Source organism: Methylomonas sp. PHL2-19, from assembly GCF_059331595.1.
This window is the reverse complement of sequence record NZ_CP196839.1, coordinates 3,055,441-3,170,783: the sequence shown is the minus strand read 5'-3', so window position 1 is coordinate 3,170,783 and position 115,343 is coordinate 3,055,441. Positions and strand designations below refer to the sequence as shown.

At 52.8% G+C, this 115,343-nt stretch carries 107 protein-coding genes and 2 tRNA genes (1 of these 109 running past the window's edge); 69 read left to right on the top strand and 40 right to left on the bottom strand.

Annotation, left to right across the window (positions count from 1 at the left end):
• Positions 1-237: 237 nt before the first annotated feature.
• The 3 genes from ACR02O_RS14555 to ACR02O_RS14545 all read left to right on the top strand — a co-directional run bounded on the left by ACR02O_RS14555 (position 238) and on the right by ACR02O_RS14545 (position 3,674).
• On the top strand, positions 238-1,593 hold the full coding sequence (locus tag ACR02O_RS14555; RefSeq protein WP_494521912.1) for a (Fe-S)-binding protein: 1,356 nt from the start codon (positions 238-240) through the stop codon (positions 1,591-1,593).
• Between the two features lie 4 nt (positions 1,594-1,597).
• Complete coding sequence (locus ACR02O_RS14550; RefSeq protein WP_458137556.1) at positions 1,598-3,304, top strand: AAA family ATPase; 1,707 nt, start codon at positions 1,598-1,600, stop codon at positions 3,302-3,304.
• 178 nt (positions 3,305-3,482) lie between these two features.
• The gene (locus tag ACR02O_RS14545; protein WP_033158664.1) at positions 3,483-3,674 is read left to right on the top strand and encodes a hypothetical protein; all 192 of its coding nucleotides are present in this window, start codon (positions 3,483-3,485) and stop codon (positions 3,672-3,674) included.
• Between the two features lie 164 nt (positions 3,675-3,838).
• Here the strand turns inward: ACR02O_RS14545 and ACR02O_RS14540 are convergent, their stop codons facing one another.
• The 4 genes from ACR02O_RS14540 to ACR02O_RS14525 form a co-directional block, all read right to left on the bottom strand.
• Positions 3,839-4,306 (bottom strand): hypothetical protein, encoded by a 468-nt coding sequence (locus tag ACR02O_RS14540; RefSeq protein WP_458137555.1) that lies wholly within the window; start codon positions 4,304-4,306, stop codon positions 3,839-3,841.
• Positions 4,307-4,558: 252 nt separating this feature from the next.
• Positions 4,559-4,840 (bottom strand): RnfH family protein, encoded by a 282-nt coding sequence (locus tag ACR02O_RS14535; protein WP_458137554.1) that lies wholly within the window; start codon positions 4,838-4,840, stop codon positions 4,559-4,561.
• Entirely contained in the window at positions 4,830-5,267 is a 438-nt protein-coding gene (locus ACR02O_RS14530) for a type II toxin-antitoxin system RatA family toxin (RefSeq protein WP_201798987.1), read from the bottom strand. The genes ACR02O_RS14535 and ACR02O_RS14530 overlap by 11 nt, the downstream gene beginning before the upstream one ends.
• Positions 5,268-6,626 (bottom strand): sodium-dependent transporter, encoded by a 1,359-nt coding sequence (locus tag ACR02O_RS14525; protein ID WP_458137553.1) that lies wholly within the window; start codon positions 6,624-6,626, stop codon positions 5,268-5,270. It abuts the gene before it with no gap.
• Between the two features lie 100 nt (positions 6,627-6,726).
• Here ACR02O_RS14525 and smpB point away from each other — a divergent pair, with 100 nt between their 5' ends.
• The 14 genes from smpB (at position 6,727) to ACR02O_RS14455 (ending at position 19,421) form a co-directional block, all read left to right on the top strand.
• Positions 6,727-7,212, top strand: a complete 486-nt coding sequence (gene smpB, locus ACR02O_RS14520; protein ID WP_020481594.1) for an SsrA-binding protein SmpB — start codon at positions 6,727-6,729, stop codon at positions 7,210-7,212.
• 5 nt (positions 7,213-7,217) lie between these two features.
• Positions 7,218-7,784, top strand: a complete 567-nt coding sequence (locus tag ACR02O_RS14515) for an isochorismatase family protein (protein WP_458137552.1) — start codon at positions 7,218-7,220, stop codon at positions 7,782-7,784.
• A 15-nt stretch (positions 7,785-7,799) separates the two neighbouring features.
• Positions 7,800-8,825: an FAD:protein FMN transferase gene (locus ACR02O_RS14510; RefSeq protein WP_458137551.1), complete on the top strand. Its 1,026-nt coding sequence runs from the start codon at positions 7,800-7,802 to the stop codon at positions 8,823-8,825.
• A 52-nt stretch (positions 8,826-8,877) separates the two neighbouring features.
• Positions 8,878-9,639, top strand: coding sequence for a DUF2231 domain-containing protein (locus ACR02O_RS14505; protein WP_458137550.1), 762 nt, complete (start codon positions 8,878-8,880; stop codon positions 9,637-9,639).
• Positions 9,640-9,758: 119 nt separating this feature from the next.
• On the top strand, positions 9,759-10,379 hold the full coding sequence (locus ACR02O_RS14500; RefSeq protein WP_101052401.1) for a phosphoribosylanthranilate isomerase: 621 nt from the start codon (positions 9,759-9,761) through the stop codon (positions 10,377-10,379).
• A 5-nt stretch (positions 10,380-10,384) separates the two neighbouring features.
• Positions 10,385-11,587 carry a tryptophan synthase subunit beta gene (gene trpB / locus ACR02O_RS14495; protein WP_101052402.1) on the top strand — a complete coding sequence of 401 codons (1,203 nt, stop codon included), beginning with the start codon at positions 10,385-10,387 and terminating at the stop codon, positions 11,585-11,587.
• Positions 11,584-12,387 (top strand): tryptophan synthase subunit alpha, encoded by an 804-nt coding sequence (gene trpA / locus ACR02O_RS14490; RefSeq protein ID WP_458137548.1) that lies wholly within the window; start codon positions 11,584-11,586, stop codon positions 12,385-12,387. The genes trpB and trpA overlap by 4 nt, the downstream gene beginning before the upstream one ends.
• Positions 12,388-12,411: 24 nt before the next feature.
• On the top strand, positions 12,412-13,350 hold the full coding sequence (gene accD / locus ACR02O_RS14485) for an acetyl-CoA carboxylase, carboxyltransferase subunit beta (protein WP_494521911.1): 939 nt from the start codon (positions 12,412-12,414) through the stop codon (positions 13,348-13,350).
• A gap of 11 nt (positions 13,351-13,361) precedes the next feature.
• A complete protein-coding gene (folC, locus tag ACR02O_RS14480; RefSeq protein ID WP_458137546.1) occupies positions 13,362-14,627 on the top strand; it encodes a bifunctional tetrahydrofolate synthase/dihydrofolate synthase in 1,266 nt (421 codons plus the stop codon).
• A gap of 11 nt (positions 14,628-14,638) precedes the next feature.
• The gene (locus ACR02O_RS14475; RefSeq protein ID WP_458137545.1) at positions 14,639-15,472 is read left to right on the top strand and encodes an SPOR domain-containing protein; all 834 of its coding nucleotides are present in this window, start codon (positions 14,639-14,641) and stop codon (positions 15,470-15,472) included.
• A gap of 42 nt (positions 15,473-15,514) precedes the next feature.
• Positions 15,515-16,033 carry a CvpA family protein gene (locus tag ACR02O_RS14470; RefSeq protein WP_171695309.1) on the top strand — a complete coding sequence of 173 codons (519 nt, stop codon included), beginning with the start codon at positions 15,515-15,517 and terminating at the stop codon, positions 16,031-16,033.
• 12 nt (positions 16,034-16,045) lie between these two features.
• Positions 16,046-17,554 carry an amidophosphoribosyltransferase gene (purF, locus tag ACR02O_RS14465; protein ID WP_033158650.1) on the top strand — a complete coding sequence of 503 codons (1,509 nt, stop codon included), beginning with the start codon at positions 16,046-16,048 and terminating at the stop codon, positions 17,552-17,554.
• Positions 17,555-17,565: 11 nt separating this feature from the next.
• Entirely contained in the window at positions 17,566-18,756 is a 1,191-nt protein-coding gene (locus ACR02O_RS14460) for an O-succinylhomoserine sulfhydrylase (RefSeq protein WP_033158649.1), read from the top strand.
• A gap of 86 nt (positions 18,757-18,842) precedes the next feature.
• Positions 18,843-19,421, top strand: coding sequence for a PilZ domain-containing protein (locus ACR02O_RS14455; RefSeq protein WP_033158648.1), 579 nt, complete (start codon positions 18,843-18,845; stop codon positions 19,419-19,421).
• Positions 19,422-19,571: 150 nt separating this feature from the next.
• Here the strand turns inward: ACR02O_RS14455 and grxC are convergent, their stop codons facing one another.
• Both grxC and ACR02O_RS14445 read right to left on the bottom strand, forming a co-directional pair.
• Positions 19,572-19,826 (bottom strand): glutaredoxin 3, encoded by a 255-nt coding sequence (gene grxC, locus ACR02O_RS14450; RefSeq protein WP_033158647.1) that lies wholly within the window; start codon positions 19,824-19,826, stop codon positions 19,572-19,574.
• 59 nt (positions 19,827-19,885) lie between these two features.
• Positions 19,886-20,527: a class II aldolase/adducin family protein gene (locus ACR02O_RS14445; protein ID WP_494521910.1), complete on the bottom strand. Its 642-nt coding sequence runs from the start codon at positions 20,525-20,527 to the stop codon at positions 19,886-19,888.
• Between the two features lie 42 nt (positions 20,528-20,569).
• Between ACR02O_RS14445 and ACR02O_RS14440 the strand changes: the two genes are divergently transcribed.
• The 26 genes from ACR02O_RS14440 to ACR02O_RS14315 all read left to right on the top strand — a co-directional run bounded on the left by ACR02O_RS14440 (position 20,570) and on the right by ACR02O_RS14315 (position 41,468).
• Positions 20,570-23,941, top strand: a complete 3,372-nt coding sequence (locus ACR02O_RS14440) for a mechanosensitive ion channel domain-containing protein (RefSeq protein ID WP_494521909.1) — start codon at positions 20,570-20,572, stop codon at positions 23,939-23,941.
• A gap of 84 nt (positions 23,942-24,025) precedes the next feature.
• Positions 24,026-24,484, top strand: a complete 459-nt coding sequence (gene nrdR, locus ACR02O_RS14435; protein ID WP_064037024.1) for a transcriptional regulator NrdR — start codon at positions 24,026-24,028, stop codon at positions 24,482-24,484.
• On the top strand, positions 24,474-25,565 hold the full coding sequence (gene ribD / locus ACR02O_RS14430) for a bifunctional diaminohydroxyphosphoribosylaminopyrimidine deaminase/5-amino-6-(5-phosphoribosylamino)uracil reductase RibD (RefSeq protein WP_415878173.1): 1,092 nt from the start codon (positions 24,474-24,476) through the stop codon (positions 25,563-25,565). The genes nrdR and ribD overlap by 11 nt, the downstream gene beginning before the upstream one ends.
• 22 nt (positions 25,566-25,587) lie before the next feature.
• Entirely contained in the window at positions 25,588-25,830 is a 243-nt protein-coding gene (locus ACR02O_RS14425) for a hypothetical protein (RefSeq protein WP_205454290.1), read from the top strand.
• A 36-nt stretch (positions 25,831-25,866) separates the two neighbouring features.
• Positions 25,867-26,523, top strand: a complete 657-nt coding sequence (locus tag ACR02O_RS14420; protein ID WP_415878172.1) for a riboflavin synthase — start codon at positions 25,867-25,869, stop codon at positions 26,521-26,523.
• Complete coding sequence (gene ribBA, locus ACR02O_RS14415) at positions 26,520-27,632, top strand: bifunctional 3,4-dihydroxy-2-butanone-4-phosphate synthase/GTP cyclohydrolase II (protein WP_415878171.1); 1,113 nt, start codon at positions 26,520-26,522, stop codon at positions 27,630-27,632. Before ACR02O_RS14420 ends, ribBA begins: the two co-directional genes overlap by 4 nt.
• Positions 27,633-27,694: 62 nt before the next feature.
• Positions 27,695-28,171, top strand: a complete 477-nt coding sequence (gene ribH / locus ACR02O_RS14410; protein ID WP_033158641.1) for a 6,7-dimethyl-8-ribityllumazine synthase — start codon at positions 27,695-27,697, stop codon at positions 28,169-28,171.
• Positions 28,171-28,614: a transcription antitermination factor NusB gene (gene nusB / locus ACR02O_RS14405; protein WP_415878170.1), complete on the top strand. Its 444-nt coding sequence runs from the start codon at positions 28,171-28,173 to the stop codon at positions 28,612-28,614. Before ribH ends, nusB begins: the two co-directional genes overlap by 1 nt.
• On the top strand, positions 28,614-29,546 hold the full coding sequence (gene thiL / locus ACR02O_RS14400) for a thiamine-phosphate kinase (RefSeq protein WP_494521908.1): 933 nt from the start codon (positions 28,614-28,616) through the stop codon (positions 29,544-29,546). The genes nusB and thiL overlap by 1 nt, the downstream gene beginning before the upstream one ends.
• Positions 29,530-30,042 carry a phosphatidylglycerophosphatase A family protein gene (locus ACR02O_RS14395; RefSeq protein ID WP_445369199.1) on the top strand — a complete coding sequence of 171 codons (513 nt, stop codon included), beginning with the start codon at positions 29,530-29,532 and terminating at the stop codon, positions 30,040-30,042. The genes thiL and ACR02O_RS14395 overlap by 17 nt, the downstream gene beginning before the upstream one ends.
• Positions 30,043-30,218: 176 nt before the next feature.
• The gene (locus ACR02O_RS14390; RefSeq protein ID WP_494521907.1) at positions 30,219-31,049 is read left to right on the top strand and encodes a hypothetical protein; all 831 of its coding nucleotides are present in this window, start codon (positions 30,219-30,221) and stop codon (positions 31,047-31,049) included.
• 119 nt (positions 31,050-31,168) lie between these two features.
• Positions 31,169-31,245: transfer RNA gene (locus ACR02O_RS14385), tRNA-Met, on the top strand.
• Between the two features lie 268 nt (positions 31,246-31,513).
• Complete coding sequence (locus ACR02O_RS14380; protein WP_494521906.1) at positions 31,514-31,864, top strand: flavodoxin domain-containing protein; 351 nt, start codon at positions 31,514-31,516, stop codon at positions 31,862-31,864.
• 40 nt (positions 31,865-31,904) lie between these two features.
• On the top strand, positions 31,905-32,945 hold the full coding sequence (locus ACR02O_RS14375; RefSeq protein ID WP_494521905.1) for an alpha/beta fold hydrolase: 1,041 nt from the start codon (positions 31,905-31,907) through the stop codon (positions 32,943-32,945).
• 66 nt (positions 32,946-33,011) lie between these two features.
• Positions 33,012-33,881 carry an AraC family transcriptional regulator gene (locus tag ACR02O_RS14370; protein WP_319960792.1) on the top strand — a complete coding sequence of 290 codons (870 nt, stop codon included), beginning with the start codon at positions 33,012-33,014 and terminating at the stop codon, positions 33,879-33,881.
• A 398-nt stretch (positions 33,882-34,279) separates the two neighbouring features.
• The gene (locus tag ACR02O_RS14365) at positions 34,280-34,558 is read left to right on the top strand and encodes a type II toxin-antitoxin system RelE/ParE family toxin (protein ID WP_494521904.1); all 279 of its coding nucleotides are present in this window, start codon (positions 34,280-34,282) and stop codon (positions 34,556-34,558) included.
• A complete protein-coding gene (locus tag ACR02O_RS14360) occupies positions 34,555-34,857 on the top strand; it encodes an XRE family transcriptional regulator (protein ID WP_494521903.1) in 303 nt (100 codons plus the stop codon). Before ACR02O_RS14365 ends, ACR02O_RS14360 begins: the two co-directional genes overlap by 4 nt.
• Positions 34,858-35,103: 246 nt before the next feature.
• Positions 35,104-35,328: a DUF6290 family protein gene (locus ACR02O_RS14355; RefSeq protein WP_494521902.1), complete on the top strand. Its 225-nt coding sequence runs from the start codon at positions 35,104-35,106 to the stop codon at positions 35,326-35,328.
• Entirely contained in the window at positions 35,312-35,584 is a 273-nt protein-coding gene (locus ACR02O_RS14350) for a type II toxin-antitoxin system RelE family toxin (protein ID WP_494521901.1), read from the top strand. Before ACR02O_RS14355 ends, ACR02O_RS14350 begins: the two co-directional genes overlap by 17 nt.
• A gap of 98 nt (positions 35,585-35,682) precedes the next feature.
• Positions 35,683-36,384, top strand: coding sequence for a helix-turn-helix domain-containing protein (locus ACR02O_RS14345; RefSeq protein WP_494521900.1), 702 nt, complete (start codon positions 35,683-35,685; stop codon positions 36,382-36,384).
• 4 nt (positions 36,385-36,388) lie between these two features.
• A complete protein-coding gene (gene tmk / locus ACR02O_RS14340; RefSeq protein ID WP_494521899.1) occupies positions 36,389-37,072 on the top strand; it encodes a dTMP kinase in 684 nt (227 codons plus the stop codon).
• Entirely contained in the window at positions 37,069-37,989 is a 921-nt protein-coding gene (locus ACR02O_RS14335; protein WP_494521898.1) for a hypothetical protein, read from the top strand. Before tmk ends, ACR02O_RS14335 begins: the two co-directional genes overlap by 4 nt.
• On the top strand, positions 37,982-38,635 hold the full coding sequence (locus tag ACR02O_RS14330) for a hypothetical protein (protein ID WP_494521897.1): 654 nt from the start codon (positions 37,982-37,984) through the stop codon (positions 38,633-38,635). The genes ACR02O_RS14335 and ACR02O_RS14330 overlap by 8 nt, the downstream gene beginning before the upstream one ends.
• A 341-nt stretch (positions 38,636-38,976) precedes the next feature.
• Positions 38,977-39,591 carry a hypothetical protein gene (locus ACR02O_RS14325; RefSeq protein ID WP_494521896.1) on the top strand — a complete coding sequence of 205 codons (615 nt, stop codon included), beginning with the start codon at positions 38,977-38,979 and terminating at the stop codon, positions 39,589-39,591.
• 112 nt (positions 39,592-39,703) lie between these two features.
• Positions 39,704-40,333 (top strand): TetR/AcrR family transcriptional regulator, encoded by a 630-nt coding sequence (locus ACR02O_RS14320; RefSeq protein WP_494521895.1) that lies wholly within the window; start codon positions 39,704-39,706, stop codon positions 40,331-40,333.
• Between the two features lies 1 nt (position 40,334).
• Positions 40,335-41,468: a methyltransferase gene (locus ACR02O_RS14315; RefSeq protein WP_415878158.1), complete on the top strand. Its 1,134-nt coding sequence runs from the start codon at positions 40,335-40,337 to the stop codon at positions 41,466-41,468.
• Between the two features lie 193 nt (positions 41,469-41,661).
• On the opposite strand, the gene ACR02O_RS14310 is transcribed toward ACR02O_RS14315, so the two are convergent.
• Entirely contained in the window at positions 41,662-41,982 is a 321-nt protein-coding gene (locus ACR02O_RS14310) for a hypothetical protein (protein ID WP_415878157.1), read from the bottom strand.
• Between the two features lie 230 nt (positions 41,983-42,212).
• Here ACR02O_RS14310 and ACR02O_RS14305 point away from each other — a divergent pair, with 230 nt between their 5' ends.
• Entirely contained in the window at positions 42,213-42,497 is a 285-nt protein-coding gene (locus tag ACR02O_RS14305; RefSeq protein WP_133120677.1) for a hypothetical protein, read from the top strand.
• Between the two features lie 94 nt (positions 42,498-42,591).
• On the opposite strand, the gene ACR02O_RS14300 is transcribed toward ACR02O_RS14305, so the two are convergent.
• Positions 42,592-42,831, bottom strand: a complete 240-nt coding sequence (locus ACR02O_RS14300) for a hypothetical protein (protein ID WP_033156179.1) — start codon at positions 42,829-42,831, stop codon at positions 42,592-42,594.
• A gap of 238 nt (positions 42,832-43,069) precedes the next feature.
• Here ACR02O_RS14300 and ACR02O_RS14295 point away from each other — a divergent pair, with 238 nt between their 5' ends.
• A complete protein-coding gene (locus ACR02O_RS14295) occupies positions 43,070-44,461 on the top strand; it encodes a glycoside hydrolase family 30 protein (RefSeq protein ID WP_494521894.1) in 1,392 nt (463 codons plus the stop codon).
• A 6-nt stretch (positions 44,462-44,467) separates the two neighbouring features.
• Here ACR02O_RS14295 and ACR02O_RS14290 read toward each other — a convergent pair whose 3' ends face one another.
• Both ACR02O_RS14290 and ACR02O_RS14285 read right to left on the bottom strand, forming a co-directional pair.
• Positions 44,468-47,635: a hypothetical protein gene (locus ACR02O_RS14290; RefSeq protein WP_494521893.1), complete on the bottom strand. Its 3,168-nt coding sequence runs from the start codon at positions 47,633-47,635 to the stop codon at positions 44,468-44,470.
• Positions 47,632-47,859: a hypothetical protein gene (locus ACR02O_RS14285; RefSeq protein ID WP_494521892.1), complete on the bottom strand. Its 228-nt coding sequence runs from the start codon at positions 47,857-47,859 to the stop codon at positions 47,632-47,634. The genes ACR02O_RS14290 and ACR02O_RS14285 overlap by 4 nt, the downstream gene beginning before the upstream one ends.
• A gap of 280 nt (positions 47,860-48,139) precedes the next feature.
• On the opposite strand from ACR02O_RS14285, the gene ACR02O_RS14280 reads away from it, so the two are divergent.
• Together ACR02O_RS14280 and ACR02O_RS14275 are read left to right on the top strand one after the other, a co-directional pair.
• A complete protein-coding gene (locus tag ACR02O_RS14280) occupies positions 48,140-48,643 on the top strand; it encodes a sigma-70 family RNA polymerase sigma factor (protein ID WP_494521891.1) in 504 nt (167 codons plus the stop codon).
• Positions 48,644-48,649: 6 nt separating this feature from the next.
• A complete protein-coding gene (locus ACR02O_RS14275) occupies positions 48,650-49,615 on the top strand; it encodes a FecR domain-containing protein (protein WP_319960804.1) in 966 nt (321 codons plus the stop codon).
• Positions 49,616-49,642: 27 nt separating this feature from the next.
• Here ACR02O_RS14275 and vapC read toward each other — a convergent pair whose 3' ends face one another.
• Together vapC and ACR02O_RS14265 are read right to left on the bottom strand one after the other, a co-directional pair.
• Entirely contained in the window at positions 49,643-50,032 is a 390-nt protein-coding gene (gene vapC, locus ACR02O_RS14270; RefSeq protein WP_319960805.1) for a type II toxin-antitoxin system VapC family toxin, read from the bottom strand.
• Positions 50,029-50,223, bottom strand: coding sequence for a type II toxin-antitoxin system VapB family antitoxin (locus tag ACR02O_RS14265; RefSeq protein WP_033156185.1), 195 nt, complete (start codon positions 50,221-50,223; stop codon positions 50,029-50,031). The genes vapC and ACR02O_RS14265 overlap by 4 nt, the downstream gene beginning before the upstream one ends.
• Before the next feature lie 265 nt (positions 50,224-50,488).
• On the opposite strand from ACR02O_RS14265, the gene ACR02O_RS14260 reads away from it, so the two are divergent.
• The gene (locus tag ACR02O_RS14260; RefSeq protein WP_494521890.1) at positions 50,489-52,912 is read left to right on the top strand and encodes a TonB-dependent siderophore receptor; all 2,424 of its coding nucleotides are present in this window, start codon (positions 50,489-50,491) and stop codon (positions 52,910-52,912) included.
• A gap of 159 nt (positions 52,913-53,071) precedes the next feature.
• Positions 53,072-54,313, top strand: a complete 1,242-nt coding sequence (locus ACR02O_RS14255) for a PepSY-associated TM helix domain-containing protein (protein WP_494521889.1) — start codon at positions 53,072-53,074, stop codon at positions 54,311-54,313.
• A gap of 476 nt (positions 54,314-54,789) precedes the next feature.
• Here the strand turns inward: ACR02O_RS14255 and ACR02O_RS14250 are convergent, their stop codons facing one another.
• From ACR02O_RS14250 to ACR02O_RS14240, 3 genes are read right to left on the bottom strand one after another with little or no spacing between them, the layout of a single operon-like run.
• Positions 54,790-56,259, bottom strand: a complete 1,470-nt coding sequence (locus ACR02O_RS14250) for an efflux transporter outer membrane subunit (protein ID WP_494521888.1) — start codon at positions 56,257-56,259, stop codon at positions 54,790-54,792.
• Positions 56,256-59,447 carry an efflux RND transporter permease subunit gene (locus ACR02O_RS14245; protein ID WP_494521887.1) on the bottom strand — a complete coding sequence of 1,064 codons (3,192 nt, stop codon included), beginning with the start codon at positions 59,445-59,447 and terminating at the stop codon, positions 56,256-56,258. The genes ACR02O_RS14250 and ACR02O_RS14245 overlap by 4 nt, the downstream gene beginning before the upstream one ends.
• 3 nt (positions 59,448-59,450) lie before the next feature.
• Entirely contained in the window at positions 59,451-60,698 is a 1,248-nt protein-coding gene (locus ACR02O_RS14240; RefSeq protein WP_494521886.1) for an efflux RND transporter periplasmic adaptor subunit, read from the bottom strand.
• Between the two features lie 109 nt (positions 60,699-60,807).
• Between ACR02O_RS14240 and ACR02O_RS14235 the strand changes: the two genes are divergently transcribed.
• The 5 genes from ACR02O_RS14235 (at position 60,808) to ACR02O_RS14215 (ending at position 75,652) form a co-directional block, all read left to right on the top strand.
• Complete coding sequence (locus tag ACR02O_RS14235) at positions 60,808-61,425, top strand: TetR/AcrR family transcriptional regulator (RefSeq protein ID WP_033156190.1); 618 nt, start codon at positions 60,808-60,810, stop codon at positions 61,423-61,425.
• A gap of 554 nt (positions 61,426-61,979) precedes the next feature.
• Positions 61,980-63,701, top strand: a complete 1,722-nt coding sequence (locus ACR02O_RS14230; RefSeq protein ID WP_033156191.1) for a ShlB/FhaC/HecB family hemolysin secretion/activation protein — start codon at positions 61,980-61,982, stop codon at positions 63,699-63,701.
• 47 nt (positions 63,702-63,748) lie between these two features.
• A complete protein-coding gene (locus ACR02O_RS14225) occupies positions 63,749-64,477 on the top strand; it encodes a SapC family protein (protein ID WP_494521885.1) in 729 nt (242 codons plus the stop codon).
• A 26-nt stretch (positions 64,478-64,503) separates the two neighbouring features.
• On the top strand, positions 64,504-74,913 hold the full coding sequence (locus tag ACR02O_RS14220) for a YDG domain-containing protein (RefSeq protein WP_494521884.1): 10,410 nt from the start codon (positions 64,504-64,506) through the stop codon (positions 74,911-74,913).
• Positions 74,914-75,124: 211 nt separating this feature from the next.
• The gene (locus ACR02O_RS14215; protein WP_171695348.1) at positions 75,125-75,652 is read left to right on the top strand and encodes an SRPBCC family protein; all 528 of its coding nucleotides are present in this window, start codon (positions 75,125-75,127) and stop codon (positions 75,650-75,652) included.
• 140 nt (positions 75,653-75,792) lie between these two features.
• Here ACR02O_RS14215 and ACR02O_RS14210 read toward each other — a convergent pair whose 3' ends face one another.
• Complete coding sequence (locus tag ACR02O_RS14210; RefSeq protein ID WP_458137519.1) at positions 75,793-77,994, bottom strand: Ig-like domain-containing protein; 2,202 nt, start codon at positions 77,992-77,994, stop codon at positions 75,793-75,795.
• Positions 77,995-78,433: 439 nt separating this feature from the next.
• Positions 78,434-79,105, bottom strand: coding sequence for a response regulator (locus ACR02O_RS14205; protein ID WP_033156196.1), 672 nt, complete (start codon positions 79,103-79,105; stop codon positions 78,434-78,436).
• A gap of 506 nt (positions 79,106-79,611) precedes the next feature.
• Between ACR02O_RS14205 and ACR02O_RS14200 the strand changes: the two genes are divergently transcribed.
• The 12 genes from ACR02O_RS14200 to ACR02O_RS14145 all read left to right on the top strand — a co-directional run bounded on the left by ACR02O_RS14200 (position 79,612) and on the right by ACR02O_RS14145 (position 90,919).
• The gene (locus ACR02O_RS14200; RefSeq protein ID WP_033156197.1) at positions 79,612-81,420 is read left to right on the top strand and encodes a methanol/ethanol family PQQ-dependent dehydrogenase; all 1,809 of its coding nucleotides are present in this window, start codon (positions 79,612-79,614) and stop codon (positions 81,418-81,420) included.
• A 146-nt stretch (positions 81,421-81,566) separates the two neighbouring features.
• Positions 81,567-82,409 (top strand): methanol oxidation system protein MoxJ, encoded by an 843-nt coding sequence (moxJ, locus tag ACR02O_RS14195; protein ID WP_033156198.1) that lies wholly within the window; start codon positions 81,567-81,569, stop codon positions 82,407-82,409.
• Between the two features lie 14 nt (positions 82,410-82,423).
• Entirely contained in the window at positions 82,424-82,900 is a 477-nt protein-coding gene (moxG, locus tag ACR02O_RS14190) for a cytochrome c(L), periplasmic (RefSeq protein ID WP_033156199.1), read from the top strand.
• A gap of 158 nt (positions 82,901-83,058) precedes the next feature.
• The gene (locus ACR02O_RS14185; RefSeq protein WP_033156200.1) at positions 83,059-83,340 is read left to right on the top strand and encodes a methanol dehydrogenase [cytochrome c] subunit; all 282 of its coding nucleotides are present in this window, start codon (positions 83,059-83,061) and stop codon (positions 83,338-83,340) included.
• Between the two features lie 371 nt (positions 83,341-83,711).
• Positions 83,712-84,731: an AAA family ATPase gene (locus ACR02O_RS14180; protein WP_033156431.1), complete on the top strand. Its 1,020-nt coding sequence runs from the start codon at positions 83,712-83,714 to the stop codon at positions 84,729-84,731.
• A 5-nt stretch (positions 84,732-84,736) separates the two neighbouring features.
• Positions 84,737-85,363 (top strand): hypothetical protein, encoded by a 627-nt coding sequence (locus tag ACR02O_RS14175; RefSeq protein ID WP_033156202.1) that lies wholly within the window; start codon positions 84,737-84,739, stop codon positions 85,361-85,363.
• 16 nt (positions 85,364-85,379) lie between these two features.
• Positions 85,380-86,234: a DUF58 domain-containing protein gene (locus ACR02O_RS14170; protein ID WP_033156203.1), complete on the top strand. Its 855-nt coding sequence runs from the start codon at positions 85,380-85,382 to the stop codon at positions 86,232-86,234.
• Entirely contained in the window at positions 86,231-87,148 is a 918-nt protein-coding gene (locus ACR02O_RS14165) for a hypothetical protein (RefSeq protein WP_051669851.1), read from the top strand. The genes ACR02O_RS14170 and ACR02O_RS14165 overlap by 4 nt, the downstream gene beginning before the upstream one ends.
• Positions 87,145-88,128, top strand: coding sequence for a vWA domain-containing protein (locus ACR02O_RS14160; protein WP_494521883.1), 984 nt, complete (start codon positions 87,145-87,147; stop codon positions 88,126-88,128). The genes ACR02O_RS14165 and ACR02O_RS14160 overlap by 4 nt, the downstream gene beginning before the upstream one ends.
• On the top strand, positions 88,125-88,688 hold the full coding sequence (locus tag ACR02O_RS14155) for an MxaK protein (RefSeq protein ID WP_494521882.1): 564 nt from the start codon (positions 88,125-88,127) through the stop codon (positions 88,686-88,688). The genes ACR02O_RS14160 and ACR02O_RS14155 overlap by 4 nt, the downstream gene beginning before the upstream one ends.
• Before the next feature lie 36 nt (positions 88,689-88,724).
• Positions 88,725-89,660, top strand: coding sequence for a vWA domain-containing protein (locus ACR02O_RS14150; RefSeq protein ID WP_494521881.1), 936 nt, complete (start codon positions 88,725-88,727; stop codon positions 89,658-89,660).
• A gap of 293 nt (positions 89,661-89,953) precedes the next feature.
• Positions 89,954-90,919 (top strand): IS110 family RNA-guided transposase, encoded by a 966-nt coding sequence (locus tag ACR02O_RS14145; RefSeq protein ID WP_494521880.1) that lies wholly within the window; start codon positions 89,954-89,956, stop codon positions 90,917-90,919.
• Positions 90,920-90,970: 51 nt separating this feature from the next.
• Here ACR02O_RS14145 and ACR02O_RS14140 read toward each other — a convergent pair whose 3' ends face one another.
• From ACR02O_RS14140 to ACR02O_RS14110, 7 genes are all read right to left on the bottom strand, one after another.
• Positions 90,971-91,429, bottom strand: coding sequence for a hypothetical protein (locus ACR02O_RS14140; RefSeq protein ID WP_458137514.1), 459 nt, complete (start codon positions 91,427-91,429; stop codon positions 90,971-90,973).
• Positions 91,430-91,518: 89 nt separating this feature from the next.
• Positions 91,519-92,124, bottom strand: a complete 606-nt coding sequence (locus ACR02O_RS14135; protein ID WP_458137513.1) for a hypothetical protein — start codon at positions 92,122-92,124, stop codon at positions 91,519-91,521.
• Between the two features lie 73 nt (positions 92,125-92,197).
• Positions 92,198-92,593 (bottom strand): hypothetical protein, encoded by a 396-nt coding sequence (locus ACR02O_RS14130; protein ID WP_458137512.1) that lies wholly within the window; start codon positions 92,591-92,593, stop codon positions 92,198-92,200.
• Between the two features lie 95 nt (positions 92,594-92,688).
• Positions 92,689-93,093, bottom strand: a complete 405-nt coding sequence (locus tag ACR02O_RS14125; protein ID WP_458137511.1) for a hypothetical protein — start codon at positions 93,091-93,093, stop codon at positions 92,689-92,691.
• A gap of 84 nt (positions 93,094-93,177) precedes the next feature.
• Positions 93,178-93,450, bottom strand: coding sequence for a hypothetical protein (locus tag ACR02O_RS14120; protein ID WP_458137510.1), 273 nt, complete (start codon positions 93,448-93,450; stop codon positions 93,178-93,180).
• Between the two features lie 95 nt (positions 93,451-93,545).
• On the bottom strand, positions 93,546-93,857 hold the full coding sequence (locus ACR02O_RS14115; protein WP_458137509.1) for a hypothetical protein: 312 nt from the start codon (positions 93,855-93,857) through the stop codon (positions 93,546-93,548).
• A gap of 84 nt (positions 93,858-93,941) precedes the next feature.
• Positions 93,942-94,166, bottom strand: coding sequence for a hypothetical protein (locus ACR02O_RS14110; RefSeq protein ID WP_458137508.1), 225 nt, complete (start codon positions 94,164-94,166; stop codon positions 93,942-93,944).
• Positions 94,167-94,239: 73 nt separating this feature from the next.
• Here ACR02O_RS14110 and ACR02O_RS14105 point away from each other — a divergent pair, with 73 nt between their 5' ends.
• The gene (locus ACR02O_RS14105) at positions 94,240-94,989 is read left to right on the top strand and encodes an IS5 family transposase (RefSeq protein ID WP_129871393.1); all 750 of its coding nucleotides are present in this window, start codon (positions 94,240-94,242) and stop codon (positions 94,987-94,989) included.
• Between the two features lie 148 nt (positions 94,990-95,137).
• Here the strand turns inward: ACR02O_RS14105 and ACR02O_RS14100 are convergent, their stop codons facing one another.
• From ACR02O_RS14100 to ACR02O_RS14075, 6 genes are all read right to left on the bottom strand, one after another.
• The gene (locus tag ACR02O_RS14100) at positions 95,138-95,431 is read right to left on the bottom strand and encodes a hypothetical protein (protein WP_415878130.1); all 294 of its coding nucleotides are present in this window, start codon (positions 95,429-95,431) and stop codon (positions 95,138-95,140) included.
• An 85-nt stretch (positions 95,432-95,516) separates the two neighbouring features.
• A complete protein-coding gene (locus ACR02O_RS14095; RefSeq protein ID WP_494521879.1) occupies positions 95,517-96,056 on the bottom strand; it encodes a hypothetical protein in 540 nt (179 codons plus the stop codon).
• 120 nt (positions 96,057-96,176) lie between these two features.
• Entirely contained in the window at positions 96,177-96,434 is a 258-nt protein-coding gene (locus ACR02O_RS14090; RefSeq protein ID WP_458137506.1) for a hypothetical protein, read from the bottom strand.
• Positions 96,435-96,469: 35 nt separating this feature from the next.
• Positions 96,470-96,952, bottom strand: coding sequence for a hypothetical protein (locus tag ACR02O_RS14085; protein WP_494521878.1), 483 nt, complete (start codon positions 96,950-96,952; stop codon positions 96,470-96,472).
• Positions 96,953-97,248: 296 nt separating this feature from the next.
• Entirely contained in the window at positions 97,249-98,088 is an 840-nt protein-coding gene (locus tag ACR02O_RS14080; RefSeq protein WP_458137503.1) for a hypothetical protein, read from the bottom strand.
• Between the two features lie 3 nt (positions 98,089-98,091).
• Positions 98,092-98,190, bottom strand: a tRNA-OTHER gene (locus ACR02O_RS14075).
• Between the two features lie 191 nt (positions 98,191-98,381).
• Here ACR02O_RS14075 and ACR02O_RS14070 point away from each other — a divergent pair.
• Entirely contained in the window at positions 98,382-99,368 is a 987-nt protein-coding gene (locus tag ACR02O_RS14070) for an integron integrase (RefSeq protein WP_458137502.1), read from the top strand.
• Between the two features lie 258 nt (positions 99,369-99,626).
• Here ACR02O_RS14070 and ACR02O_RS14065 read toward each other — a convergent pair whose 3' ends face one another.
• The 7 genes from ACR02O_RS14065 to ACR02O_RS14035 form a co-directional block, all read right to left on the bottom strand.
• Positions 99,627-100,799 carry an EAL domain-containing protein gene (locus tag ACR02O_RS14065; protein ID WP_458137501.1) on the bottom strand — a complete coding sequence of 391 codons (1,173 nt, stop codon included), beginning with the start codon at positions 100,797-100,799 and terminating at the stop codon, positions 99,627-99,629.
• A gap of 19 nt (positions 100,800-100,818) precedes the next feature.
• Positions 100,819-103,497: a molybdopterin-dependent oxidoreductase gene (locus tag ACR02O_RS14060; RefSeq protein WP_494521877.1), complete on the bottom strand. Its 2,679-nt coding sequence runs from the start codon at positions 103,495-103,497 to the stop codon at positions 100,819-100,821.
• Between the two features lie 12 nt (positions 103,498-103,509).
• A complete protein-coding gene (locus ACR02O_RS14055; protein WP_494521876.1) occupies positions 103,510-104,733 on the bottom strand; it encodes an NAD(P)/FAD-dependent oxidoreductase in 1,224 nt (407 codons plus the stop codon).
• A gap of 77 nt (positions 104,734-104,810) precedes the next feature.
• The gene (locus ACR02O_RS14050) at positions 104,811-106,103 is read right to left on the bottom strand and encodes an alginate export family protein (RefSeq protein WP_494521875.1); all 1,293 of its coding nucleotides are present in this window, start codon (positions 106,101-106,103) and stop codon (positions 104,811-104,813) included.
• A 31-nt stretch (positions 106,104-106,134) separates the two neighbouring features.
• Positions 106,135-107,895 (bottom strand): ABC transporter ATP-binding protein, encoded by a 1,761-nt coding sequence (locus ACR02O_RS14045; protein WP_494521874.1) that lies wholly within the window; start codon positions 107,893-107,895, stop codon positions 106,135-106,137.
• A 10-nt stretch (positions 107,896-107,905) separates the two neighbouring features.
• The gene (locus ACR02O_RS14040; RefSeq protein ID WP_033156210.1) at positions 107,906-108,919 is read right to left on the bottom strand and encodes an ABC transporter permease; all 1,014 of its coding nucleotides are present in this window, start codon (positions 108,917-108,919) and stop codon (positions 107,906-107,908) included.
• Between the two features lie 91 nt (positions 108,920-109,010).
• Positions 109,011-110,405, bottom strand: a complete 1,395-nt coding sequence (locus ACR02O_RS14035) for a CmpA/NrtA family ABC transporter substrate-binding protein (RefSeq protein ID WP_494521873.1) — start codon at positions 110,403-110,405, stop codon at positions 109,011-109,013.
• 621 nt (positions 110,406-111,026) lie between these two features.
• Between ACR02O_RS14035 and ACR02O_RS14030 the strand changes: the two genes are divergently transcribed.
• Positions 111,027-111,569 (top strand): hypothetical protein, encoded by a 543-nt coding sequence (locus ACR02O_RS14030; protein ID WP_319960829.1) that lies wholly within the window; start codon positions 111,027-111,029, stop codon positions 111,567-111,569.
• Positions 111,570-111,895: 326 nt separating this feature from the next.
• On the opposite strand, the gene ACR02O_RS14025 is transcribed toward ACR02O_RS14030, so the two are convergent.
• The 3 genes from ACR02O_RS14025 to ACR02O_RS14015 all read right to left on the bottom strand — a co-directional run.
• Positions 111,896-112,072 carry a hypothetical protein gene (locus ACR02O_RS14025; RefSeq protein ID WP_171695365.1) on the bottom strand — a complete coding sequence of 59 codons (177 nt, stop codon included), beginning with the start codon at positions 112,070-112,072 and terminating at the stop codon, positions 111,896-111,898.
• Between the two features lie 206 nt (positions 112,073-112,278).
• Entirely contained in the window at positions 112,279-113,259 is a 981-nt protein-coding gene (locus ACR02O_RS14020) for a response regulator (protein WP_319960830.1), read from the bottom strand.
• A 3-nt stretch (positions 113,260-113,262) separates the two neighbouring features.
• A protein-coding gene (locus ACR02O_RS14015; protein WP_494521872.1) for a PAS domain S-box protein crosses the window boundary here: on the bottom strand, positions 113,263-115,343 show its 3' portion. 1,609 nt of this gene lie beyond the right edge of the window; 2,081 of the gene's 3,690 nt are visible here — the last part of the coding sequence; its start codon lies beyond the right edge, outside the window; the stop codon is at positions 113,263-113,265.

Sequence of the window (115,343 nt, the reverse complement as noted above, 5' to 3'; positions counted from 1 at the left end):
GTGCCGGAATAAGCGAGCCGAATTGTCTGGGTTTCTTGCCGGTCTAAGCGGATAACGCTGTGGTAAATCGTCCGCTACGGGTCTTGATTGTCGGATTTGCTACATGGCGGGTTAAGTAACGGAGGCTTGGAAATGTCACAACTGCGCCAATGACAGGGCCGATACGCATAGCGCATCAGTCAAGCACAGTCTGGCTTCGTTTTTGCTTGACCCAGGTTTTTAATCAGCCTGGTGCCTATGAAACTGTTTCTGGATTGGTCGTCTTATGAAAATGCCGGGATGGGCGACGCCTATGCTGATATTCCCAAGCATGGCGCCGATTTCGCCAAGGCCGTGGCGGTGTGTATCGGCAGCAAGCAATGCGAACGGGATGCTAAAGGGGTGATGTGCCCTAGCTATAGGGTTACGCAAAATGCTGGTTTATCGCCGGGCGGACGAGTAAGGGCGTTGAAGGCAGCTTTGAACGCCGATAATGATGCGGCTTTTTTCAATCCGGAACTGGCCGAAACCATGGCCTTGTGTATCAGTTGCAAGGGTTGTAAGCGCGAGTGTGAGAACGAAGTGGATATGGCCTTGATCAAGGCCGAGTTTCTGGCCCAGCAGGTAAAGCGAAACGGCGTTTCACTACGCCGGCGGCTGTGGGCGGAGTTGCCGAAAATACTACGTTGGCGCGCGCTCCGGCCCTTAATCCAGTGGCGCAATCGCCTGCCGCTGCTGGCGCGTTTAGGCGAAGCCGGGCTGGGCATCAGCGCCAAAGTCCACTTGCCGGAACCTGCCGCGCAAGCATTTCAGGTGCCGGCCCAATCCGAATTAAGTTTGCATCCGGAGTTAGCTGACAAACAAGTCGTGTTACTGGTCGATACCTTTAACTATTACTTCAACCCGGCTGCTGCAGAAGCGGCTAAAAAGTTGCTGCATAGCGCCGGTTACCATGTGCATATCGCTACGCCCTTGGCTGGCGATGACGCGGATCGACCCTTATGCTGTGGCCGCACCTACTTTTCCAATGGTCTGATCGATAAAGCCCGCATCGAAGCGCAGCGCATGCTGGCGGCTCTCGCCGAGCATGTCGCTGCGGGGCGCACGATTATTGGTCTGGAGCCCTCTTGTATTCTCAGTTTACGCGACGAATATTTAAAACTCGGCTTGGGCGAACCGGCGCAAAAACTGGCGGAAAAGGTCTTGTTACTGGAAGAGTTTATCGTCCGCGAGCAAGCCGGCAAACGCTGGCCTATTACCTTTCAATCCATCCCCGGCGTTAACAGCTTGTTATTGCACGGCCACTGTCATCAAAAAGCCGTTGGTGCGATCAAGTCGGTGCGCAAACTTCTCAAGCAACTGCCGGATTTGAAATTCGAGCTGATCGAGTCGTCTTGCTGCGGCATGGCCGGCAATTTTGGTGTCGAAACCGAGCATTACGAGCAAGCCCAAGCTATGGCCGAGCTGGCCTTATTTCCAGCGCTGCGCGCCGAACCTGACGCACTGCTGGTCAGCAATGGTTTCTCTTGTCAGCAGCAGATCGGTAATGGCGGTTTCGCCAAGCCGCTGCATTTAGCCGAAGTACTTTGTTTAGCTTTACCGTCACAGGATTGATGCCATGAAATTAACCATCGACAAACGTCATCTCGAACAACTGCTTAACGATCACCCCCGCTTGCAAAGCATCAATGAGCAATTGCGTTTTGGCACCAAAGCGCAAGTGCCTTACGATTTACTCAGTGAGGCCGAATTAGCCAGTCTGGCCGACATCTACTTGCAACACGGTGAAGCCTTACAACAGCAAGCAGCGCTATTGATAGCTTTGCAAGCGGCGCTGGCCGACAACAGCCATCGCTACAACGTCGATCAACTGGAAATGTTGTTGCCGGCCATTGCCAATTATTTATTGGAGGGCGGGCTGCGTGGTTGGCTATTTCATGTGCAGCCTTCCGGCAGAACCTTGGCTTATCTGATCACTCGCCTGGATTACACCCCACCGGGAGAAGAAGAAGCCGGGCGGATCCTGATCGAATTAAAGGCCAACACCAAGGGTAAAATCATGGTTGAGAGCCTCATCATTCGGAGCAAAGATCTGGCGAACAAAACCATCCCGGAGATTTTTGCCACCAAAGGTTATTTAAAAGAAACCCCGGAATTAATCGCTAGTTACGATGAGGCTACCGCCCGGTATTTTGATTGGCGCGCTCGGTATGGTGAACAGTTTTCCGGGTGGGGCACCGGCGAATATGCCGAGGATCCAACCGCCAGCCATCGCAGCAGCGACTGGACGCGCAAGAATACGGTAGTCATGTCCTCGGGTGGCGGGATCTGCCGCTTGGTCAACGACGAAAATATCCTCAGCGAACGGGCTTTGAGTCTGGACGCATCCGGCGACATTCTGGGCACCTATCTGCGTAAAGCCGGCAAAAGCATGCGCTACGACAGCAAAACCGAAAGCGCCATGGAAGCCGCCAAAGCCGATGTACCCAAAGGCATGTTCACGGAAATGCCAGTGCATGGTTATATCCTGATGTTTCATCTGGAATTGCATCACCATGTCTGGGTGCACGTCGACGATACCCAGCCTTATGTGTATCAGCCGGAGTTGAAACAAAAGCTGATCCTGCCGCCCGAACAAACCGATTTGATCGACATTCTGACCGCGGAAATGGACATGCTGATGGACGACATCGTCGCCGGCAAATCCGGCGGTACCACGGTGCTGTGTGCAGGTCCGGCGGGGGTCGGCAAAACGCTGACCGCCGAGGTGTATTCGGAAATCATCAAGCGGCCCTTGTACCGAGTGCATTCCGGGCAGTTGGGTTTAAACGTCGCGGAGATGGAAAAAACCTTGAAGGACACTTTGATCCGTGCCCAGCGCTGGGGGGCTGTGATGCTGATTGACGAAGCCGACGTGTACATCAAAAGCCGGGCAGACAATTTGGCTTCCAATGCCGTAGTCGGTGTGTTCTTGCGGGTGCTGGAGTATTTCAACGGCTTGTTGTTTCTGACCACCAACCGGGTCGATGACATCGATGAAGCCATCATTTCCCGTTGTATCGCCATGCTGCGCTACCACGCCCCGGATCATGCGGACAGATGCAAAATCTGGCGGGTCATGACCGAGCAATTTAGCTTGCCGGTCAGGGAAGAATTGATCGACGAACTGGCGGCCATCTTTCCCGGGGCTACGGGGCGCGACATCAAGGGCTTGACCAAACTGGTCGCTAAATTCTGCCAGCAAAAACAACTGGCGCCGGAGTTGGAGGTGTTCAAGCGTTGTTCGGTGTTTAGAGGCCTGGAGTTGCTGGACGAAGCCGCCTAGTTTGAAAAGAGGGTGTCTGTTTTCCTCGAATAGGGGTGAATTACAAATACACTTAATATTGTTACTGTTTTATTAAGTAAAACAATATATTACCGCTTGCGTGTATTGTTGAATTTAAATAAGCCGATATAGTGAATGCGAGATTTCGTTTCGACCGATAAACGGTCCGGGAGGCCAAATGAAGATCGCTAAGATAGGAAATACCGGCATAGCTATGCTGATCGTTGTCATTGCCGGTTTGCTCGGCATACTACCGATGGGGTTGGTGTTTTCCATATTGCTCTTTGCCGCATTGATGCGTGGTAGCGTGATGTTGATTGATAAAGCCATTGATAGCGGGGCACAAGCGAAGGAAATTGATCGGCATTAATTCCGGTTGGCATATTTGCCAATTGCTTGAAGTTTAGGAAAACTAATGGGTAGCGATGCCCGGCTTTACGGCTTTTATGCTGGGATTCGGGTTGTTCATCCCAATCGACGGTCCTGCCTTGCCGTTGGGCCTCGCCTGGACCGAGGGGTTGGGCGCCGCTCGGCTCAAAGCCACACACCATTGGGTAGCTCGACGCGAAGGCTCTCGCACTTCTCGTCTATTGCGATTTCAAGTTTTGCGATGACCTTCAGAATTGTATGCAATGCGTCGCGTCTGAATGGCGACCGCGGATCACGGAATATGCCGACATCTCCATCTGGGATCAGCCTTATGTGCATGTCTAGAACTTCCGCGTCGGAGTGAGCCACTTGTTTGTTCCGAAGCTCGATCAGCGCTTCATGAAGTTCGCGCTGGCGACTGCTTAGCGTTCTCAGCAGGACTCCAGGAACTGTGGTATCTGCAACTGAGGAGTTCCGACGCGAGGCCACAAATGGGCGAGCGTAAGAGACGACCAGAGCGGTGGTTAACGACATGAGAAGTGGTACGGGTTGCTTACGTCTTGGGAGTGGGATTCGGCGTTCGAGGAGTTCCTCTGCTGCGGCTTTGGCTTCGTCTAGGTCGATGCGTGCCAAGTATAGGCGCCGATACAAGCGCATTTGCGGCTGAAGTTCTGGCGGCAACTCAGTGAGTTCAAGAGAGTCTGACTTGGAGTCTGATGGCATTTGTGGCGCCTAACTAAAATTAGGCATCCTAAATGACGCAAAACATTGCGTCAAAACGATGTCAAAACGTTTTAAAAAATAGAAATATCCTTTCATTTCAACTGTGTGTCTGCATTTAGCACTGCCTAAATCAAATGGGTTAACCATCAAATTTTACCCAAACTATTTCTGCAACCGCCCCCGCCTCGCATCCATCGGATTCTGCTTTAAAGACCGGTAAATCTCTATACGATCAGCGGTACTAATGACTTTATCCAAATTACAAACCTGTCCAAAAATCCCCACCTTCTGCTGACCTAAATCGATTTCCGGAAACTCCCGCAAAATACCGGAAGCTTCTATGGCGAGTTCGACGGTGGAATTCGCCGCCAGGCTGATGGGAATAAGCAGTTGTCGATCCGGCGTGGCGTAAGCCACTTCCACCGCTATCAAATCATCCGCCATACAAGGCTTTGGCACGTTGGGTGAAGGAGGTGACCATGGTGTTGCAGATTTGATTGAACACCGGACCAAAGGCCAAATTGGCCAGCATGCCGGAGATTTCAAACTCCAGGTCCAGCGAGATTTTGCTGGCGTCTTCGCGAAGCGGCATGAAACTCCAAAAGCCCTCTAGCGAGGAAAAAGGCCCGTCCAGCAAACTGATTTGGATTCTGCCGCCTTGATCGATTTTGTTACGTGTAGTGAAGGATTTATGAAAGCCGGCCTTGGCGATGTCGATTTGGCCTTCGACGATATTGCCTTCACGCTTCAAGATTTTGCTGCCGGAGCACCAGGGTAAGAATTTGGGATACGACTCAATGTCATCCACCAGATCAAACATCTGCTTTGCAGAAAACTTGACCAAGGCGCTTTTTTGTACAACCGTGATCATTTACAGCACCCCGAGTACATGTAAGAAGACGATGAATACGGCAGCCGGCGCCACGTATTTGATCAAAAATTGCCAGGCTTGAAAGCCTTGCGCAGGCAGTTCCAACTCTTGTTCGGCATGGGCTTGTTTCATCATCCAGCCGGCAAACACCGCGATGCACAAACCGCCCAAGGGCAGCATCAGGTTGGCGGTCAGGTAATCCAGAAGCTCGAACAGGTTTTTATCGAAGATTTTAAAGTCGGACCAAATATTAAACGAAAACACCACGGCCACGCCTAAGCCCCAGCAGGCAGTGCCGGACCAGACACAGGCTTTTTGCCGATCAATATTTTTGTTTTCCACCAGCCAGGCTACGGTCGGTTCGATCAAGGAAATGGACGAGGTGAGGGCGGCGAAAAACAGCAGTACAAAAAACAGCACGCCGAATAGCCAACCACCGCTCATATGCCCAAAGGCCAAGGGTAGGGTTTGAAAAATCAGACCAGGCCCGGTAGACACTTCTAACTGGTTGGCAAACACCAAGGGAAAAATGGCGATGCCGGCCAGCAAGGCTACGGCGGTATCCGCGCCGGCGATGAAAAACGTGGTTTTGGCAATCGAGACATGACCGGGCAGGTAAGAGCCATACACCATAATGGCACCCATGCCCAAGCTAAGCGTAAAGAAGGCGTGGCCCATGGCGGTAAGCACCGCGTCAGCGGTGATTTTGCTGAAATCGGGGCTGAATAGAAAGTGGATGCCTTGCGCGTAATAGCCTGATGCCATCGCATAAGCCACTAAAATGATCAGGATCACGAACAAGGCAGGCATCAAAAACCGTACGGCTTTTTCCAGGCCGCCTTTTACACCGCGCATTACGACTTGCATGGTGATGAACATAAACACGGTGTGCCAGAAAATTTGCTGGATAGGGCTGGCCATCAAATTGTCGAATATCTCCTTAACTTCGCCGCCGTCGGTTCCGAAAAAGCCACCGAAAAACGCTTTGAAGATGTAAGCCATAGCCCAGCCGGCAATCACGCTATAGTAGGCCAGGATTAAAAAACCGGCGATCATGCCCATCCAGCCCAAATAGCCCCAGCGCGGATCGACTTTGGCTTCGGTAGCCAGAGATTGCATCGTATTGATGGGGCTTTGCCGGCCGCGGCGGCCCAACATAATTTCCGCAATCATGATCGGTATGCCGATCGCTGCCACGCAGATTAAATACACCATCACAAAAGCGCCGCCACCGTTTTGGCCGGTGATGTAAGGAAATTTCCAGATATTACCCAAACCGACCGCCGAACCGGTGGCGGCCAGAATAAAGGCGAAACGGGAGGACCATTCGCCGTGGATGGATGGGGTTTTATCGGTCATGTTGGAGAGCCCTTGTGTTTTTATGTCGTTATTTAACGGGTGTGTGAGTAAAATATCAAAATTCACGTTTTCAGTCAGTTTAAAAAATCTTCGCTACGTAATGGCAGCCAAAAAATCCAAGAAGGACAACAAAGCCACCGATAACACCATCGCGGTTAATCGCCAGGCCTCCCACGAGTACACGATAGACGAGACTTTCGAGGCCGGTTTGGTATTGGAAGGCTGGGAAGTTAAAAGCTTGCGCGACGGTCGGATTCAGCTCAAGGAAAGTTATGTCGAGATCAGGCGTGGCGAGGCCTGGTTGAGCGGTGCGCATGTGTCGGCTTTATTGTCGGCATCTACCCACGTCAACCCCGATGCTGTGCGCAAGAAAAAATTGTTGTTGCACAGACGTGAATTGAACAAATTAATCGGCTCCGTGGAGCGCAAGGGTTATACCTTGATTCCGTTGTCGATGTACTGGATTAAGGGCCGTGCCAAGTTGAAAATCGGTTTGGCGAAAGGTAAAAAATTGCACGACAAACGCGCCGCATCCAAAGATAAGGATTGGCAGCGCGACCGAGCGCGCATCATGAAGCACGGCTAAGCTCGATGGCGACGCATCCCAATTTACTGGAGGCAGACAACAGCGTATTGCTGGTGGTGGACATTCAACAGCGTTTGTCGGCGGCGATGCCGGCTACCGACTTGAAACAAATGCTCTCGCACGGTCAGCGCTTACTGAAAGCCGCCGAGCTGTTGGATGTGTCGGTGTTAGTGACTGAACAGTATCCGCAAGGGCTAGGGCCTACTCAAGCAGAGATTAGTGAGTGTTTGCCCGGTAGTGCCCGGATTTTCAGTAAAACCGGTTTTTCTTGTTGCGCCGCGGACGGTTTCAAGCAAGCCCTGGCTGACACCGGTCGGCAGCAAGTGGTGATCATCGGTCAGGAAGCGCATGTGTGCGTGTTGCAAACCGCGCTTGAGTTGTTAAGTGCAAACTATCAAGTGCATGTGTTGGCGGATGTAGTTTGCTCGCGCCAAGTCCAGCACAAAGATTACGCCTTGCAGCGCATGCAGCAGCAAGGTGTTGCGTTGAGTTGTCACGAATCCGTGTTGTTCGAATGGTTGCGGGATGCTCGGCATAGTCATTTCAAAACTATTTCGGCGCTTTTGCGTTAGTGCTACGGGGGGTTAATGCTAAGGAAGGGATGGAACGCGGTCTTACTGGGACTGTTGCTGATACAAGGTTGTGCGGAGCCGCTGCCGCCGTTGCATACTTTTAGCGGTTTTGCGCAAGGGACCACTTACCATATTAGCTATTGGGCGCCGCAAGCCCTGGACGAGGCGCAAATCACCGCTGAAGTTGAAAAGGTTTTCCTGGATTTGGATAAAACCTTATCCAACTACCGACCTGACTCGCTAATCGAGCAGTTCAATGCCAACGCTTCGACCGATGCTCAGCCAGTCGGCGAGGAAATCGTGGCTTTGGTTAAAATCGCGCAGAACGTCAGCGCCCTGAGCCAGGGGTGTTACGATTTGACGATCAAACCTTTGTTCGAGCTGTGGGGCTTCATGGGTGATGATTTGACTATTCCCGACGATGCAACGCTACAGGCCGCTTTGGCGAATGTCGGCATGGACAAATTGCAGTTGGTGGACGATAGCCATATATCAAAAAAACTGCCGAGGTTGCGTGTCGATGTGTCGTCGATAGCCCAGGGTTACAGCGTAGAGAAAATCAGCAATGCGCTGCAAGCTATGGGTATCCAAAACTATTTGGTGGAAATAGGCGGCGAGTTGAAAGCGCTGGGTAGCAAACCGGACGGCAAGGCTTGGCGGATTGCAGTGGAAAAACCGCTACCTGGCGAACAAAAAATGCATAAGGTCGTGACCTTGCCCAAAGACAGCCCGATGTCGGTGATGACTTCCGGCACGTATCGGCATTATTTCGATGTCAAAGGTAAACGTTACAGCCACATCCTTGATGCCCGTAGCGGCGCGCCGGTTACTCACGACTTAGTGGCGGTCAGCGTGTTTAATGAAAGCCCCACTATCGCCGATGCCTGGTCTACCGCTTTGTTATGCCTGGGGCAAGAGGAGGGGATGAAACTTGCCGATGCCGAGAAATTGCAGGTGATGTTTATTCAGCAGCAAGGCACCGAGTTTTTGGAAAGTAAAACTAGAGCCTTGACCATGTCCACCCAAGTGACGATTAACTAGGCTTAGTTCTATCGTGGTAGTATCCGCACAAAACTAAATCGGGGGAGATTTTATGTGGGGTCTAAACGATCACTTGACGTTCGCCGTGCATGGTGGCGGCGACAACGGCGGCGGAGTGGCCGGCGGGGTGGAGAGCTTATTGTCCTTCCTGGAAGTCCTGGTGCGGCAATCTCCGGCGGAAAGCTTTAATAGTGTGTTGCCAGGCATTGCCGCGCTTCAGAATATTCATCCCTTGCTGGTGCATTTTCCGATTGCGTTGCTGACCTTGTTCTTTACCCTGGATGTAATCGGCAGCTTGGCGAAGCGCTCGGAGTGGCGGCAGATAGCCGGCGCATTTTTGTATCTGGGTACTGTGTTTGCCGCGCTTACCGTGGCGGCGGGTTTGGTGGCGGCAGGGAGTGTTGCGCATGGCGGTGATGTTCACGAGATCATGGAGCATCACGAACATCTGGGTATCTCGGTATTGAGTTTGGCTACTCTACTGTCGGCGTGGCGTTTGTTTAGCAAAGGGCTGATAGCCGGATCGGCAAACACGCTGTATTTATTACTGGCGGCGATTTTATCGGCTTTGCTGGCGTTTACCGCCGATCTGGGTGGGCTGATGGTTTATAAGCATGGTGTGTCCGTGCAAGCGGCAGATCAGGTCAATCGCGCGGCAGCACTGGCCCATGAACACGAGGGCGTTGCGCCGCAGAATTTGCCTGCAACGTCTGACGAAACCGAAGTTGAAGATTTGAATCCGGAAGATACCCATCAGGATGAAACGCCGCATGGCCCTGCCGGTCATCATCACGACCATGATCATGCGCATTGACGCCCACCTTAGGAGCCACCGGACGAAGGCTGACAAGGGTCAGCCTTTTTTTATTGGCGCGGACATGACATATCGGATACCTGTGTTATTCTACGCCGCCATTTTTTATGAGGCTTTCGATGCGTACCCGCGTTAAAATTTGCGGCTTTACCCAGGTGGAGGATGCGCTTTATGCGGCCAATTTGGGCGTCGACGCGATTGGTTTGGTGTTTTATCCGCCTAGTCCAAGAAACGTCAGTATTGAACAAGCCGCAAGCATCAGTAGGGCGTTGCCAGCTTTTGTTAACGTGGTAGCCTTGTTCGTCGATGCTGAGCCGGCTTTGATCCGCGAAGTATTGAATAAAGTAAGGGTGGATTGCCTGCAATTTCATGGCGACGAGCCTGCTGAGGATTGCCGGATTTACGATAAATCGTATATCAAAGCCATTCGCATGCAATCCGATACCGACGTCGTAGGATTGCAACAGCAGTACCACGATGCGGCCGGGTTACTGTTGGATGCTTATCATCCGGGCGTGCAGGGCGGCAGCGGTAGCAGTTTTGACTGGGATTTGATTCCTAAGGCCCGCAGTTTGCCGATCATTCTCGCGGGTGGATTGATGCCGGAAAATGCCGGGGAAGCGATTAAAGCGGTAAAACCGTATGCGCTGGATGTCAGCAGCGGTGTTGAGGCCGGGAAAGGCATCAAGGATGCGGCGAAAATGGCTGCTTTCATAAGAATAACTAATCAAGCGACTTGAGAACTATGACAGATAGATACGATATGCCGGATACCCGGGGCCATTTCGGGCCTTACGGCGGTATTTTTGTTGCGGAAACGCTGATGCCGGCCATAACCGAACTGAACGAAGCCTACCAGCGCTATATGCTGGATCCGGAGTTTATTGCCGAGCTGGATGCGGATCTGCGCGATTATGTTGGCCGGCCGTCGCCGCTGTATCACGCCGAACGCTGGAGCCAGCATCTGGGCGGTGCGCAGATTTATCTGAAGCGTGAAGATCTCAATCACACCGGCGCGCACAAGGTAAATAACACTGTTGGGCAAGCTTTGCTGGCGAAGCGCATGGGCAAGACTCGTATCATCGCCGAAACCGGCGCTGGCCAGCACGGCGTTGCTACTGCCACTGTAGCCGCGCGCCTGGGTTTGGAATGCGTGGTTTACATGGGCGCTGTCGATGTCGCGCGCCAAGCCTTGAATGTTTATAGGATGAAGTTGCTTGGCGCTACCGTGGTGCCGGTCGAGTCAGGTTCCAAAACCCTGAAAGACGCGCTGAACGAAGCCTTGCGCGATTGGGTCACCAATATCGACAATACTTTTTACATTATCGGCACCGTAGCTGGTCCGCATCCTTATCCTGCCATGGTCCGTGACTTCCAGGCCGTGATAGGCCGGGAAGCGCGCCAACAATGCCTGGATCAAGCCGGCAAATTGCCCGACGCCTTGGTCGCTTGCGTTGGTGGTGGTTCCAATGCCATTGGCTTGTTCTATCCGTTTATCGACGATGCCGGCGTGAAGATGTATGGTGTCGAGGCTGCCGGCGACGGTATCGAAACCGGTCGTCATTCCGCGCCGTTATCGGCCGGCAGACCCGGCGTATTGCACGGCAATCGCACCTATCTGATGGCCGACGACGACGGTGAGATTATTGAAACCCATTCGATTTCCGCCGGTCTGGATTATCCCGGTGTCGGCCCGGAGCACGCCTGGTTGAAAGATACCGGCCGCGCTCAATATCCGAATATTACCGACGATGAGGCGCTGCAAGGCTTCCATGCCTTGACCAAAATGGAAGGCATTATCCCGGCGTTGGAGTCCAGCCACGCGATGGCTTACACGATGAAACTGGCGCCCACCATGCGCAAGGATCAAATTATTATCGTCAATCTGTCCGGACGCGGCGACAAAGACATGCACACCATTATGCAACGCGAGGGCATCAGTCTATGAGCCGTTTAGCCAACAAATTTGCTGAATTAAAAGCCTCCGGGCGCAAAGCCTTGATCCCTTTTATTACAGCCGGCGATCCTTATCCGGAATTTACCGTACCACTGCTGCATGAAATGGTGGCAGCTGGCGCCGATGTGATCGAGCTAGGCGTACCTTTCTCCGATCCAATGGCTGATGGACCAGTGATACAACGCGCCAGCGAGCGGGCTTTATCTCATCATGTCGGCTTGCGGAAAGTATTGAGCATGGCGATGGAGTTTCGTAAAACCGATCAGGACACCCCATTGGTGTTGATGGGCTATTTAAATCCGATAGAAATCATGGGTTACGAAGACTTTGCGAATGCCGTACAGCGCGCTGAGGTTGATGGCGTATTGACGGTGGATTTGCCGCCGGAAGAGTCCGAGTCTTGTGTTCGCATGCTGCGCGACCGCGGCATTGATCAGATCTTTTTACTGGCGCCGAACACCAATGCCGAAAGGATCCAGAAAATGGATGCAGTGGGCAGCGGTTACTTGTATTACGTGTCTCTGAAAGGCGTCACGGGTGCCGGCCATCTGGATACCGCCGATGTCGAAGAAAAGTTGCAACTCATTCGCCAGAATACTGCACTGCCTGTAGGTGTTGGTTTTGGTGTTAAAGATGCCGATACGGCGAAAACCATTGCAGCGATTGCCGACGGCGTCGTGGTGGGTAGCGCGCTGATCAGTAAAATAGAAGCGAATCTCGATGATCCTCAGCAAGCCAAGCATGAGATCATCACTTTATTGAAATCCATGCGCGCAGCCATGGATGTTTAAGCTTTCAAGCGGAGACTACACCGAATGAGTTGGTTTGAAAAACTGGTTCCCTCTGCCATCAGAACCGAATCCTCGCAGAAGAAAACCACCGTGCCGGAAGGCTTGTGGAATAAATGTCCGCGTTGCGATGCGATTTTGTTTAACGCCGAGCTGGAGAAAAACTTAAGCGTTTGCCCAAAATGCGATCACCATTTACGCATTTCGGCGCGTAAACGCTTGAATATGTTTTTGGATGAAGACGGCCGTCAAGAAATCGGTGCTGGATTAAAACCGAGCGATCCTTTGAAATTTAAGGACAGCAAGCGCTATAAAGACCGGATTAGTCAGGCGCAAAAACAAAGCAACGAAAACGATGCGTTGGTAGTGATGAAGGGCACGCTAAAAGGTGTCGGTATCGTTGCGGCGGCGTTTGATTTTGGTTTCATGGGCGGCTCAATGGGTTCGGTGGTTGGCGAGCGTTTTGTGCGTGGCGTCAACGAAAGTTTGCGTTTGGGTGTGCCGTTCATCGTCTTTACTGCCAGTGGCGGTGCCAGAATGCAGGAGTCTTTGTTCTCGCTGTTTCAAATGACCAAAACCAGCGCGGCCCTAACCAAACTGGCCGAAGCCGGGATTCCGTATATTTCTTTCATGACCGACCCCACCATGGGCGGTGTGTCCGCCAGTTTGGCGATGTTGGGCGATATTAACGTCGCAGAGCCGGATGCCTTGATCGGCTTTGCCGGACCGCGAGTCATCGAGCAAACGGTGCGGGAAAAATTGCCGGAAGGCTTCCAACGTAGCGAATTCCTGCAGGAACATGGTGCCATAGACATGATCGTTGATCGCCGCGAGATGCGCGATAAAATAGCCAGCATCCTGGCTATTATGTGCGCCGGCAGCAGCGCCGACGTGGTCGGAGTGATTGCCACCAGCGAGCCATTAAGCAATCAGGGTGAGAGCGATAATCTGCAGTATCAGGAATAAATACGGTCGAAATGACACGTTTTGATTCGCTGCAAGCCTGGTTGAATTGGCAGGAAAAACTACATCCTCGGCCTATCGATTTAGGGTTGGGAAGAGTTGCAGGCGTATATCGGCAGCTTAATCCCGAACAAAAAAAACCGCTAACCATCACCGTTGCCGGTACCAACGGCAAGGGTTCCTGCGTGGCGTTTCTGGAAGCGATCTATCGGGCCGCGGGCTACCGGGTTGGCGCTTACACATCGCCGCATATTTTGCGCTATAACGAACGCATTCGTATTGATGGTGTGCCGGTCGAGGATGCCTTGATTTGCGATGCTTTTACCCGCATTGATGCGGCGCGCGGCGAGACCAGTTTGAGCTATTTCGAGTTTGGCACGTTGGCAGCCTTGGGTATTTTCGCCGAGGCAGATCTGGATATTCAGTTACTGGAAGTCGGTTTAGGCGGCAGACTTGATGCGGTGAATATTATTGACCCCGATGCAGCGATTGTGACGACGATAGCACTTGATCATGTGGATTGGCTGGGGCATACCGAAGAAGCCATCGGTCGGGAAAAAGCCGGCATTTTTAGAGCCGGTGTGGCGGCTATAATCGGCGATGCGCAAGCGCCACGCTCAGTAGTCGAAGTAGCCGAGCAAGTCGGAGCCATTGCGCTGCAAATGGACAGCGAATTCAGTTATCAAAAACAACGCGATAGCTGGGAATGGCGCTCTGCGGATAAGCAAATAGATCGCTTGCCGGCGCCGGCGTTTAAGGGCGAACACCAATATCGAAATGCTTCCGCGGCGATTATGGCTATAAACACCCTACAGCCTCAATTAGCGGTCAGTGACGATGCAATTCGGCAAGGATTGGAAAGTGCCCGGCTATCAGGACGTTTCCAGTTGATTGCCGGCGCGCCGCGCATTTTGCTTGACGTGGGGCACAACCCGCAGGCTGTGCAGACATTGATCAACTATTTGTCTGAATACTTCCCCGAGATCAGAATACATGCAGTTTTTGCGATGATGCGGGATAAAGATATTGCCGGCGTATTGAACATGATGCGCGACAAAGTGGCTACGTGGTATTTAGCGCCACTTGCTAATCCTCGCGCTGCAACTCCGGATATGTTAGAAACCATTTTTCAGCAACAAGGCCTGGATAATGTCCGTAGCGGTTTTACCGATTTTACCGAGGCATTTCAAGCCGCCCGGCAAAATACCGGACAGGACGACTTGCTTTTGATTTTTGGTTCTTTTTTTCTAGTATCCGAATATTTATCGAAATTTTCATAGAGGTGATCAGAATGGATCAAGAGTTAAAGCAGCGATTGATTGGTGCGGCGGTCATTACCGCGTTGGCGGCGATTTTCGTACCGATGTTATTTGACGACCCGATAGACGAAACAGGCAAAAGCATCAATGAATTGAAAATTCCCGAGCTGCCTGCCAAGGCTCAAGATGTGGAAATCATGCCTCTGCCGGAAAAAGTTGAAGAGGTAGCGGAAACTCTGCCGGCCGAGACTGTGCCCAAACAAACGATGAAAGTGCTGGAAGAAGGCGAATCGGAAGCCGAGTTGGAAGCGCCCAAGCCGCAAGTTAAATTGACTGCCAAAGAGACCGCGCCGGCGCCACGGAGTCTGCCGGCCGCCAAACCCGCTGCGCCATCGGCGGCGGTCGCGCAAGTCGATGAAGAACCTGCTGAAGCGGAAGATGTGCCGCCGGCAGTCCTCACTAAACCGAGCAAATCGCCTGTGCCTGCCGTCCAGCCTTTACAAGCGGTGAGCCCAACACCGAAAGTGCTTAAACCGGTTAACAAATTACCAGAACCAAAAGCAGAGGTAGCGGCAGTTCCGGCTCCTGCACAGGTGGCTACACCGGCCAGCAAAGCGGCAGCAGCCGAGGATAGCAATCGCTGGTATTTGCAAGTGGGTACCTTCAGTCAAAAACCAAACGCAATCAGTTTGCAGGATAATCTGAAGCAACAAGGTTTCGCCGCATCGGTCAGAGAGGTAGCCAGCGATAAAGGTACTGTGTTTAAAGTACGCATAGGGCCTATCGTCGATAAAGCCAAGGCTCAGGCGGTGAAGGCCAAATTGGCACAAATTAACGTCAACAGTTTTGTTTCGGCGGACGAATAGCCCTTTGCCAACGTCGTTTTGTTTGATTTAGCCGGCTAGACCATGTTGGATTTTGTACCCTGGGCCAAGTTGCTGTGGGTGGATTACGTCGTCATCTCCATTATCTTGATTTCGGCGATAATGGGCCTACTGCGAGGATTTGTTAAAGAAGCGTTTGCTTTGGTGCTTTGGATAGTGGCGGTATGGGTGGCAACGCAGTACTGCCGCGATGTTTCGGTATTGTTGCAATCGACCATCAGCTATCCTTCGGCCAGAATCGCCGCCGCGTTCGCGTTGCTTTTTTTCGCCACCTTAATTTTGGGTAGTTTAATCAGTTTTTTGCTGAGTCAGCTTATCGAGAAGACCGGCTTGACCGGTAGTGATCGTCTGCTGGGTATGTTATTCGGTATTGCCCGCGGGGCGGTACTGGTTTCCTTGTTGGTGATGCTGGCCGGGCTAACGCCGTTGCCGGAAGATCCCTGGTGGAAACAATCCCTTCTCATTCCTCCGTTCCAAGCCTTGGCGATGTGGTTGAAAACCCACATGCCGACCGGTTTGGCGGATTACATCCATTATCGATAACTTGGGTCTGCTATGTGTGGTATTGCCGCTATTGTTTCCAATCAAAGTGTTAATCAGGATTTATACGACGCCCTGACGGTACTTCAGCACCGGGGTCAGGATGCCGCCGGTATTGTCACGTGCGACGGTAGCCGTTTGCATTTGCGTAAGGATAACGGTTTGGCGCGGGATGTATTTTCCAGCAAGCAAATGATGAAGCTGAAAGGTAATATGGGCATAGCCCATGTGCGCTATCCGACCGCCGGTTGCACCAGTTCTGCGGAAGCCCAGCCTTTTTACGTGAACTCGCCGTTTGGTTTGACCTTGGCGCACAATGGCAACCTGACCAATACCGAAGAACTGAAATACCAGGTGTTCATGGATGACCAACGTCACATCAATACCGATTCAGATTCCGAAGTATTGTTGAACGTATTCGCGCATGAATTGGCGCAATTCGGCAAACTCAAACTAACCGTGGATGATGTGTTTCAAGCGGTTAGCGCGGTACATAAGCGGATTCGCGGCGCTTACGCGGTAGTGGTGATGATTGCCGGTTTCGGCGTATTGGGTTTCCGCGACCCGCACGGTATTCGCCCCATTGTGTTCGGCAAACGCAAAACCGAGGAGGGCACTGATTACATGATCGCTTCCGAAAGCGTGGCGCTGGACGTGTTGGATTTTCAATTGATACGCGACATTGAGCCGGGCGAGGCCGTGTTTATCGAAGCGGATGGTCAGTTACATACCCGGCAATGTACCGAATTAGTCGATCATTGCCCGTGTATTTTCGAATATGTGTATTTCGCCCGGCCGGATTCGATCATCGACAATATTTCGGTGTACAAAGCCAGAATGCGGATGGGCAGAAAACTGGCAGAAAAAATTCAACGGGAATGGCCGGACCACGACATCGACGTGGTGATTCCGATTCCGGATACCAGCCGTACCGCTGCGTCGCAGATTGCCCACGACCTGGGTGTGAAGTTTCGCGAAGGCTTTATGAAAAACCGCTATATCGGCCGGACCTTTATCATGCCCGGTCAAAAAATGCGAAAAAAATCGGTCAAGCAAAAGTTAAATGCCATTTCGCTGGAATTCGACGGTAAGAATGTATTGTTGGTAGACGATTCCATCGTGCGCGGCACGACTTCCGAGCAGATCATCCAGATGGCCCGCGATGCCGGTGCCAAGAAAGTATATTTTGCGTCTGCGGCGCCGCCGGTTCGTTATCCCAATGTCTATGGCATTGATATGCCTGCCGCGCATGAGTTAATAGCGCACGACCGTACCGAGGAGGAAATTTGCCAGGCCTTGGGCGCGGATAAGCTGATTTATCAAAGCTTGGACGATCTGATCGAAGCGGTCGGTAGAGGTAATCCGGACATCAAGCATTTCGATACCTCATGCTTCAGCCACGATTACATTACCGGCGATATCGACGATGCTTATCTGGCGCGCATCGAAGCCTTGCGCAATGACAATGCGCAAGAATTGCGCAACAGCAGCAGCTTTATCATAGAGATGCAGGTTGCAAAGTAACAGGACCCGAAATGAGTGAATTTGATTGGCAAGATTATGCCCCAGAAACTCAGGCCATCCGCACTGGGCACAAGCGTACTCACGAAGACGAACATAGCATTCCTATATTTGCAACCTCCAGCTATGTGTTCAAATCGGCTGAGGAAGCGGCGCTGCGCTTTACCGGAAAGCAACCCGGCAATATCTACTCGCGTTTCACCAATCCGACCGTCAGCGCGTTTCAAGAGCGTTTAGCGTATCTGGAAAAAGGCGAGCGCTGCCTGGCGTTTGCGTCGGGCATGGCCGCGATCATGGCGGTCGGCATGGCTCTGCTGAAGGCCGGCGACCATGTAGTCTGTTCGCGCAGTGTGTTTGGCAACACGGTACTGACTTTCCAAAATTATTTCGGCAAATTTGGCGTCGAGACCGATTTCGTCAGCTTGACCGATCCGGCGGCCTGGGAAGCGGCGATTAAGCCTAATACCCGGTTTTTGTTTCTGGAAACGCCTTCAAACCCGTTAATCGAAATCGCCGACATTCAGGCCATAGCCGATATAGCGCATCGGCATGGTGCGCTCCTGGTGGTTGATAACGTGTTCTGCACGCCGATCTTGCAACAGCCATTAACCTTCGGCGCCGATTTGGTGGTGCATTCCACGACCAAATACATTGACGGCCAAGGGCGTTGCGTCGGCGGTGCGGTGGTGGCTAATGAAGAATTGATCGAAAAATACGTGTATCCCTATCTGCGTACCGGCGGTGCGACGATGAGTCCGTTCAATGCCTGGGTGTTTCTGGGTGGACTGGAAACGCTGGCTTTGCGCATGAAAGCACACTGCGACAATGCTTTTGAACTGGCCAAATGGCTGGAGCAACAACCGGCCGTAGCCAAGGTGCATTACCCCGGATTGGAATCGCATGCCCAGCACGAGTTGGCTAAGCGCCAGCAGACGCATTTCGGCGCAGTGGTCAGTTTCGAATTGCAAGGTGGCAAAGATCATGCCTGGCAGCTGATTGATTCGACACGCATGTTGTCGATTACGGCGAATTTGGGCGATGTTAAAACCACCATCACTCACCCAGCGACCACTACACATGGCCGCTTGAGCCCGGAGGCCAGAGCCGAAGCGGGAATCAAAGACAGCTTGGTGAGAATTTCGGTGGGTTTGGAAAATGTCGATGACATCAAGGCCGATTTGCTTAACGGACTGACAAATTGTTGATGGTGCGGGTCGGTCAAGCCTGCTGTCGCGCCACGCAAATCCAAAATTAAGCTATCTTTGACCGACGTTATAGAGAGATTGCGATCATGTTTCAGGATAGAAAAGAGTACCGAAAAAACTTTAACGCGGAAGGCCAACTGTTTGTGGGTGGCGAAACCTTGCAACTGAATTGCTACGATGTGTCGCTGAAAGGCGCGATGGTCGAAGTCAGTCCTGGCGATTTGCTCACCACTATCCAGGATTTCGAAGCGTTGCTGAACGAAGACCGGCAAGCTGAAATATTTGTCGCCGAATTAATGTTGGCCGGCGAGGTGGATATTGTTTGGGTTAAAAGGGAACGCAACCGCATCATGATGGGCCTGGAGTTTCGGGATGTCGTGCATAACGCCCACAAACTTTGGCGCAAGCGGTGCGGTTACCGCAAACTCGAAGCGTTTAAAGCCGAATTGTTTATCGACAAGGAGCGCTTCAACGTGGAAGGTGTGAATCGTTCGGTACAGGGTATGTGCCTGAAATTAACCGGTCATCATTCCTGTATTAAGGTCAACGCTCCGGTTAAGTTGTTGGCTGCTGAACTGGGATTGAGCGCTTTGGGCAAAGTGGTTTGGGTCGAGAGCAACGAGCTGGTCACCCGCCTCGGTCTGCAACTGGTCATCGTTAAATAAAGTCAGGTTAACCCGCTTGCGCCGGTTCATTCGCTCTGGGGAGTTTTGGGTCAGACGTTAACGTGCACAATACGAATATGTATATCGCAGTTGGACTCATTTAGTTAGAAACGAGTCCAAAAATTCATGTCAAAACCCGTGCTGACCTGCTTAAGCGTTTAATAGCGGATCCAGTTCGTGGCTCATATCCAGCGCATGCAAATCATCAAACCCCCCAATATGCCGCTCACCGATATAGATTTGCGGTACCGTGCGACGTTTGGTTTTTTCCATCATTTGCTGGCGTAGTCCAGGTTCGGCATCCACATTGATTTCCGTATAGCCGACGCCTTTGCGATCAAAAAGTTTTTTTGCCATGGTGCAATACGGGCAGAGCTTCGCGGTGTAAATGATAATTTCCGGCATGAGAAAAAATTAATAAATGCTAATGAATGAAAGTATTCTAAAGCGACGGCTGCTTTTGCTCAATAGTCATGGCCTTTGGCGAGTTCCTCGATTAATAAGCAGGACGCTGCGGATAAGGTCGCGCCAAACGCCACAATCCCGTCAGCGTGACCAAGCATGCTGAATAATCCAGTTTGTTGCAGTCTACCTGAGGCAAATAACTCGGCAACGGCGTTGGCCATTTCCGGGGTGCCGTAGGGCACGTCTGCCGCAGTAAAAGCCAGATTCAGCCGGTCGGTCTGTAACCACAACTCCGGGCAGTGCACATGTATCACGGCACCAATCGCCGGGTGTTGACGATAAACGCTGGCGTGGGTGAGTGCTTCCGAGGACGGTTGAGATAAGCCGCGCGACTTGATGGTATTACGTTCCGGCGATGCGCTTTCGATCAGCGCATAGTGTTGCTTGTTAAGGACCGGCAAGTGTCCGGTTTGTGTGCCGGATATCAAAAACGCCTGACCACCGGGAGCCAAGCGTCGACTGATATTGCCAAATCCCAGCCCAGCGTATTTTTCGGCGATTTGCCCAATCAGCCGCAAGCGATAAAACAGGCTGCGCCAGGCGTTGAGTTCGCTGATATCAATGTCTGCCGCGAACTCGCCATGCTGATGATCAAGGCGATATTTAATAACACCTTCCAGTTCGCTCAATCCGTTTTCCATTCTTATAATGTGTTTTAAGATTTATTTTTATCCAGCCAACGCATGAAACCAAATTTTTTAAGACCCGGCTTTGCCTTTTGTTTGCTGTTTTTGTTGAACAGTTTAAACCTTGCCCACGCCGCAAATCAAAATACAGCGATTAAAGTGCTATCGCTTGCCGACATACAACAACGTATTCAGACCGTCAAAGACAAGCAAAATCTGCCTGAAGAACAAAAAAAACGGATTCTGGCCGCTTATCAGGAGAGCGAAGATAACCTCAATGAACTGGAGGCCCAGGATAAACAGGCTGAGTCGTTCAAGCAGGCATTAAACAGCTTGCCCCTAGAAGTGAAGCAATTGGCAAGACAAATAGCCGAGGCCGAAAGCAATTTGAAAACTCGTAAGCCGGAGAAGCTCACGATTTTTCCGACGGATGAGTTGGAGCAACGTCTGCTTATCGAAAAAACCCGGCTTAGCGATATGGATGCGGAGATCAGCCGTATCGAAGCCACGTTGGGCGAACTGAGCGGCCGCCCGCAATTGATCAGGGAAAAAGTATCCGAAATCAAAAGCAAGCAGGTTGCCAGTCAGCATGAACAACAAGTATTGGCGTCTGAGTCCGGCGATAATCTCTATCAAAAAGAAGCCAGACAGGTACAGTTGGATAGCCGGATTCGCTTGTTAAACAGCACGCTGAAAACGCTGGAGCTGGAAAATCTTAGCAATCCTCTGCAATTACAAACCAATAAAGATCGTGTCCATCTGTTGACCTTGCAGCGCGAGCAGCAGAGCTTGGTGATTGCCGACCTCGATAATTTCCTGCTTGAGCGGCGTCAGCAGGAAACCGACAAAGAACAGGCAGCATTATTGCAGGCCGAAAAGGACGCGGAGGGCAAACATCCGTTGATTCGGGCTGCCACGAAAGAGAACATGCAGTTCAACCGCAGTTTGCAGGAAATCAATAAAAACATGGAGCAATACTCGCTCCAAAAAAATGAAATAGACGTTCGATATAAGCAGCTGGAGAAAGATTTTCAGAGCGCCGAGCAAAAAATCAGCCTGGCGGGCTTAAGTCCTGCTTTGGGCAATTTACTGCGCGAACAGCGCCGTAACTTGCCGCAACGTAAACAATACGGCACCTTGAGTGAAGAGGTTCAAAACCAGATTGCCTTGACCAGTCTGGAAATGTTCAAGTTGGACGAGGCCAAAAAAAGTCTGGCCGATATTAACCAGGTGTTGCTGACGCGCATTGCCCAATTGCCGGCGGAGACGGACGAGTCGGAAAGGCTACGGGTGCGTACCGAGTTACGCATGTTGTTGAACGACCAGAAAGACCTGGTGGCAAGACTGGCGGGCGGGTATAACGACTACGGCCGGCTCTTGGGTGACGTTGATTTCAGTTTGCAGCAAATGTTGAGTATCGCCGATAAATTTAGCGGCTATCTGGATCAGCGTTTATTGTGGGTGCCTAGTGCGCCGGTTATCGACAAACATTATTTTCAGGAAATTTTTTCCTCATTGCTATGGTTCATGAGTCCGAGCAATTGGCTAGGTGTGGCGACGGCTTTTTGGGATGGCATCAACCATTTCCCGCTCCTGGTATTGGTGGGTTTGGGTATCGTAATACTACATTGGCGTTTCCGGGTTCGAATCAAGCAGCAACTCGCCGTGCTGTTAGCAAAAAAAGCCATCAATCATAATTTTGGCGATATTGTTTCCAGTCTGCTTTATCTGTTATTGATGTCTCTTTACGGGGCCTTGTTGATGGCCTGGATCGGTGGCGTGCTGATATTGAACGCGCGAGCCGATTTTTTCAGTCACTCGTTCGCCGCCGGTTTAATCGCTTCGGCCTTGTCATTGTGCCTGGTGCAGTTCTTCTATCGATTGTTTAGGCCGCGAGGTGTCGCGGATACCCTGTTCCATTGGTCTGATCACGCTATTTTGTTGTTGTACACGCAAATGAAGTGGGCCCGATTCATACTGGTGCCCTGCGTGTTTCTTATCTCAATGACCGGTAGTGATCTGTTCTCCGAACACAGTTATGCATTGGGCCGAACTGCTTTGATCGTGATGATGGCAACGATGGCCTATTTGTTTCACCGTCTGATGCACCCGCAGTCGGGATTGGCAAAGAACTGGTATTTGCAATCGGAAGGCTGGATTAGCCGCTTGCGCTATGTGTGGTACGCAATTGCGATTTTGGTACCCTTGGTAATCATCGGTTTTGGGGTGACGGGCTATTACCAAAGTGCGCTCGAACTGCAAGGTAAGTTGATAATGAGCTTGCGTTTGATCTTTCTCACCGTATTGTTCCAAGGCTTGTTATTGCGTTGGTTGCGCAATACCGAACGCAAGCTGGCGTTGAAGAATGCGGAAAAAAAACGCAAGCAGGTCGAGCAAGCCGCCGTTAGCAGCGCCAATCTGGAAGGGGGGTATCCTGTCGAGGAGCAGTTGCTGGATATTTCCAAAATTAATCAGCAAAGCCATAAGTTGTTGACCACGGTGGTCATGGTGATCATGTTGGTCGGTTTCTGGATGATCTGGAGCGATATTTTACCGGCTTTGACGGTATTCGATCAGGTGGTGCTGTGGCAGCATAGTGAAATGGTGGACGGCAAGGAAATATTAGCGCCCATTACCTTGATCAATCTATTGATTTGTTTAGTGTATAGCGGACTGGCTTTTATATTTGCCAGTAATTTTCCGGCTCTGGTCGATTTGATAACCGCCGGCAAGTTCGCGATGACCGCCGGTAGCCGTTACGCGCTGATTCAATTGGTGCGCTATTCACTGATTACCGTGGCCTTTCTGGCGATTGCCAACGAGCTTGGCGGTAGCTGGTCGCAAGTGCAGTGGCTGGTAGCTGCGCTGTCAGTAGGTTTAGGTTTTGGCTTGCAGGAGATTTTCGCGAACATGGTATCGGGTATTATTTTGCTGTTCGAACGGCCGATTCGGGTCGGAGACACCGTGACCGTCGGCGATGTCACGGGTCGGGTTAGCAAAATACAAATGAGGGCGACGCATATTGTCGATTGGGATAGAAAAGAGTTGGTAGTGCCGAATAAAACCTTTATTACCGACCGATTGATCAACTGGACGTTATCGGATACCGTCACCCGGGTGGTGGTGCCGGTCAGCGTGGCCTACGGCACCAGCGTGGAGATGGTCGAGGAAATTCTGGCTGATGCGGTAAAAAGCGTAGAGCAAGTGCTGAGCGATCCGGAACCGATGGTAATCTTTATTGGTTTTGGTGATAGCGCCCTACAGTTCAAAATTAACGTATTTGTCCGCGAACTCAGCGATAGGACGGTGGTTACCCATCGTCTGCACACGAAAATTTACGAAGCCTTGCTGGCCCATCATATTGAGATACCGTATCCCCAGCGCGACGTGCATATCCGTTCAGTAGCAAAAGGGATATTGAACGAATGAGGCGCGGTTTATTAGCCGATTTCAATATAAAGCCATTCTGTAATAAAATGGCCGCCCTTTGAACCTGGCTTTGGCTCTTTAACTATGCGTTGTCCGTTTTGCTCAGCACAAGATACTCGGGTAATCGATACCCGCTTGGCCGACGACGGCGATCAAGTCAAACGCCGTCGCGAATGCGTGGCCTGCAAAGAGCGGTTTACCACCTTTGAAGTGGTTGAATTGACCTTGCCGCGTATCATCAAACGCAACGGCGCCCGGCAAAGCTTCGACGAAGCCAAACTGCGAGCCGGCATGCAGCGAGCTCTGGAAAAGCGCCCGGTACAAGTAGACGCTGTCGAGGCAGCACTTAGCCGGATCAAGAAAGCCCTGACGGCAAAAGGCGAGCGCGAGATTCCGGCTCGCGAATTGGGTGAATTGGTGATGCAAGAATTGCAAACACTCGATCATGTCGCTTTCGTGCGTTTCGCCTCGGTGTATCGCAGCTTCCAGGATGTCTCCGAATTCACCGCGATGATCGAAAATCTGCAAAAGCATGACGCCTAGCCAAGACGCGGCCTATATGGCGCGAGCCGTCAAATTGGCGCAGAACGGTAAATACACGACCGACCCCAATCCGCATGTCGGCTGTGTGTTGGTCAAGGACGAAAAGGTGATTGCCGAGGGTTGGACACAACGCGCCGGCTTTGCCCATGCCGAAGTCGATGCGCTGGCCAAAACAGACAACGCCAAAGGCTCGACAGCTTATGTGACGCTGGAGCCTTGCAGCCATCATGGTAAAACCGGCCCGTGCTGCGAGGCATTAATCGCTGCCGGCATCCGTCGAGTCGTCGTGGCGATGCAGGACCCCAATCCTCTGGTGGCTGGCCGCGGTTTGCAAAAACTCCGCGAAGCCGGCATTGAGGTGCTAGTCGGCGTCTTGCAGCAAGAAGCCGAAAAGCTAAACCAAGGCTTTTTTAAACGTATGCGGCAGGGTTTGCCGTGGATACGCAGCAAGCTGGCCATGAGCTTAGACGGTCGCACCGCGCTGGCCTCCGGAGAGAGTCAATGGATTACGTCCGTCCACGCCAGGCAAGACGTGCAGATCTGGCGGGCGGCCAGCAGCGCGATTGTCACCGGCATTGATACGGTGCTGTACGACGATCCGCAATTGAATGCGCGTGTGGATTTCGATGCTGTGCAGCCGGTCAAAGTGGTGCTGGATTCGCAATTACGCATGCCTTTATCCGCCAGGCTGTTGGACAATGCGGTAGACGTCTGGATCATGACCTGTAGTGACGACGCGCTAAAACAGCAGAAATTACGCGATGTGGGCTGCAAAGTCTTTCAAGTCGATGCGCGGAATGGTCGCGTAGACTTAGCGCAGGTTTTTAAGTTGCTCGCCGAGTTACAAATCAACACGGTTTGGGTGGAGGCCGGGGCCACACTGAACGGTGCGCTGCTCGATAGTGGGCTGATCGATGAATGGTTGATTTACATGGCGCCCTGTGTATTGGGCGATCAAGCGCGCGGCCTGTTCACTCTGTCGGGCATATTGACCATGCAGGATAAAAAATGCCTGCGCCTGCTAGAAGCCCGGCAAATTGGACCGGATTTGAGATTGCGCTATCAAGCAAAAACTGATTGAAACGATGAAAAGTATTGTTGTAATGACATTGTTAATTAGCCTGCTGCCTGCTTGGGCGACGGCGGATGAGGACGATAAACCGGAAACCAGCACCTTGCAGATTCAAGGCGGCAAAGTGATCGGCGAAAAGCACGAAATCGAAGTCTACGATTATCATAGCGGCACCTATCAAACCTTTGATGTTTATCGTAAGCCGGCCAAGTCGCCAAACAAAGACACGGCCCCCCAAACCCCAAAGCCATCCACCGAGACCGCTCCGCGCTGATCGTAACGGACATTTTTACTTTTTTGAGTGATAACCATGTTTACCGGGATTATTTTAGCCATCGGCAAAATCAAGGCCATCCAGCCTAAAGGCGGCGATTGCCGGTTGATTATCGATACCGGCAAGCTGTCGCTGCGCGAATGCGCCTTGGGCGACAGCATCGCGGTAAATGGTGTTTGCCTGACCGCCGTGGAGTTGGGCGAACATTATTTTTGCGCCGACGTCTCCAATGAGACCTTGTCGCGTACCACTTTAAAGACCGCAAGTACCGGTACGCCGGTGAATCTGGAGTTGGCGATGACACCTTCCAGTCGGTTGGGCGGGCATATTGTCAGTGGTCATGTCGATGGTATTGGTAAAGTGGTCGAGAAACAGGCGGACGGCCGCTCGATCCGTTTTAAATTTAAGGCGCCGGACACGCTGGCCAAATACATCGCCGAAAAAGGCTCGATTTGCATTAACGGCATCAGCCTGACTGTCAACACAGTCGATGGCGCTTATTTTTCCGTGAATATCGTGCCGCATACCTTACAAGAAACCACCTTGGGTCAAACCGAAGCCGGCAGCGAGGTAAATCTGGAAGTCGATTTGCTGGCCCGCTACTTGGAACGTCTGATGCAAGGGGAGGCCGCTGCTTACAGTCAAGGCGGCGTCACCGAGGCCTTATTACAAAACGCAGGCTTTATTAAATGAATAGCATAGAAGAAATCATAGCCGACCTTCGTCAAGGCAAGATGGTCATCATCATGGACGACGAAGATCGGGAAAACGAAGGGGATTTGTTGATGGCGGCGGCCTTTGCCCGGCCCGAAGATATTAATTTTATGGCTAAATACGGCCGCGGCCTGATTTGTCTGACCTTGACCCGCGAACGCTGTCAACAGTTGCGTTTACCTTTGATGGTCAGCGACAACAATACGCCATATACCACCAATTTCACCGTGTCGATTGAAGCCGCTACAGGCGTGACCACCGGTATTTCCGCCGCCGACCGCGCGTTGACCGTGCAGGCGGCGGTAGCAAAAAACGCCCAGCCGAGTGATCTGGTGCAACCGGGGCATATTTTCCCGTTGATGGCACAAGCCGGCGGCGTACTGAATCGGGCCGGTCACACGGAAGCCGGGTGCGATCTGGCCAGATTGGCGGGCGTGGAACCGGCGGCAGTGATTGTGGAAATTCTGAACGACGACGGTTCGATGGCACGGCGGCCGGATTTGGAAGTCTTCGCCGAACAGCACAATCTGAAAATCGGCACGATTGCCGATTTGATTCACTACCGTATCAAACACGAAAACACCCTGGAGCGGATCAGCGAATGCGTTTATCCCACCGAATTCGGCGATTTCAGATTGTATGCCTACCAGGATTGTAACGACGACAATGTGCACCTAGCCTTAGTGATGGGCGATGTGGCTGGCGACGAACCGGTGCTGGTGCGGGTTCATGCTCGCAACCTGATCGACGATTTATTGTTTTCCAAACGCAGCGATTGCAGTTTGCCGGTGCGGGAAGCCTTGAAAAATATCGCCGAAGCCAGGCGCGGGGTTTTGGTGATCATTCGCCAAAAAGAAAACAACAAGGATTTGGTGGAACTGATACATGCCTATCAAATGCAGGATCATGGCGTCAAAAACAGTCAGGATTTAAGTGCCGATTCGGATTGGCGCACCACGGGAGCCGGCTCACGTATCTTGTCGGATTTGGGCGTGCGGCGCCTGAAGGTGATGGGGGCTCAGAAAAAATACATCGGTTTGTCCGGCTTCGATTTGGAAGTCGTCGAACATATCGATTCAACGCATTAAGGCAGGGTCGATTCATTCGACACGTTTTACAGCATTTTAATCATTCAACAACAGGTAAACACATGGCAGCAGTCACTACTCTGGAAGGCAACTTTTCCGCGCAAGGCGGCAAGTTTTGCCTCGTTTCTTCACGTTTCAACAGCTTTATCGTCGAACAATTGGAAGGTGGTGCGATCGATGCCTTGGTGCGCCATGGCGCGGATAAAAACGACATCACTCTGGTCAAGGCGCCGGGTGCTTTCGAATTGCCGATGGTGGTGCAACGTATTGCGGCTACCAAAAAATACGATGCGATTATCGCTTTGGGTGCAGTCATTCGCGGCGGTACACCGCATTTTGAATATGTAGCCGGCGAATGCGTGAAAGGTATCGCTCAAGTGGCCTTGCAATACGATGTGCCGGTGGCATTTGGGGTATTAACCGTGGACAGCATCGAACAGGCTATCGAACGTGCCGGCACTAAAGCGGGAAACAAGGGAGCGGAAGCTGCCTTGTCGGCGATCGAAATGGTCAGTCTGTTCAACAACCTGGGTCGTTAATGAGTCAAGCAAAAACCAATGCCAGAAAGTGCGCGGTACAGGCGCTGTATCAATGGCAAATGTCCGGCGAGAGCCTGATCCGTATCGAAACGTATTTTCTGGAAGAAGAGCATCTGAAAGGCGCGCAAAAAACCTATTTCAGCGAATTGTTTCATGGTGTACCGAAACAATTGGCTGTGATCGACGCGGCCCTGGCCGAATTTGTCGATAGGCCGGTGGAAAAAATCGATCCGGTGGAGCGGGCGATTCTGCGCATCGGCGCTTACGAACTGATGAACCGCTTGGAAACGCCGTATAAAGTCATCATCAACGAAGGCGTCAATCTGGCTAAGGATTTCGGCGCCGACGGCAGTCATAAATATGTCAACGGCATTCTAGATAAAGTCGCACAGAAACAGCGTGCCGTCGAGATTGCCGCCAAGCAGGCGAAAAACCATAACTAATGGCGGTCGCCGAATTCGATCTGATCCGCCGCTATTTTGCGGTGCATGCTCCTAGGCATCCGTTCAATCAATTGGGCATAGGCGATGACTGCGGGTTACTGAACCTGCCGGCCGGCCATCAATTGGCGGTCACCGCCGATACGATGGTCGAGAATGTGCATTTCTTTGCAGATGCCGATCCTGAATTGCTGGGGCATAAATTACTGGCGGTGAATCTTAGTGATTTGGCGGCCATGGGTGCCGAGCCTTTCGCGGTCACCTTGGCTTTGACTTTGCCTAAAGTCGATGAAAGCTGGCTGCAAGCGTTCTCGCGAGGTTTTATCAATCTGGCTCGTCAGCACAATGTCGATCTGATTGGCGGCGACACCACGTCCGGACCGTTGACTTTGACGGTGCAGGCGATGGGCGCGGTGCCGCAGGGTAGGGCGCTATTGCGTTCCGGTGCCCAGGTTGGCGATTTGGTATACGTTACCGGTCAGCTTGGTAATGCCGGCTTGGGGTTAAAAATTAAACAGGGTTATGTCTGCGCAGATCCGGAGTTGGCTTTGCGTTGCTTTAATCAACCAAAACCGCGAGTGTCGGAAGGTTTGGCGCTGCGCGGTATCGCTAATGCCTGTATCGATATTTCTGACGGATTAGCCGCCGATTTGGGACACATTTTGCAGCAAAGCGGCGTCGGCGCGTGTTTGCAATGGGACAACTTGCCGCTATCCGCCTCAGTGGCAGAGTTCATCAATCACAGCGGCGATTGGCGTATGCCCTTGATTGCCGGAGACGATTACGAATTGTGTTTTACGGTGCCGGCAGATTGTTCTCATGCATTACCGGCGGCTACTTGCGTGGGGATTATCGAAGCCGAGCCGGGTTTGCGGATGCGTAAGGCTGGGCGCGTGGAGGCATTCGAGGTGAAGGGTTTTGAGCATTTTTCTTAGAGAGCATTACGGCAACGCACGTTTGACTGCGTTACAAATCGTCAAAGATCCCACCTTGTTTCTGGCGTTTGGTTTCGGTTCTGGGTTGGCTAAGAAAATGCCCGGCACGATGGGCACGCTCGCCGCGATTCCGTTATACCTTGCATTGCTGCAAACCAATGAGTGGATTTATCTGTCGGTTACGCTGATCAGCGTTTGCATCGGCATTTGGATTTGCGGTCAAGCCGCTAAAAAATTGGAAGTCCATGACTTCGGCGGTATTGTTTGGGATGAAGTCGCCGGATTTTTGATTACGATGATCGGCGTGAGCTATTCCTGGCAGAGTCTATTGGCCGGTTTTGTCCTGTTCCGCTTGTTCGACATCGTCAAGCCTTGGCCGATCAAATGGCTTGATAAGCACGTGCATGGTGGTTTCGGCATTATGCTGGACGACGTGGTGGCAGGGGTTTTTGCCGGCTTGATTATGCACTTCTGGTTTGATTTTCCGGCGAACTGAGTGAGCGTTGTTTTCGTTCAACAAGCCAGTGGTTTTGGGGCATTGTTCTCATTTGACCCATGATAATTCATGCGACTAAAATCCATGCCGGTTTGGGGGATTAGTTGCGTGCAGCGAATGCCGCAAATATTAAGCTTCCAACCTAATAACTATACAAACAATTAGGAGGACTTTTTATGAATACAAGATTGTTATTCGCTGCTTCACTTCTGATGCTGACCAGCGCTGGCGCGGCAATCGCCGATAAAGATAACAATAAAGGGGTGGGGCAGGCCTGTAGGGGCTTGCCCAATCACGCCACATTGAAAGCAGCACTTGACGATGCAGTGAGTGCGGAGGAAAGCGGGCTTAATTTGCATATGTGGGCCACTTTAGTCAACCGTGACGGCGTGGTTTGTGCCGTAGCGTTTTCCGGCACCCATCGGGGGGCACAGTGGCCGGCCAGTCGAGTTATCTCGGCGCAAAAAGCCAATACCGCCAATTCGCTGAGTCTCGATTCTTCCTCAGATTCCGCGGGTTCCGGCAAATCTAATGGTTTGGCGTTATCGACAGCGAATTTATATTCAGCCGTGCAACCTGGTGGTAGTTTGTTCGGGCTTCAAGAGAGCAATCCCGTTGAAACGGGCGCTGCTTACGGCGGAAACCCAGGCTTAAACGGTACTCCTCAAGATCCTATGGTAGGTTCGAAAATTGGTGGCGTTAATGTATTCGGTGGTGGCCTGGGCTTGTACTCAGTCGGAAAAACGCTGGTCGGTGGCGTCGGTTTAAGCGGCGACACCTCTTGTGCCGATCATAATATAGCTTGGAGAGTCAGACATAATCTGGGGCTTGACCACATTGTCGGCGTCGGGGGAGTGAGTGGCGACGCACAGCGTCCTGATAATATCATTTACGACATTGCCGCCAATCCGAACGGAGGTACCGGAATTAGTGCAGGAGGTTTCGGCCATCCCACTTGTTTAAATACCGATCTGAATACAGCGGATTTGCCTGCCGGCCAACCTTAATCATCCGCTTTAAAAGCAACGGCAAGCAGATAAGGAACTTATCTGGTGACATTATTTAACAAATAGCATGTTTATTGCTTGCTAAATAATTTAAGGTCTGTATAATAAGCCAAATCAATCGCGGGGTGGAGCAGCTTGGTAGCTCGTCGGGCTCATAACCCGAAGGTCGTAGGTTCAAATCCTGCCCCCGCTACCAGACAAATCGAAGGCTTAGGTTTAACGACCTAGGCCTTTTTTGTTGCCTGTAAGTTTCTGGTAAGCGGATAGTAAGCGAATTTATGGAATACAAATCAGCGCCATTTGCTTTTCCCCACGCCTAACATCGAGAGATTGCATGAGCGAATTTAAAGGCGTCTGCATGTGCGGAGCGGTTCAATACGCAGTGAAATCCGAGCCGCGTCTGTCTTTTTTATGCCAATACAGGCAGTGTTAACGAATCACCGGCACAGGCCATTCGGCCGAATTTGTTGCATCGGCACAAGACACAATACGAATGGGTGAGGCGAAATTTAGCGATCCTGATCAACAAACCCAGCGCGTTTTTTTCGGTCAATCTGACGGCGCGAATGCCTGATAAAAATCGACCGGAAACCAATCCTTACATCAGGAAGTTTCTGAAAAAATCCGCTTGGCAGCCTTTTGAGTTGGCGGTCTTTGCCGGAAAAATTGACTATGCAAGTTGTCGTTTCTTAGATGGACATATCATCCGTTGCATCATGTGGATAACTAACGGACTCACTAATCCCAATATCGCAATTAAGTTTACCGACTGGGCGAGCGTGAATGCATTCGCAAAACGTATCTGTCATATGTAGGTGGTTCCATTGTTCGCAATCCATTATCTCGTTGGCTGACATGACATTCGTTTTATCGCGGCGTATGCGTTACTTGCTCTTCAGTTTGACCATCGGCAGTCTCGCCTCGCTCACGGGCACCGCTTATCAAGCCAAAAGAACCGCAGCCGACCTGGCCGCATTCCCGCCGCCAGGACGCATGATTTCAGCGAAAGGCGTGAATCTCCATCTCTATTGCCTGGGCTCCGGTTCGCCAACGCTGGTTCTCGAAGCGGGCCTCGGCGAAAACGTGTTGAGCTGGTACCCGGTTCACGCCAAGCTGGCCCAGACCATGCGCGTTTGCGCCTACGACCGCCCAGGCCTGGGTTGGAGCGATTCGATAGCCGCTGCCATCCAGCCGGAAGAAGTGGCTGAAAACCTGCACGGCTTATTGCACAACGCCGGCATTGCCCCTCCGTTTGTGCTGGTCGGCCATTCGCGGGGCGGAATTTACGTGCGTGCTTTCTATCAGCGGTTTCCCGAACAGACACAGGGTATTGTTCTAGTCGATTCGACGCACGAGCAAAGCCCCATGCACCAGTATCCCTACGCCGTCTGGGATTATCGGAAACAAGCCCTGCAAATCGCAATTGCGGAACCGTTGTCGCGGCTCGGTATCGTCAGGCTGCTGGGCATCGCCGATGCCGACCGCAGGCCATCTCCGCTACCGGCTGAAATCCTGGCTGCGAAAACCGCGATACAAAACCGCACCGATACCGCTCATGCGGTAGTCAATGAAATCGCCGTGATGCGCCAAGGACTTGATCCGACGACACCGCCGCCACGCAGCTTAGGTAATCTTCCGTTATTGGTGCTAACCGCCGGCAATCTGGTGGATTTGGCTATAGTCGCGCGCAAAGCGGAGGGAGCGGGTAAAGATGTCGAAGCGGAAAAGGCGCTTGCCGAAATTCAACAGGCCGAACAGGATGATCTGGCCCGTCTGTCCCGCCGTTCGCGGCATATCATCGTCAGCAACAGCGGCCATTTCATCATGCACGATCAGGCCGATGCATTCGTCACCGCAGTGCGCGAATTTGTTTTAGATATGCCTCTGGTCGATTGAGCACGTTGAGTCAGGCGAGATGATTCTGCGCTTGTTACAGTAGCGCTCGATTGAGGAGGTATGAAAGTGGATGATAAAACGGCCAGCGCGGCCTATGCCATGCGCTTCGATAGGATTTTCGATTACATTGACAAGCATCTGTTCGAGCCGGTGTCGGTCAATGAACTGAGCAAACAGGCCAATTTTTCCCGGTTTCACTTTCAACGGCAATTCTCCGCTTACACCGGGCTGAGCACGACGCGCTACATTCAGTTATTGCGTTTACGCAAAGCGTCTTACCAACTAGTGTTTCAGGAGCAGCGCAGCATTACCGATATTAGCTTGGACGCCGGTTTCTTAAATGCGGAATCGTTCTCCCGCGCATTCAAAAAGTGCTTCGGACAAACGCCTACTCAATTTCGAAAGCACCCAGCATGGCAGCCTTGGAATGAGCGCATGCTATTACCCAAACGCATAAGGAGTCCCCAAATGAACGTCAACATCGTCGAATTTTCAGAAACCACAATAGCCGTCTTGGAGCACCGTGGCCCGCCCAGCCTGATAATGGAGTCGGTCAGAGGCTTCATAGACTGGCGCAAACAGAGCGGCTTGTCGCCGATCGCCAGCAGTCGGACGTTTGGTATCGCGTATGACGACCCGGCTGTCACGCCCGCAGAGTCATTCCGATTCGATGTATGCGGTGAGGTCAAGCAACCCGTGCCGGAAAACTCGCAAGGGGTGATCAACAAATTGATTCCGGGAGGACGTTGCGCCGTGGTGCGCCATATCGGTTCAACCGACCGTATCAGCGACAGTGTTTATTACCTTTACCGGGAGTGGTTGCCGGATAGCGGAGAGGAATTGCGGGAATTTCCACTGTTTTTTCATTACATCAAACGGGTGCCTGAAACGCCCGAACACGAACAGATTACGGATGTATATCTGCCTTTGGTGTAAACGAAAGCGGTCGAATAGTTGATCCATGGTAAAACTCAGCCGCGCAGGGCGCATTAGCTTTAGAGTAGTGCGCCGAAACGTTAATGACCAACATACGGCGCAATACGGCTACACCCATTAACGCCCTACGATTGCGCCTTAAGGCCTTGGGCGAAGTGCGAACCGGTGACGGTATCAATCATCCGGCGGATCGGTAGGGTGATAAAGTCCTATCGTCATGGAGTTTTTAAATGCCGAACAGTCGCCGGCATACGGTCAACCGCGATAACGGCTATCGAATGTTTCGGAGAGTCAATCTTGTTGTTAAGTACCAATTTTGATACGCTACCTCGATGAATCCAATCCTTTCTGTTAGATTTTTTGCAACGGATGCCGGAAGTGAGCCCGTTAGAGAATGGTTGAAAGGATTATCCGCTCAAGACAGAAAAACGATAGGCGAAGATATTAAAACGGTGCTATTCGGCTGGCCTCTCGGTATGCCGTTAGTCGATCATCTTGACGGCGACATTTGGGAAGTCAGAATTAAGCTGGATAACCGGATAGCCCGCGTTCTGTTTGTCATCGATAAACAGACGATGATTTTGCTGCATGGTTTTATCAAGAAAAGTCAGAAAACACCGAAAGCGGAAATCGATTTCGCAAAACAAAGACTGAAAGCATTACGAGGTAAGCAATGAACACTAACCAAGAAGAAAACTCTCATATCGGTAGCAGCTTCGACGACTTCCTAAGCGAGGAAGCCATCCTTGATGAAGTGACAGCGGTAGCGGCCAAGCGGGTCATTGCTTGGCAAATATCGGAAGGCATGTCGGCGCTTAAACTCAGCAAAACGGCAATGGCCAAAAAAATGCACACCAGCAGGGCTTCGCTTAATCGCTTGCTGGACGAAGAAGATACCAGTTTAACCTTGACCACCTTGGTGAGCGCCGCCGCCGCGCTCGGTAAAAAGGTAAAAATAGAGTTGGAATCTGTGTGAACTTAGGCGGATTGAGTCGTTGCGGTAGGCTCAAAACCGGCTAAAATTCGTCAGACGAAACGAAAGTGCCTATGGCAAATGTCCAGCCAAAAGCAGGCGTAAGGTATGGTGAGTTTACGAACCGCACCAATCGCGAACGATACCCTAAAGGGCACAAGTGCGGTGTACGCTGTTCAGCGCATCCTATGGCCCTCGGCGTTATACAACGAGACTAAGCGTCTAAAATCACAATAGAGGTAGCAGCTGATGACATTAAATATCGACGACGACACCGCGATCCTGCTCCGCCAGTTGTCCGAGCAGGAACACATTAGCCCCGCGCAACTAATCAAAAATCTCCTTAGTGATTACCTCGAAGACTTGGCCGATGTAGCTGCCGCCGATGCAGCGTTAGCAGAATTGACCAGCGGCAAGGACGATACCATCAGCTTGGCGGAATGGGAGCAACAACTCAATGCGTTGGAGCGTTAAGCTTAAGACGAGCGCCGCCAAAGCCATCAATAAGCTGGACAAACCGGTCCGCGACAGGATCAAAACCTTTCTTGCTCAGTTAGCCGAGCAAGATAATCCGCGCATTAACGGCAAAGCCTTGCAAGGCAAATTGTCGGCCTACTGGCGCTATCGGGTCGGCGACTACCGTTTGATTTGCCAGATTCAAGACGACGAATTAATCGTTTTGGTCGTCGAATTGGGGCATCGAAAAGACATTTATCAGGACAAGCATTAATCGCTAAAATCTATCGCTAACGATGCGATGCAGGTTGTTTACCGCACCCTCCGGCCCTCACCCTATTAGGCTTGCACATGGTAATCCATTGGATTACCATGTGTGCCATTGATCAATATTTTAGAGATTTGTTTATGTCGAGTTTACGAGAAGAAATTTTCTTTGATCTATCCGCAGAGGATGTAAAGAGGATTAGAGGTAAAACAGGAATGACCCAAAAGGATTTCAGCAACACTTTTGGTATAAATATAAGTACTTTGCGTCATTGGGAGCGAGGGGATCGTGTGCCACAAGGAACTGCGGTCGTTCTTTTGAATATAATCGATAAATCTCCAGTAGAGGTATATTCCATACTAGGAGTCAATGAGGGAAGTAAAGTGAATAACTCATCCGAAAAGAAGGTATTAAAAAATGCAATTATAGACGGAAAGTATACAACCCTTGCTGACTTGGAGGAGTCAGGATTTGAATGTCTTGATCAAATAATTATAGCATTAATATCTGCTAATGGATTTCCATATAAAAAAGTTGAAATTATTGACGATGAGACAATTTTCTTTGCCGGTCATGATGCAGATCGACTCAATCAGATTTTAAGCTACAAGCCGGGAATTTCTAAAATACATGGCGATTTTAGAAATGTTTTAGAAAAAACGTATCTCGTTATTTTTGCTATAGAACATGAGCTAAGCGAGGCAATGTATCTTCCTCATGAAATGAGGCAAAATAGAATTTCAAGAGTTATAGAAAATATCGGTGTCGATAATACTTTTTATTCTAACATTTTAAAAAATTGGTAATGTTGTGAAAGGAGTCTTAATTACGGTAGAAGGAATAGATGGCAGCGGAAAAGGCACTCAGGCTGAGATGCTTCTTCAGAGGCTAACTGAAAGATCCATCCCAACTAAGTTATATAGTTTTCCTTGTTATGAAGAAACTTTTTTTGGTCGGGAGATTGGTAGATTTTTACGAGGAGATTTTGGTTCGCTGGAGCAAGTGCATCCTAAGTTAGCATCAATCCTCTTTGCTGGAGATCGATTTGAAAAAAAACAAGAGATTAGAAAAGATCTAGAAGAAGGGTTTGTTGTTATATCCGATAGATATGTTGACTCCAATATTGCTCATCAATGTGCAAAGCTTCCTAGTTGTGATCGCCAGGAATTATCTGATTGGCTTGAAAAGTTAGAATATGAGGTATTTGGAGCTTCAAAGCCGGATGTTACTTTTTTTCTTGATGTGCCTTTAAGTATATCCAAGACATTAGTCTTGAAGAAGAGTCAACGAAGCTATATAGAACAAAAAGAAGATATACACGAGGCTTCATATCATTATTTAGAAAATGTATATGAAACATATATTGATTTGTGTAAAAAAAGACAATGGATAAAGATATGCTGCACAAAAGAATCACATATTCGTGGTATAAATGACATAAATCAAGAAATTTTAAGTTATATATTGGGTAATATTGTAGCGGTACAGTCATGAAAGAAATATTAAGCAAAAAGTATTCTAGGAGGCTTTTTTTTGCCGCTGTAATATTTGTTATTGTCTTTTTATGTGTGCTGCGGTATATCGTTTTGCCTTGTTATGACAAGTCTATACAAACGGGGTTTACTTTCTTTCTGTCAAAACTATCTGAAGGGATAATAGTCTCAATTTTAGTAACCTCTTTTATAGGAACATTTCTATACTTCCTAACGCCTGAGACAGTTAAAAAATCTAGTATTGATATAATTGAACCTAGAGCTTTGCCAGAACTATTTGAAGGCGCTTTTCCTAATACCGAGATATGGTGGTACAAAGGAGGTTGTGGGCGATATTTTCGAACAAAAACCTTACCCGAGATGGCAAGATGGGCCAGAAAAACAAGTCTTACTCGAGAGGTCAAGGCAATAATCCTTGATCCCTTAAATGAAGCGCTTTGTGAAGCTCATGCAATTTATCGAAAAAGTACGGCTTCAGCAGAGCTTGAGAAACGAGTATGGGATTTAGATAAAGTTAGAATTGAGCTATATGCGACTATTATAACGGTTTTGGTTTTTCAGCGCGAGGAACCTATGTTACGTATTAGCTTGGCTTTAGCTTCCCATTATTCGGCATTTCGAATAGATCTTTCTGATGGTTGTGCTATTATTACAAAAGAAGATAGAAAAGCTCCGGCTATAATTTGTAATCGAGAAAGCTATTATTATAAGTCTTATAAGGATGAAATAATACTAAGTGAGAGCCAAAGCAAGAGAGTATCCTCTCTTGTTTCTGGCGACTATGATTTAAGCTCGCTAACCAAAGAAGATGTTAGACTCATATTGAAGCAAGTTAACTTGTTGTTTGATGGCATGACCGATGAAGTCTTGGAAGATATAGCGAAAACATGTAAGGAACAGAATAACCCATATGGATAATCTATTTTGTAAAGTATATTTTGACTTAATAAATTTTCGCAATATTTCAGGTGATATAGAGGATGTATTAATAGGGATAAGAGATAATATTGGATGCTTTTCGCCTATGTGGCATGCATTAGGCTTTGTTCACTGCAAGCTGTATGAAAACGAGAATGGTACACTACGCATTCATATCTGGCCACAAAATAAGAGGGATAATTCGGAGCAAAACTACAAGATACATGATCATATTTTTTCTTTAACTAGTTATGTCCTTTGTGGTGAGATAACAAACAGAAATTACGATATTTCTGAATGGAAATCTCAATATAAACCTTCTCTTCAACTCTACAAAGTAAAATATCACCCAGATGGATCCTCACTAAAACCAAGTGGAAGATGTTTTAGCGTCAAAACAAGTGAAGAGAGTGTAATTCGGAGCAATAATATATACCAGATTGAGCGCGGGGTATTTCATGAGCTTTTTGTTAATGAAGCCGAAGTAACGGCTACACTTGTGGCAACACACCATCATGTCAATGAAGACCCTCAATTGCTTGGTGATCCCGATGAAAAGCTCGATATATTCAGAAATCGAGTCGAATTTCCTCTAGATGAGTGGAGTATTTTGCTAGAGCAATTGCTTGCTAGGCGGGCTAAATAAATGCTAATTAGTAGTTGAATTTGGCCCAGGGCCGTAGGGCGTAATAGGCGATAGCCGTATTGCGCCGTATATTGGCCTTCGATCACCCGGCGCAATGTTCGTTGGTTATTCTTTTCTCGTTCCCAAGCTCCAGCTTGGGAATGTTATCTCGGAAGCTCTGGCTTCCTATCCACATCCAGGACCGTAGGCTGACGGGTTGAATGTAACGAAACCCTGCATTGACGGCATTTATGCTGGGTTTCGCTTTCGCTCTACCCAGCCTACGCTATGTCCGAATCTTCATTGGAGTGGTCTGACCGGAATCGTTGGCCGACAATCAATCGAAACAGGGAGGATTGAACATGCCCATTTTCGAAAAACTCGGCGGCATTGCCATCATCGTGGGATCTTTATTGCTAAGCGCCTATGCCGCCTTGTTCCCAATCTTGCTACCGTTAGGGACTGGGACTTTCGACTATGCCGAGGTGGTACTAAGCCCAGGCTGGGTGCCTTTGGCCCTGATCGCCTTCGCCGGCGTGTTAGCGTTGCTGGTCGGGTTTTATGCGGTTTATGCCAAGATGCGTGACACGGCCGGCGTGCAGGGCGCCGTGGGTTTTTTATTCGTCGAGGCGGCTTATTTGTTACAGGCTTGCAAGGTGACTTGGGAGCTGTTTCTTTACCCCGTCATCGCCCGCTATCCGGAAACCGCCTTTCTGTTGCGCGACGCCGTCATCAAAAACGATCCGGCGGTGTTGGCGTTTAGAATTTCGGCTTCCGCGGCGATTTTGATCGGTATCGTGCTGTTTTGCCTGGCTATCTACCGTTCGGCGCTTTATCCCAAGCCGGCGGCGGCATTGATCTTCGTCGGCGCCGTGGTGTATGCGCTGGGGCCGATGATTTCTGTGTATGTGTCTAATGTAGGGATTTTCATCTTTGCCGTGGGCTGCATGTTGCTTGGGGGGCGCTTGCTGCGCTGACAGTGATCGGCTTACCGTTCAATCAAACCCCGCATCTTGATTGACGGAAACGCTAGGGCGGTTGTGCCGCCGGTGCTAACCTGCCGCCGTCATGGCTTGCAGGAGATTTACGATGAACGATATTCGCGACCCGGTTTACGCGCGTCTGCTCAAGGCGGCGCTGGACTGTTTCCTCGCCGACGAATACCACAAGGTCACCACCCGCGCCATCGCCGACCAGGCGGGCGTTAATGTCTCGATGATCCGCTACTACTTCGGAAACAAGGAAGGCCTCTACGAAGAAATGATCCGCGAGACGCTAAAGCCTCTCTTGGACATGCTTGACAGCGATACGCTGTCCGAGGCCGGTGGTTTCGCCGACTATCTGCGCCTCTATTACGGCACCATGCGCAAGCATCCCGAATTCCCCAAGCTTATCCTCAAGGTGCTAGCCCTCAACCATGGGCCGGGCCGGCGTTTCATCCTGCAGTTGCTGGAACGCGGCCGTAGCGGCGGTGCGCGGCGGCTGGAACAGCTGAAGGCAAGCGGGCAGATCGATATAACGATCAACCCCGACGTGGCGCGGATGGCTTTCGTCAGTCTTGCGATGATGCCGATGCTGCTGAAGGATATTTTCGAGGAACAGATGGGTGAGCAGATGGACGAGGCCTTCCTCGACGAACTCGCTGCATTCAACGGTAAGCTGTTGGCGGCTGGCATGGCTGCGGCGCAAGCGCAAGCGCAAGCGCAAGCGGGAGCGTGACATGACATTCCAAAAGAATGCCGGTGTTGTGCGCCGTTTCGCCAGACTCGCCAAATTCGGCGTCTGGCTGCAAAATTTGCCCAACAAAATTGTGCCGCCGCCTTTCCGCCTGATGCAGATCGGTTCGGTCTTTTGGCAATCGTGGGCGCTGTATGTCGCCGCGCGGTTGGACATCGCTGGCACGCTGGCCGACGCTGAATTGAGTATCGAAACCCTGGCCGAACACGTCGCCGCCGACGCTGATGCGCTCTACCGCTTGCTGCGCATGCTGGCGGCGATAGGCGTGTTCGAGGAAGTCTCGCCGCGTCGCTTCCAAAATAACAAGCTTTCGTCTTGTTTGTGCCCGGATCATCCCCAAAGCGTGCGGGCGATGGTGCTGATGCACAACTCGCCGGAAATGAGCCGACCATGGTTCGAGCAATTGGAGCAGGGCATTCGTAGCGGCGGCGTGCCGTTCGAATCGGCTCACGGGCAGGCGTTTTACGATTATCTGGATGCTAACCCGGAATTCGACCAGCTGTTTGCGCAGGCCATGGATAGCGTAGAAGCCTTGGCCGGGGACAGCTTTGTTACCGATTTCGATTGGTCGCGCTTCGAGCGCATCATCGACGTCGGCGGTTCCAAGGGCACAAAATCGCTTGCCATCCTCAAACTTCATCCGCAGCTCACGGCGTTGGTGGCCGACCGCGAACAGGTTATCCAAGGCACGGCGCAGTTCTGGAAGGAAAAAGGCGAGGGCGCGCTGCTGCAACGCATGCGCTTCGAAGTCTGCGACCTACTGCAAGCCGTGCCCAAGGCGCATAGCGACAAGGATATTTACCTGCTGAGCGCGGTGCTGCATGGCTTCGATGACGACACCTGCGTCACCGTGCTGCGCAATGTCGCGCAAGCTAGTGCAGATAGCCGCGCTGCCATCGCCGTGATGGAGATGGTGATGCCGGATAGTCCGACCGACATCGCTGCAGCCTCATTCGACATGCAAATGTTCGTCAACACCCGCGGCCGGGAGCGAACGCTGGCCGAATGGCGGCGACTGTTCGATGCCAGTGGATTGGTACTTCAAGAGGTGGTGAGCTTGCGAACGTTCGGGAAAATATTGGTGCTGCGGGCGGTTCACAGCACCGGCAAGGCCTGATTCCGGAATTCGAATGGCGCGAGTTCGCCTACGGATGAATTTCGGCAGGCTTGGTCATTTCACGGCCGGACGGCCAACAGCATGTCCGGCGGATGGTTACCGTGGACCTTACCGGCAAGTCTGAAGGCAATCGACGCAGGGAAGGAAAACCTGAACCGCAGGTCAAGCGTTTCTGCTTGATAGGGCTTGTTGCCTAAAGGCCTTTTTCCTGATTTTCTTCTTGGGTTTCGATTGCCGTTGGCTCGGGAGCATAGTCTTTGGAATCGACTTCAGTTTGTTCGCATTTACCCTTCAATAATTCGATAGCGCCGGGCCAGCAGGATGCTTCGACGTAAAATTTGGCATACCAAAGAAAGGCGACGCCGGAGCAGTCCTCATGGACAATCTTTGGCTGTACGCTGACATCGTCTTCATAAACTCTTTGCACTTTGCAAAAGTGAACAGGTTCGGACCAGGCGGTATTCGTTGTTAGAGCTAAAAGAGCTAGGGCAGATATTTTTTTAAGAAACGTCATCTTTTTATCCAAAAATGCTAAAGAGTAGTTTCAATATTCGGCTTTACCATGTTCAAAGTCAAAATTTACATCTGATTTTTTCCGCAAAATACCGAAAACTCAGGGAAGGGAGCTTCTAAAAACCAAAGGAAACGCTATGCTCCGAGACAGGCAGAAGGTTAGAGACTTCCGGGAGACAAGGCGATAATTCAGCAGCGATGGCTTTTCGTCGCAACAAACAGGAAATACAAATGTATTCGTCAGATGATGAAATCGGCATTATCACTGCCTTTGTGGAGCAATTGGAAGAACAGTCCATTCCGCGCGCGTTGGCCGTTAAAAAAAGAGTGGAAGAGGGCGATACGCTAAACGAGATTGAAATCATGCATTTTGAACAAATGCTTTCAGAGGCCAGCACTATGATGCCGCTATTGAAGCACCACCCTGAATATCAAAAGTTGATCGCTGAATTAGCCAATTTGTACAACGATATTTCGGAACGCGCTTTGAGTAACCAGTTAAACGGAAAAACCTAAAAAGCCGACGCGCTGAATATAGATAAGCCGCGATTTAGGTGCACAAAAAAGCCGGGCGTACCCGGCTTTATGGAACTGCAACGCTAAACGGCTGCTATTCGAAAGAAACTTCTTCCAGGCTGGCTAAGCAGCCTAGTCCTCTGGCAAATTCTTGCAATTCGCTCGCCATATGAAAATTAATGATGGAGTTCGTCTTTAGATCCACAACGGCGTATTCGACAATCGTATCGTTGTTTTGCAACCTCGGCTTGTACTTCAATAACTTCTTCGACTCCTTGGCCAGCTTACGATTTAGCCGAGTGGTTAGCGCGCGAATTGAAACCAATTTTTTCATATCCGATCTCCATACGTTAAAACGGAAATCGCAGTATAAGTGATTTTGACGGTTTTATGACATTGCCCAACAAAAAGCCTGAGACCGTGAGCACAATGTGTGGATTGCGCAGTTTTCACGATTGCATTAAACAGGTGGGAAAATTAACTGGCTAGCCTGAGCAAAGTCGATAATATAGCGCCATGCTGTTTGTATTAAATCCGGCGGAACCGCTTCCGCACTAACCATGAGGGCTTTCATGTCTGAGCAAACCAACGCTTTTCAATCACTATCTTCCGAAAGCGAGGGGCGCGAGCCTATAGAGATTTGGCTGACGACTGCCGACCAGCAAGCCTTGTTACAACCACAGACCAGTGGTTTTGGTTTTAACAACCCTCTCGGCGATGTGCCGGTAATAGCGGTCGATACCGGCGATGTTTATCAAACCGTGGAAGCTTTTGGCTTCTCCTTGACCGGCGGCAGCGCCATGCTGATTGCGGCACTGCCCAAGGTCGAACGGCAAGCTTTGTTGCAGGAACTATTTTTGCCTGATGGTGACGGGATTGGTATCAGTTGTTTGCGGCTTAGTATCGGCGCTTCCGATTTAAGCGAGCGGTGCTTTAGCTATGACGACATGCTCGATGGTCAGACCGACATGGAACTGGCGCATTTTGATTTGAATGCCGGCGATATGTACGTTATTCCGCTACTCCAAGACATTCTGGCGCTCAATCCAACTATTCGAATTATCGCCACCGCTTGGTCGGCACCGCGCTGGATGAAGACTAACCAGGCGTTTATAGGCGGCAAGCTTGAGCCCGAATGCTATGCCGTCTACGCGGCGTACTTGGTGAAATACCTGCAAGCTATGCGCGAACGCGGCATCGTGATCCACGCCATCACCCCGCAGAATGAGCCGCTCAATCAAAAAAACGAGCCGAGCATGGTGATGGAAGCGCCGGAGCAGGCTGCATTTATCAAACATCATTTGGGACCGGCCTTGCGCGAGGCGGGATTAGCTGATGTGGAAGTGTTTTGCTGGGATCACAATTGCGATGTCAAAGAGTACCCGTTGACGGTCTTCGCCGACGCCGAAGCTCGGCAGTATCTCAGCGGCTCCGCTTGGCATCTGTATGGCGGTGATATTTCGGTATTATCTGAAATGCATCAGGCTTATCCCGAAATGAAATTGTATTTCACCGAACAATGGGTGGGTTCGGACGGCGAGTTTGGTGGCGATTTAATGTGGCACGCCCGCCACGTGTTGATCGGTTCGTTGCGGCACTGGAGCAGGGCGGTGTTGGAATGGAATTTGGCCTCCAACCCATTTTGCGGCCCGCACACGCCGGGCGGCGAGGCCCGCTGCGTGGGCGCGTTGACGATAGACGGCGATCAGGTCACACGCAATGTTGCTTATTACGTGATTGCCCACGCGGCCAAATTTGTCAGGCCCGGATCCGTGCGGATTGATTCCGGCGCGCAAAACGACTATTTGCCTAACGTAGCCTTCCGCACGCCGGCGGGTTTGATCGTATTGATCGTGTTAAACGACTCCGCCGAGCCGCAAGCCTTTGCTATCCACTATCAAGGCAAAAACGCGCTTGTTGAGATACCGGGCAAAGCAGTGGCTACCTATGTGTGGGCAGCCTAGCGGCATTTAGCCCAGTAGTACATCGACCCGGCGAAATTGCCCTAAACGCAAGGCTTCTGCTGCCGGGCCAGATACACAGGCCGCAATTACAGTTTGTGTCGTGCCGTCCCGGCCAAATAACTGGTATTGAATTGGTTTGACGGCCTCCTGACCAAAGGTATTCCGGCGTCGCGGATTGAGGTAAACCAACAAGGTCGAGCCGAACAGCGTGCAAGTTGCGCTAGCGGCAGGCAAGGTTTCAGGCTCAGCAAACGGCGTGGCAATTTGTGCTTCAGCGGTAAAAAACGCGGCTGCCAACTTTGGTGCCGGTTTAAACGCCAACAGGCCATCCTCAAGTACAAACGGTGTAGCTCCCACAAATAAATGCGTCCACAGGTGTAAAAACTCCACGGTAGCGCCGGATAATCGGGCCACGCAGCCGCGTCCGTGCTGCCGGGCATCGATCGTAAAACCGCTGCTGACCAGAAAGCTGGAGGCTTCGATGGGATTGCGTTTGTATGTTTCCGGATCGTGAAACGGTAGCAAGAGCGTTTCGACGTGGGCGTAAAACTCTTCGACTAAGCCGGCACGCACCATCTCCAGCACAAACTTGTAATGCATGTGTAAAAAGATCGAGCCATTCTCTAGCCAGCCGTAGTTAAAAACCCCGATGCGCCCTAAGTCCAGCGCTTTGTCACCCAAGGGTTCGTTGACCCGGTACATACCCAGTTTGGCATCGTATAAATCCGAATTGTGCACGGCTTGATAGAGGGTCTGCGCCTGCATCGGGTCGGCGATCCGTAAGGCATGCACAAAACCTTCCAGGAACAAAGGCAGCGGCTTTTGCTGAAAGCGCGTCACGGCAATGCCCCCGGTGTCCAGTTCGTGATAGCGCTCTGCCTCGTACGCAAAATAGGTGACTATGCCCTGAGGCGTGCGGGCTTTGTCGATTGCGGCGTCCAGATAATGGGTTACCAAGCTCAGGAAGGCTTGGATTTCACTCAATTCAAGTGCTTGTTCGGCACCGGCAAAACCCATGAATACCTGTTGCCGATACGCTTCTTTCAGCGCGCCGCTTGCCTGCCAGAACAGTTCCGGCGTCAAGTCAGTGCGAGTTAACACCTTATGCAACGCCGTTACAAAGTCGGCCAATTCAAAGGGTACGGCGCACGCGCCCTCCAATTGGTTCAGCGCGCTGAGGGTAAAATCCACCAGCCGCTTTAGCTCGATGGTTTCGTTGACCGACGAACCTAAAATGCCGGGCAAGCCGTTCAAGGCGTCGCACCAGCCGGGCCGGTCCGCTTCCATCTCGATACCTACGCCGGCCGGATCCAGTGTGGCTAATTTGTTGGTAATCAGTGTCAGAATCTTGCCCAACAGCGTGGTGTAAACGATGTCGCCGTGACCGGCTTGCGAACGCACTTGATAGCGGCGCTGCTGTCGCGCATCGATCAATGCCTTTTTCTCCGGGCAATAGCGCACGGCATTGTATTGGCGTACACCGTTTGCGGTGACCACATACTTTTGCGCGCGTGGCACCACTTGATGGGGCGGGTCGAAAAAGCTGTAGGTTTTGTCCTGAAATAAACCGGCCAAGCGATCCGGAAAAATCGCCGCGTAACTGATCAATAAATCCACCAAATAGGTCCAGTGATCCGACCAATAGCCGCGGTCGAATTCAGCATCTTCCACTTCTTGGGCGTGGGCCAAAATGGTCGTCAGGACGTTTTCCGCATCGTCTGCGGTGCCCAGAGTTTCCACCAGTTCCGCGTACTTAAATTCCCTGTGTAATAAGGGTTCCAATGCAGGGAAACGGGTGTAATACGGCGCAAAATTTGCCGGTGCATCCACGACAAACCGCGAGTTGCGCAAAGCACAAGGGTTATAGCCATCCGGCTGAATCAGATTGAAAAAATAGCGAATGTTCTTGGCATCCAAGGCCGGGTCGAAGAACAAATCCATGCGCCGATTTTGCAACACATCGCGAAAATCGCCATTGCCTTCGGAATAGGGCGTGTCCTGCAATAAAAAATCGTTGTAATCGCGTTCCAGATCGCCGTGCTTGCGACCAAACAAATACAAATGCGCGCCGCCCGGCACCGGCATGGAAAAGCCGCCGCGCAAGCCGTTGTCCAGATAACATTGCCGCGCGTGGGCATCGAATAGCGGCTGGGCGGTGGCGGTGAACGCGCGTTGGCTGATGTCGTTCACCAAGCGCCGGTTGGCTGCTCGTTTGCTCTCAAAATAGTTCGGTTGAGCGGCTTCAATCAGAAATTGATCGAAAATCTCGAGGGAACCGGCATGCCCGTAAACCCCGTAAAACACCCGGCTTTCACCGGGCTGCAAAGACAGCTTAAGATGTTGAAACGCCGCCGGCGTTTGATTGCCGCAGACTTGCTCGGCAAAGTCCAAGGGCTGGTCTGAAAAAAATCGCTCCGCTTGCGAAAAATCGCCGGCCAAACCGAAAATCCGCTCGGGATCGACAATGGCTTGATTGTGCTGCCCATCCAAAACGCCTACAAAGAAATTGCAGGCAACCACTTCTTCCACCTGCGGGCTGTCGGTGGGCCAGACTTTCAGCCGGTAAAACGGCCGATTTTCCGCCACGTCCTCCACCCGCATAAAGGCCTCGGAGGTACGGCTCATGAATTTGAGGATCCATTGGTTCATCGCATACGGCAGCACTTGCGGCAAGCCATCGACAATCTCCAGGTTTAGGGTTTTATCGCCGGTGTTGACAATCTCCACCCGCCGCAGTAACCCAGCCACCGGCGCTTCGGCCAAGGTGAACACATCCGCACGCAATCGAAAGCTGAGCTTAGGGTTAATTTCCTCCACGCCCACCTCGTGCGGTGTCACGTGAAGACGTTGCTTCACCTCCAGCTCAGCACCACGTTGAAACGGCTCGTATGCGCGAGTATGCTGGCCGTCGTCAATTTTCAAAAATGTGCGAAACCCGCGCGATGGCGTCAGTTGGTAGGCTTTGTCCGCCGGGAAAAACTCTAAAAAAGCCCCGTCCTTATTCCTCACCCCAAAACTGGCGACAGCTTGGCCGCGATTGACGTAAAACACCCAGGCCGGACGTCCATGCATGCCGGCAATCCCCGGCAGAAAGCTGGCGAAGGGGGCGCAGTCGTTATACCGTTCGATGACAAAGCATTGGTCACCGGCGAAGAAATAGCGGGGCTGATTCATGGGGATACCGTTGTTTTCGGGATTGAAAGTACTACAACTCTAGCAAGCGTTTTGCTAAGTGCCAGCATGGTTCCTACGCCGCGACAGTTCGCTTTGAAAAAGAAGGCCAATGTGTGCAGACTGCATGCTTTAACAACCGGCAGAGCGCTTAAACAATTAAACTGCGTCATATGCCATAAACCAATTCGGTCAAATCCCGCCAAAGCTGTCTTTTCTTCGCTCATGTATCAAGGAAAATCGTTGAGCCACAGTTAACACCGCGGAAAGTCCCCCTGTAAGCCGTTGAAATAAAATAATAAGCCAATAGACGACGCACAGGGGCGGTGCAAAATCCTAATATTCGGCCCTAAATTTGCTTTATTTATAGGTTTTTCTAAGAAATAGCGCGTCTGAATTGGCCCTTACCCCGATTGTGGCAACCTCCATGAGCACACAACACACTGTCCGCCCCTGTTTATTCTTCATTGGATTTACACTCATTTTGCACGCTGAAGGACATAAATCATGACAGCCACAATAATGCCCGACAAAGGGTTGGCTGAGTTCTACCAAGAGCATCATTCCTGGCTGCTCGGTTGGCTAAACCGCCGCGTTCAATGCCGCTTGCAGGCCGAAGACCACGCGCACGACACCTTCATGCGCGTCCTCACCGCACAAGACGTGCAAGCCATTCGCGAGCCGCGCGCCTATCTGACGACGATTGCCAGAGGCTTGTTGATCAATCAGTGGCGCCGTTCTGCTATCGAACAAGCCTACTGGGATTCCGTGGCGGCGTATCCGGAGCCCTTGGCGCCATCGCCCGAAGAGCATGCCATCATCCTCGCCACCCTACAGGAAATCGATGCCTTGCTGGACGAACTACCCGCCAAAGTCCGTAGCGCATTCTTGCTGTCGCAACTGGATGGCTTAACTTATGTACAGATAGGGCAACGCTTGGGGGTTTCCGATAGGATGGTGAAAAAATACATGGCCCGAGCGATGTTGCATTGCCTGACCGCCACACTATAAACAATCATGGCCAAACGACATCATCCAGACATTCACCCCCGCATCCTGGCAGAGGCAGCGGAATGGTTTGCGGTATTGGAATCAGGCGCTACCAGTCAAACTGAACAGCAACAATGGCAGGCTTGGCTGGCGTCGCATCCTGCGCATCGGGCGGCTTGGTCTCGGGTGGAATTTTTTACCCATAAATTCGATGGCCTGCCCACGCAAACCGCAGCGGCGGCCTTAGGCTCGCCGGATATGCAGCGCCGTCAGGCTCTTAAAAACTTGGTGATTTTGGCTGCGGTAGGCTTGTCCGGCTTTGAGTTGTGGCGGTCCGATTATCTGAGAGGGTGGCGAGCTGATTACCGAACCGGCATAGGCGCCACGCGCAGCCTTAGCTTGGCGGATGGCAGCCGCATCGAGATGGATGCGGCCAGTGCTATCGACGTTGACTTTTCAACTGACTTGCGCAGAATCCGCCTGCTAAGCGGCGAAATTTATATTGAAACCGCACCGGACAGCAACGGCCAGCATCGCCCGTTCGTCGTAGATAGTGCGGAAGGTCGGGTTAGGGCAATTGGTACCCGCTTCAGTGTTCACCAACAACATGAAGAAAGCCAAACCAGTGTCTACGCCGGTGCCGTGGAGATCACCCCAAGCGGCCCCGGCGCCAGTCGCCAGACCTTAAGCGCCGGACAGCAAGCCCAGTTTAACGCCCAAGCCATCGCCCCCATTCAACCCACCGAACTCGATCAACCGGCCTGGACCCAAGGCTTTTTGTTGGCGGACAATCAGCCACTCGGCGAATTTGTGGTGCAACTCAATCGCTATCGCCATGGCTACATCACCTGTGCGCCGGAGATTGCCGAACTGCGCATCGTTGGTGCCTACCCCATTCACGACACCGACCGGATTCTAGCCGAGCTGGAAAAAACCTTGCCGGTCAAAGTCTCGCAAGTGTCGCCGTTGTGGGTGAGGATTGAGCGGCGTTGAGTTTTGCGCTGGCGGCCCATGGCAGGCTCAAATAACCTGCAAGCCCAAAAGCTGTTGGAATGGCAGAAAATCCTTATCCGAATGCAACAATGGCATCTGCTTTTCAATACAGAAAGTAGCAATCAGGGTGTCGATGGTTTTGCGAATGGTGATACCTTGCTTGCGTAGACTTCTAAAATTTTCCGCACTCTTTAAACTAATCTCCCTACCGAGCATTGTGTGTATGGGCAAAGCACATAACATCGCTTTTGCGGTTTGGTAATCCTGATCGTTGCGAAAACCCTGCAACACTTCCATCAAAATCAAATCACCCGTGCAGACAGGCTTTGCACCTAGCAAACCGTCCAGTTTTTGGGTAGCGATGGTTTCCGTGCCGTTGAAATAATCGATCCAAACACTGGAATCGACCAAAATCACCGCTCAGCCCGCATTTGATCTAAATCGCCTTCCCACTTTAATTGACCTTTCATTTTTTTGATGGCTTCCTGCTGCTTTAGCATCAATAAAGTTTTTAAGCCCTGTTCGACCGCTTCGCGCTTGGTTTTAATGCCTGTCACGCTTAAAACATCGGCCATTAGCGCTTCATCAATCATGATATTGGTCCGCATCGGAATCTCCGTGTGTATGATTTTTGAAAATCATACATCACAACTAGCGATTTGTCTCCGCCCATAATATTTACCAGGCAAACCGCGCAGTTGAACAATGATGCACGGAGAAGCCTATAAAAAGCATAGGTTCCTAACAGTTTGATTATTAACAACATAAAAAAATAATTGCAAATAATCGAAAAAAATTCACTTTTGCGGTTCCCTTTTTTCCGTTTCGATTGGCAAGTGAATTGAAACCTAAACAAACCAAGGGAGTGACCCCATGTCCAAGCGAAAACCCAAGCACCACATCGACAAAACCAGCAGCAGCGTGCAACAGACCATAACCGGTTTGGTGCTGGCAACCTCGCTGGTGGCCATGCCCGCGCTTGCCGCCGAACCCGCCGGTGCCGAGCGCAGCTATCACATCAGCAGTGGTACCTTGAGCCATGCGCTAAGCCAGTTCGCCGGCAACGCCGGGATTATGCTTTCGGCGGATGCCCGATTGACCGACGGCAAAACCAGCCAGGGGCTGGAGGGCGAATTTACCGTAGAGCAAGGTTTACAGAAGTTGTTGGTGGGAACTGGTTTGACCTACACGTTTACGGCGGGTGATGCGGTGGCGATTAAAGTGGCGGAATCGTCTGCTGACGTATCGACATTGCCGGCGGTGAGGGTGGAGGGGAAGGCGGTTTATAATGAGGCTGATCCGTACAACCAAAGTTACAACCGCACATCAGCCAGCGCAGCAACCAAAACCGACACACCACTTATGCAGACGCCGATGTCGGTACAAGTTGTACCCAAGGCATTAATGAACGATCAACAAGACATTCGTATCGAGGACGCTTTAACTAAAAACGTCAGCGGCGTGCAAAGAACTATAAATGATTCTGATCTCTACGAGAACTTCGCAATCCGAGGATTTACCACGGAATCCAATATATATCGAAATGGCTTGAGGCGAGCACTAAGCTTTACCGACCCAGCGAATATTGAACAACTTGAGGTATTAAAAGGCCCGTCTGCTGTTCTATATGGCCGTATAGAGCCTGGCGGCATGGTTAACTATGTAACAAAAAAACCACTGGCTACTCCTTATTACTCATTGTCTCAACAATTCGGTTCTTATGATCAGTATCGGACAGTGGTCGATGCTACCGGGCCTATCGACCAAAAAGGCACGCTGGGATACCGTTTTAATGCGGCTTATCAGGAGATGGGTTCATTTAGAGATTTTATCCAAAATGACCGTGTTTTTATCGCACCGACATTGAGCTGGAAACCTAATGATCGATTTGAGGCTAATCTTGATTTGGAGTACAGGCATGAAAACCGTGTCAATAATTATGGAATACCAATAATTGGCGGTAAACCTGCCGATATACCGCTGTCTAGGTATCTGGGCGACGCCTCAAAAGGCCCGGAAATGGATTCAACACTTGTCGCTTACGATTGGACATTCAGTTTTAATGACGACTGGAAAATAAAAAATCGATTTTTGTGGGAAAACTTTGATAATAATTTATATGACACACCCCCATCAGGTTTAGATACAAACACAGGTGATTTGAGTCGCTTTTTAATTACTGGAAAAGCAAATCAAGAAACCTATGCAACTAATCTCGATTTATTAGGTAAATTTCAATTGTTGGGCACCAAGCATGATGTTTTGATTGGCACAGATTTTAATCATACCTCATTTGAAGAGTTAAACGGCCGCTTTACCTTTGGAGTACTTCCATCCATCAATATTTACAAACCTCAATACGGTCAGATTGATCAAAATATGATTAATAATTTACCGTTCGATGACAATTTTATAAGAAAAGAATCATGGTACGGTATTTACTTCCAGGATCAAATAACCCTTTGGGATAAATTACATATTATGGGTGGCGGTCGCTATGATTGGGCACAAAGGGGTTCTGGTGGGGGTGGCACGCCAGAAAAGGCAAGGGAACATTATAACGATTTGGAGAACCAAAAGTTTAGCCCACGAGTCGGCATTCTCTATCAAGCTTTCGACTGGCTTTCGGTGTATGGCAATTATACCGAATCTTTGGGCACACAAAATGGCGGTCGCTCACGCTCAGGTCAGCAGTTCGACGCACAATCGGGTGAACAGTTTGAAGCAGGATTCAAAACTGAATTATTCGATAAACGATTATCGAGCACTATTGCTTATTATCATTTGACAAAAAATAATCTATTAACAAGCGACCCTACTGATCCTTCTAATATTTATCAAATCGCCGTTGGTGAAGCGCGTAGCCAAGGCATTGAGGTGGATATAAAAGGGCAGATTACTGAGCAATTAAATATGGTGGCTACTTATGCTTATACCGATAATAAAATTACTAAAGATAACAGTGGTTTTGTAAATAATCGCCTTGTAAACATTCCTGAACATCAAGCCAGTCTTTGGGGAACGTATCAGTTAACGCCGCATTTTAAATTTGGTATGGGTGGCATAGCCGTTGGTAGCCGCGAAGGTGATTTTGCCAACACTTTCCAATTGCCTGGATATGTCAGAATGGATGCGATGGCAGCTTATTCCATGCCTGTCGGCAAAACTCGCTTAACCGCACAGATCAACATTCATAATTTATTGGATAAAGAATATTTTGCTGGAAGCAGTAACTCTTTAAGTGTTATTCCGGGAGAACCTTTATCAGCAATGGGCTTATTAAAGCTTGAGTATTAGTGTTGTAAGTTGGATTTTGCGTAAGCCGTAAATCTAAAGCTAAGCTTTATTTGATCGGGTTACGCTCTATCGAGCTAACCCGACCTACGCTTGATTGAATATTTACCTCCCCAAACCCACTAACACTGCATTTAATCTAACGAAATCCATTTGCAAACCATGAATAAATCGGACGCCGATGTTTTGGACATCTATCCAGATAGCGCTAGCGCTGCGCGTTTATCTCGGCTTAAGGCGCATCGTAAACTATGGCTGGCTGTACATCTTTACCTTGGTTTGTTTGCAGGTGCATTATTTGCGCTCGTCGGCTTAACCGGTAGTATCGCGGTTTTCTATGTGGAGCTACAGGAGGTTTTGGATGCCGAACTGAATGTGCTGTCTGTACCCATGCAATCTCAGCAAAAGCCACATTCGTTGGATGAGATCATCATCACGGCAGAATCTGCTAAACCACCAGGCAGCCAATTTCTTAAGGTGTATTACCCCCGCAAGGCTGATGTCGCTTATAAGCTGCTTTACTTTGTCCAAGACGCCCGCCAAGCGAATAACGGCGATGGCTATTACATTTATATCGATCCTTACATCAATCAGGTCAAGGGCATACAGCTTTGGCATCCCAAGGGCAAATATTGGGGGCGACCTTTTATGAGTTTCATCATGCAGTTGCATTGGAGTTTGCTGTTAGGTGAAACCGGCGGCACGATTGTGGGTATTTTGGCAGCGTTATCGATTATTTCTGTTTTGACTGGCTTGATCGTCTGGTGGCCGTTAACCGGCAAATTTAAACAGGCGTTAAGCTTTAAATTTCATGCCGGTGCGACGCGCTTTAACTTTGATTTGCATAAAACCGTCGGCTTTTATTGCAGCATAGTATTGTTGCCTGTGTTGTTTTCCGGGATTTATATGAACTTGCCCGAACAGGTTAATACGCTGGTTAAACTATTTTTGCCAATTACCAGAACGAATGCCTATGACGGTATCGACGCCGAAAACTATCACTCGAGCCGCCATGCCGGTGAAAAAGCCATCGGGTTTTCGGCAGCGGTTGCGGCAGTTGAAAATCACTCCTCTGTCGGTAAGGTAGTGATGGTCAATGCACCGATTGATCCTAACGGCGTTTATATCATTCAAAAAAGGGATGTTATAGAAAACAGCCGCTTCGTTGGTCATCAAACGCTGGTTATTGATCAATACAGTGGCGAGATTATTCACAGCTACAACGCGGGCATCGGCAATGCGGGCGATATATTTCTGGATTGGCAATGGCCCTTACACAGCGGCCAAGCGTTTGGTTGGCCGGGACGGATTTTGGTGTTTCTGGCGGGTTTGGCTTGCCCGGTTTTGTATGTAACAGGGGTAATTCGTTGGCTGCAAAAGCGGCGAGCGGCAAATACGAAGTAGGACCGTAGCCTCAAGTTGGAGTGAGGCACGAACCCCAACATGATGGCTTATCCCAACATCGATAGCCTAAAAATCATCAATCACTGTATTGTTGCGTTGCCGATGGTTTGCGGGTGGATTTATGGTGGTCTACGCCCTGAGCGTGGGCCAGGGCCGATAAGCGAAGTGTCATCTGCTTTAAAAGCCAGCTTTTCTCGCGTTTACCTGTTTCTAAAAGGAACGTAGGCTGGGTAGAGCAAAGCGAAACCCGGCAAATGCATTGAAATAGCCTTGTTTCCGTACCTTGGCAAAAGGCTGTTTTGAATTCGAAAACTTAGGCACTTCCAAGTTGGGTTTCATTGCCATTCAGCCCAGCCTAACACTACGGGCTTGGATTGATGGGTTTCGCTTTGCTCTGCCCATCCTACTTTCGTCAATTCACCCGTTTAGAGTCGATGACAAAACTCTGAGTATTCTCGTCTGAGGGATATGATCGACTATTGAACAAGACTGGTTTCCAGCTTGCCCGGTGTTTCGGACGGCTCTACCCAACCGCCGCCCAAAGCCTTGTAAACCGCAGTCAAGGCGGTGGCGGTGGCGGTTTCGCTTTGCGCTAGCTGGCTTTGATCCTGCAACAAGCGAAGTTCGCTATCCAACACGGTCAGAAAATCCGCTATACCTTCCTGATAGCGCAGATGCGCCAGTGCCGCGGCTTTTTCGCTGGCCTGCGCCGCTGCAAGTAAGGAGCTGCGGCGGGCGCGTTCTTGCCTGTAGTTGACCAGGGCGTTTTCGGTTTCTTCCAAGGCATTCAGTACGGTTTGTTCATACTGCGCCAGGCTGGCTTCGGCACGGGCGTCGGCGGCTTTGATGCGGGCGTAAACCCGGCCTAAGTCAAATGCTGCCCAGCTGATTTTAGGGCCGACCGAATAGGTTTCCGATCCTGGAGCGACCAAGCCGGACAGGGTGCTGGCTTCCAACGACAGACTCCCAACAAACGTCACGCGCGGGAATAAGTCGGCAGTAGCCACGCCGATGCGGGCGGTCGCAGCGGCCAAGCTGCGTTCGGCGATGCGTATATCCGGTCGGCGGCGCAGAAGTTGTTCCGGGTTGCCGATTTGGATACTGTCCGGGGCTTTGGGTAACGGTGCGGACTGCACCAAGCTTTTGGTCAGCGTGTCCGGCATTTGCCCGGTCAAGACGCTGAGTCTATGGATGGCTTGGGCGATGGCGCTTCCCAGGCGCGGAAGGGTGGCTTTCGTGCTTTCCAGTTGGGCCAGCGCTCTGGACGTGTCCAGCTCGGTGCCTCGGCCGTTTTCCAGTTTGACTTGGGTCAGTGCCAGGGTTTGGGCCTGGTTGTCGGCATTTTTGCGGGCGACCGCTAATTGGTTTTGCAGACCGCGCAATTCAAAATAATTCCGGGCGGCTTCGGCAATCAGACTGATGCCGATGTCGCGCAGGCTGGCTTCTTGCGCTTCGACTTCGTCGTTACTGGCCTCGACGTTGCGCCGCACCCGGCCGAAGAAATCAATTTCCCACGAGGCGTCAAAACCGGTGTTGTACAGCTTCAATTCGCGTGGAAAAACCCCGGTGCGGTTATTGAATGAGCCGGTACTGCGCTTTTGCTCGGTGTAATTGGCATGCGAGGTCACGGTCGGTAACAGGTTCAGTCCGGTTTCCAGATACAAGGCGCGGGCCTCGGCCAGATTGGCACGGGCGATTTTTAGCTCGTAGTTGTGGCTGATGGTGTCGTCGATCAACGCGCTTAATTGCGGGTCGTTGAACAGTTGCCACCATTGTTCTTCGATACCGCGATCAGAAAATTCTTGGGCGTTGGCAAAGCTGGCCGGTAAATCCGCAGTGGCCGGCAATTCATAATCCGGGCCGACCGCGCAACCGCCGAGCAGCAAGCCAATCAAGCCAATAGCACTCAGGGCGTGATGCCGAAATTTGGATGGGCGCAGACTCATTTGTGGGCCTCGATTGCAGGTTGATGACTGGTTAAATCGGTGGCTGTCGGGCGCAGGCGTTGGGCGATGGCTTGTACCACCACATAAAACACCGGGGTGAGTAACAAGCCGAACACTGTCACGCCGATCATGCCGCTAAACACTGCGGTGCCCAGCAGGCGCCGGGATTCGGCGCCGGCACCTTGGGCAATCACCAAAGGAAACACGCCCATGATGAAGGCGAACGAAGTCATCAAGATCGGCCGCAAGCGTATGCGTGAGGCTTCCACGGCGGCTTCGAAGCGGTTAAGGCCACTTTCTTGCCGTTGTTTGGCAAACTCGACGATCAAAATGGCGTTTTTACTTGCTAGCCCCACCAGTACGATGAAGCCGATTTGCGTGAAGATATTGTTGTCCATATGACTCAGCCACACCCCGGTCATCGACGACAAAATACACATCGGTACGATCAAAATCACCGCAAACGGCAAGGACCAGCTTTCGTATTGCGCAGCCAGGGCCAGAAACACAAAAATTACGCTGAGTGGAAACACCAACATGGCCACATTGCCGGCCAATACTTGTTGTAAGCTCAGTTCGGTCCATTCGAAATCAAACCCCGGTGGCAATTCGGCGGACAGCAATTTACTCATGGTGTTGATGGCCTGGCCGGAACTGATGCCGGGTAGGGTGCCGCCGTTGATTTCCGCGGCCGGGTACATGTTGTAGCGGGTGATTTTGTCCGGCCCGGCGATTTCTTTCACCTCGCTGACCGCGCCCAAGGGCACCATGCCGCCTTGGCGGTTTTTGGTTTTTAATTGATCAATATCGCCCGGTAGCATCCTGAATGGGGCATCGGATTGCGCGGTGACTTGGTAAGTGCGGCCGAAGGCGTTGAAGTCGTTGACGTATAAGGAGCCCAGATAAATTTGCAAGGTGTCGAACACGTCTTTCAAAGGTACGTCCATCGCCTTGACCCGCGTTCTATCCACGTCCACAAACAATTGCGGCACGCCGGACCTAAACGTGCTGAACAATCCCACTAAACCGGGCTGTTGATTGCCCTTGCCCAACATTTCATTGGTGACGCGCTGCAATTCGTCCACGCCGGCGTTGTTTCTGTCCTCAATTTGCAGCTTAAAACCGCCGACCGAACTCATGCCGCGAATCGGCGGCGGCGCGAACACGGCGATGCGGGCGTTAGGAATGACGCTCAGGCGCTGGGTAAGGCTTTTGACGATCTCGTCGGCATGCAATTCGGGGTGACCGGCCCGGTCGGTAAATTCGCCTAAGCGGGCGAACATGGTGGCCACATTGGACTGGTTAGCCCCGCTTAGCACCGACCAACCGGCGTAGGCGTTGACGTGTTGTACGCCTTGCGTATCCAGAATGATCTTGCTGGCTTGCTGCACCACGTCCTGGGTGCGGGCCAGGGACGCAGCGTCCGGCAATTGCGCGTACAACACCAGATAGCCTTGGTCTTGCTGCGGAATAAAACCGGTCGGTACTTTCTCAAATGCCAGGAAGTTCAAGCCGTTCAGGCCGACATAAAGCACCAGGACCACAGCGGTCACGCGGATCAACCGGCCAACCAGGCGCGAATAGCCCACGCTGAAACGCTCGAAAAACCGGTTAAATGCGCCAAAAAACCAGCCGAACAGCTTGTCGAATACTTTGGTGAAAGCGTCTTTATTGTCGTGAGCGCGGTCCAGCAGCAAGGCGCATAATGCCGGGCTTAGGGTCAAGGAGTTAAACGCCGAAATCACGGTGGACACCGCAATGGTCAAGGCAAACTGCTTGTAAAACGCACCCGATACGCCGGTGATAAAGGCGGTGGGCACGAATACCGCCACCAATACCAAGGCCGTGGCAACCACCGGGCCTACCACTTCGGACATCGCCAGGCGCGTGGCTTCCCGAGCATGCAGGCCTTCGGCGATATGCCGCTCGACGTTTTCCACCACCACGATGGCATCGTCCACCACGATGCCGATAGCCAGCACCAAGCCAAATAGCGACAGGGTGTTTAAGGAAATCCCCAAAGCCGACATCACCGCAAAGGTGCCGATCAAGGACACCGGCACCGCCAGCAATGGAATCACCGCTGCTCGCCAGTTTTGCAGGAACACGATCACCACCAAGACGACCAATAATAAGGCTTCGAACAGGGTTGTGACCACCGCGTCTATCGATTGCTCGACGAAGACCACGGTGTCGTAAACTAGCTTGTAATCCAGGCCTTCCGGGAAACGGGTCTTCAGCTTCTCCATCGCCGCCATCACCGCCTTTTTGGTATCGATGGCGTTGGAGCCGGGCAGTTGGAAAATCGCCAGACCGACCGTTTCGTCGCCGTCCAGATACAAGCCGGAATTGTAATCCTTGGCGCCCAGTTCGATGCGCGCCACGTCTTTCAAACGAGTGACTTGGCCGTTGTCGCCTTGCTTGATGACAATCTCGCCAAATTGCTCGGGGGTGCTGAGGCGGCCCAGGGTGCTGACGGTGTATTGGTATTCGGCGCTGTTCGGGGAGGGTTGCTGACCCACCACCCCGGCCGCCACTTGCACGTTTTGCTCGCGTACCGCATTCACCACCTCGGCGGCGGTCAGGTTGCGGGCGGCGATGGTTTGCGGATTCAGCCACAGGCGCATGCTGTAGTCGCGGGCGCCGAACAGCAGAATATCGCCCACGCCGGGCAAGCGCGCCAAGGTGTCGCGGATTTGCAGCAGCGCGTAGTTACTCATATAAACACTGTCGTAGCGTTTATCCGGCGAGACCAGGTTAACCACTAGGCTCAAATCCGGGCTGCGCTTTTTCACGCTCAAACCCTGCCGACGCACTTCTTCCGGCAATTTCGGCTCGGCCAGCGCCACCCGGTTTTGCACCAAAACCTGGGCTTTATCCAGATTGGCACCGGGTTTGAAAGTGACGGTCAAAGACATCGCGCCGCTATTGGTGGACTGCGAAGACATATACAACATGTCTTCCACGCCGTTCACTTCCTGCTCGATTGGCGTTGCCACCGTTTCCGCGACGACTTTGGCATTGGCGCCGGGATAGTTGGTGCTAACCACGACCGTGGGCGGAGCAATTTCCGGGTATTGGGCAATCGGCAGGCCGATCAGCGCCAAACCGCCGACCAACAGGATGACAATCGACAACACCGCCGCAAAGATCGGCCGGTCGATAAAAAAATGACTGAATTTATCCATAGCTTATTGTGCTCCCGGCGCGGTCAAATCGATGCGTTCCGGATTGACTTTGGCGCCGGGTTTGAGCTTTTGCACGCCTTCTACTACCACCCAGTCACCGGCTTGCAGGCCGCTGCGGATCACCCGCATCTCGCCGATGCGCGAGCCTGGGGTAACTTGACGGTACTCGGCTTGGTTGTCCTGGTTGATGACCCAGACAAACCGCTGCGCCTGATCGGTGGCGACGGCGCGGTCGGGCACTAACAGGGCAGGGTACGATGCCGAGGCTTGCACTCGCAACCGCGCAAAAAAACCGGGGCTGAGCAATTCGTCCGGATTGGCGAACACGCCGCGCAAACTCAGAGTGCCGGTGGCGGCATCCTCGCGCGGGGCGATGTAGTCCAGTTTGCCTTGATGTGGAAAATCGGTTTCATCGGCCACCGCCAGTTGTACCGGCGTACCTTTTAGATCGGCGGTGCTTTGGCCGTGTTGCTGGGCATGCCGGCGGTAACGCAACACCGATTGTTCGTCGGCATCGACGTACACGTAAACCGGATCAGTGGACACAATATTGGTCAGCACGGTGTCGTCGGCTTTGACCAGATTGCCGGCGGTGATCATCTCGCGGCCAACCCGCCCGCTGATGGGCGCGCGGATTTCGGTGTATTCCAGGTTTAATTTTGCGGTGTAGACGTTGGCTTCCGCCGATTCGACCGCCGCCGCCGCTTCGCGCAAGCCTTTGGTGCGCATGTCGTATTCTTCGGCGGAAATGGCTTTGGCTTTGAACAGGTTTTCGGCGCGGGTCAAATCGTTTTTCGCCAGCTCGCGTTTGGTTTTGGCGCGCTCCAGTTCGGCTTGCGCATAATTAAGCTGGGCTTTTAGCGGTTTAGGGTCGATTTGAAACAGCAAGTCGCCTTTTTTGACCTTGGCGCCGGCAGTGAAATTAACGGTATCCAAATAACCGCCGACCCGGGCGCGGATGTCCACCGAGTTGATCGCTTCGATCCGGCCGGTGTATTCGTCCCATTCCGTCGTTTCGCGGTTTAAGGGCTGCGCGATTTTTACATTGGGCGGCGGTGGCGCGGCTGTTGCGCCGGCAGGGGCTCCGGCATCGCCACAGCCAGCCAAAGTCAGTTGCAGGGCGATGCCGACCACGCCGAGCTTTACCACATGTCGCTGTGCTTGGCGATGGGTTTGCCTTGCAAAATCAGCCGCTACCGGCAATGAATGGGTCTGTTGGTCTGCAAGCGTCATGCGCGGGTTTTTTGCCATTGCCGTGTACTGCCTTAGTCGTCGTTTAACTAAAAATGGTAATATCTATTACCGTTTAGTCTAGGTTATCATCTTTATCCAAGTCAATTCATTTCGCGAATCACACAGCATGGTTAAATGTGGACGTCCCTGTAAGGGCGATGAACAGCAAAGCCGGGATCGATTACTCGATGCGGCCTTACAGCTTTTTCTTGAAAACGGTTACGGAAACCTGAGTATGGAAACCATCGCCCGCGATGCGCGGGTATCGCTACGCACCATCTATAGCCAATTCGGCGGCAAAGCCGGCTTGTTCGGCGCGTTGATCCGGCGTTGCAGTGATCAATTTATCGGTAGCCTGTCCGACGATTGCGAATTGGAAGAGGCGTTGACCAATTTTGCCCGGCAGTTTTTGTATCGGATTACCCGTCCGGATGTATTGCGGATGCGGGCGATATTGATCGGCGAATCACCTCGTTTCCCTGATCTGGCGACACAATTTTACGAACAAGGACCGCGCCGGACGCTGGGATTGTTAGCGCAGTTTTTTATCCGCCAGCAACAGGCCGGCTTAATGATAGATATGGACCCGTATTTCCTGGCCGACCAATTCATCAGTGCGGTGCGTGGCGAACGCTTACAGCGCTTACAGTTGGGTTTGGAGCCGACGCCCGACGAAGCGGAGATAGACGTTTGGGTGCGTCAGTCTGTCAGCTTGTTTTTGCAAGGGTGTCTGGTAACCCGTTAAGGCATTTCATGTGTCGCGGTGGCGGCATCCGTCAGACCTCGCAGTTAATCCATTCCGGTAACGGGGTTCCGGATTTCGCGGCGGTGACGATCATCAAGGTCCGGTTGTAGTGGGCGACTTTTTTCGGACACCGAGATAGGTCGTTGGGCTGCTATTTTCATTTCCTAGCCACAGGGCGGCAGGTAAGCCCATGGCTAATGACAAGCGCCGCATATTAGAGAAGTTGACAATATAGTCGGTCACAGCGCGAAAAGCCGCGGTTTGCTCAAACTAGAAACCTAATTAACGCGCTTGAATTAAAGTTAGGCAAATTTTTGCGTTCGACTCATTTTAAATCGACTATATTATTTCCATACCGTTCTTGTGGTCTGTCGGAAACTATCCTTTGCGGCAACTGAGCTGAACGGTTATGATCGAGCAGCTATTTTGTCTGAGCACGCTAATCCGCATCGAGTAACCACCAGACGGGCCGCGTTAGTCATAACTGACCTAGCGGCCTTAAGACAAAAAGCGGACAGGCGACCATTTCCATTCATGTCAGCAATTGGAATCGTATGCAACCGACCCTTCGAAATCGCAAACTCATCCGGATTCGGCTCAGCGCCGCTGCCTTAGCTTTCCTAATCAGTTGTCCGGTTCCCGGTCAAGCCGCTGAAGTGGTTCCCGAGGCGGGGTCGATTCTACGAAATATCAAACCCGAACCGATTTTGCCGGGTGATTCGAACGTCCCGTTCGAAATCACGGAGCAACCGGCGCCTGCCGGTGAAGGCGACATCCGTATTCAAGTTAAGGGATGGAAAATCAGCGGCGCCGAGTTGATCGGCGAAGCCGAACTACAGGCGTTTCTGAAAGACCACATCGGCAAGGACTTAAGCTTGGCCGAACTGCGCAAGATCACTCGCGATATAGCAGAGTATTACCAGCAACGTGGCTTTTTTGCCCGCGCGGTATTGCCCGCTCAGCAAATTCGCGACGGCATCGTCGAAATCCTGATCCGCGAAGCGAAATTAGGCAAAGTGGAGGTCGACGACCCGGCCGCCGTCTACCGAAACGATATTCCCCGACAAACCATGTTGGCGGCTCAGCCCACAGGGGAGGCTTTGCGATTGGCCGATATGCAACGCGGCATCCTGCTGTTGAACGATCTGACCGGCGGCACGGTTTCTTCCACTCTGAAGGCCGGTGCTAGAGCCGGCGAATCCGACCTGCTGCTGAAAATCGATCCCAGCAACTTAATCAGCGGCTCCGTGGATTACAGCAATACCGGCGTGCGCTCAGTCGGCATGAACCAATTCGGCGGATCGCTAAATCTGAATAATCCGTTGCGCCTCGGCGATCTGGCCTCGTTACGGGTTCAAGGCGGCAGCGGTAACGTTTACGGCAGAATTGCCTATTCGCTGCCGGTAGGCTACTCCGGGCTGCGGATTGGTCTGGCCGCGTCCGCGCTGGACTACACCCTGGGTGAACCCTTTCAGTCATTGGACGCTCAAGGTTCGGCCTGGACCGGCGGTACCTTCGCCACCTATCCCTTGCTTCGCGGGGTGAGCACTAATCTTTACGTGGCCAGCGGTTTCGACGATCGCCACTATTACAACACCAGCCTCGGGAGCGTGGTCAGCGATAAAGAGGTACAAAGCGGCTACATCGGTCTGAGCGGCGATCATCAGGACGACTTGCTAGGCGGCGCGGTCACGCTATTCGGCGCAACAATGGTGGCGGGCAACCTGGATTTGTCGGGAAGCTTGACCGACCAGACTCAAAACCGGGCCACGGCCCGCGCCGGCGGCGCCTATCAAAAGTTCTCGCTTAACGCCTCCCGTCTACAAAGCCTGACCGACAAATTGCGCTTCTATGCCGGCGTCAGTGGACAACTGGCCACGAAAAATCTGGATTCTTCCGAAAAATTCAGTCTGGGCGGGCCTTTCGGCATCAGAGCTTATCCAGTCAACGAAGCCCTGGGCGACGAAGGCTATCTGATGAATTTTGAACTACGCTACGAAGTTTACGAGCATGTCGAATTGGTCGGCTTCATCGATCACGGCGGCATCACGCTGCACAACGACCTCTGGCCGAATGCCACCGAAGGCGGGCCTAATCATTACACGCTCAGCGGCGGCGGCTTCGGAATCAACTGGGTGGTACCCGGTAATTTCGTCATCCGCGGCAGCGTTGCCCAACGCATAGGCGCCAACCCAGCCCGTTCGGCAGACGGCAACGACTCGGACGGCACTTACAAAACGCCTCATTTTTGGGTCAGCCTGAGCAAAGCGTTTTAAAAGTCTTTTGACGCCATTTTTCCACCCACTCAATCGGCGATACCACTGTGGATAACCAATTGCTGTTTTATAAACGCATCGTCAGTTTGAACCCAGCCGCTCACGGCCGGTTGCATATCGCGCCGTCCGAAGACGTCAGTTACGCGCGCGTCAGTAACTCGGTGCCGCTGATTGGTCCCGAATTCAGCGAAGCCGGCAAGGAATACCCGATCGCCTTCGCCAAAGCCGGCGACGGCCACTTCGTTCCGGTGGTAGTGCTGGGCTTGAACGACGGCGAAAACCTGTTCGTCAACGCTGCTGGCCGTTGGACCGGACATTACATACCAGCCTTCGTCCGCCGATACCCGTTCGTACCTGCCGAACAGGCCGAAGACAAGCAATTGGTCGTCTGTTTTGACGACACTTGCCCGCGTTTTAACGAAACGGCCGGCGAGCCTTTGCTGGTCGACGGCGCACCGTCAGCTTACCTGCAACAAATCATCGCCTTTTTGCGCGAGTTCCACGCCGAATCGCAGCGGACCGCGCAATTCGCCGCCACCTTGCACGAATTGGACCTCTTAACTGAGCGTCGCGCCGATGCGGTATCACCGAGCGGCGAGCGTTACTCCTTATCCGGCCTTTGGATCGTGGACGAGGCGCGCTTCCAAAAAATCGGCCGCGATGCGTTGGACAGCCTGTTCCAAGCCGGCTGGTTAGGATTGATCTATCTGCACTTGGCGTCGTTGAGCAATTTTGCCTGCCTATTGGAGCGTAAAGCCGCCGTAAGCACCGAATAACCGCACTGATTCGAGAGGACAGTCTTATGAACCGATATGCTAACCAAAGTCGCACGCCACACTTCAACCGTCATCCGCTGGTGCTGGCGATACAGATCGCCTTGGCTGGTGCTTGGCAGCCGGCCTTGGCCGAATTGGCCGGCAATGCGCTGCCTAGCGGCGGCCAGGTGGCGTCGGGACAGGCCCAAATCCACCAAGATGGCGCACGGATGGATGTCGTCCAAGGCAGTGATAAAGCCATCATCAACTGGCAGAGCTACAACATCGGTGCCAATGCCCACGTGGATTATCAACAGCCCAACGCCAGCGCGATCGCGCTGAACCGCGTAGCAGCCGGCGAAGCATCGGTCATTGCCGGCCGATTGACCGCCAACGGTCAGGTGTTTCTGGTGAATCCCAACGGCGTGCTGTTTGCCAAGGGCGCTCAAGTCGATGTTGGCGCGATGGCGGCGTCGACGATGAACATCAGCGATGCGGATTTCCGTGCCGGCAACTACCATTTCAAGCGCGAGGGCAGCAACGCCGGCGTCGTCAATCAGGGCGACATCCGTGCCAAGGACGGCGGATACGTGGCCTTGCTGGCCCCCAACGTCAGCAACGAAGGTGTGGTCCAGGCCCGTTTGGGCACGGTGGCGCTAGCCGGCGGCGATGGCGTAAAACTGGAATTAGACGAAGGTAAACTGGTCAACGTTCAGGTCGATCCAGCCACCGTCAATTCGCTGATCGAGAACAAACAGTTGATCCGCGCCGATGGCGGCCGGGTCATCATGACCGCTAGTGCCGCCGACCAATTACGCGGCGCCGCGATTAATAACAGCGGCGTGATTGAAGCCAAATCCCTGGTTAATCGCGGCGGTTCGATAGAACTGATCGGCGACGAAGTCCGTAATAGCGGCACACTGGACGTGTCCGCCGCCGAGAATACTCAAGGCGGCAATGTCGTCGAGCACGGCCGGCTGATCGTCGACACCGGCACCGTCCGCGCCGACGGTGATAGCGGCGGGGATATTCGCCTGACTGGCGACCGCGTGCTGCAAACCGGAACGCTCAGCGCCGAAGGTACCGTCTCTGACGGCGGCCGAATCACGATTGCCGCCGACAGCCGAGTCATCCAGACCGCGTCCGCGAAACTATCTACTAAGGGAAGCCAAAACGGCGGCGATATCGCTGTGACCGCGGGTGGCCAAGGCGGCGTATTCAGTTCCGCCACCCTGGATGCCGGCGGCGTTGCCGGACGCGGTGGCAATATCACCGTCACCGGCGGCAAAGACCTTACGTTGGCCGCTGCGACGATCACCGCCAACGGTGCCAAGGGTGGCGGCAAAATCAGTATCGGCGGCGGTTTTCACGGCAATGACACGGCGGTTCGCAATGCCGCGATAACCCGAATCAATCCCTTCACCCAACTGCAAGCCGACGCCATTGATATAGGCAACGGCGGCGAGGTCGTGGTTTGGTCGGATCAGCAAACCGATTTTTACGGCACGATCTCCGCCAAGGGTGGTTCGGCGGGCGGCGACGGCGGTACCGTGGAAGTCTCGTCTCACGAGGCCCTGCTGTTTGGCGGAACTGTTACCACCTTGGCCAGTCAGGGTCGCAACGGCAGTCTATTACTCGACCCGCGCAACATCACCATCGACAGCAGCGGCCAGTACCCGCAATTCGATTTCGAAGACCCCAATCCGACCAACACACTGGGCGTCACATCCGGCTTCGGCACCGGCACGTCGGTACTGTGGAGCACCAACGTGGCGGTCACGAATCCCTATGACGACTTCGGCGGCCAGGATGCCGGCGCGGTTTATTTGTACAACGGCTGGTCCGGGGCGCTGATCGCGACCGTCACCGGTAGCCACGCCGATGATCGCCTCGGCAGTGGTGGGATCACCCAGCTGGTTAGCCAAAACACCAATACCAACGTCAACGTCTCGTTCAGTTCGCTGGGCAACTTTTTAATTTCCAGTCCGCATTGGGACGGCGGCAAGGGGGCGGTGACCTGGTCAAGCGGTACCACGGGATTAAGCGGCACCGTATCGTCAGCCAACAGTTTGGTCGGCAGCTCGGCAAGCGATGCCGTGGGCAGCGGCAGTATCGTGTTGGTCGATAATTATTACGGCGCGACCGGTCACACTTGGAGCAACGACAACGGCTACCTGAAATATTTAGTCTTGAACCCGCAATGGAATGGCAATACCGGTGCGGTCACGATGGGTAGTGCGTTGAGCGGAATATCCGGTGTCATTTCATCCACCAACAGCCTGGTCGGTGCGGCGTCTGGAGACCGAATCGGCAGCAGCGGCATTACGCAATTCGTCACCGAGTTTCATGACTACAACAGTAGCGGCGCGTTGATTACTGCCACCGAGTATTACCGCAATTATTTCGCGATAGCCAGCCCGCACTGGCAGAACGGCGCCAGCGCGGACGCCGGTGCGGTCACGTGGGCCAGTGGTTTGGCCGCATTGACCGGCACCGTTTCTTCGGCGAACAGTTTGGTCGGCGGCAATGCCAACGACCAGATCGGTAGCGGCGACATCAAAGTGCTTTATTACAGCAACAGTACCAACTACACCAGTCAACCCAGCGATACCCCGCCACACGGCCACGTCAACACTTACCGTACCGACGCCGCGTATGTGGTCGCCAGCCCGCATTGGGACGGCGATAAAGGTGCGGTCACCTGGCTCAATGCCGCAACCGGTTATGCGTCAGGCGGGGCGACGACCGGTTTCGCGGTATCGTCCGCCAACAGTCTGGTCGGCGCGACCGCCGGCGATTTGGTCGGCAGTGGCGGCATCCAGATTCTCAGTCATTACACCAGCCGCAATCCGAACACTGGCTACACCTCGACTCATCCCTATTATCTGATTCTCAGCCCGCACTTCAATAATGGCGGTTCAACCGCCGATGCCGGCGCGATCACCTGGGGGGACGGGCGTACTATCACCTTTGGAACGACCAGCACGACCGATTACCTGGGCAATCCGTTAAACAACATTCCCACTGAAACCAGTACCAATAACGGCGGAATTTCCGGCGTCATTGGTAGCGGCAATAGCTTGGTCGGCAGTCATGCAGGCGACCAAGTTGGCAGCGGTGGCGTCACCAACCTTGGGCAAGACCCCGGCTATGTGGTCCTTAGCCCGCTCTGGAACAGTAGCGCCGGCGCGGTCACCTTCTGGGACGCCACCGCCACCAAGACCGGGACTTTGGGCTCGGCCAATAGTTTGGTTGGCTCGACCGCAAACGATCATGTCGGCGGCGGTGGGATTTTGCTGAAAAGCGGTTATTACTTAGTGTTGAGCCCGGATTGGGATAACGGTGGAGCCACCGATGCCGGCGCGGTCACTTGGGGTAGCAAAACGAGCGGCGTCAGCGGCGCGGTCGGCGCGGGAAACAGCCTGGTCGGCAGTACCGCCAACGACGGTGTCGGCAGCGATGCGGATAATATTATCGATGTGGGCGTGGCCGATTACGTGGTTCTAACCCCTACCTGGGATAATGTCGGTAATGCCGATGCCGGCGCTGCCAGTTGGGGTAGTTTTGGTGGCGGCGTCAGCGGCGCGATCAGCAGCAGCAACAGCTTGATCGGCAGCCATGCCAATGACAGGGTCGGCAGCGGTGGGGTCGTGGCAACTTATAACGGTGTCGACACCGCGGATAGCTGGTCCTATACCTACTACTACAGTGTGATCAGTCCGCATTGGGACAGCGACCGCGGGGCGGTCACGATGGGCGCCGAAGCTAGCGGCATTCAAGGCACTGTCAGTTCCGGCAACAGCTTGGTCGGCGATACCGCCGGCGACCAAGTCGGCAGCGGAGGTGTCAAGGCCGGCCAATACACGACGCTGACCTACAACGGGAGCTCCTGGTCCGGCACCCGCACAGCGTATTATTTGGTCGCCAGTCCGAATTGGAGCGACGGCGGCAACACGAACGTTGGGGCCGTCACCAAAACTGCCGCGGCTACCGGTATCACCGGCAGTATTAGCTCAGCCAACAGCTTGATCGGCGGCAGCGCAGGCGATCAAATCGGTAGTGGCGGCCTCACGCTGTTGCCGTACGACTGGACCACGGGTAGTGGCGCAGGTCAGAAACAATACCATCTGGATTACTACTCGATTGCGAGTCCCTATTGGGACAACGGCGCAACCGCTGACGCCGGTGCGGTGACCTGGGGCAGCGTCACCACGACGGCCGGCGCTGCCTCTCCGTTGACCGGTAACGCCAGCGCGGCCAACAGTTTGGTCGGCACTCACGCCAACGACCGGGTCGGCAGCGGCGGCGTGGTCGCACTGCCGGCGGAATATAACAACGCGACACGGGTCGGCTACGTGGTCATCAGCCCGAACTGGGGTAACGGCACCGACACCCAGTTGGGTGCAGTGACCTGGGGCAGTCGCCTGACCGGCGTTTTAGGGGCGGTGAGTGGCAGCAACAGCTTGATAGGCGGCACGTCCGGCGACCAGGTCGGCAGCGGCGGCGTCACGGTTTTGACGAACGGTTACGATCCTATCAACGGCGTCTCGAGTTATAACTATCTGGTGTTAAGTCCGCATTGGCACAGCGGCGCCAACGCCGATGCCGGCGCGGTGACCTGGGTCGCGGAAAAAACCGGTTTCGCTTATGGCGAGAGCAGCCAAGGCGCGGTGGTCGGGATCGGTAACAGCTTGGTCGGCAGCCAGGCTGGCGACCAGGTCGGTAGCGACGGGATCATAGACTTGGGCGTATCTTATTTGGTCGGTAGCCGGCACTGGCATAACGGTTCCGCTGCGGATGCCGGGGCGTTATCCTGGGCGCGCGCCAGCATCGGCGTCGCCGGCGCGGTGTCGGCCAGCAACAGCTTGATCGGTAGTTACAGCAATCAGGACGTAGGCCTGAACCAAGTTAGATTAACCGTTAACTACAATACCTATTACTACGACTATCTGGTCATGGATACCGATTGGCGCAACGGCGCATTGGCGAACGCCGGCGCCGTGACCTACGGCGATGCCTTCTACGGTATCTTCGGTGAGGTTTCGGACGCGAACAGCGTTGTCGGCACCACGGCGAACAGCGGCATCAGCTTCGATACCGGTGGCCCTTGGGTGGATTACTATCAATATGCCGGCACCAACTATTTTAGCCTGCTGCCCGGCTTTGCCTACGACCACGGCGATACCTTTGTGGTCAGCTTCGCCAACGAGAACACCGGCCGGGTCACCTCGGGCGCCACCGATCCGAGTCGCATTACTTATGGGATGGCGGTCGGCAAAGACATGGCCATAGCCCCGGACGTTTTGACCAATCTACTCGGCTGGGGTACCAACGTCACGCTACAAGCCAGCAACGACATCACCGTTAACAGTGCGCTCAATGTCGCCGGGCTATTTAGTTCGTCAGCGACCCTGAAATTGGAGGCGGGACGCAGCATTTACCTCAATGCCGGCATCACCACCGACGGCGGCAATTTGGTCTTGCATGCCAACGATTTGGCCGCCAACGGCGTGGTCGACGCTGATCGTGCGGCCGGTAATGCCGTCATCGAAGTTGCCAACGGTGTTACGATCAACGCCGGCACCGGTTCCATCACCATGGAATTGCGCGACGGCACCGGCAACACCGAAGACGACAGCGGCAATATCACGTTGGCGGGACAATTATTGGCCGATACGATCAGTATTATCCATCGCGGCACCGGCGGCGCGAGCGGCAGCAAGAATATCGTTTTGAACAGCGGTGCAGGTTTGACCGCCAACGGCAGCGGGGATGCGCTGGTTTTGGCGGCCGCCAGCGGCGGCGAGCTGATCAACAATGTGGGTAGCAATGTACTCTCTGCGGGAAACGGACGCTGGTTGGTGTACATGCACAGCCCATCGGGCTCGACCGAGGGCGGCCTGACCGGGGTGGCGGGTTCGGCGCTCCCCAGGCTATACAACAAAACTTACGACGGTAACGCGCCTGCAACAATCGTCGCGGGCAATCACCTGATCTATGACTACCAGCCGAGCTTGAGCGTCGACGTCGGCAACATCAGTAAAACCTACGGCGACGCCGACCCTAGCGCGAGCAGCGCATTTTCGGGCTACGTCAACGACGACGGCGTGACGGACTCGGCCACCGTTGCGGGTTTAAGCGGCACGCCGAGTTTTAGCATTGTCGGCGGCACGGCCGGCACCGGCCGTGCGGTCGGCAGCTATAACGTCAACGGCGCGGTGGGTTCGGCTGCGATCAGCGGCGGGGCCGGTTATTCGACAACGATAGGCACCGGGGGCGCCAGCGGAACCTTAACGGTCAACAAAAAAACGCTGACCGTGACCGCCAGTGACGACAGCCGCGCCTACAACGGCTTGGGCTATAGCGGTGGCCATGGCGTCAATATTACCGGCTTCGTTAACAGCGAAACATCAAGCGTATTGGGCGGCAGTGTCAGTTACGGCGGCACCTCGCAAGGCGCCACCAACGCGGGTAGCTACACCTTTACCGCGAGCGGCTATACCGCGAGCAACTACGATTTCAGCTACGTCAACGGCACTTTGACCATCACACCTTATGTCGTCAGCCTGACCGGCAACCGGGCCTATAACGGTTCGAGCAACGTGGCGGCGGGCATATTCTCCACCGGCAGCTTGGTTGGCAGCGAAACCCTGAGTGTGAGCGGCACCGGCACGGTCGCCGATAAAAACGTCGGCACCGGCAAAGCGGTGACCTTGGGGACTTTGGCCCTGGCCGACGGCAGCAACGGCGGTTTGGCCAGTAACTACACGCTGACCGGCGGCACGCATACCGCCGATATTTCAGCCGCCGGCTTGACCGTCAGCACCAGCGACGTCAGCAAGGCATACGACGGCGGCACCAGTGCGGCCGGGACCGCCACGCTGACCGGCGGTACGCTGTACGGCAGCGATAGTCTGAGCGGTGGGACATTCGCTTTCACCGACAAAAACGTCGGCGCCGGCAACAAGACGGTGAGCGTCAGCGGCGTGACCGTCAGCGACGGCAACAGCGGCGCCAACTATTCGATCAGTTACGCCAATAACACCAGCAGCACCATCACGCCGTTCGTGGTCAGCCTGACCGGCAACCGGGCCTATAACGGTTCGAGCAACGTGGCGGCGGGCATATTCTCCACCGGCAGCTTGGTTGGCAGCGAAACCCTGAGTGTGAGCGGCACCGGCACGGTCGCCGATAAAAACGTCGGCACCGGCAAAGCGGTGACCTTGGGGACTTTGGCCCTGGCCGACGGCAGCAACGGCGGTTTGGCCAGTAACTACACGCTGACCGGCGGCACGCATACCGCCGATATTTCAGCCGCCGGCTTGACCGTCAGCACCAGCGACGTCAGCAAGGCATACGACGGCGGCACCAGTGCGGCCGGCACCGCCACGCTGACCGGCGGTACGCTGTACGGCAGCGATAGTCTGAGCGGTGGGACATTCGCTTTCACCAACAAAAACGTCGGCAGCGGCAACAAGACGGTGAGCGTCAGCGGCGTGACCGTCAGCGACGGCAACAGCGGCGCCAACTATTCGATCAGTTACGCCAATAACACCAGCAGCACCATCACGCCGTTCGTGGTCAGCCTGACCGGCAACCGGGCCTATAACGGTTCGAGCAACGTGGCGGCGGGCATATTCTCCACCGGCAGCTTGGTTGGCAGCGAAACCCTGAGTGTGAGCGGCACCGGCACGGTCGCCGATAAAAACGTCGGCACCGGCAAAGCGGTGACCTTGGGGACTTTGGCCCTGGCCGACGGCAGCAACGGCGGTTTGGCCAGTAACTACACGCTGACCGGCGGCACGCATACCGCCGATATTTCAGCCGCCGGCTTGACCGTCAGCACCAGCGACGTCAGCAAGGCATACGACGGCGGCACCAGTGCGGCCGGCACCGCCACGCTGACCGGCGGTACGCTGTACGGCAGCGATAGTCTGAGCGGTGGGACATTCGCTTTCACCAACAAAAACGTCGGCAGCGGCAACAAGACGGTGAGCGTCAGCGGCGTGACCGTCAGCGACGGCAACAGCGGCGCCAACTATTCGATCAGTTACGCCAATAACACCAGCAGCACCATCACGCCGTTCGTGGTCAGCCTGACCGGCAACCGGGCCTATAACGGTTCGAGCAACGTGGCGGCGGGCATATTCTCCACCGGCAGCTTGGTTGGCAGCGAAACCCTGAGTGTGAGCGGCACCGGCACGGTCGCCGATAAAAACGTCGGCACCGGCAAATCGGTGACCTTGGGGACTTTGGCCCTGGCCGACGGCAGCAACGGCGGTTTGGCCAGCAACTACACGCTGACGGGCGGCACGCATGCTGCCGATATTACAGCCTACGTCGTCGACCTGACCGGCAGTCGTACCTACGACGGCACCACCGCCATCATTGCCGCTAGTTTGGCGACCTCTGCCCTGGTCGGTAGCGAAACCCTGGGCCTGAGCGGTGCCGGAACGGTCGCCGATAAAAATGTCGGCACCGGTAAAACGCTTTCGCTAGGCTCTTTGGCCTTGAATGATGGCGGCAACGGCGGTCTGGCCAGCAATTACACCTTGGTTGGCGGTACGCTTAGTGCGAATATTACGGCTTACACAGTCAGTTTGACAGGCAATCGCAGCTACGACGGCAGTGCCGATGTGGCTGCCAATATTTTTGCCATGAGTGCGCTGCTTGGAACCGAAACCTTGAACCTAAGCGGTACCGGTACGGTAGCGGATAAACACGTAGGGGTCGGTAAATCCGTGACGCTGGGCAGCCTAGCGCTGGCCGACGGCAGCAACGGTGGTTTGGCTAGCAACTACACGCTAACGGGCGGCACACATAACGCGACCCTCACTACGGCAAGTTTGACCGTCAGCACTGGAAACGTCAGTAAAACCTACGATGGCAATACGTCGGCGATAGGCGCCGCCATGGTCTCAAGCGGCACACTCTATGGTAGCGACAGCCTGATTGGCGGCACGTTTGCCTTCACCGATAAAAATGTCGGTATCGGCACCAAGACCGTCACGGTTGCCGGGGTCACCGTGAACGATGGCAATGCCGGCAATAATTATTCGGTGTCCTATCTGAATAACACAACCAGCACTATCAGCCCGTTTGTTGTGAACCTGAGTGGCGGCAGGAGCTATGACGGCACCACAGTCGTCGCCGCCACGGATTTGCACATCGGAAGTCTGGTCGGTGGCGAGACTTTAACCCTCACAGGCGTGGGCTCCATCGGCGATAAAAACGTTGGCATCGGCAAAAGCGTGAGCTTGGGCTCTTTGACCTTGGCCGACGGCAGCAACGGCGGCTTGGTCAGCAATTACACCTTGATAGGAGGAGATCTTAGAGCGGACATCAGCCAAGCTAATCTGATTTTGACCACCGGCGACATCATCAAAACGTACGACGGCACCACGTCCGCCTCGGGCACGCCAATCGTCAAAGCCGGTAGCGCTAGCCAACTGTTCGGCTCGGACAGCTTATCCGGCGGTGTGTACACATTCATCGATAAGAATGCCAGCGGCGGTAGCACCGTGAGAGTTAGCGGTATTAGCGTTTCCGACGGCAATGGTGGCAACAACTACGCAATCAGTTACAGCGATAACACGACCAGCACAATTTTGCCTTACGTCATCCATTTAACCGGTTCGAGGGCGTTCGACGGCAGCAACCTTGTGAACGCTAATGTATTCAATTTAGGCACTTTGGTTGGCAATGAAACTCTGCTGCTGAGCGGGGCTGGCCAAATGTTAGATAGTAGCGCCGGTATCGATAAACCGGTCGATCTTGGAACCTTGGCCTTGAGCGACGGCGGAAATGGCGGCTTGGCCGGCAATTACACGCTAGCCGGCGGCAATCCAGTGGTCACCATCCTACAAAGCTCCGCCGGCAATACGCCAACCGATACCGTCGACGCCGGTACCGTAGTACCGGACAGCGGCGGAAACGGCGGCGTGAGCAACAACGGTTCCAACAGCGGCGCCAAAACCGGCGGCTTGGCGCTTTCTGCGTTACGCGGTGCCGATAGCAACCGGACCGTACAATTTAATATCGCCGACTCGGGGATCAATGGCGGTGGTAGTAGCGCCACCGGCTTGACGACGGGTGGTACCGGGCCGTCGCAATCAGGCAATACCGTGCACTTATTGGCGTCCCAAACCCTGGTAGCGGGAGGGCAGATGCAGATCGTTGCCAACGTTGAGGTTAATGATTACGCCAGTGGGTTCAGTTTTGCCCTGCCAGCCGGAACACTGCCTACAACGGCCGGAGACAGTACGGTTTCGGCGAAAATGGGTAATGGCGAGCCGTTACCTTCTTGGCTGAGTTTTAATAGCCAATCGTTAAGCTTCAGTACCGACAGCGCCGGCGCGGCGCAGTTGCCACTGCAAGTCGTGATCACTCAGACCAGCGCGAGCGGCCAACAAAAATCGATTGTGGTGACTATCGAAAAACAAGACCAAGCAATCTGAATCTACGGCAATAAAAGCTGATCGACCGGGTGAACCTTTGCTCGGTTTAACCGCGTCGGCTTCGCGATGCACTTACCTTTTCGCTCCTTTCGGCAGTTGCCGGCAGCAGGCTAAATGAAGTTTCCCCGGATCAATTCGGGGTTTATTCCCGATGAACGCTGGCGGTGCGCCCGGATAATACCGGGTTTTTCACCACCCTTCGGGATTGCTTATGCGACACATCATGCTTTCATTCAGCTTTTTGCTCCTTTCCTGGCAAGTTCACGCTCACGGCCCGACGCCGCAAAAAGCCAAGGAGTCTGTGACCATCCAAGCGCCTATCGCCAAGGTATGGGCAGAGCTGAAAAATTTCGACGACATTGCCAATTGGCATAGCGACTTGAAAAAGAGCGCGGGTGACGGCAAGAATCAGTCCGGCGGTCTGCGCACGTTGACGTTTCAAAACGATGAAACCCTCACCGAAGAATTGGATTATTACAACGAAGCGGAACACGAATACAGCTACCGGCTGAAAACCGAAAACACCAAAGCGCTTCCGACCAGTTCGCATACGGTCGATGTAAAAGTCGCGGCAGGTGAGGCCGCCGACAGCAGCGTGGTCACCATCAAAAGCCGCTTCTACCGCGGTGATACCGGCAACACGCCACCGGAGAATTTGAGTGACGAAGCGGCGGTTAAAGCAATGACGCATTTTTTCAAGAACGGCTTGAATGGCTTGAAGGCCAAGCTGGAGAAGTAAATTTTATGTCGTCATTCCTGCTTACGTGGGAGTGACAGAGCCAGAGACCTTTGTATGTGAATTTCAATCGTCTCCTGTAGTGAGCGGAGTCAACCCACAAAAAAAATCGCCCCTTGCGGGGCGATCTGTTGTCTGAAGTTTTACGGATTGGGTCCGTTGTGGCAGCTAAAACAACTCACTTGATAACCCGCCGGCCAATTCTTAATACCAAACTCATCGGCATCAATGGTTTTCGCAACCTTTACCGCACTCAAGGGAGTGCCGGCGCTGGTCGTACCGTGGCAATAGCTACAGCTTGGCGTAGTGGCTGTGCCGTTTTTATTGGCGTCTTCGTGTTGCTTAACCCAGGCGTCGCCGGTGGTATGCATGCCGTGGGGGCCGCCGTTTACCGTGTTCGGGACTGTAGTATGGCAAGCCTTACATTCGGCTACCGTACCGGCGTGTCCTTGCACGGCGATGCTTTGCAGGTTTTCGTCAGCATGTGTGGAGGGATACTCCGCGTGTGTCGCACCGTGACAAGCCTCGCATTGCAAGCCGCCGTGGCCTTTACTGAAGCGGTACAAGTTCAATCCGGGAACCGGCGTATTGGCATTGGTGGCAAAGGTATGATCTGTTGGCACAATCGCTTTGCCGGTGGCGTCGATACCTGAGATCGCGCGTTTGCCGGGCGCGGCGCTATTGTGGCAAGACTCGCAGGTCGGCTCGTTGAACCAGCCTTGCCGAGTGGCACTACCGACCGCTTTCATATTGCCGTGACAGCTTTGGCAACTGATAGCAGGGTCGCCGCTGGCGTCCGTGGCGGTGGACATCGCACCACGCAGACACTGCGTTACCGATCCCGGATGACATTGGTAACAAGCGCTGCGGTTGTCCAGACTATCCAGGGTTAACTGGGTGGCAGGGTCTTTTACATCGGCATGTTTTAAATGCAAGGACTGGGTGAATGGCGCAATGCCGGCCATGCCGCCCATCACCGTGGTTTTGTTTTCCTTATCGAAATAGGCATTGCTGGCATGGCACGCCACGCAAAGAACCGGTTGCCCGCCATCGGCCGTTGCGAGTAAACCTGTTGATTTGTAGCCTTTGCTATTCAATGTGGTCAGTGCATCGTTGAATAATTTACTCCCCGCCTGTTTTTCATCATGCAGACGCAGAATGTTACGCTTCCAGTCTTTGTCGGGATCAGCGTCGAACACCCAGCCCGTCACCGGTTTGGCGGCAGTTTGTGCGGCATTGTTATTGGTGTCAGTGGATGCGTGGCAGCCTTTGCAAGTCATCTCGTCGCTGACCGGCAACACGGTGGTGGCGCTAGCCAGAACCTTACCGCTCAGCGCATCCTTAGCCACGACCTTGACGGTGGGATAGAAGTTCTTGTTACCTTTGTCGTCGAAGGGCGTCACCGGAATACCCTCGGCTTCGAACCAGCCGAACGCTGTGTTGTAGGTCATAGGCGCGGGTGTCAGGGATGGCGTTTTGTTGCCGGGCATGGGGTTTCCGCTGGCGAGTCCGTCCAGGTTAACCCCGACATCCGGTGCCGGATTCAGGCCTACCAACTCACCGACCCAAGACCAGAAATTGGTTTTATTGGCACTACTGGTATTGATAGAGCCGCTACCGTCGGCGACTGCTTCATAAGTCAGCAACACATTACTACTGATTAACTTGCCGTTTTTGTCTTTCAATTGCGCATGTAGGGTGTTGTAGGGTGGCAAGATCGCGAACACGGAAAAATCCAGGCCGTCCATGCAATGCATGCCTAAATCATTCCAGGCCAGCAGGGTGTATTCGCCGACCGCTGTGGTATTTAACACCGTCACCGCGACCGTTTTGGACGTCTTGCTGTCGCGGATGGTCACCGTGGCCGAGCCGGCTTTAAGACCTTTTATGGTAGCGAGATTATTGGCATAGCCGACGCTGGCAATTGAGTTGTCCGACGATTGAATGTTTACTGTGCCGGAGGCGTTAGTGACCGTGACGGTGGCAGTGCCGCCCACATTGACCGCCAATACGGCCGGCGAAATCGTCAAGACGGGAGAAGGGGCGCTGATGACTTTGACTTCCACGCGCTTCGAGCTCTTACGATCTCTCACCGTGACCGTCGTAGAGCCGGCTTTTACACCCTTGATGCTAGCGATACCGCTGGCGTAAGTGACTGTCGCCACACTGGTATTACTGGATTTTACACTGATGCTTCCTGATGATTTTGTGACCGCAATCTTGGCTAGTTCACCTACGAAGATTTCGACGGAATTAGGTTTGAGTTCAAGCGCCTGGACGCTACCAAATTCGCATACACCCAGAAAAATCAGCAGAAACTGAAATATAAATAGACGTGCATTCATAATATCTCCCATGAATACGTTTTGATCGGATGGGTAATCGTTAATGAATTGCCCATATGAATGGAAGCAAACGGCCAACATCCGATACCGCGTCGCTTCTCGATGATGCTTTATTGCTTTTTTTAATAAGGTTATTCAGTCGGCACAATAACCATTCAACATGAATTGAAGATGAAAATATAATGAAGTAATGATTAAGACTGGCGCAGCTTTTAGACCGGGAAGGCTTTAATCGGGCGTCTTGAGCCAGTTGCTTGGGAGAGGGATTTGCAGGCTTACAACCGGGAGTTCCGGTCGCAAGCGCCCATTAACAGCGTTGTTAAACCGGTTAGCTCTGAGTCTATCGAAGCGCGCACAGGCCTAGGCTTCGACTCGCTCAGCCCGAACGGCATGCCAGGGATAAATAGGGCCTGGTTAATAGGGAAGGGGGTGTTCCGCGCTAGCTGTGCTCATACAGTTCGCTGCCGGTATTGATAATACCCTGGCGACCAGCCAGCAGTGTCAATTCCGACATGGTTTTGACGTTTAATTTTTCTTTGATCGCCGTACTGTGGTTGCAGACGGTTTTGTAGCTCAAACATAATTTTTCCGCTGCTTGACGGGTACTCAAACCATTGGCCAGCAGGCAAAAAATGTCGAATTCGCGCGGCGACAGCGATTTAACTTTATATGCCTCATCCTGGCCGATAGCCATATTCACCGCCAATTGCTGTGCCAAAGCGGGTTCGATATACGTGCCGCCTTCCGCTAGCGTGCAGACTGCGGTCACCAGCGTGTCCGGCTCATTATTTTTGGTGATGTAACCTTTGGCGCCGGCCTTGATCGCGCGGGTGACGTAGACCAGTTCGTTATGAATCGAAAATACCAATATCTTGCAACTGGGATAGCGAACCAATAAGCGCCGCACCGATTCCAAACCGCCCAGACCGGGCATGGATAAATCCATCACCACCACATCCGGCGTCTGCTTGTCATATACCTGGCAAGCGGTCTCGCCCCTATCGGCTTCATAGACGGCGCCTATTCGTTCCGACAAGGATAAATAAGTCTTGTATCCGGCTCTGACCACTGCATGGTCGTCTACTAATAAAACGCTGATTTTATTCGCCACTAACTACGTGTCCTGATTGGTTTTTGGTGTGGATGAGCAAGAAACGCCCCCGGCAGAACCGGTGCTATCCCTAGCTGGCGCTTCTTGCCCCGCCATGATGCCGATTTTTATGCCGGGAAACCATGGGAGCTTTTCCCGTTTTGCCGCGGCGTGCGGCTGCGTGCGACCGGGAAAACTTCCATGACTTTTTTCGCGGAATTCCCAGGCTATTTATGGATTATTCCGTAACGCCCGATAGGCCGCCTTCTTTACCATTTGCGCCAGCATGGCCCGGTAGGTCTAAGTCAATATTGTGTGCGACTTGATTGAGATTGCTGATGTGAAAAGTGAAGGAGATTTCTGCCGCAAAGCAAAATCTCGCGTCACGGATGGACGCCAAAATTAAGCGCAGCGTGTGATTGATTTTGCCCGGAAATGCCGATGGCGTTATCCGCTTTTAACGGAAGGCTCCCCTAACCAACCGATTTGCCGGGCCATGCAACCTAATAAACAACATAGGAGGATTCATGCAAATTTCACGGTTTGCCAAGCAGGTATCGACCACGGCCTTAGTCACGGCTGCGGCCTTGGCCGTGTCGTCATCGGCGCAAGCGAATAAAGAACTGGAACAACTAGCCAAGCAAAACACCAACTGGGTGATGCAGACCAAGGATTACGGTTCGACTCATTTCAGCGAAATGATCGACATCAACGCCAACAACGTCAAAAATCTGAAAGTGGCGTGGTCGTTTTCCACGGGCGTGCTCAACGGTCATGAAGGTGGGCCTCTGGTTGTTGATGGCATTATGTACGTCCATACGCCATATCCTAACAACGTCTTCGCCATCAGCCTGGATGAGCCCGATAAAATCCTCTGGCAGTTCAAGCCCAAGCAAAATCCGGCGGCTCGCGCGGTAGCCTGCTGTGACGTGGTCAATCGGGGCTTGGCCTATGCGCCGGCCGGCAAAGATTACCCTGCTACTATTTTCTTAAACCAGCTGGATGGCCATGTGGTGGCGATTAACGCCAAGACCGGCGAAGTACTATGGAAAATGGAAAACTCCGACATCGCCATGGGTTCGACGTTGACCGTCGCCCCGTTCGTGGTGAAAGACAAAGTCATCGTCGGCACCTCCGGTGCCGAGTTGGGGGTGCGCGGTTACGCCACCGCTTATAACATCAAGGATGGCAAGCAAGCCTGGCGCGTTTACGCCACCGGTCCGGATGAAGACATCAAATTATCCAAAGACTTCAACAGCGCTAACCCGCATTACGGTCAGTTCGGTTTGGGTCTGAAAACCTGGGAAGGCGACGCCTGGAAAATCGGCGGTGGCACCAACTGGGGTTGGTATGCCTATGACAGCGACCTGGAAATGTTGTACTACGGTTCCGGCAACCCAGCACCTTGGAACGAAACCATGCGTCCCGGCGACAACAAATGGACCATGACCATCTGGGGCCGCGACGTCAACACTGGCGAAGCCAAATTTGGTTACCAAAAAACCCCGCACGACGAGTGGGACTACGCCGGCGTTAACTACATGGGTCTGTCCGAGCAAATGGTCGACGGCAAAATGACCAAACTGCTGACGCATCCGGACCGCAACGGTTTGGTGTATACCTTGAACCGCGAAAACGGCAGCTTGGTCAATGCCTTCAAAATCGACGACACCGTCAACTGGGTGAAAAAAGTCGATCTGAAAACCGGTCTGCCGATCCGCGATCCGGAATATTCGACACACATGGACCACCAAGCCACCGGTATCTGCCCGTCGGCGATGGGTTACCACAACCAAGGTATCGAGTCTTACGATCCGAATAAGAAACTGTTCTTCATGGGCACCAACCATATCTGCATGGACTGGGAACCGTTCATGCTGCCTTACCGGGCCGGCCAGTTCTTCGTCGGCGCGACCTTGAACATGTATCCGGGTCCGAAAGGCACTTTGGGTCAAGTCAAAGCCATGAATGCCGTCACCGGCAAAATGGAATGGGAAGTTCAGGAGAAATTCGCGGTCTGGGGCGGTACCACAGCCACAGCCGGCGACTTGGTGTTCTACGGCACTTTGGACGGCTACATCAAAGCCCGTCATTCCAAAACCGGCGAAGAGCTGTGGAAGTTTAAGCTGCCTTCCGGCGTCATCGGCCATCCGATCACTTATAAACACAACAACAAACAGTACGTTGCGATTTATTACGGTGTCGGCGGCTGGCCTGGCGTAGGTCTGGTATTCGACTTGGCCGATCCGACTGCCGGTCTGGGTGCAGTGGGTGCGTTTAAAGAGTTGGCGCACTACACCCAAATGGGCGGCGGCGTGATGGTGTTCGCGTTGTAGAAAGCTTTCCTGGTTCCCACGCGCTGCGTGGGAATTCAGGTTAACCGCGCTGCGGTGGCGATGATCTGCCGCAGCGCGGCTACTAAGGCGTTCCCGCGCAGCGCGTGGGAACGAGGCAACGAGTCTACTTAATTCCTAGAATCACTATGAAAACAAGCACACGCATTGTGGCTGCGTTGGCATTGGGCTTTGGTTTTTCCACAGTTCAAGCCGAACAGCCGGTTTTAAAAGTCTGCACGGCTGAAAACGAAATGCCTTACTCCAATAAAAACGGCGAAGGCTTTGAAAACAAATTGGCGCAGTATGTGGCCGAACAACTGGGCCGCAAATTGGAAACCGTCAGCTGGACAGATCCGCGCTACTTTATCCGCGATTACCTGGATAAAGGCTTGTGCGACGTGGTAATGGGCGTCGATGCCGGCGACCCGCGTTTGTTGACCACGGCACCTTACTACCGGTCCGGCTACGTGTTTATCAGCCGCGAAAAAGATGGGTTGGACTTGCAGAACTGGGATAGCCCGGCCTTGAAGCAAGCCCAGCGGATTGCTTTCGCACCGGGCTCTCCAGCCGAAACCATGCTGCGGGCTATCGGCCGTTACAACGATATGTTCAATTACCAACAAGAGTTGGCCGGCTTCAAGTCCAAACGTAACCAGTACGTCAAGTACGACAACGACAAATTGGTCAACGAAGTGGCTTCCGGCAAAGCGGAAATCGCCATCTTGTGGGGACCCGCCGCGGCCCGCTACGTGAAGACATCGGCCACGCCGCTGACGATGACGGTCATTCCGGACAACGCCAAGCGCGCCGACGGCGAAAAAGTGGGTTTGCATTACAGCACTTCCATTGGCGTGCGTAAGAACGACAGCGCTTTGCTGGGGCAATTGAACAAAATCATCAAAGACGGGCAGGACAATATCGAAGCGTTGCTGGAAGCGGAAGGCATTCCGTTGCTGGATCAACCTGAAACCGCCGTGTCCATGAACTAAACAGGAAACCTTGAATGAAATTGAAAACATTTTTGACTGGCGCCGTGCTGTCAATGTCAGCGCTGGCGGCAAGTGCTGTCCAGGCCGACATCACCCTGCGCCATGCCTTGACCGGGGAAGCGCTGGATTTGAGTTTTGCCAAAAAAGGCGGTAACACCGACAAATTCAAGCAATTTATGCAAACCGGCAAAAACCCTTACAACGGCGATGCCGAGGCAGCCAAGAAAGGCGAGAGCTTGTACATGACCGGTTGCTCGGGCTGCCACGGCCATGAAGCGGAAGGCAAGCTTGGCCCCGGTTTGGCCGACGACTACTGGACTTATCCGCGCGGCCTGAGCGACCAGGGCTTGTTCGAAATCCTGTTCGGCGGTGCCAACGGCATGATGGGCCCGCAATACGTCAACTTCAGCACCGACGACATGCTGCACATCATGGCTTTCTTGCGCAGCATTTACAAAGGCGATCCGAAGAAAGCCGAGTGGTTGAAATAAACGCCCTCACCCTAGCCCTCTCCCGGAGGGAGAGGGCATAAAGCCACTATACAGCTAACTCCAGGCGGCTTGAGTTTGCCTTGGAAGTAGGTATTGAACCCTCTCCCCAGGGGAGAGGGCAGGGTGAGGGTTATCCAACAATTTATTAGGAGATCAACATGAACAAATTAGTAATGTTAGGCGCGGTACTGCTGGCTTTTGGCCTGTCCGGCGCGGCAAAAGCCTACGACGGCACCAAATGCAAAGAAGCCGGCAACTGCTGGGAACCGAAACCGGGTTATCCGGCGCAAGTGGCGGGCAGCAAATACGACCCGAAACACGATCCCAACGAGCTGAACAAACAAGCGCAATCGATCAAGGAAATGGAAGCCCGCAACGCCAAACGTACTGAAGTGCTGGCGAAAACCGGCAAGTTTGTTTACGACGTCGAAGGCCAATAAGCAACGGGTGGGTCGGGATGCGCAGTGCGCAAGCCGACAGTGACCACGAGGATAGAACCCTTAGGACGCCGCCAGGGATGGCGGTAACTAATGATGCGGAGGGAATCGAAGATTATTCTGCCGAAGCGAAGACCAGGGAATGCCCAGGGCAACGGCACGCTCAACCCATGCAAGCTGTTTAAGAACTTCGCGAGTGCAGTAGCCTTTAAACAGCTTCTAAACGAAACCTCACGGCTCCGGGCCGTTGCTATGCCGCTTAGATCACGACGGCCCGTTATCAGCGGCGCGTATGTCAGCAATCGGCGGCATGGCAACCGAGCACCGGAGTTCTTTTTGCGGTATTGGCTTTAATCAACAGCGCTCAATTAGCTATGACAAGCAAGCAAACCCTCAGCGACTGGCGCGCCAGTGCGTTGCAGTTGGAACAACAAATCAACCATGTCGTCGTCGGCCAGCAGGCGGCGGTAAGAAATCTGCTGATAGCCGTATTCGCCCGCGGCCATATGTTGCTGGAAGGCCAAGTCGGCGTCGGCAAAACCACCTTATTGCGGGCCATCGCCCAAGGTCTGGGCGGACACTACCAGCGTATCGAAGGCACCATCGACTTAATGCCTGCCGACTTGATCTATTACACCTATTTAAATCAAGAAGGCCGGCCCTGCGTCGATCCCGGCCCTTTGTTGAAGCAGGGCGAACAGTTATCGGTGTTCTTTTTTAACGAAATCAACCGGGCTCGGCCGCAAGTGCATTCGCTGCTGTTGCGGGTGATGGCCGAGCGCAGTATCGGCGCGTTCAACCGCGAATACCGGATACCGCACATTCAGGTATTTGCCGATCGCAATCGGGTGGAAAAAGAAGAAACCTTTGAATTGCCGGCGGCCGCTCGCGACCGCTTCTTTATGGAAATCAACATCACCGCACCCAGTGACGACAAGGTGTTGGACGATTTGCTGTTCAATCCGCGTTACCACGATGTCGATACCTTGATCGGGGAAATGGCCGCCAGCCAAATACCTTATTACGAGCTCAACGACTGGGCGGCGGCGATTCAAGACAGCATCCAGCCCAGCGCCGCTTTGCGCCAATACGCCTTGGATTTATGGAAAGCCACCGCCGATCCCGGCGCATTCGGCATCGCTTTAGCCGATGTGGACATGGATAACCTGCTGCAGGCCGGTGCCAGTCCGCGCGGCGTCAGCTACATGATACGTGCCGCCAAAGTCCGGGCCTGGCTGGAAAATCGCGACAGCCTGTTGCCGGAAGATTTGCAGGCGGTTTTCGCCGTCACCATGTCGCACCGGATATTCCTGAATCCGATGTACAGCTATCGCCAAGACGACATTATTCCCACCTTGATAGACAGCATACTCAACCAAATCGCCGCACCGTAACAGTCATGAACATTAAATCGATTCTGCAGGCCATGCTGCCGCATGCTGGCCTTGGCCACTTATTGGACACCTATTTAACTTGGTCCGGTGTCGGCTTTATCTGCTCGTTTATCGCCAGTAGCTTGGATAAACATGCCGACGTCCCTTACGCCGCGTATTACACCAGCGCCTTGAACGACGCGGTGGGCTTTAAGTTCTGGATTTTATTAGCGGTGGTCGGCACTTTACTGTTTTGTCTGAGCCTGCCGGTGTTATATCTATCGCTGCATTTTCCCGCCTTGACGGAGTTCAGCCGGCGCTTGCGGCGGTTTACCTACACGTTTTTTTTGGTGGCCTTCGACGAGGGCGGCCTGATGATAGGGATTTTGACCGCCAATTTTATCGATACTAGCGAGCGCATTTCGCTGCTGGCTAACAAATCGTTTTTGTTCAGCGATGTCGGTTTTTTCACTATCCTGGCCTTATGCCTGTTGAACTCCCTGCTATGGCTGTTCGGCGAAGCCATCCATAGCCGCAATCCGAAAACTTACTCAGGCGTGGTGGCCTTATTGATGAGGGTGCCGCTGAGATTTTCCCTGCCCGGATACCTGGTCGTGACGGCCGTGCTGGCGAATTTGGTTGTCAGCCAATAAGGTACTCGCTAAAACGATGTCGGCCACGATAAAGCCTTTCCAATACCGCCTGCCACGCCCGGCAGTCGGTGTATTTCCCGGCGCGCACCCCGGACAGATGGTCGGCAACGGCCAATTGTTCAAGCGCCATGACACCTTGATCGCCCGTCCGGACCCCAGACGCATCGATCTGCGGGCCAGCCTGCTCGACCCGTTCGGAAATTATCAAGTGCGGGTGCAGCAACAACACAGTGCTATCGACGTGTATTTGCTGGCCGATTTGTCTGCTTCCATGCGTTTCGGCGGCAATAACGACAAGCGCCGTGTAATGGCCGATATGCTGTTATCGATTGCCGCATCGGCCTTGGAATACGGCGACAACATCGGGTTTATTGCGGCTAACCAGCAGGTGCTCACCGACTGTTATTTGCCGGCTGGTAAACACCTAGGTCGGATTCAATCGACAGCAAAACGCCTGGAAACACTCGACCTGCAACCCGGTTCGGCCGGTTTGCAGCAAGCCCAACGCTATCTACCCAAGCATCGAGCCTTGGTGTTTCTGGCGTCGGATTTTCATTTTCCGTTGCCGCAGCTGCAAGCCATTTTACAGAACTTGCGTCGCCACGACCTGATACCGCTGGTGCTGTGGGACCAAACCGAATACAGCCGCTTACCGGATTGGGGCCTGTTTCAAATTCAGGATCTGGAATCCGGCAAGCGCAGCACGCTGTGGTTGCGTCCAGGTTTGAAGCGCAAGATAGAACAGGCATTTGCCCAGCGCCGGGAGCAATTGCAACAGCAGTTTCGGGCCTCGGGCTGTGAGCCGCTGTTTATCGACAACGGCTACCGCGCCGAGCAGCTGGGGCAATATTTTTTAAGGAGAGCAGGGTGACGTTGGCGGCAAAGCGGCTTGGTTGTGCTTGGGTATGGGTATGCGTCACGCTGCTGGCGGCGTGCTCCGGCACGTCTAACCAAGCACTCCGCGACTTTCAACTGCAAACGCCGCGGCCGTTCGGTTATGTGATCGGCGATACCATCCCGCAGCGGATTGTGCTGGAAACGCGCGCCGGTATGATCTTGGAGCGCAATAGCCTGCCGGCGCCGGGCCGTTTGAATCGCTGGTTACAACTGAACGCGGTGACTGTGCAGGAAACGGCCGGCAATGACGGCAAGCGCTATCAAATCGATCTGCAATATCAGCAATTTTACGCACCGCTGGAAGTGAAAGCCTTGAGCATACCCGGTTTTACCTTGCGCTTTCAGCAGCACGGGCAAACTCTGGAACAGCCGGTCGCGGCCTGGACCTTCACGACCTCGCCATTGCGGGAGTTGGTGGTCAGGCAGGATGAACACGGCGAATACATGCGCCCGGACCAAGCGCCGAGCTTGTTGGATGACGCGGCAATTGTCCGGCGCTTATGCGTGTCGCTGACGGTGGCGCTGGGCATCGCTTTGCGTTTGGCTTGGCTTTACGGTTATTTACCGGGACTACCGAAACGCAGCGTATTCAAGCGCGCGCAGCGTCAGTTGCAAAACCTTGGCCTTCAACAATTACCGCAAGCACTTGCCGCAGTGCATACGGCGTTTAACGGTCTTCACGGTAAGCCGGTGTTTTTGCACAAATTGGCCGAGTTTTATCAGGGCCACCCGGAATATCGCAGCATCGCTGACGAATTGACTTGGTTTTTCGATTATTCCAATCGTTACTTTTTCGGTGACGCTTCGATAATGCCGCAAGAACACGATCTGCAAAAACTCAAAACCCTGTGCCTGCATTGCCGGGAAATCGAGCGAGGCAGCCGATGAATTTGGGCTTTGAGTATCCTTGGGTCTTGCTCGGTTTGGGCTTATGCCTGTTGCCGATGTGGAGAATGGGAATGGTCGCCAACCCCTATCCCTGGCTGGCGATATTGCCTGTCGACCCACTATCGCTGGCTATCAGCGCCTTGATCCGCTTGCTGGGCGTGCTGGCGATAGGCGGGTTGATTCTGGGCTTGGCCGGTGCCTATCAGCAAGAACAGCAAGTGGAGCGCATCGGCCACGGCGCACACATCGTTATGCTGTTGGATCGCAGTAACAGTATGGACAACACCTTCGCCGGCAAGACGCCGGAAACCCAAGGCGAGGAATCCAAAGCCAACGCCGCCCGCCGCTTGTTGAATCAGTTTGTCGATCACCGAGCGCACGATTTGATCGGCATCGCCGAATACAGTACTTCGCCGCTATTCGTGCTACCGCTCACTGAAAACAAAGCCGCGATTCATGCTGCGATAGACGCCACCGCCTTGCCGGCCTTGGCTTATACCAACGTCAGCAAGGGCTTGAGCATGGCTTTGGAGTTCTTCGATAGCCGGCCGGTGACCGGCTCGCGCATCGTGTTGCTGGTGTCGGACGGCGCGGCGGTAATCGATCCGGACAGCGAAGCGGCCTTGCGAGAGTTGTTCAAACAACGCCAAGTCAGTTTGTATTGGGTGTTTCTGCGCACCGCCAACAGCCCTGGCTTGTTTGAAGTGCCCGACGACCCGCGCGACGATAATGCTCAGGCCATGCCGGAACGTTATCTGCATCTGTTCTTTAACAGTCTGCATATTCCCTATCAAGCCTACGAAGCCGAAACGCCCGGTGCATTGCAGCAGGCCATTGACGACATCAACCGCTTGGAGAATCGGCCTTTGCATTATTTCGAGCGGATTCCGAAGCAGGATTTATCCACGCGCTGTTTTGCCTTTGCGGCGGCGCTGATGTTGTTATTGCTGGGCGTGAAACTCTGCGAGGCCAGACTGTGATCCGTAAGTTAAAACACTGGGCGCTGTGGGCCATATTGGCAGCAGCTTTATTAGCAACTCTGACGCAATTGCTGCAACTGTATGGCCTAGCCGGCCAAAATCGGCTGATCGGCCAATTACTGGCCGATCAGGATGTCGGCGCAGACGAATTGGCCACCTCGGCGCCGGAAGTACGCATGGCCAGAGCGGTGTATCTCAGCCGGCACCAACGCTACGACGAAGCCTTGGCAACGCTGAACCTGCTATTGCAGCAAGCCGGTGCCGAAGCGCAAGCGCAAACCCGTTATAACTTGGGCAATCTGTATCTGCGCCAAGCCATGGAGAAAGCCCAGGCCGGCAATGTCAACGAGGCGATGCCCTTGCTGGGTCTGGCCAAGCAAGCCTATCGGGAAGCATTAACGCTGGACAGCGGCTTTTGGGATGCCAAGTACAATCTGGAAGTGGCGATGCGGCTGTTGCCGGAGATGGACAGAATCAGCAGCGGCGACGAGCAGGACGATCTTAATCAACAGACCCAACTGTGGACCACCTTGCCGGGCTTTCCGCGTGGCTTGCCCTAACTTGGCGCTTATCTTCCCAACCGATAATTTCGCTATATGACTATCGCTCCCAATCTTAGGGATTACCGTTTCTGGCTGCTGACCGCGGCCTTGCTGTCCTTGTCGGTAGTGTTTTTCCATCCGCAAACCAGCGCGCAAGTGTCACTGTACCGGCTGGTGTTTGTTGTCGACATTACCCGCAGCATGAACACCGAAGACTATCAGCTGGATAAACAGCCGGTCAGCCGCTTGCAGTTTGTCAAACAGGCGTTGCGCCAAGAGTTGTTGAAACTGCCTTGTGGTTCGCAAGTCGGCTTGGGGGTGTTTACCGAACGCCACTCGACGTTGCTGTTCGAACCGATAGACGTGTGTTCGGGATTTGCCGAGATAGACGCAGCGATTGCGGCGCTGGATTGGCGCATGGCCTGGGCCGCCGACAGCCGCATCGCCAGTGGCTTGCTGAGTACGCTGGAAATGTTAAAAGATAAAGATCAGATCCTGGTGTTTCTCAGCGACGGTCAGGAGGCACCCCCGCCCAATCCGCGTTACAAACCCGATCTGTCGCCAGTTAAAGATAAGGTAAAGGGTGTGATTGTCGGCGTCGGCGGCGAGCAACTGTCGCCCATCCCCAAGTTCGACGCTAAGGGCCAACGCCAGGGCTTTTACAAACCCGAAGACGTGCCGCATCGTTCGTCCTTTGGTGAATCGGATCTAAATCCCGAGAAGATCCAGGGCTACAACGCCCGTAACGCACCTTTCGGCAGCGAGGCGGCAACCGGCGACGAGCATATGAGCCGGCTGCACGAAAGCTATCTCCGTCAGCTGGCTGCTGAGAGTGGTTTACAGTATCGACGTCTGAGCGATACCGACAGTCTGGATCAAGCGCTGCAACAAGCCGAGTTTGCCAAGCCCGGCAAACAGAATGTCGATACCGGTTGGCGTTATGCCGGCCTAGCCTTATTGTTGTTCGCGGCGGTGTATGTTAGGCCGTAGGTCCGTTTAGTGAAACGTAATCGGACGAATTTAAAGTCTTCATTCCTCCGAATACGCTTCGCTATTCGGAGCTTGTATTATCAAGTCGTGCTTTTCAAAGGATAATAAACCATGAAAACACACCTGAGGGGCACCTCAGGTTTGGGTCGCTGGATGCCGTATCGGAGCTTGGATTTCGAAATCCCCGGCGTAGATCTTTGCAGCAGCGACCCACCCTCGATCAACGATCGAACAGTCTCTTCGGCCCGGTTTCCGGCAGCCTGCATTCACAAGGTAGATCATTTGAGGTTTTCATGTCCCATTTTTATCTCGGTATCGATGTTGCTAAAGCCAAGCTGGACTGCGCGTTGCGCTTGCCCAGCGGTAAGTTTCGCGCCAAAGTCATTCCCAATACTCTCGACGGCTTCGCGACGTTGTTGACGTGGTTGGCCGCTCAAAAGGCCCAATCGCCTCATGTCTGCATGGAAGCGACCGGCATTTATTGGGAAGACGTTGCTCAGCATCTGGCAACCGCTGGTTTCACCGTGAGCGTCGTCAATCCAGCACAAATTAAGGCCTATGGCGCTTCACGGCTCACCCGCAGCAAAACCGATACGGTCGATGCTAAACTCATCGCCGATTTCTGCGCCGAGCGCCAACCGCCCGCTTGGCAGCCCCGTAGCGAGGCGGAAGTCACACTGCGCGCACTAGTATTACGGCTGGACGCCTTACAAACCATGCGCACCCAGGAAAACAACCGCTTGCTAGTGGCGCGCGAGGCCGTGCGTGAGGACATTCAACAGCATCTGAATTGGCTGGATACTGCGATCCAACAATTGATCGACGCCATCAACGATCACATTGATCGCCATCCCGATCTCAAGCAACAGCGCGAACTGCTCGATAGCATTCCCGGCATTGGCGAGCGCACCAGCGCCATCATCCTCGCGTTCTACGCCGATACCTCGCGCTTCGCCAATAGTCGGCAGGCCGCCGCTTTTGCCGGACTCGATCCCCGGCAATACGAATCGGGCAGCAGCCTCAAGGGCAAGCCCAGGCTCTCCAAAATAGGCCATGCCTTCCTGCGCAAAGCGCTCTATATGCCGGCCATGGTGACGCTTTATAAAACAGCCTGGGGTAAACAATTCCGTGGACGATTAGCCGGTGCTGGTAAACCCAATAAGCTGATTATCGGTGCCATGATGCGTAAATTGATTCATGTGGCGTTCGGTGTCTTGAAATCCGCAAAACCTTTCGATTCGGCTGTGCATTTGGCTTGACTTGGATAACAGTATCTACGCGGGCTGAAAGGAGCGAGGCTGAGCGCCATGTTATGCAGCATTATCACCAACGGTCCAAAACATCTTTCCAGAATGCTGCCGGTCAACGAAGTAGTTGTGGTTCTTGCGTTCAATCGCATCTATAGCGGCCTTTGCATCGTCCACGGTTTTCGTGTCACTGTGGTTCAGCAGCGCCTGTAGATGAGGCAGCGCATCGTTCTTCAACGAATACGCAAGCAACATACAGGCGCGATAGCGCACGACTGTGGCCTTGTCTTTCGTGGCTTTGATCCCTAACTGAATTGCGTCGTCGTAGTCTCTCGCATAAGGTATGGCATGGAATACCAGTGAAACTCTGCCTTGCCATTTCTTCATTCTTGGGTAGAACTCTAGTAAGAATGGCAACACTCTAGGCCCAAGGGGCCTGAGTTGCTCCCATGCAGCCTCTTCTTCGCTCGTTTTGGTGGTCTCCAATTCCGCCACCAGACACCCTATTTGTGCGTCATCCATGTGTTGAGGCATAACGTAGAGCTAACCGGCGCTGCGCGGCTTTATCGCGCAGCGTCCAGCGACCGAAGGGAGCGAGGTTGAGCGCCGGGTTAGCTCTCACCGCCTGCCTCCCATAGGTAAATGTCGAAAACCCTCTCAAGAAACCAAGGTTGACGAGTCAGTTTTGACATCGTTTCTTCGTCCACGTGCCAAGCAGGAAGGAAGCCACGAATCTCAATAAGCCTTGAGGCAGCGGTCTTGATGTTGTCCCGATCCAGTCGATATTGTTCGCGCCATGACTTGCAGTATGCAGCGTAGTTTCGTTTGTCAAATGTGTGACCAAGCTCTTTAAGCGCACTAACAGCTCGCGAATCATAAATGATGTATGGCCTCTTGTGTTTAAGCCAGAATAGCTTGGATGCGGCTGACAGGTTAAATTGATTGAAATCGCGTTTGAAGCGACGTGCGAGCCTGTCCACCTTTTGCTCTGGCGTAAGGTCGCTTTCCAAATCAATTGACCCCAGCGCTTGTGAAACCATTTGAGCGCGGCCATCGTCTTTGAGGCCAGAAAAGTTTCTCGCTACTTGAAAATATCTCAGAGACTTTCGTATATCCGCAATGCTTGGTGTTCCCTTCATCTCGCGATGTAGGCTCTTCTCGCTCCGCTCCCATTGCAGAAGGAATCTAAGCGCACAGAACTCGAATGGCATATTCATAGAATGAACCTGAAAGGGCTAACGCAAAGCTAAGGGGCGCGCAGCGTAGCAGAGCGTCCCTTTGAGCGACGTGTTATGCATTGGTTTTCTGGCGAGGACCATGCGCCACACGGGCGACTGTAGAACCAATAATCGAGCAAGCAACAGCGAAAACAAGAACCAACACCAAGGTGGTAGCGACGATGGATGTTGTTACTTGATCTTCTGGGAGTGCACCGGGGCCGATTTGCCAAGAGATAAACCAGCCCAGTGTTGCATCAACTAGCTCCACTAGGACAGCAGCTCCGATGGCGCGAAAGAGTCCGCATCGGCGAAACGCGAAGTAGCCGACCAGGGTATAGATTACAAACGAGCCTATCGAAGCATATGCATATGGGAACCCCACTGCTAAGGCAGCAAACGAGGCAGTGGTGTCAAACACCAGAACAGCAATAACTCCTAGACCGATGATTCTCCAAAGCGGGCTCATGCTTCCTCCTACTTAAAATGCATAACGTTTGAAATCACCGGCGTTGCGCGGCTTCATCGCGCAGCGTCCGGTGGATTGATGGGTTAGCAGTCGGATCACCACCACTTGGGATACTCCCGAACTTTCTCTAGCATGACCGGTACTTCGCTGGGATACCCGGTGACCTCAAGAACAACTTTGCCGATACCTACGGTGTCAGTGGCTTGAACTCGGGTTGTGATTTCTTGATTACATCGTTCCACGGCAACAATTGGGTCCCCGCTCATATTGAGAAGAACGGCGGTACCCGTTTCTTGCCGGCACAGATTGCCCAGCTCTTCCTCAAACCTATTGAGGTCGGCATGCGAAAACCAACACTCTTTGATGGAAATGGTGGTCTGCTGAAATGGCATAGTGAATTTGGCTTCGACATCGAACGCAACAGAAGGAAATCTATCCTCGGACGCAACTGGATCAAGGCGCAGTTGAAGTTCTTGAGATGTGCTCAGGTCAAGTGTCATGACTGCTAACGTAGAGCTAACCGGCGCTGCGCGGCTTTATCGCGCAGCGTCCAGTGACCGAAGGGAGCGAGGTTGAGCGCCATGTTAGTCACTTGTCGGTCCCTTACCTTTGTGAGGCTTCTTGGACTTACGCTCGACGTTGTCCGCTTTGAGAAGTGCCTCGCACTCACCAGACGATGGAACGGTTCGATTCATTTCAATGGTATGCCAGCCACCACAGTTCGGATCTGGGCAACCACATACCGTAAAGCGCACCGGATGATTCGTCAGTCCTTCACGCTTTTGAATGGCATTCGTGCGCTCTTTGTCTTTGATGATATCTACGATGGCTGATCGGCCTAGAAATGGGCGTGACATAGTGGCTCCAGAAGATTTGTAGTGCCTAACATGCAGCTAAGGGGCGCGCAGAAGGCGCGTCCCAGCGACCGGAGGGAGCGAACTTGAGCGCAGGGTTAGCTGGCTGCATTATTGGGGAACCACTGTTTATGTGCATTGATGTCATTCTCGAACTCTGCGGCGACAAGTAGATCACGCCAGTCCACCTTCGCTAAACGCACCGCGTCGTGTAGTTTCGGGAGGCTCCCTGTGCTCAGCTTTAGAGCGGCGAAGCGAAATCTTTCAAGTTGAACTTCATCGAAGTTTTCAAGCATCGGAAGATTATTCCCGCATTCGTCCTGAAGCAGACGCGCCACATCGTCTCTTTGACTTGGGGCAAAGAGAGCATCAATGCGACGTTTTGTCTCAGCACTCAATCGTGAGTTCATGTCAGCTAACGTTGCGATAAACGGTGGTTTTTAAGTTGCACTTTTGCCATAAAATGGAGCGAAGCGGAATGGCAAAAGAGCAACTTAAAAATCCATCCGTTTGATTGCTTTGTTATGCATTTTTTTGGTTAGCAAGCGCTGAACTAAAAAAAATAGAATTGAGCTAAAAATAAAAGCTAAAAGAACATAGCTAAATATGTGCGGTGCATTTTCCATGCGCTGGGCTTCATGGAGGTAAGGGAAGGCCAATTTTTTGTAAGCGTATAAAAAAATGCCAAAATTGGTACAAACACTAGGGGCTGTTGCCATTTTGTCATAATCCCTTTGAAAATCGATTGGCGAGCCATATTGATTGAGTTTTCAATCAAACGATAACTAGCGAATGCCACGCCAACTGCTTACAGATACCCACTGGGAAAAGCTAAAAACGATTATGTTGAGTTTCAGCATTTACGACAAACCCGGTCTTCGGCAAACGGTCGAAGGGATTTTTTATCGCTTGCGTGTTGGCTGCCCTTGGCGAGACTTGCCCGTCGCTTTTGGCAAGTGGAATGCCGTGTACAAGCGCTTCAATGCCTGGTCACTGCAAGAAAAGCTGAGGGGTATCTTTCAAGCGCTAGTGATTGAGCCTGATTTGGAATGGCTATTTATTGATGGCAGCATTATTAAAGCCCATCAACACAGTAGCGGCGGCGCCCATGAAAATCCAACAGCCATCGGGAAATCGGTCGCAGGCAACACGACCAAAATCCATATGGCGGTTGATGCCGGTGGACTTCCCATCCAGTTCTCGATTACGGGGGGCGAAGTACATGACTGCAAAGAAGCGCCGGAATTTGTGGCCAAGCTCCCCCAGGCGGGCTACATGATTGCAGACAAAGGGTATGACAGCGAGCCGTTACGGATTCAAATTCGAGACCAAGGCACAGTCCCCATCATCCCAAGAAAACAAAATTCAATAGTCGGGAATGAGGAAATGGACTGGTGTCTCTATAAATATCGCCACCTCGTTGAAAACGTATTTGCGCGACTGAAACATTTTAGAGCTATTGCCACCCGATATGACAAACTAAAACGCAATTTTGAAGGTGCTATCGCCCTGGCTTGTGCATTCATATGGTTACCGATGTGAAACGGCAACAGCCCCTAATAATTAGGTGATGCATAACGTGGAGGTCACCGGCGGAGCGCCGCAGGCGCGGAGTCCGTGTGAACCGCAGGGTTAGAGCGCATGGCCCACCACCAGTAAGTGGGGGCGGGAAAGCCAACGTTAGAGCATGTCACTGCGAGACCTCCGGGCGATAAGACCAGCATTTAGCCAGAACTCGCAGAACGTCGCCGGACTGAAGTTCGACCTCGAATTGACCCTGCTTCGGCTCGCGAACAGCATTGATCGAGGATGACGGCCCCCACGGCTCTTGCTTCGGAAATTCCAGGGCGGTGAATCCTTCGAACACCAACAAGTGCGAAGTTGTCCCCACGGGATGAATTCGCAGATCGCAACGGTCTGCTTCCCAGCTGATATAGATCGCGGCAAGGACCGCGTCATGGACTGGGAGGGCTTCGAATTTCATTGATGCGCTCTAACGACAAGCTCACCCGACGAAAACCACGTAGCGGTTTTTGGTCGGGTGGAGCGCCGGGTTGTGCAGTTTGTCATTAAATTTCTTGAAACTGTTTCTGAATATTTTTCAGATTATTAAGATGCTCTTTTTTCTTTGAAACACTGTTATTAAAAAGATCGGCCTTCTCGTGGTTGCCCTCCAATTTTTCAAGGAGAGCATCCATTCTAGCTACCTCCGAGGCATGATATTGCTGTTGTGCCTGGAGAATGATTGCTCGGTTTGCTATCTGTTGTTGCTGAAGCTGATCAAGCATAGTTTGTGAGCGCTTAAGTTGCTCACTATTAATTTTCTCCTGATGTATCAGCTGAGCTCGCAAAGCATTTGCTTGGTCATTCTGGGCCTCAGTGGATGCCCGAAGCTCTTTTCCTTGTAAGAGGACTGCAACCAACGCAAGAACTACTGCAAGCGCGGAGAATAGCCCGTTGAGAATGCCGATAGAATCACCAAACTCTGCGGTTGTTTTCGGGAGGGCAAGCTTCAGCCAAGAAATGTGGACTTGACCAAACAAGACGTATGACAATAAAAGCCACGACCCGAGTAACAAAAGGCTTAAAACAAGAACTACAAGTTTCATTTACACCCACACTCCTTTCTTTGGGCCCAACGCTCCACATAACTGGAAAAATAAAGTGGAGCGAGCGATAGCGAACGTAGCTTTATTTTTTCCATGTTGATGTGGTTGTTATAAGGCAATTTACAAATTTGCAGCAATTACTAATAGTCCAAATGCTGATATTAAAAACACAGTGAAAACAAGCCACTCTTTGGCGTTCACTTGGTGTAGTTGTATGTTTTCTGTGAATTCCTTGTTTTCAGATTCAAGCCGCTGACCGTGTTTTTTGATTAAAAATCTGAATCCAAATATCCAAACGGAAAAAGCTACTACAAGCGCCGCCAGTTTATGCGGTAGAAGTTTATTTATTACTTTGATTAGAACTTGTATCCCATCCATATATCTTCAGGCGCTGCTTTATAACGGATAACCATTCAGTGGCTGGGGCCGTACCCCAGCAGACTTCGAATCCACGAGATGACGCGACGCGGCCCCGGTCCACTGCAATGGTGGGTTATTTGGCCAGCGATCAGCCGCACCCGGACGACTCGTTCGCGCACCAATTGTTCAACCGTTTCGCGCTCTGATTCCGTCGCCCAAGCTTCGTTGATGTCGTCGTGGAAGCCGAACACCGGTTCACCGCGATGTTTGATCTCGAAAGTGTTCGTAGATCGGATATTTCGGTTGGTACACCATTGCTTGAGCAACCACGGCAGATCGCTGTCGCTGTACCGCTTCCGATCAACGCGAACCTCCACCTCCGTCGGATGCGATTCCAAGAGCCGCCGCACGACGGCTGAGGGTTGTTTCGTGGTGATCCAGAAACCGTTCATGGCTAAATAACGCTGAGCTAAGGGGCGCGCAGCGAAGCGGAGCGTCCCTTTGAGCGCCGGGTTATGTTGTTTACTGTGATTCACGATATCTCCGGTTAGCTTCTCGGATCAGGCTGACGATGCAATAAACGAACAAGCCCAAAAAATAATTGCGAGTGCTAATGCACCGAATGCCCAAACCCCAGCTCGCTCAGGTGGCCAACGCTCGGGTTCCGCAGCACTTAGCCACGGGTAGAAAATAAAGCTCACACCTGCGTAACCAGCAGCTAGTAACGAAAGAAATAACCCAAGCCATGTGAATAATTTTCTGCGCTTGGTCATGATGCAACATAACGTTAAATTAAGGGGCGCGCTTCAGCGCGTCCCGCTTGAATGCTGGGTTAGCCAACATCTGCGTTCCTGTGAATACAAACACAATTCTTGAGGATGTCGTCTCTTGGCTCATCAAAGCCAAATTCATTCATGAACCAATTGCGAAGAAATCTGAAGCGCTGTTCCTCGGTCAAGCCTAGATACTTTGCTGCAAATCCCGTAGGCTGGTCTTTGTTGTTCAACGCATCCTGAATGGCTTCTTTACAGAATTCGATGGCATCAAAGGTGTTCAATATTTTCTCGTCTAACTCCTGCACAAAGTGATCTGCCGCATTTATGAGTGAAGCAGTTTCCTTGAACGTTAGCGATGCTCCCTTTTCAGCCTTTTCTGCCAACTGGCTGACATCTAATCCTCTGTAGATTTCAGCAATCTCAGTGCTCTTATTTGATAGTGTTTTTCTGCTCTCAGCGCGAAGCTTGTTATCTGCCAGTTCGTGAAATACGTTATTGCGCCAAGTTATCAGCACATCAATTAGTGCTTGAGTGGTCTCTGTAATCTTGTAGTGGTCAGAATAAATAATCATCTTTTTCAGTACTGATCGCCCTGCGCCATCGAGTTTGTTAGATAGCGATGAGTTTTGAAGATAATTTGGGTTTCGGTTGAGAAGGCCTAAATACATATCAATGGAATCTACAGCCCAACCCAAGAATGACTGGAGGACAAAGTTCCGGCTACGTATAACTGAGGCATTTTTATCCTTTGGACTCCATGCAGTGTGAAGTTCAGCGGGCGCCTCAACTACGTGGCTCTTTTCTAAGGTATGGAGTGCGACAAGGGAAGTTATCAGGTGATGGTTGGCCTGACCAAAATGTTTTTTGAACTGAATTCGGGCTAGTGTTTTTTTCATATTTGGTGCACCAAGCAAGATTCGAACTTGCGTCTTTCCCTCTGAGGAAGGCCACGCGGCCCTAATGAAGGGGAACGTCTTAACCCATGAGACGACTGGTGCATATGTTGGCTAACTATTGATTATCAGGCAAATCTGCCTGATAAGTTAATATTGCCGGTCTTTTCAGGCGTTTTTGCCCTGATAACTCCCGAACCGGGCAAATGTGCCTTTATAATCTGATATTAGCCATAAATTCAGGCAAATTTGCCTATATAATATATTTTCGCCTGACTATAGCTGTTAACACTTTTATGTCAAGTTCAAAATCGCCGACCTTGCTGGAAGATGTTCGCCGCGTCATGCGGCTCAAGCATTATTCGCTGCATACCGAACGTACGTATTCCGAGTGGATCAAGCAGTTCGTGAAGTTTCATCAACTGGATGAGCGAGCTGGGCTGTTTGAAAACAGCGAGGCCAAGATAGAAGCGTTTTTAAGCTATCTGGCGACAGAGCACAAGGTGGCATCGGCCACCCAAAATCAGGCGATGAATGCATTGGTGTTTTTATACAAACAGGTGCTGAATATGCCGGTGCCCCAGCGCATCGAGGCTATCCGTTCCAAAACCAGTCGCCATGTGCCGGTGGTGTTGACGATAGACGAGGTCAAGCAGGTTTTGCCGCGCGTGGAAGGCGTGGCGCAGTTGGTGGTCAAGCTTTTATACGGCAGTGGTTTGCGGATTACCGAGGCTGTCCGGTTGCGGGTGCAGGATGTCGAATTCGGCTATAAGCAGATTACCGTACGTTCCGGCAAAGGCGACAAGGATAGGGTCACCACGTTTTCTGCAAGCCTGATGCCTTTATTACAAAATCATTTGGAAAAGGTCAAGGCGATTCACGAACAGGATTTGGCTGATGGTTTCGGCGCGGTGTATTTGCCTTATGCCTTGGCTAAAAAGTATCCCAATGCCGAGCGAGAGTGGGGCTGGCAATATGTGTTTCCAACACGTTCCTTATCGGTCGATCCCTTGTCCGGCGAGACTCGACGCCATCATATCGATCAATCGTTGGTGAATAAGGCTATCAAGGCTGCGGTTCGGCAAGCCGGTATTGCCAAACGGGTTTCCGCGCACACCTTTCGGCATTCTTTTGCCACACATCTGTTGCAACGTGGTACGGATATTCGAACCATTCAGGCGTTACTGGGGCATAGTGAGCTGGAAACGACGATGATTTATACCCATGTTTTGAATCAGGGTGGGCAGGGCGTCATCAGTCCGCTGGATGATTTGGCTATTTGATTGGTCAGTGTGACGATTTAGGAGAAAACTTGAACACTATTTTCGATTTAGCCGAGCGCTGCTTGTTCGGAGAGGAGAATAGGGTCAGATCTTGCAATCATGCAACTATGAAAGACCTTGGTATATTTTAAGACCTGTCCCATTGGATTCAAAAAATTGGGAAGTTCTAAATCAGTTCAAAGCCACGCCAGTAATGGCGTTGAAAAAACGCCTGTGGGACTTTCGCGGTTTGTTTGAATGTACCCGATGTAAGGTAAATCAATCGCCCGCCACGGTATCCACCAACAAAATCCGCTCGCTATCCAGGCGTAAAGACAGGGTTTTACACAGCAAGCTGGTTTCAAAATCCATGTAGCGCTCGGAAGTGACGATGCGGTTGCGGTCGCCGCAGTTTTCCAAGGCCAGTAATTGAAAGAAATAGGGACGCCAGGACCAGTTAAAACCGATCTTGCGTGGATCGGTAAACCATTGGTTTTCTTTGAAATTGAAATCCGGCGAAACCTGGTCGCCGTGGTTGTTGCACAAATAAAACCGTATCACGCCGCTATCGGTAAAGTTCCAGCTGACCAGTTCATTCAAGTTAAAGTCGTCCTGCAAGGTTTCGGCCAGCTTGTAAATTAGGGTCTTGGTGGTGTTAATGGCGCTGACTTTCTTTTGCACCTTAACCAGTGTGTTTTTCAAAAATTTGGTGCGCAATGAGGCGATGTGTTGTTCGTAAAGCCCGGCATGCTGAAAATCGGCTTCGGCTTTGGCAAACAAAAACCCCTGCATGAATTGCGCGCCGCAGTTCAAACTAAATAAAAACGCTTCGTCCGATTCCACGCCTTCACAAATAATCCGGCAGCCGGTGCGTTTACCCAGCCGCGAAATCATATGAATGATGTCGCCGGCGATGCCGCCCTTGGTGGCCAGTTTGAACAGCCGCATGTCGATTTTGATGATGTCGGGTTGAATGGCGATCACCCGTTCCAGCTGCGAGGCGCCGGCGCCGAAATCGCCGATAGCCACACTCAAGCCGTGTTTGCGGTAGCGCTGCACGATTTGTTTTAACTTCTGCGGATCGACATGCGCATTGGAAATTTCCACGATGATGCGCCGCCGGTCGATATTCAACTCGTCCAACATCCGTAACGTGGGCAGCGTGTTTAATTGGCGCAGATTTTCTATCCAGGCCGCGGAAATATTCAGCGCCAGATAGCTTTGCGTATCGGCCAAGGCCGAGAACTTTTCCAGGGCTTGCCAGCGCACCTGCCTGTCCAGCTCGATGCGGGTTTTGGCATCGACCTCGGCGGAAGAGAACAGGGCACCGGCGGACACCACTTTGCCTTTGTCGTCGTATTGGCGGGCCAGGGCTTCGTAGCCGATGATTTTGCCGCTGGCCACCGAAATAATGGGTTGGAAATACGGAAATAACTGTGTTTTAGCTGGCATCGTCCCTTGGGCTATCAATTTAACTGGGTTTGGGTAAAAACTCCTTCAACTCCGCGACGCAGGAACCGCAACCGCTACCGGCGCTCAAACAGGCGCTGATGTCGGCGACGCTTTGCAGTTGCTGGGTTTGCACCGCGTGTCGGATGGTTTTTTCGCCCACATTGAAACACGAACAGACGATTCGGCCAATATCGGCTTCACCTTTTGGCGGCAGTCCGCTCAGCAAGCTCAGGCGCTCGGCTCGGCTCAACTCATTTTTAGCGAATAAACTGCCCAGCCAGCCAGGCTCGGGCAGCTCGCAATCCGGTCCGACGAACAAACAGGCTTGTAATTCGCGATCCGGTAAATAAGCGGTACGGTAATAGCCGGCTTGATGGTCGCTGTATTCCAGCCAGCAGCTATCATCATCGATATGTCTTGTGTCAGCGAGCAGCGCGCGGCTCCAGGCCCGCCAGTCCTCGCCGGGTTTGGTAGACGCTAACTCGTAACGAAAATAGCGGTCGCCGCGCACACTGACTTGATACTCGGCCCCGCCAATTTGTAAGGGACGGCGCGACAAAATAGTGGCATACCAACGTGCCGGCCAGGCATGGATTGTGGCCGGTGTTTGCTTGCTTTCCGGTTGCCCGGAATAGGGATCGATCACCGGATTGACCACGGCACCCATGCGGCCGTGGCTGCTGAGTTGTTCGGTCCAGTGCATAGGTACGAACAGACTGCCGATTTGTTGCCCCGGATTGAGATCGACGCGGGCCAGCATACTGCCCCACCGGCTTTGGATCTGCGCCAGACTGCGCGCGCTTAAGCCGAGGCGTTCAGCGTCGGCGGGGTTTATCTCGACGAAAGGTTCCGGGCGGTGCGCGTTTAATTTGGCGGCCAGACTGGTGCGGGTCATCGTGTGCCATTGGTCGCGCAGGCGGCCGGTATTCAGCGTAAACGGATAATCGCTATCCGGCGCGTTAACAGGCGGACGCGGGGTAATCGGGATGAAGCGGGCTTTACGATTGCTTGTGTAGTACTGGCCGTCAGTAAACATTCTGGCTATGCCTGCGGTTTGCTCGTTGGTGACCGGCCATTGCACTGGTTGCAGCGCGTCATAACCTTGCCCGTCCAAGTGGACAAAGGCCGATAAATTAAAATCGCGTAACTGATGCTCGTCATCGTTTTCGAAGGCCGACAGCGCTGCGTGTTCGCGAAAAATGTCGGCGCTGGATTGGTAATTAAACGCATCGCTAAACCCCATGCGCTGAGCGACTTGGCTGATGATCCACCAGTCGTGTTTGGCTTCGCCGGAGGCCGGAAACAAGGGCCGTTGCCGAGAGATGCGCCGCTCCAGATTGGTGACGGTGCCGTCTTTCTCGCTCCAGCCGGTGGCCGGCAGCAGCACATGAGCCAACTCGGCGGTATCGGTGTTGGCGATGCAATCGGATACCACCACCAATTCGCATTGTTGCAAGGCACGTTTCACTTTGTCGGCGTCCGGCATCGACACCACCGGATTGGTCGCCATAATCCATACGGCCTTGATTTGACCAGCGGCAATGGCGTCGAACATCGCTACGGCCTTCAAACCTTGTTTGTCGGCGACTTTGTCACTGCCCCAAAAGCGGCCGACTCTATCGACGTGTTCCGGGTTTTCCAGGTCCATATGCGCAGCCAAGGTGTTTGCCAAGCCGCCCACTTCGCGGCCGCCCATCGCGTTAGGTTGACCAGTGAAGGAAAACGGCCCCATGCCTGGCTTGCCGATGCGGCCAGTGGCGAGGTGGCAGTTGATGATGGCATTGCATTTATCCGAACCGGAGCTGGACTGGTTGATGCCCTGCGAATAAACCGTGACGGTTTTCTCGGTGCCGGCAAACCAGTCGAACAGTGTGGCGACTGCTTCGCTAGGCAAGCCACAGCCTGCGGCGACCTGCTCGATACTGCCGGCGGTTTTCACAGCTTCTTGCAATGCGGCGTCGAAACCTTCGGTATGTCTATCGATATAAGTCTGATCGATCCGGCCGTTTTGCGCTAAATAAGCCAAAATGCCGTTGAACAATAGCGCATCCATGCCCGGTTTAACGGGCAGATGCAAATCGGCGATGTCGCAACTGGCCGTGCTGCGCGGATCGATCACCACAATCTTTAAATTTGGGTTGTTTTCCTTAGCCTTGCGAATGCGTTGAAAGGCAATCGGGTGGCACCAGGCGGCATTGGAGCCCATCAGTAAAATCAACTCGGCCAGTTCCAGGTCTTCGTAATTGCAAGGCACGGTATCGGCGCCAAACGCGCGTTTGTAGCCCACTACCGCCGAAGACATGCACAAACGGGAGTTGGTATCGATATTGGCGGTGCCGATGAAGCCTTTCATCAATTTGTTGGCGACGTAGTAATCCTCGGTCAGCAATTGGCCTGAGACATAAAACGCCACCGCTTCGGGGCCGTGCTGCGCAATAATGGTGTTAAAGCGTTCTGCGACATGATCTAAAGCTGACGCCCAATCGACTTGTTTCCCTTGAATGCTGGGATAAAGCAGGCGGTTTTCCAGCGACACGGTATCGCCCAGCGTCGCGCCTTTGGAGCAAAGTCTGCCGAAATTGGCTGGGTGCTTACTGTCGCCTTTGATGCTGACCCGGTGTGTCGCGTGGTCTTCTATCGTGGCTTCGATGCCGCAGCCGACGCCGCAATAAGGACAAGTGGTTTTGATGGTGTTCATGGGTAAAGGAATTTAAGCCGCGCGCGCGAGCGGGATTCTGCCGAACATCAAGCGGTCGCGGATCGCGGCAATCGGCGTGCTTTCTTTAACCAAATTCAGATACCAGGCACTGTCGCTGGTGTCGCCGTACAAAATAACGCCGACGACGACGTCGACGCGCAGGACAATTTTTTTATAGATGCCCAGGCCGTGGTCAATCAACTGCAAAATCTGGCATTCGCTGTCGCCTTCGAAATCGCCCACCGAGAATAAATCGATGCCGGTGACTTTCAACATCGTCGCGGACGATAAGGTTTTAAATTGGCTGTCGACTTTACCCGCCAGTTGTTGCGCGCAGACTTTGGCCTGTTCGTAGACCGGCGCGACCAAACCGAACAGTTCGCCCCGATACTGCACGCATTCGCCGACCGAGAATATCGCCGGGTCGCTAGTCTGCATGCCGTCGTCGACTACGATGCCGTGCTGACACGCCAGACCGATGCGTTTAGCCAGACTGATATTGGGCTTAATGCCGGTGGACATAATCAGCATGTCGGCCGGTAATACGCTGCCGTTACTCAAAGTCACCGCGCTGATATGCCCGTCCTGACTGTCTATGCGTTGGATGGTGGTACCCAGATGAAACTGAATGCCTTTATCCGCCAATTGCCGTTGTAAAAACGCCGCAGCTTTACCATCCAATTGCCGGTTCAACAAATGGCCGGCACGGTTGATGACGCTGACTTGCATACCGCGTTGCAATAAGCCGTTGGCGGCTTCCAGACCCAGTAAACCACCGCCCAGAATGACCGCATGTCGTTTGCTGGCGGATTTTTTGATCATGGTTTCCACGTCGGCGATGTCTCTAAAGCCCAATACGCCTTCGACGTCGCGGCCCGGTATGTCCAGCATCAGCGGCAAGGAACCGGTGGCGATCAACAGTTTGTCGTAAAACGCGCAGGTGCCGTCGTGGGCGATGACACAGCGGCGTTCGCGATCAACATCGACAACCGCTTTGTCCGGTCCGCAATACAAGGTCACGCGGTTTTTTAGATACCAATCGAAATCGTGAATCATGATGTCGGCAACGCTTTTGGCGCCGAACAACACAGGTGTCAGCATGATGCGATTGTAGTTGCCGTGCGGCTCGGCGCCGAACACGGTAATGTCGTAGCGATCCGGTACGGTTTGAATCAATTCGTCAACGGTGCGCATGCCGGCCATGCCATTGCCTATCACTACCAATTTGAGTTTCATGATGTTGTCGGTACTATTTGCGAAGATCGGTGGGAAATTGGACGCAAACTGTGCAAAACAGTTTGCGCCGCTGCTGCCTAGAAGCTGACGTTGCCTTGCATCCAAATCACTTGGGTGTCCGGGAACGCCGGGTTATCGCTGTTAAAGTTCGCGTACTTGGCTAACAGCGAGTAATGTTTGCCAAACTTTTTCAGGGCCTGAAAATCCCATTCCTTACCGTATTCAATTTTGCCGGTATCGTCTTTAAAGTCGTGATAGACGCCGGTAATGATCAAGCTGTCGTTCATTGCTTTGTAGCTGGCGGTGGCGAAGACGTCGCGGATACCATTAGCAGGCGTGGTTAGAAATAAATCGGCCCAACCCTGGAAAGCGTGATTGGTGCCCAACGGGGTTTGAAAAGTCCTGCCGGCTCCGTAGCCATTTAGCTGCTCCACGGCACCTGACACGGTCAGATTGTAAGCACTGGCCCCCGCCATCAGATTGAAGCGGTCGGCCTGATAGTGGTTGGGGTTGTCGCCGTAGTCCGATTGTTTGCTCCATTCGGCCGTGTAGATGGCATTGACAGTGTCAAAAAACTGCGGCGATTTGCCGTCGAAGCGCAAGCCGTAGGTTTGCGAGGAGTTAGCGTAGTTAGCGCGTTCGCGGTAATCCAGCCAGTATCCGTAACCGATCAGGTTGCCCCAGTCATTAATCTTGTAATTCAGGTTTAAAAACGGCGCGTTTATCGAATGCGTTTCGCCGAATATGTTTTGGATGTGGTCGATATAGCCGACGTTTGCCGTCAATCCGAACAAGGTCTGATTATTGTGTGTGATCAGAATCGAGTCATAGGTCATTTCCATCTGCCGCCAGCCGACGTTACCGATGAAGCGGTCGTCGTCCAATTTGATGCGTTGCCGGCCGACTTTGATCAGGGTGTCGGCGATGCCTTTGTAACTGATCCAGAATTGATTCAGCTCGTTACGGGCAGGATCGGCAATGACGGCATAGTTGCGGTCACGGTTCGAGGTTGTACCGCCGCGGTCGTAGTCGGCTTGCGCCGCGTAGAGGCCTTCGTATTCCGCGTAACCTTGGAAATCGTGAAAAACCGGCGTCAGGAAACCCAGCCGCAGGCGCACCGTATTGGCGTTGGCGGTTTCCACCGGCTGGCCGCCCATATTGGCGGGTTTACGAACAGAGTTGTCTTTATCGACATTCTCCCAGCGGTAATTCAAATCCATTTTTACCGCGCCGTTACTGCCGTAATGGTAGAAATTCAAGGCGTCTTCCACCTCTTTGGTAATGTCGGCGGCGGCCGGTAGGCTGAAGAAGGTGAGTGATAATAGTGTCGCCGGTAACTTGCCGGTTGGACGTTTGAGTGTTTGCGGCATAAGGCCCCCTAGGAAAACAAGCGGTTATAAATTAATGGGTGTGATCGCATTCGGACAGGAAGGTCAGCAAGCTCTCCCGGTACTTGTAGTAATCCGGATGCTCCAGCAGGGCCTTGCGAGTACGCGGCCGAGGCAGGTCGATTTCTTGAATTTTGCCGATTTTGGCGTGCGGGCCGTTGGTCATCATCACCACTCTGTCAGCCAATAGAATGGCTTCGTCGACGTCGTGGGTCACGACGATCGCGGTGACGTGGGTGCGTTCCCAGACTTCCATCAATACTTCCTGCAATTCCCAACGGGTCAACGAATCCAGCATACCGAACGGTTCGTCCAGTAGCAGTAATTTTGGCGACAAGGCAAAGGCGCGGGCAATACCGACGCGCTGGCGCATGCCGTTGGACATGTCCCCGGCTTTTTTAAACATCGCATCGGCCAGACCGACCCGGGTCAGGTAGTATTCGACGATGTCCTCGCGTTCGTCTTGCGAGGCATGTGGGTAGACTTTATCCACGCCCAGCATCACGTTTTCGAAGGCGGTCAGCCAGGGAAACAGGCTAGGAGCCTGAAACACCACGCCGCGATCCGGACCTGCGCCGCTGATTTCCCGGTTATCCAAAATAATGCCGCCTTCGGAAATTTCGTTCAGGCCGGCGGTCATCGACAAAACCGTGGATTTACCGCAACCGGAGTGGCCGATAATGGAAATGAATTCGCCTTTCTTCATTTTTAGATCGAAGCCGTCCACCACTTTCACGGTACTGTTGCCGTCCGGGGTAGGGTAGATTTTGGACAGATTCGAGAATTCCAGATAGCGGGCCTTGCCCAGATCGCGGGCGCTGGGTTTCAGCGCCGAGGTATCCAGCTTCCAGTCGTTACTGGTATTGGGGCGGACATCCGGCAGTTTGAGCTTGTCGCCAGCGTCGGCTTGGGCTTTTTCCATGCCGATATTCATCAAATAGCGGGTGATTTCCGCGCGCAGGCGTTTGAATTCATCGTTATGGTTTAAAGCGGTGCGGTCGCGCGGCCGCTCCAGGTTGACCGTAAAGGACGGGCCAAAGCTGGCATCCGGGCCGGGATTGAGTGGAATGACCCGGTCGGCCATGTAAATGGCTTCATCGACGTCGTTGGTAATCAAGATGACAGTCTTTTTATCCTGTTCCCAAATTTGCAGAATTTCGTCTTGCAAGTTGCCGCGGGTCAGCGCATCCAGGGCGCTGAGCGGTTCGTCCAGCAGCAAAATATCCGGGTTGGCGGCCAGCGCCCGGGCCACGTTAACACGCTGGCGCATACCGCCTGACAACTCGGCGGGTTTTTTGTCCATCGCCCGGCCGAGGTTCACCATTTTGACGTACTTCTCGGTATGCGCGCGGCGTTGTTCCGGCGTCCAGTCCTTGAAGATCGCATCCACCGCCAGCGCCACGTTTTCATAAACGGTTAGCCAGGGCATCAAGGAATAGTTTTGAAACACCACGCCGCGATCCGGGCCGGGTTCGGTGATGGGCTGGCCTTGTTTCAATAGTTCGCCGCTGTCGGCATGGATTAAACCGGCAATCATCGATACCAAGGTCGTTTTGCCGCTGCCGGAAAAACCGACAATGGCGATAAACTCACCTTCGCGAATATCCAGATTAATGTCTCTGAGGATGGAGGTTTTGTCTTTGCCTTCTCCGTAAGATTTACAGACATTTTTTAACTCTACTAGCGGCTTATACTCATCGTTGGCGGGAACGGAAGACATAGCGGATTGTTTGTGCATGGAAAGTTCGATGATTTTGGCTTGGGCGGCGCTCATGACGGTATCCTCAGATTTTTTGGAACGAGAACAGGTTTTGTAACGAGTGCATTACCCGGTCGAGAATGAAGCCGATAATACCGATGGTAAATACCGCCACCATGATTCTGCTCAAAGAATTGGAACTGCCGTTTTGGAATTCGTCCCAGACGAATTTGCCCAATCCTGGGTTTTGCGCCAGCATCTCGGCAGCGATCAACACCATCCAACCCACGCCCAAGGATAGGCGCATCCCGGTAAAGATATAAGGCAATGCCGATGGCAGAATGATGCGTTTGATTTGCGTGGCCCAATCCAGTCTTAACACTTTGCCGACGTTGACCAAGTCGCGGTCTATCGATGACACACCCACGGCGGTGTTGATCAGCGTTGGCCATAAAGAGCATAAAGTCACGGTGATGGCCGAGGTGACGAAGGATTTGGCGAACCAGGAATCGTCGTCAGTGACATAGATGGCGCTCACCACCAAGGTGACGATGGGCAACCAGGCCAGCGGCGATACCGGTTTGAAGATTTGAATCAACGGGTTAAACGCAGTATTCAACACCGGACTCATGCCGCAGATGATACCTAGAGGCACGGCAATCAGCGTGGCGATGATAAAGCCGGCGAATACGGTGCGCAGGCTGGTAAATATTTGGTCCAGATAAGTCGGTTTGCCGGTGTAGGGGCGGGGCTTGATTTCCGCTTTGGGGTCTTCGGCCAACTTTTCTTTATTCCGCAATTCCTGGCGTTCGTAAAACTCGGCCATTTTGGTTTTTTCCGCATAGTGTTCAGTCACCAAACCGCTGACTTCCGACCAGACTGCGACCGGGCCGGGAATGGCGCCCAAGCTGGTGTTGATGCGTGCGGCAGTGACGCTCCAAAATCCTAAAAACAAGATGAAAGCGATGATGGGCACGCCCATGACCAGCCATAACTGGCGCATTTGTTGGGCAGGATTTTCACCGGCGGCGATTTTGACCAAGGGTACGAACCAAGTCAGGCCGGTGATGTTAAAGAATTTGATCAATGTATTAGTCATGTCTTTGCTCGCTTGTCTTAATGGTGTCGGTAAAAAGGATGCGTCCATGCATCAACATACGATCCTTGTGTAGAGCACCCACCAGAGTTTCTTAGTCGACAATCTTGCCGCCGGAGACGGTTTGTTTGCCTTTCAAGCCAATCGGAAATTTGGCTAGATAATCGTTAGGTTTGTTGGCATCGAACGGAATTTTGTCGATGAAAAAGTTTTGTGAAGGCTTGATGCCGGTGTCGGCCGGAAAATCTTCCGCTTTGGCTTTACCCTCGGCCACCAATTCTTTCGCCGCAGCCAAATATATATCGGGGCGATAAACTTTTTTCGCGGTGTCGAGATACCAGTTATCCGGTTTTTGCTCGGCGATCATGCCCCAGCGCCGTAATTGCGTCAGGTACCAAACCGCGCTGCTGTAAGACGGATAGCTGGCGCCGTGACGGAAGAAGGTGTTGAAGTCGGGCAGGGAGCGTTTGTCGCCTTTTTCGTATTCAAAGGTGCCGTTCATGCTGGCCGCCAGTACTTCAACGTCGGCGCCCACATATTGTTTTTGCGACAACATTTCAATCGCTTCCTTACGGTTTTTGTTGCTTTCGACATCCAGCCAGATCGAAGCGCGGATCAAGGCTTTAGTGACTGCCAGATAGGTGTTGGGATATTTCTCGGCCCAAGAGCTGGTCACGCCGAACACTTTTTCCGGAGTGTCTTTCCACAATTCCTCGTCGGTGATCACCGGCACACCGATGCCTTTAAATACCGCTTGCTGGTTCCACGGCTCGCCGACGCAATAGCCGAAGATGGTGCCGGATTCCAGCGTCGCCGGCATTTGCGGCGGCGGCGTGACCGACAACAAAGCATCGGCGCTGATCTGGCCGGAAATGTCTTGCGGTGGCGCATAGTAGCCAGGATTAATGCCGCCAGCCGCCAGCCAATAGCGCAGTTTCAGGTTGTGGGAACCGGCCGGAAAAGTCATCGCCATATTGAATGGCTTTCCTTCGGCTTTATATTTGTCCACTACCGGTTTCAGATAATCAGCCTTAATCGGATGCACCGGTTTGCCGCCCTCCATTGGCACATTGGCTTTCATTTGTTTCCAGATGTCGTTGGATACTGTGATGGCATTGCCGTTGAAGCCCATGCTGAAGGCAGTCACGATGTCGGCCTTGGTGCCGAAGCCGATGCTGGCCGCTAACGGTGCCGGCGCCAGCATGTGCGAACCGTCCAGCTCGCCGTTCACAACCCGGTCCATCACCACTTTCCAATTGGCTTGTGCTTCCAGTTGCACAAACAGGCCTTCCTCTTCAAAAAAACCTTTTTCCGCAGCCACCGCCAGCGGGGCCATGTCGGTCAATTTGATAAAACCGAACTTCAAATCTTCTTTTTCCAGTTTCCCGGCGGCGAAGCTGTGGTTGGAAAAGCCTAATATGCCCAGCGCAACCACCGAGCTGAAAGCGGCGGCAAGTGTCTTCGGGGTGAAAATGCGGTTCTGTTTCATGTCGGTTCCTGTCAATTGAGAAAAACGGGCCAAAAAAAAGGCGTCTATGCCCGACTTGTTTGCAAGCCTGACAGTAGACGCCTTTGTCTTTAGTGCTCAACAGTGAGCGGGGTTTGGGTTTACCACTCCTACACTGGAGTATTGCTGCTTACTAAGCAATGCTGATGCCAGTTTAATGACTCTTGTGATAACTATATGTAAAAAACCATTATAAACAGTGTGTTACACCTATTTTTGGTGAGTCTGTTTTTAGAGAAATTTGCGGGTGCATCTTGGCATGCAGAAAAATCATGCACTCTATTGATTCGGAAGTGCTTTTTTTGCACATGCGTGGTGCGCACCGGAATGGGGAGGCTCGCCGAGACATGCGGAAGAATTAGCGGTATTGCTAAGGTCGCGGGTCTGCGATGTAGGATTGGCCGGGCCGATATGAGCTTCCCGGTGGCTGGATAGGCATTTTGCCAGGTGTAAACCTGCCGGATAATGGCAATATTTCATTTAGGTGCACGAGCGAAGCAAATTGATACAATTCGTAGCAATGATGCTCGCCGTCTATGAAACAGAATAGGATGCAGCGAGTTTTAGGTAGACGAGTCAATCGAATTTAAGCTGGGGCGGATTATGAAATACATCGTAAAACAAATTGCCGATGACTTTATCTTTGAAGAAATGGAGCAGGCCAGGAAGCAGTTTGTCGAGGCGCTGAATTACACCATGGAAAGCGCTACGATATTTTTCGATAAAAATCCTACCAATCCGCTGGATTTTTTTATTGCCTACGATTTTCAGCAAAAGCACGGCGACCCGGTGGTGTATGGGTTTAATTTGCGGGATGAAATGATCCGAATTTTTAGTTTGGACGACAACAAAACCCATTCATCTCAATCAGCCCTGGCAATCAGCCAACAGCTAAAAAAACTGGCTGAGGAACTTGAAGAGCGTTACGACCCGGAACCGACCAAGACCATCGCCGAAACCCAAGAGAAAAAAGACAGACAATATGCCAGCAGCATCAATCGGTCTTACCGCGATGTACTCAGAGAAGCGCTAGAACACGACCGAGCCGAGCAATTGCGGAAAGCCGAGGCTGAGACTGCAGCGGCAGACGACGGCTATCAAAGGCATACGATTTTACTGGGCAGTAAGAGTGCGGCTAAATCCTAAGCCCGGTCCGTAAATATCGTCGCTCCCGCGCAGTCCGACATTCACGTGACAGCGCTTAGCTGCCACATCACACTGCTAAGCCAATTTCCGGCTGACAAGACCAAAACGGTATTTTGAAAACGCCAGACAAACTCACTGCGGATGCATTGATTAGAGAGGGACCCGCAGCAGGGTTAATGCCACTATTGAAACGTGTTTAAGCAACTGCTTTGCGCTTTGGAGTACCCAATACCCCATCAAACCAGAGAGGAACAGCCAATCCGCTGACTGTGCGTGGACTTGTCCTCACCGGTTCGAGTGTTGTGTTTGGCTAGTATGCTCTGCATTTACACCGACAACATCCAGCCGTTTGCATAAAAAATCTCAAACTCCCGGAACAGCACGAAGAATCTGCCGAATTTGATTTTGCCTGTCCCGGCTTCATTCAGATCGGCGACGGTGCCGTCGCCATACCAGTTACTGTGGATGACATCGCCGATTTGTATTTTTTCGTAGGTTTTCATGACGCGCCCCTGGTTATTTAATGACAAGCAGTACGCAGCATAAAAAATGCCAAAACTATCGAATTAAACGGGGTTTGGGGTAGCGGGCGGCCAAGCCTTGCAGGCTGCGGCCTGAGTGCGGAGAGCTTGATAGGGCCTGATACAGAAAAGCCGGTTTCCGACTGCGATCGTTACGGAAAATCGTCACCGATACGATATTTAGTAGCTTATTGGCCCCATGCGGCTTTCAGACTTAAGATTTCCGGCATTATCTCCAAAAACAAGGCCAGCAAGCGCGGATCGAAATGACTGCCGGCCATGCTTTGCATCGACTTTAAAGTCTCTTCCAGCGGCCACGGTTCTTTGTAGGGACGTTTCGTCGTCAAGGCATCGAACACGTCGGCAATCGCCACGATTCTGGCAGATTCCGGGATCGCCTCACCGGCCAAACCCAACGGATAGCCGCTGCCGTCCCATTTTTCGTGGTGATGGCGGGCGATTTCGGCGGCCATTTTGAAGACCGGATTGTCGCTTTTGTTCAGAATGTCGTAGCCGATTTGCGAATGCGATTGCATGATCGGCCATTCCTCTTCATTAAGCGCCCGTGCCGCTTTTAAAATGCCGTGCGGAATGCCGATTTTGCCGGTGTCATGGGTGGGCGCGGCCAATTCCATCATCGCAACTTGCGATGGCGTCCAACCGGCGGCGCGGGCCAGTGCCGCCGAATAGGCAGCCATGCGCCAGATGTGGTCGCCGGTGTACGGATCGTTATAGTGGCCGGCATCGCCGAGCATTTCGATGGCGGCGCGGGCGAGTTGGTCCAGCTCGTCTACTCGTACCAGCGATAAATGGGTTTGCACCCGGCGCAACACGATGGGGCCGGAGACCGGTTTTTGGATGTAATCGACCGCGCCGACATCGAAACCGCGCGCCTCGTTTTCCATTTCTCCCATCGCGGTAACGAAAATCACCGGGATTTTCGCGGTCAGCGGATCGGCTTTTAACTGCGTGCATACTTGGTAGCCGTCCATGTTCGGCATCATGATGTCCAGCAGAATAATGTCCGGTTGATGTTCCCGGGCGGCGGCCAAGGCTTTTTCGCCGTTGATGGCAAATAGCAGTTGAAAGTGGTCCTTGAGTATTTGCTGTAACACTTTTAAATTGTTCGGTTCGTCGTCGACCAGCAATACTTTGTAGCTGTCTTTCATGGCTTATTCCTTAAACGTGATCGCTAATTTATCCGCCAAGCGATTAACTTGGATTTTCGCGGCGTCGAAATCGAAACTATCCACTTCAAAACGGATGGCTTTCAGCTCGGTTTCGTCGAGAAACGCGCTAAGCCTTTGTAAAACCGGTTCGACGTGGTCAGGATTCAAGCTGTCCAGCGCGGTGTTTAATTGCTGTAAAAGGCTGCCGACCTGATCGGCATCGAAGGCTATTGCGGCGACGGCGACCGGTTTGCTCGGCAGTTTTAGTTGGTGTATGGCTGCAACAGCGGCGTTTAGCGCGGCGTCCAGCGTCTTGATCAATTCCTGGATATTTTGCAGGTCGCCGCTTTTGAATTGCGCGTCAACCTCGGTCGCCAGACCAGCGATAACGGTTAAGGCCAGATTGCCCGCCACGCCTTTTAACGCATGGGCGATGCGCCGGACCGCTTCCGGATTCTCCGGGTGCTCCTGTAAATTACGTAGTAATTTTCTGCCGTCCGCGCCATGTTGTTCGGCAAAATTTAGTAAGGCATCGGCATAAATCAGTGGGTCCAGCCAGGTTGCCAAACCTTTTTCGTAATCGGCGAAGCCCGTCAACGGCGTAAAGTCCACGGCAATTTTTACTGGTTCGGCAATATTCACGCCGGTGTTGGCAATGCCGTGCCCCTTGGGCACTAGCCGTTCCATCTGCGTTAATAAATCGTCGACATCGATGGGTTTGCCGACGATGGTGTCTATACCGGCATCCAGTGATTCACGGCGTTCATGGCTCAATACGCTGGCGGTCAGGGCCAGAATCGGGATATGGCTACCGCTGGCTTGTTCCAGTTTGCGAATTTGCCGGGTGGCGGCTATGCCATCCAGCACCGGCATTTGCAAGTCCATCAGAATCAAGTCGTAGTCACCGCTTCGAAAGGCGTCCACCGCTTCCTGGCCGTTTTTAACCCAGCTGACTTGATGGCCTTGTTGTTCCAAACGCAAGCGCGCCAAAGTGGCGTTGGCTTCTATGTCTTCCGCCAGCAATACCTTGAAGCGGCGCGGCGAAAAATAAGCCACGCTATGCACCGAGCTCACATCGTACAGGCAGTTTTCCGCGCTGGCTGATTCCGGCATATGCACGGTGAAATGAAACACCGAGCCGACCCCGGCTTGGCTTTCCACCCAAATACGACCGCCCATCATCTCGACAATTTGTTTGCTGATGGTGGTACCTAGACCGGTGCCGCCAAAGCGGCGGCTAGTGGTGGTATCCGCTTGCGAGAACGATTCGAAGATATGCTCGGTTTGTTCCTGGGTCATGCCTATGCCGGTATCGCTGATGGCAAAATGCAACATCTCTATGCCTTCCGCACGCTTGATCGTCACGCCTATGCTGCCGGTATCGGTAAACTTTACCGAGTTGCCGACCAGATTCAAAATCACTTGCCGTAAACGGTTCGGGTCGCCGACGAAATGGGTGGGCAGTCCGGCTTCTATCGCCAGATCGATACGCAAACCTTTTTCGGCGGCGCGTAAACCCATAATTTGCAGCGCTTCTTGCACCGCAAACGGCAGGTTGAAGCACACCGATTCCAACTCTACTTTGCCGGCTTCGATTTTGGAAAAATCCAGAATATCGTTAATCACACCCAGCAGATGCCGGCCGGAACTGAGGATGGTTTTGATGTGGCCGCGCGTATCGGCGGCCAGGTTTTGATCTTGCAAGGCCACTTCGGCAAAGCCGATCACGGTGTTCATGGGCGTGCGGATTTCGTGGCTCATATTGGCCAGAAAATTGGCCTTGGCTTTGGCGGCGGCCTCGGCTGCTTCCTTAGCCAGTCTGAGTTCCTGCTCGGCTTGTTTCTGCAGGCTTATGTCGGAAATAAAGCCGACAAATAGGTGCCGGCCCTCCGAGATAATGCCGTGCCCCACCGCCAAATTGGCCGGAAAGCGGCTGCCGTCTTTGCGTTGGGCGATGACTTCCCGCTCTATGCCGAGAATTTTGGCCTGATGGGTGGCTAAAAAATGCTGGATGTAACTGTCGTGCGCGGAGGCATCCGGTTCCGGCATTAGTAGCGAGACATTCTTACCGACGATCTCGGCGC

Bases quoted from the DNA above. Each gene is read 5' to 3' on its own strand.
- ACR02O_RS14555 (WP_494521912.1), top strand. From the start codon at position 238: ATGAAACTGTTTCTGGATTGGTCGTCTTATGAAAATGCCGGGATGGGC.
- ACR02O_RS14550 (WP_458137556.1), top strand. From the start codon at position 1,598: ATGAAATTAACCATCGACAAACGTCATCTCGAACAACTGCTTAACGAT.
- ACR02O_RS14545 (WP_033158664.1), top strand. From the start codon at position 3,483: ATGAAGATCGCTAAGATAGGAAATACCGGCATAGCTATGCTGATCGTT.
- ACR02O_RS14535 (WP_458137554.1), bottom strand. From the start codon at position 4,840: ATGGCGGATGATTTGATAGCGGTGGAAGTGGCTTACGCCACGCCGGAT.
- ACR02O_RS14530 (WP_201798987.1), bottom strand. From the start codon at position 5,267: ATGATCACGGTTGTACAAAAAAGCGCCTTGGTCAAGTTTTCTGCAAAG.
- ACR02O_RS14525 (WP_458137553.1), bottom strand. From the start codon at position 6,626: ATGACCGATAAAACCCCATCCATCCACGGCGAATGGTCCTCCCGTTTC.
- smpB (WP_020481594.1), top strand. From the start codon at position 6,727: ATGGCAGCCAAAAAATCCAAGAAGGACAACAAAGCCACCGATAACACC.
- ACR02O_RS14515 (WP_458137552.1), top strand. From the start codon at position 7,218: ATGGCGACGCATCCCAATTTACTGGAGGCAGACAACAGCGTATTGCTG.
- ACR02O_RS14510 (WP_458137551.1), top strand. From the start codon at position 7,800: ATGCTAAGGAAGGGATGGAACGCGGTCTTACTGGGACTGTTGCTGATA.
- ACR02O_RS14505 (WP_458137550.1), top strand. From the start codon at position 8,878: ATGTGGGGTCTAAACGATCACTTGACGTTCGCCGTGCATGGTGGCGGC.
- ACR02O_RS14500 (WP_101052401.1), top strand. From the start codon at position 9,759: ATGCGTACCCGCGTTAAAATTTGCGGCTTTACCCAGGTGGAGGATGCG.
- trpB (WP_101052402.1), top strand. From the start codon at position 10,385: ATGACAGATAGATACGATATGCCGGATACCCGGGGCCATTTCGGGCCT.
- trpA (WP_458137548.1), top strand. From the start codon at position 11,584: ATGAGCCGTTTAGCCAACAAATTTGCTGAATTAAAAGCCTCCGGGCGC.
- accD (WP_494521911.1), top strand. From the start codon at position 12,412: ATGAGTTGGTTTGAAAAACTGGTTCCCTCTGCCATCAGAACCGAATCC.
- folC (WP_458137546.1), top strand. From the start codon at position 13,362: ATGACACGTTTTGATTCGCTGCAAGCCTGGTTGAATTGGCAGGAAAAA.
- ACR02O_RS14475 (WP_458137545.1), top strand. From the start codon at position 14,639: ATGGATCAAGAGTTAAAGCAGCGATTGATTGGTGCGGCGGTCATTACC.
- ACR02O_RS14470 (WP_171695309.1), top strand. From the start codon at position 15,515: ATGTTGGATTTTGTACCCTGGGCCAAGTTGCTGTGGGTGGATTACGTC.
- purF (WP_033158650.1), top strand. From the start codon at position 16,046: ATGTGTGGTATTGCCGCTATTGTTTCCAATCAAAGTGTTAATCAGGAT.
- ACR02O_RS14460 (WP_033158649.1), top strand. From the start codon at position 17,566: ATGAGTGAATTTGATTGGCAAGATTATGCCCCAGAAACTCAGGCCATC.
- ACR02O_RS14455 (WP_033158648.1), top strand. From the start codon at position 18,843: ATGTTTCAGGATAGAAAAGAGTACCGAAAAAACTTTAACGCGGAAGGC.
- grxC (WP_033158647.1), bottom strand. From the start codon at position 19,826: ATGCCGGAAATTATCATTTACACCGCGAAGCTCTGCCCGTATTGCACC.
- ACR02O_RS14445 (WP_494521910.1), bottom strand. From the start codon at position 20,527: ATGGAAAACGGATTGAGCGAACTGGAAGGTGTTATTAAATATCGCCTT.
- ACR02O_RS14440 (WP_494521909.1), top strand. From the start codon at position 20,570: ATGAAACCAAATTTTTTAAGACCCGGCTTTGCCTTTTGTTTGCTGTTT.
- nrdR (WP_064037024.1), top strand. From the start codon at position 24,026: ATGCGTTGTCCGTTTTGCTCAGCACAAGATACTCGGGTAATCGATACC.
- ribD (WP_415878173.1), top strand. From the start codon at position 24,474: ATGACGCCTAGCCAAGACGCGGCCTATATGGCGCGAGCCGTCAAATTG.
- ACR02O_RS14425 (WP_205454290.1), top strand. From the start codon at position 25,588: ATGACATTGTTAATTAGCCTGCTGCCTGCTTGGGCGACGGCGGATGAG.
- ACR02O_RS14420 (WP_415878172.1), top strand. From the start codon at position 25,867: ATGTTTACCGGGATTATTTTAGCCATCGGCAAAATCAAGGCCATCCAG.
- ribBA (WP_415878171.1), top strand. From the start codon at position 26,520: ATGAATAGCATAGAAGAAATCATAGCCGACCTTCGTCAAGGCAAGATG.
- ribH (WP_033158641.1), top strand. From the start codon at position 27,695: ATGGCAGCAGTCACTACTCTGGAAGGCAACTTTTCCGCGCAAGGCGGC.
- nusB (WP_415878170.1), top strand. From the start codon at position 28,171: ATGAGTCAAGCAAAAACCAATGCCAGAAAGTGCGCGGTACAGGCGCTG.
- thiL (WP_494521908.1), top strand. From the start codon at position 28,614: ATGGCGGTCGCCGAATTCGATCTGATCCGCCGCTATTTTGCGGTGCAT.
- ACR02O_RS14390 (WP_494521907.1), top strand. From the start codon at position 30,219: ATGAATACAAGATTGTTATTCGCTGCTTCACTTCTGATGCTGACCAGC.
- ACR02O_RS14375 (WP_494521905.1), top strand. From the start codon at position 31,905: ATGACATTCGTTTTATCGCGGCGTATGCGTTACTTGCTCTTCAGTTTG.
- ACR02O_RS14360 (WP_494521903.1), top strand. From the start codon at position 34,555: ATGAACACTAACCAAGAAGAAAACTCTCATATCGGTAGCAGCTTCGAC.
- ACR02O_RS14355 (WP_494521902.1), top strand. From the start codon at position 35,104: ATGACATTAAATATCGACGACGACACCGCGATCCTGCTCCGCCAGTTG.
- ACR02O_RS14350 (WP_494521901.1), top strand. From the start codon at position 35,312: ATGCGTTGGAGCGTTAAGCTTAAGACGAGCGCCGCCAAAGCCATCAAT.
- ACR02O_RS14345 (WP_494521900.1), top strand. From the start codon at position 35,683: ATGTGTGCCATTGATCAATATTTTAGAGATTTGTTTATGTCGAGTTTA.
- ACR02O_RS14335 (WP_494521898.1), top strand. From the start codon at position 37,069: ATGAAAGAAATATTAAGCAAAAAGTATTCTAGGAGGCTTTTTTTTGCC.
- ACR02O_RS14330 (WP_494521897.1), top strand. From the start codon at position 37,982: ATGGATAATCTATTTTGTAAAGTATATTTTGACTTAATAAATTTTCGC.
- ACR02O_RS14325 (WP_494521896.1), top strand. From the start codon at position 38,977: ATGCCCATTTTCGAAAAACTCGGCGGCATTGCCATCATCGTGGGATCT.
- ACR02O_RS14320 (WP_494521895.1), top strand. From the start codon at position 39,704: ATGAACGATATTCGCGACCCGGTTTACGCGCGTCTGCTCAAGGCGGCG.
- ACR02O_RS14315 (WP_415878158.1), top strand. From the start codon at position 40,335: ATGACATTCCAAAAGAATGCCGGTGTTGTGCGCCGTTTCGCCAGACTC.
- ACR02O_RS14310 (WP_415878157.1), bottom strand. From the start codon at position 41,982: ATGACGTTTCTTAAAAAAATATCTGCCCTAGCTCTTTTAGCTCTAACA.
- ACR02O_RS14305 (WP_133120677.1), top strand. From the start codon at position 42,213: ATGTATTCGTCAGATGATGAAATCGGCATTATCACTGCCTTTGTGGAG.
- ACR02O_RS14300 (WP_033156179.1), bottom strand. From the start codon at position 42,831: ATGAAAAAATTGGTTTCAATTCGCGCGCTAACCACTCGGCTAAATCGT.
- ACR02O_RS14295 (WP_494521894.1), top strand. From the start codon at position 43,070: ATGTCTGAGCAAACCAACGCTTTTCAATCACTATCTTCCGAAAGCGAG.
- ACR02O_RS14290 (WP_494521893.1), bottom strand. From the start codon at position 47,635: ATGAATCAGCCCCGCTATTTCTTCGCCGGTGACCAATGCTTTGTCATC.
- ACR02O_RS14285 (WP_494521892.1), bottom strand. From the start codon at position 47,859: ATGAGCGAAGAAAAGACAGCTTTGGCGGGATTTGACCGAATTGGTTTA.
- ACR02O_RS14280 (WP_494521891.1), top strand. From the start codon at position 48,140: ATGACAGCCACAATAATGCCCGACAAAGGGTTGGCTGAGTTCTACCAA.
- ACR02O_RS14275 (WP_319960804.1), top strand. From the start codon at position 48,650: ATGGCCAAACGACATCATCCAGACATTCACCCCCGCATCCTGGCAGAG.
- ACR02O_RS14265 (WP_033156185.1), bottom strand. From the start codon at position 50,223: ATGCGGACCAATATCATGATTGATGAAGCGCTAATGGCCGATGTTTTA.
- ACR02O_RS14260 (WP_494521890.1), top strand. From the start codon at position 50,489: ATGTCCAAGCGAAAACCCAAGCACCACATCGACAAAACCAGCAGCAGC.
- ACR02O_RS14255 (WP_494521889.1), top strand. From the start codon at position 53,072: ATGAATAAATCGGACGCCGATGTTTTGGACATCTATCCAGATAGCGCT.
- ACR02O_RS14250 (WP_494521888.1), bottom strand. From the start codon at position 56,259: ATGAGTCTGCGCCCATCCAAATTTCGGCATCACGCCCTGAGTGCTATT.
- ACR02O_RS14245 (WP_494521887.1), bottom strand. From the start codon at position 59,447: ATGGATAAATTCAGTCATTTTTTTATCGACCGGCCGATCTTTGCGGCG.
- ACR02O_RS14240 (WP_494521886.1), bottom strand. From the start codon at position 60,698: ATGGCAAAAAACCCGCGCATGACGCTTGCAGACCAACAGACCCATTCA.
- ACR02O_RS14235 (WP_033156190.1), top strand. From the start codon at position 60,808: ATGGTTAAATGTGGACGTCCCTGTAAGGGCGATGAACAGCAAAGCCGG.
- ACR02O_RS14230 (WP_033156191.1), top strand. From the start codon at position 61,980: ATGCAACCGACCCTTCGAAATCGCAAACTCATCCGGATTCGGCTCAGC.
- ACR02O_RS14220 (WP_494521884.1), top strand. From the start codon at position 64,504: ATGAACCGATATGCTAACCAAAGTCGCACGCCACACTTCAACCGTCAT.
- ACR02O_RS14215 (WP_171695348.1), top strand. From the start codon at position 75,125: ATGCGACACATCATGCTTTCATTCAGCTTTTTGCTCCTTTCCTGGCAA.
- ACR02O_RS14210 (WP_458137519.1), bottom strand. From the start codon at position 77,994: ATGAATGCACGTCTATTTATATTTCAGTTTCTGCTGATTTTTCTGGGT.
- ACR02O_RS14200 (WP_033156197.1), top strand. From the start codon at position 79,612: ATGCAAATTTCACGGTTTGCCAAGCAGGTATCGACCACGGCCTTAGTC.
- moxJ (WP_033156198.1), top strand. From the start codon at position 81,567: ATGAAAACAAGCACACGCATTGTGGCTGCGTTGGCATTGGGCTTTGGT.
- moxG (WP_033156199.1), top strand. From the start codon at position 82,424: ATGAAATTGAAAACATTTTTGACTGGCGCCGTGCTGTCAATGTCAGCG.
- ACR02O_RS14185 (WP_033156200.1), top strand. From the start codon at position 83,059: ATGAACAAATTAGTAATGTTAGGCGCGGTACTGCTGGCTTTTGGCCTG.
- ACR02O_RS14180 (WP_033156431.1), top strand. From the start codon at position 83,712: ATGACAAGCAAGCAAACCCTCAGCGACTGGCGCGCCAGTGCGTTGCAG.
- ACR02O_RS14175 (WP_033156202.1), top strand. From the start codon at position 84,737: ATGAACATTAAATCGATTCTGCAGGCCATGCTGCCGCATGCTGGCCTT.
- ACR02O_RS14170 (WP_033156203.1), top strand. From the start codon at position 85,380: ATGTCGGCCACGATAAAGCCTTTCCAATACCGCCTGCCACGCCCGGCA.
- ACR02O_RS14160 (WP_494521883.1), top strand. From the start codon at position 87,145: ATGAATTTGGGCTTTGAGTATCCTTGGGTCTTGCTCGGTTTGGGCTTA.
- ACR02O_RS14150 (WP_494521881.1), top strand. From the start codon at position 88,725: ATGACTATCGCTCCCAATCTTAGGGATTACCGTTTCTGGCTGCTGACC.
- ACR02O_RS14145 (WP_494521880.1), top strand. From the start codon at position 89,954: ATGTCCCATTTTTATCTCGGTATCGATGTTGCTAAAGCCAAGCTGGAC.
- ACR02O_RS14140 (WP_458137514.1), bottom strand. From the start codon at position 91,429: ATGGATGACGCACAAATAGGGTGTCTGGTGGCGGAATTGGAGACCACC.
- ACR02O_RS14135 (WP_458137513.1), bottom strand. From the start codon at position 92,124: ATGAATATGCCATTCGAGTTCTGTGCGCTTAGATTCCTTCTGCAATGG.
- ACR02O_RS14130 (WP_458137512.1), bottom strand. From the start codon at position 92,593: ATGAGCCCGCTTTGGAGAATCATCGGTCTAGGAGTTATTGCTGTTCTG.
- ACR02O_RS14125 (WP_458137511.1), bottom strand. From the start codon at position 93,093: ATGACACTTGACCTGAGCACATCTCAAGAACTTCAACTGCGCCTTGAT.
- ACR02O_RS14120 (WP_458137510.1), bottom strand. From the start codon at position 93,450: ATGTCACGCCCATTTCTAGGCCGATCAGCCATCGTAGATATCATCAAA.
- ACR02O_RS14115 (WP_458137509.1), bottom strand. From the start codon at position 93,857: ATGAACTCACGATTGAGTGCTGAGACAAAACGTCGCATTGATGCTCTC.
- ACR02O_RS14110 (WP_458137508.1), bottom strand. From the start codon at position 94,166: ATGGCAACAGCCCCTAGTGTTTGTACCAATTTTGGCATTTTTTTATAC.
- ACR02O_RS14105 (WP_129871393.1), top strand. From the start codon at position 94,240: ATGCCACGCCAACTGCTTACAGATACCCACTGGGAAAAGCTAAAAACG.
- ACR02O_RS14100 (WP_415878130.1), bottom strand. From the start codon at position 95,431: ATGAAATTCGAAGCCCTCCCAGTCCATGACGCGGTCCTTGCCGCGATC.
- ACR02O_RS14095 (WP_494521879.1), bottom strand. From the start codon at position 96,056: ATGAAACTTGTAGTTCTTGTTTTAAGCCTTTTGTTACTCGGGTCGTGG.
- ACR02O_RS14090 (WP_458137506.1), bottom strand. From the start codon at position 96,434: ATGGATGGGATACAAGTTCTAATCAAAGTAATAAATAAACTTCTACCG.
- ACR02O_RS14080 (WP_458137503.1), bottom strand. From the start codon at position 98,088: ATGAAAAAAACACTAGCCCGAATTCAGTTCAAAAAACATTTTGGTCAG.
- ACR02O_RS14070 (WP_458137502.1), top strand. From the start codon at position 98,382: ATGTCAAGTTCAAAATCGCCGACCTTGCTGGAAGATGTTCGCCGCGTC.
- ACR02O_RS14065 (WP_458137501.1), bottom strand. From the start codon at position 100,799: ATGCCAGCTAAAACACAGTTATTTCCGTATTTCCAACCCATTATTTCG.
- ACR02O_RS14060 (WP_494521877.1), bottom strand. From the start codon at position 103,497: ATGAACACCATCAAAACCACTTGTCCTTATTGCGGCGTCGGCTGCGGC.
- ACR02O_RS14055 (WP_494521876.1), bottom strand. From the start codon at position 104,733: ATGAAACTCAAATTGGTAGTGATAGGCAATGGCATGGCCGGCATGCGC.
- ACR02O_RS14050 (WP_494521875.1), bottom strand. From the start codon at position 106,103: ATGCCGCAAACACTCAAACGTCCAACCGGCAAGTTACCGGCGACACTA.
- ACR02O_RS14045 (WP_494521874.1), bottom strand. From the start codon at position 107,895: ATGAGCGCCGCCCAAGCCAAAATCATCGAACTTTCCATGCACAAACAA.
- ACR02O_RS14040 (WP_033156210.1), bottom strand. From the start codon at position 108,919: ATGACTAATACATTGATCAAATTCTTTAACATCACCGGCCTGACTTGG.
- ACR02O_RS14035 (WP_494521873.1), bottom strand. From the start codon at position 110,405: ATGAAACAGAACCGCATTTTCACCCCGAAGACACTTGCCGCCGCTTTC.
- ACR02O_RS14030 (WP_319960829.1), top strand. From the start codon at position 111,027: ATGAAATACATCGTAAAACAAATTGCCGATGACTTTATCTTTGAAGAA.
- ACR02O_RS14025 (WP_171695365.1), bottom strand. From the start codon at position 112,072: ATGAAAACCTACGAAAAAATACAAATCGGCGATGTCATCCACAGTAAC.
- ACR02O_RS14020 (WP_319960830.1), bottom strand. From the start codon at position 113,259: ATGAAAGACAGCTACAAAGTATTGCTGGTCGACGACGAACCGAACAAT.